The sequence below is a fragment of the Companilactobacillus ginsenosidimutans genome, from assembly GCF_001050475.1.
Classification (GTDB): domain Bacteria; phylum Bacillota; class Bacilli; order Lactobacillales; family Lactobacillaceae; genus Companilactobacillus; species Companilactobacillus ginsenosidimutans.
This window is the reverse complement of the sequence record NZ_CP012034.1, coordinates 1,842,017-1,957,359: the sequence shown is the minus strand read 5'-3', so window position 1 is coordinate 1,957,359 and position 115,343 is coordinate 1,842,017. Positions and strand designations below refer to the sequence as shown.

Annotated in this window: 109 protein-coding genes and 1 pseudogene (1 of these 110 cut by a window edge); 49 read left to right on the top strand and 61 right to left on the bottom strand. The window is 37.0% G+C overall.

The annotated features are described in order from the left end of the window. Positions 1-259: 259 nt before the first annotated feature. A complete protein-coding gene (locus tag ABM34_RS09865; protein ID WP_048705411.1) occupies positions 260-2,605 on the top strand; it encodes a SpaA isopeptide-forming pilin-related protein in 2,346 nt (781 codons plus the stop codon). A gap of 883 nt (positions 2,606-3,488) precedes the next feature. Here the strand turns inward: ABM34_RS09865 and ABM34_RS09860 are convergent. Beyond that, entirely contained in the window at positions 3,489-4,766 is a 1,278-nt protein-coding gene (locus ABM34_RS09860) for an O-acetylhomoserine aminocarboxypropyltransferase/cysteine synthase family protein (RefSeq protein WP_048705409.1), read from the bottom strand. Next, on the bottom strand, positions 4,741-5,595 hold the full coding sequence (locus ABM34_RS09855) for a homoserine O-acetyltransferase/O-succinyltransferase family protein (protein WP_048705407.1): 855 nt from the start codon (positions 5,593-5,595) through the stop codon (positions 4,741-4,743). Before ABM34_RS09855 ends, ABM34_RS09860 begins: the two co-directional genes overlap by 26 nt. A gap of 473 nt (positions 5,596-6,068) precedes the next feature. On the opposite strand from ABM34_RS09855, the gene ABM34_RS09850 reads away from it, so the two are divergent. Beyond that, the gene (locus ABM34_RS09850; RefSeq protein WP_048705405.1) at positions 6,069-6,314 is read left to right on the top strand and encodes an AbrB/MazE/SpoVT family DNA-binding domain-containing protein; all 246 of its coding nucleotides are present in this window, start codon (positions 6,069-6,071) and stop codon (positions 6,312-6,314) included. Further along, positions 6,298-6,696, top strand: a complete 399-nt coding sequence (locus ABM34_RS09845) for a type II toxin-antitoxin system death-on-curing family toxin (protein ID WP_048705404.1) — start codon at positions 6,298-6,300, stop codon at positions 6,694-6,696. The genes ABM34_RS09850 and ABM34_RS09845 overlap by 17 nt, the downstream gene beginning before the upstream one ends. A gap of 57 nt (positions 6,697-6,753) precedes the next feature. Here the strand turns inward: ABM34_RS09845 and ABM34_RS09840 are convergent, their stop codons facing one another. Together ABM34_RS09840 and ABM34_RS09835 are read right to left on the bottom strand one after the other, a co-directional pair. After that, positions 6,754-7,908 (bottom strand): MalY/PatB family protein, encoded by a 1,155-nt coding sequence (locus ABM34_RS09840; protein ID WP_048705402.1) that lies wholly within the window; start codon positions 7,906-7,908, stop codon positions 6,754-6,756. 154 nt (positions 7,909-8,062) lie between these two features. After that, the gene (locus ABM34_RS09835) at positions 8,063-8,602 is read right to left on the bottom strand and encodes a hypothetical protein (protein ID WP_048705401.1); all 540 of its coding nucleotides are present in this window, start codon (positions 8,600-8,602) and stop codon (positions 8,063-8,065) included. Between the two features lie 101 nt (positions 8,603-8,703). On the opposite strand from ABM34_RS09835, the gene ABM34_RS09830 reads away from it, so the two are divergent. Next, the gene (locus ABM34_RS09830) at positions 8,704-9,237 is read left to right on the top strand and encodes a TetR/AcrR family transcriptional regulator (RefSeq protein ID WP_048705400.1); all 534 of its coding nucleotides are present in this window, start codon (positions 8,704-8,706) and stop codon (positions 9,235-9,237) included. Between the two features lie 94 nt (positions 9,238-9,331). On the opposite strand, the gene ABM34_RS09825 is transcribed toward ABM34_RS09830, so the two are convergent. Further along, the gene (locus ABM34_RS09825; RefSeq protein ID WP_048705398.1) at positions 9,332-10,606 is read right to left on the bottom strand and encodes an esterase/lipase family protein; all 1,275 of its coding nucleotides are present in this window, start codon (positions 10,604-10,606) and stop codon (positions 9,332-9,334) included. 510 nt (positions 10,607-11,116) lie between these two features. On the opposite strand from ABM34_RS09825, the gene ABM34_RS09820 reads away from it, so the two are divergent. From ABM34_RS09820 to ABM34_RS09805, 4 genes are all read left to right on the top strand, one after another. Then, positions 11,117-12,457, top strand: a complete 1,341-nt coding sequence (locus ABM34_RS09820) for an amino acid permease (RefSeq protein ID WP_417924674.1) — start codon at positions 11,117-11,119, stop codon at positions 12,455-12,457. A gap of 463 nt (positions 12,458-12,920) precedes the next feature. Beyond that, positions 12,921-13,283, top strand: a complete 363-nt coding sequence (locus ABM34_RS09815; protein WP_048705396.1) for a hypothetical protein — start codon at positions 12,921-12,923, stop codon at positions 13,281-13,283. A 167-nt stretch (positions 13,284-13,450) separates the two neighbouring features. Next, complete coding sequence (locus ABM34_RS09810; protein ID WP_048703598.1) at positions 13,451-14,500, top strand: IS30 family transposase; 1,050 nt, start codon at positions 13,451-13,453, stop codon at positions 14,498-14,500. 453 nt (positions 14,501-14,953) lie between these two features. Further along, positions 14,954-15,892 carry an AEC family transporter gene (locus ABM34_RS09805; protein WP_048705394.1) on the top strand — a complete coding sequence of 313 codons (939 nt, stop codon included), beginning with the start codon at positions 14,954-14,956 and terminating at the stop codon, positions 15,890-15,892. Positions 15,893-16,032: 140 nt separating this feature from the next. Here the strand turns inward: ABM34_RS09805 and ABM34_RS09800 are convergent, their stop codons facing one another. After that, positions 16,033-16,800: a hypothetical protein gene (locus tag ABM34_RS09800; RefSeq protein ID WP_157023309.1), complete on the bottom strand. Its 768-nt coding sequence runs from the start codon at positions 16,798-16,800 to the stop codon at positions 16,033-16,035. A gap of 200 nt (positions 16,801-17,000) precedes the next feature. After that, positions 17,001-18,686 (bottom strand): glycosyltransferase family protein, encoded by a 1,686-nt coding sequence (locus tag ABM34_RS09795; protein WP_048705392.1) that lies wholly within the window; start codon positions 18,684-18,686, stop codon positions 17,001-17,003. A 322-nt stretch (positions 18,687-19,008) separates the two neighbouring features. On the opposite strand from ABM34_RS09795, the gene ABM34_RS09790 reads away from it, so the two are divergent. Together ABM34_RS09790 and ABM34_RS09785 are read left to right on the top strand one after the other, a co-directional pair. Further along, positions 19,009-20,403: an APC family permease gene (locus tag ABM34_RS09790; protein ID WP_048705391.1), complete on the top strand. Its 1,395-nt coding sequence runs from the start codon at positions 19,009-19,011 to the stop codon at positions 20,401-20,403. Positions 20,404-20,764: 361 nt separating this feature from the next. After that, positions 20,765-22,162 (top strand): amino acid permease, encoded by a 1,398-nt coding sequence (locus ABM34_RS09785; protein WP_048705390.1) that lies wholly within the window; start codon positions 20,765-20,767, stop codon positions 22,160-22,162. A 14-nt stretch (positions 22,163-22,176) separates the two neighbouring features. Here the strand turns inward: ABM34_RS09785 and ABM34_RS09780 are convergent, their stop codons facing one another. The 5 genes from ABM34_RS09780 to guaB form a co-directional block, all read right to left on the bottom strand. Then, positions 22,177-22,836, bottom strand: a complete 660-nt coding sequence (locus tag ABM34_RS09780; protein ID WP_157023307.1) for a TetR/AcrR family transcriptional regulator — start codon at positions 22,834-22,836, stop codon at positions 22,177-22,179. Between the two features lie 15 nt (positions 22,837-22,851). Further along, the gene (locus ABM34_RS09775) at positions 22,852-23,961 is read right to left on the bottom strand and encodes an ABC transporter permease (RefSeq protein WP_048705386.1); all 1,110 of its coding nucleotides are present in this window, start codon (positions 23,959-23,961) and stop codon (positions 22,852-22,854) included. Continuing rightward, positions 23,936-24,679, bottom strand: coding sequence for an ABC transporter ATP-binding protein (locus ABM34_RS09770; RefSeq protein ID WP_048705384.1), 744 nt, complete (start codon positions 24,677-24,679; stop codon positions 23,936-23,938). Before ABM34_RS09770 ends, ABM34_RS09775 begins: the two co-directional genes overlap by 26 nt. 184 nt (positions 24,680-24,863) lie before the next feature. Further along, a complete protein-coding gene (locus tag ABM34_RS13370) occupies positions 24,864-25,691 on the bottom strand; it encodes a hypothetical protein (protein WP_048705383.1) in 828 nt (275 codons plus the stop codon). Between the two features lie 768 nt (positions 25,692-26,459). Next, positions 26,460-27,938: an IMP dehydrogenase gene (gene guaB / locus ABM34_RS09760; RefSeq protein WP_048705381.1), complete on the bottom strand. Its 1,479-nt coding sequence runs from the start codon at positions 27,936-27,938 to the stop codon at positions 26,460-26,462. 260 nt (positions 27,939-28,198) lie between these two features. Between guaB and ABM34_RS09755 the strand changes: the two genes are divergently transcribed. The 6 genes from ABM34_RS09755 to ABM34_RS09730 all read left to right on the top strand — a co-directional run bounded on the left by ABM34_RS09755 (position 28,199) and on the right by ABM34_RS09730 (position 33,071). Next, positions 28,199-28,417, top strand: coding sequence for a DMT family transporter (locus ABM34_RS09755; protein WP_048705379.1), 219 nt, complete (start codon positions 28,199-28,201; stop codon positions 28,415-28,417). 116 nt (positions 28,418-28,533) lie between these two features. Next, positions 28,534-28,848 carry a DMT family transporter gene (locus ABM34_RS09750; protein ID WP_048705378.1) on the top strand — a complete coding sequence of 105 codons (315 nt, stop codon included), beginning with the start codon at positions 28,534-28,536 and terminating at the stop codon, positions 28,846-28,848. A gap of 315 nt (positions 28,849-29,163) precedes the next feature. Beyond that, positions 29,164-30,660 carry an SLAP domain-containing protein gene (locus ABM34_RS13410; protein ID WP_048705376.1) on the top strand — a complete coding sequence of 499 codons (1,497 nt, stop codon included), beginning with the start codon at positions 29,164-29,166 and terminating at the stop codon, positions 30,658-30,660. A 90-nt stretch (positions 30,661-30,750) separates the two neighbouring features. Next, positions 30,751-31,053 (top strand): nucleoside triphosphate pyrophosphohydrolase, encoded by a 303-nt coding sequence (locus ABM34_RS09740; protein WP_048705374.1) that lies wholly within the window; start codon positions 30,751-30,753, stop codon positions 31,051-31,053. Positions 31,054-31,070: 17 nt separating this feature from the next. Further along, positions 31,071-31,439: a DUF1304 domain-containing protein gene (locus tag ABM34_RS09735; protein WP_048705373.1), complete on the top strand. Its 369-nt coding sequence runs from the start codon at positions 31,071-31,073 to the stop codon at positions 31,437-31,439. 30 nt (positions 31,440-31,469) lie between these two features. Next, complete coding sequence (locus ABM34_RS09730; protein WP_048705371.1) at positions 31,470-33,071, top strand: putative polysaccharide biosynthesis protein; 1,602 nt, start codon at positions 31,470-31,472, stop codon at positions 33,069-33,071. A gap of 73 nt (positions 33,072-33,144) precedes the next feature. Here the strand turns inward: ABM34_RS09730 and ABM34_RS13605 are convergent, their stop codons facing one another. Continuing rightward, positions 33,145-34,104 (bottom strand): ABC-F family ATP-binding cassette domain-containing protein, encoded by a 960-nt coding sequence (locus tag ABM34_RS13605; RefSeq protein ID WP_470290499.1) that lies wholly within the window; start codon positions 34,102-34,104, stop codon positions 33,145-33,147. A gap of 123 nt (positions 34,105-34,227) precedes the next feature. Next, a pseudogene (locus tag ABM34_RS13600) lies at positions 34,228-34,743 on the bottom strand (ATP-binding cassette domain-containing protein); the annotation flags it as partial. A gap of 1,066 nt (positions 34,744-35,809) precedes the next feature. Between ABM34_RS13600 and scrK the strand changes: the two are divergent. Beyond that, positions 35,810-36,682: a fructokinase ScrK gene (gene scrK, locus ABM34_RS09720; protein ID WP_048705368.1), complete on the top strand. Its 873-nt coding sequence runs from the start codon at positions 35,810-35,812 to the stop codon at positions 36,680-36,682. Between the two features lie 331 nt (positions 36,683-37,013). On the opposite strand, the gene ABM34_RS09710 is transcribed toward scrK, so the two are convergent. The 3 genes from ABM34_RS09710 to ABM34_RS09700 all read right to left on the bottom strand — a co-directional run bounded on the left by ABM34_RS09710 (position 37,014) and on the right by ABM34_RS09700 (position 38,236). After that, positions 37,014-37,247 (bottom strand): hypothetical protein, encoded by a 234-nt coding sequence (locus ABM34_RS09710; protein WP_048705365.1) that lies wholly within the window; start codon positions 37,245-37,247, stop codon positions 37,014-37,016. A gap of 42 nt (positions 37,248-37,289) precedes the next feature. Then, positions 37,290-37,610: a hypothetical protein gene (locus ABM34_RS09705; protein WP_048705363.1), complete on the bottom strand. Its 321-nt coding sequence runs from the start codon at positions 37,608-37,610 to the stop codon at positions 37,290-37,292. A 170-nt stretch (positions 37,611-37,780) separates the two neighbouring features. Then, a complete protein-coding gene (locus ABM34_RS09700; RefSeq protein ID WP_048705362.1) occupies positions 37,781-38,236 on the bottom strand; it encodes a GtrA family protein in 456 nt (151 codons plus the stop codon). A gap of 203 nt (positions 38,237-38,439) precedes the next feature. Here ABM34_RS09700 and ABM34_RS09695 point away from each other — a divergent pair, with 203 nt between their 5' ends. Next, on the top strand, positions 38,440-39,669 hold the full coding sequence (locus tag ABM34_RS09695; protein ID WP_048705360.1) for an RNA-guided endonuclease InsQ/TnpB family protein: 1,230 nt from the start codon (positions 38,440-38,442) through the stop codon (positions 39,667-39,669). Positions 39,670-39,863: 194 nt separating this feature from the next. On the opposite strand, the gene ABM34_RS09690 is transcribed toward ABM34_RS09695, so the two are convergent. From ABM34_RS09690 to ABM34_RS09650, 9 genes are all read right to left on the bottom strand, one after another. After that, positions 39,864-40,661, bottom strand: coding sequence for a metal ABC transporter permease (locus ABM34_RS09690; protein WP_048705358.1), 798 nt, complete (start codon positions 40,659-40,661; stop codon positions 39,864-39,866). Positions 40,662-40,670: 9 nt separating this feature from the next. After that, positions 40,671-41,330 carry an ATP-binding cassette domain-containing protein gene (locus tag ABM34_RS09685; protein WP_048705356.1) on the bottom strand — a complete coding sequence of 220 codons (660 nt, stop codon included), beginning with the start codon at positions 41,328-41,330 and terminating at the stop codon, positions 40,671-40,673. A 4-nt stretch (positions 41,331-41,334) separates the two neighbouring features. Beyond that, positions 41,335-42,207 carry a metal ABC transporter solute-binding protein, Zn/Mn family gene (locus ABM34_RS09680; protein ID WP_048705355.1) on the bottom strand — a complete coding sequence of 291 codons (873 nt, stop codon included), beginning with the start codon at positions 42,205-42,207 and terminating at the stop codon, positions 41,335-41,337. A 107-nt stretch (positions 42,208-42,314) separates the two neighbouring features. Further along, the gene (locus tag ABM34_RS09675) at positions 42,315-42,878 is read right to left on the bottom strand and encodes a hypothetical protein (RefSeq protein ID WP_048705353.1); all 564 of its coding nucleotides are present in this window, start codon (positions 42,876-42,878) and stop codon (positions 42,315-42,317) included. A 70-nt stretch (positions 42,879-42,948) separates the two neighbouring features. Continuing rightward, positions 42,949-43,686, bottom strand: coding sequence for an aspartate/glutamate racemase family protein (locus tag ABM34_RS09670; RefSeq protein ID WP_048705351.1), 738 nt, complete (start codon positions 43,684-43,686; stop codon positions 42,949-42,951). A 2-nt stretch (positions 43,687-43,688) separates the two neighbouring features. Further along, entirely contained in the window at positions 43,689-45,218 is a 1,530-nt protein-coding gene (locus tag ABM34_RS09665; protein ID WP_048705350.1) for a UDP-N-acetylmuramoyl-L-alanyl-D-glutamate--2,6-diaminopimelate ligase, read from the bottom strand. Positions 45,219-45,227: 9 nt separating this feature from the next. Then, positions 45,228-46,460: a D-alanyl-D-alanine carboxypeptidase family protein gene (locus ABM34_RS09660; RefSeq protein ID WP_048705348.1), complete on the bottom strand. Its 1,233-nt coding sequence runs from the start codon at positions 46,458-46,460 to the stop codon at positions 45,228-45,230. A 1-nt stretch (position 46,461) separates the two neighbouring features. Continuing rightward, positions 46,462-47,595 (bottom strand): sensor histidine kinase, encoded by a 1,134-nt coding sequence (locus ABM34_RS09655; RefSeq protein ID WP_048705347.1) that lies wholly within the window; start codon positions 47,593-47,595, stop codon positions 46,462-46,464. A gap of 3 nt (positions 47,596-47,598) precedes the next feature. Beyond that, the gene (locus ABM34_RS09650; RefSeq protein ID WP_048705345.1) at positions 47,599-48,285 is read right to left on the bottom strand and encodes a response regulator transcription factor; all 687 of its coding nucleotides are present in this window, start codon (positions 48,283-48,285) and stop codon (positions 47,599-47,601) included. Between the two features lie 98 nt (positions 48,286-48,383). Here ABM34_RS09650 and ABM34_RS09645 point away from each other — a divergent pair, with 98 nt between their 5' ends. Then, positions 48,384-48,581: a hypothetical protein gene (locus ABM34_RS09645; protein ID WP_048705343.1), complete on the top strand. Its 198-nt coding sequence runs from the start codon at positions 48,384-48,386 to the stop codon at positions 48,579-48,581. A gap of 592 nt (positions 48,582-49,173) precedes the next feature. Then, entirely contained in the window at positions 49,174-49,578 is a 405-nt protein-coding gene (locus tag ABM34_RS09640) for a hypothetical protein (RefSeq protein ID WP_048705341.1), read from the top strand. 478 nt (positions 49,579-50,056) lie between these two features. Here ABM34_RS09640 and ABM34_RS09630 read toward each other — a convergent pair whose 3' ends face one another. The 8 genes from ABM34_RS09630 to rsmG all read right to left on the bottom strand — a co-directional run bounded on the left by ABM34_RS09630 (position 50,057) and on the right by rsmG (position 56,097). Beyond that, positions 50,057-50,560 (bottom strand): hypothetical protein, encoded by a 504-nt coding sequence (locus ABM34_RS09630; RefSeq protein WP_048705338.1) that lies wholly within the window; start codon positions 50,558-50,560, stop codon positions 50,057-50,059. Positions 50,561-50,680: 120 nt separating this feature from the next. After that, positions 50,681-51,427: a DUF1129 family protein gene (locus tag ABM34_RS09625; protein ID WP_048705336.1), complete on the bottom strand. Its 747-nt coding sequence runs from the start codon at positions 51,425-51,427 to the stop codon at positions 50,681-50,683. Positions 51,428-51,442: 15 nt separating this feature from the next. Continuing rightward, positions 51,443-52,546: a redox-regulated ATPase YchF gene (ychF, locus tag ABM34_RS09620; protein WP_048705335.1), complete on the bottom strand. Its 1,104-nt coding sequence runs from the start codon at positions 52,544-52,546 to the stop codon at positions 51,443-51,445. Continuing rightward, positions 52,546-52,812 (bottom strand): DUF951 domain-containing protein, encoded by a 267-nt coding sequence (locus tag ABM34_RS09615; protein ID WP_048705333.1) that lies wholly within the window; start codon positions 52,810-52,812, stop codon positions 52,546-52,548. Before ABM34_RS09615 ends, ychF begins: the two co-directional genes overlap by 1 nt. A gap of 9 nt (positions 52,813-52,821) precedes the next feature. Continuing rightward, complete coding sequence (locus ABM34_RS09610) at positions 52,822-53,694, bottom strand: ParB/RepB/Spo0J family partition protein (protein ID WP_048705332.1); 873 nt, start codon at positions 53,692-53,694, stop codon at positions 52,822-52,824. After that, on the bottom strand, positions 53,675-54,451 hold the full coding sequence (locus tag ABM34_RS09605) for a ParA family protein (RefSeq protein ID WP_048705330.1): 777 nt from the start codon (positions 54,449-54,451) through the stop codon (positions 53,675-53,677). Before ABM34_RS09605 ends, ABM34_RS09610 begins: the two co-directional genes overlap by 20 nt. Before the next feature lie 11 nt (positions 54,452-54,462). Then, the gene (locus tag ABM34_RS09600) at positions 54,463-55,356 is read right to left on the bottom strand and encodes a ParB/RepB/Spo0J family partition protein (RefSeq protein WP_048705329.1); all 894 of its coding nucleotides are present in this window, start codon (positions 55,354-55,356) and stop codon (positions 54,463-54,465) included. A 12-nt stretch (positions 55,357-55,368) separates the two neighbouring features. Then, a complete protein-coding gene (gene rsmG / locus ABM34_RS09595; RefSeq protein WP_048705327.1) occupies positions 55,369-56,097 on the bottom strand; it encodes a 16S rRNA (guanine(527)-N(7))-methyltransferase RsmG in 729 nt (242 codons plus the stop codon). 177 nt (positions 56,098-56,274) lie between these two features. Here rsmG and ABM34_RS09590 point away from each other — a divergent pair, with 177 nt between their 5' ends. From ABM34_RS09590 to ABM34_RS09565, 6 genes are all read left to right on the top strand, one after another. Further along, positions 56,275-56,721, top strand: a complete 447-nt coding sequence (locus ABM34_RS09590) for a DUF6978 family protein (RefSeq protein WP_048705325.1) — start codon at positions 56,275-56,277, stop codon at positions 56,719-56,721. 39 nt (positions 56,722-56,760) lie between these two features. Continuing rightward, positions 56,761-57,519, top strand: a complete 759-nt coding sequence (locus tag ABM34_RS09585; RefSeq protein WP_232298639.1) for a DUF1828 domain-containing protein — start codon at positions 56,761-56,763, stop codon at positions 57,517-57,519. A gap of 179 nt (positions 57,520-57,698) precedes the next feature. After that, positions 57,699-58,580, top strand: a complete 882-nt coding sequence (locus ABM34_RS09580) for an ABC transporter ATP-binding protein (protein WP_064505415.1) — start codon at positions 57,699-57,701, stop codon at positions 58,578-58,580. Next, complete coding sequence (locus ABM34_RS09575) at positions 58,577-59,338, top strand: ABC transporter permease (protein ID WP_048705321.1); 762 nt, start codon at positions 58,577-58,579, stop codon at positions 59,336-59,338. Before ABM34_RS09580 ends, ABM34_RS09575 begins: the two co-directional genes overlap by 4 nt. Continuing rightward, entirely contained in the window at positions 59,335-60,438 is a 1,104-nt protein-coding gene (locus tag ABM34_RS09570; RefSeq protein ID WP_048705319.1) for a sensor histidine kinase, read from the top strand. Before ABM34_RS09575 ends, ABM34_RS09570 begins: the two co-directional genes overlap by 4 nt. A 1-nt stretch (position 60,439) precedes the next feature. Continuing rightward, positions 60,440-61,045 (top strand): response regulator transcription factor, encoded by a 606-nt coding sequence (locus ABM34_RS09565; protein WP_048705318.1) that lies wholly within the window; start codon positions 60,440-60,442, stop codon positions 61,043-61,045. A 151-nt stretch (positions 61,046-61,196) separates the two neighbouring features. On the opposite strand, the gene ABM34_RS09560 is transcribed toward ABM34_RS09565, so the two are convergent. Together ABM34_RS09560 and ABM34_RS09555 are read right to left on the bottom strand one after the other, a co-directional pair. Next, positions 61,197-62,159 carry a S66 family peptidase gene (locus ABM34_RS09560; RefSeq protein WP_048705316.1) on the bottom strand — a complete coding sequence of 321 codons (963 nt, stop codon included), beginning with the start codon at positions 62,157-62,159 and terminating at the stop codon, positions 61,197-61,199. Positions 62,160-62,248: 89 nt separating this feature from the next. Further along, positions 62,249-63,055 carry a hypothetical protein gene (locus ABM34_RS09555; RefSeq protein ID WP_048705315.1) on the bottom strand — a complete coding sequence of 269 codons (807 nt, stop codon included), beginning with the start codon at positions 63,053-63,055 and terminating at the stop codon, positions 62,249-62,251. Positions 63,056-63,178: 123 nt separating this feature from the next. Here ABM34_RS09555 and ABM34_RS09550 point away from each other — a divergent pair, with 123 nt between their 5' ends. Together ABM34_RS09550 and ABM34_RS09545 are read left to right on the top strand one after the other, a co-directional pair. After that, a complete protein-coding gene (locus ABM34_RS09550) occupies positions 63,179-63,904 on the top strand; it encodes a hypothetical protein (RefSeq protein WP_048705313.1) in 726 nt (241 codons plus the stop codon). A 136-nt stretch (positions 63,905-64,040) separates the two neighbouring features. Continuing rightward, complete coding sequence (locus ABM34_RS09545; protein ID WP_048705311.1) at positions 64,041-64,529, top strand: hypothetical protein; 489 nt, start codon at positions 64,041-64,043, stop codon at positions 64,527-64,529. 56 nt (positions 64,530-64,585) lie between these two features. Here the strand turns inward: ABM34_RS09545 and ABM34_RS09540 are convergent, their stop codons facing one another. The 4 genes from ABM34_RS09540 to ABM34_RS09525 all read right to left on the bottom strand — a co-directional run bounded on the left by ABM34_RS09540 (position 64,586) and on the right by ABM34_RS09525 (position 67,802). Then, on the bottom strand, positions 64,586-64,828 hold the full coding sequence (locus ABM34_RS09540) for a DUF3781 domain-containing protein (protein WP_048705309.1): 243 nt from the start codon (positions 64,826-64,828) through the stop codon (positions 64,586-64,588). Positions 64,829-64,831: 3 nt separating this feature from the next. Further along, positions 64,832-65,047 (bottom strand): DUF3923 family protein, encoded by a 216-nt coding sequence (locus tag ABM34_RS09535; RefSeq protein WP_048705307.1) that lies wholly within the window; start codon positions 65,045-65,047, stop codon positions 64,832-64,834. A gap of 16 nt (positions 65,048-65,063) precedes the next feature. Continuing rightward, positions 65,064-66,317 (bottom strand): Fic family protein, encoded by a 1,254-nt coding sequence (locus tag ABM34_RS09530; protein WP_048705306.1) that lies wholly within the window; start codon positions 66,315-66,317, stop codon positions 65,064-65,066. Positions 66,318-66,545: 228 nt separating this feature from the next. Next, positions 66,546-67,802: an MFS transporter gene (locus ABM34_RS09525; RefSeq protein ID WP_048705304.1), complete on the bottom strand. Its 1,257-nt coding sequence runs from the start codon at positions 67,800-67,802 to the stop codon at positions 66,546-66,548. Between the two features lie 242 nt (positions 67,803-68,044). Between ABM34_RS09525 and ABM34_RS09520 the strand changes: the two genes are divergently transcribed. Further along, a complete protein-coding gene (locus tag ABM34_RS09520; protein ID WP_048705303.1) occupies positions 68,045-68,557 on the top strand; it encodes a hypothetical protein in 513 nt (170 codons plus the stop codon). A gap of 92 nt (positions 68,558-68,649) precedes the next feature. Here the strand turns inward: ABM34_RS09520 and ABM34_RS09515 are convergent, their stop codons facing one another. Together ABM34_RS09515 and ABM34_RS09510 are read right to left on the bottom strand one after the other, a co-directional pair. Next, entirely contained in the window at positions 68,650-69,687 is a 1,038-nt protein-coding gene (locus tag ABM34_RS09515; protein ID WP_048705301.1) for an acyltransferase, read from the bottom strand. Between the two features lie 96 nt (positions 69,688-69,783). Beyond that, positions 69,784-70,590, bottom strand: a complete 807-nt coding sequence (locus tag ABM34_RS09510) for a hypothetical protein (RefSeq protein WP_157023305.1) — start codon at positions 70,588-70,590, stop codon at positions 69,784-69,786. 301 nt (positions 70,591-70,891) lie between these two features. Here ABM34_RS09510 and ABM34_RS09505 point away from each other — a divergent pair, with 301 nt between their 5' ends. The 4 genes from ABM34_RS09505 (at position 70,892) to ABM34_RS09490 (ending at position 74,863) form a co-directional block, all read left to right on the top strand. Then, entirely contained in the window at positions 70,892-72,913 is a 2,022-nt protein-coding gene (locus ABM34_RS09505) for a hypothetical protein (protein ID WP_048705297.1), read from the top strand. Positions 72,914-73,027: 114 nt separating this feature from the next. After that, positions 73,028-73,951, top strand: a complete 924-nt coding sequence (locus ABM34_RS09500) for a DUF2207 domain-containing protein (RefSeq protein WP_048705296.1) — start codon at positions 73,028-73,030, stop codon at positions 73,949-73,951. Positions 73,952-73,975: 24 nt separating this feature from the next. Then, positions 73,976-74,347: a hypothetical protein gene (locus ABM34_RS09495; protein ID WP_157023303.1), complete on the top strand. Its 372-nt coding sequence runs from the start codon at positions 73,976-73,978 to the stop codon at positions 74,345-74,347. Then, complete coding sequence (locus ABM34_RS09490) at positions 74,348-74,863, top strand: DUF2207 family protein (RefSeq protein WP_048705293.1); 516 nt, start codon at positions 74,348-74,350, stop codon at positions 74,861-74,863. 113 nt (positions 74,864-74,976) lie between these two features. On the opposite strand, the gene ABM34_RS09485 is transcribed toward ABM34_RS09490, so the two are convergent. Next, entirely contained in the window at positions 74,977-75,468 is a 492-nt protein-coding gene (locus ABM34_RS09485; protein ID WP_048705292.1) for a hypothetical protein, read from the bottom strand. Positions 75,469-75,612: 144 nt separating this feature from the next. Further along, positions 75,613-76,935 (bottom strand): C1 family peptidase, encoded by a 1,323-nt coding sequence (locus ABM34_RS09480; protein WP_232298592.1) that lies wholly within the window; start codon positions 76,933-76,935, stop codon positions 75,613-75,615. A gap of 46 nt (positions 76,936-76,981) precedes the next feature. On the opposite strand from ABM34_RS09480, the gene ABM34_RS09475 reads away from it, so the two are divergent. After that, positions 76,982-77,653 (top strand): type 1 glutamine amidotransferase, encoded by a 672-nt coding sequence (locus tag ABM34_RS09475; protein WP_048705289.1) that lies wholly within the window; start codon positions 76,982-76,984, stop codon positions 77,651-77,653. 36 nt (positions 77,654-77,689) lie between these two features. Here ABM34_RS09475 and ABM34_RS09470 read toward each other — a convergent pair whose 3' ends face one another. From ABM34_RS09470 to proC, 7 genes are all read right to left on the bottom strand, one after another. Beyond that, a complete protein-coding gene (locus ABM34_RS09470) occupies positions 77,690-78,502 on the bottom strand; it encodes a hypothetical protein (protein ID WP_048705287.1) in 813 nt (270 codons plus the stop codon). 284 nt (positions 78,503-78,786) lie between these two features. Continuing rightward, positions 78,787-79,695, bottom strand: a complete 909-nt coding sequence (locus ABM34_RS09465) for a hypothetical protein (RefSeq protein ID WP_048705286.1) — start codon at positions 79,693-79,695, stop codon at positions 78,787-78,789. Between the two features lie 234 nt (positions 79,696-79,929). Further along, positions 79,930-80,460, bottom strand: coding sequence for a GNAT family N-acetyltransferase (locus tag ABM34_RS09460; protein WP_198141148.1), 531 nt, complete (start codon positions 80,458-80,460; stop codon positions 79,930-79,932). A gap of 54 nt (positions 80,461-80,514) precedes the next feature. Continuing rightward, complete coding sequence (locus ABM34_RS13270; protein ID WP_157023301.1) at positions 80,515-80,682, bottom strand: hypothetical protein; 168 nt, start codon at positions 80,680-80,682, stop codon at positions 80,515-80,517. 145 nt (positions 80,683-80,827) lie between these two features. Then, the gene (locus ABM34_RS09455) at positions 80,828-81,424 is read right to left on the bottom strand and encodes an ECF transporter S component (RefSeq protein WP_157023299.1); all 597 of its coding nucleotides are present in this window, start codon (positions 81,422-81,424) and stop codon (positions 80,828-80,830) included. A gap of 73 nt (positions 81,425-81,497) precedes the next feature. Continuing rightward, positions 81,498-82,019 carry a hypothetical protein gene (locus ABM34_RS09450; protein WP_048705281.1) on the bottom strand — a complete coding sequence of 174 codons (522 nt, stop codon included), beginning with the start codon at positions 82,017-82,019 and terminating at the stop codon, positions 81,498-81,500. A gap of 127 nt (positions 82,020-82,146) precedes the next feature. Continuing rightward, positions 82,147-82,920 carry a pyrroline-5-carboxylate reductase gene (proC, locus tag ABM34_RS09445; protein ID WP_048705280.1) on the bottom strand — a complete coding sequence of 258 codons (774 nt, stop codon included), beginning with the start codon at positions 82,918-82,920 and terminating at the stop codon, positions 82,147-82,149. Positions 82,921-83,067: 147 nt separating this feature from the next. On the opposite strand from proC, the gene ABM34_RS09440 reads away from it, so the two are divergent. Further along, on the top strand, positions 83,068-83,772 hold the full coding sequence (locus tag ABM34_RS09440) for a DUF975 family protein (protein ID WP_232298591.1): 705 nt from the start codon (positions 83,068-83,070) through the stop codon (positions 83,770-83,772). 78 nt (positions 83,773-83,850) lie between these two features. Here ABM34_RS09440 and ABM34_RS09435 read toward each other — a convergent pair whose 3' ends face one another. From ABM34_RS09435 to ABM34_RS09425, 3 genes are all read right to left on the bottom strand, one after another. Then, on the bottom strand, positions 83,851-87,423 hold the full coding sequence (locus ABM34_RS09435; RefSeq protein WP_048705278.1) for an MFS transporter: 3,573 nt from the start codon (positions 87,421-87,423) through the stop codon (positions 83,851-83,853). 244 nt (positions 87,424-87,667) lie between these two features. Continuing rightward, a complete protein-coding gene (locus tag ABM34_RS09430; protein ID WP_048705276.1) occupies positions 87,668-88,198 on the bottom strand; it encodes a GNAT family N-acetyltransferase in 531 nt (176 codons plus the stop codon). A 12-nt stretch (positions 88,199-88,210) separates the two neighbouring features. Next, positions 88,211-88,975, bottom strand: a complete 765-nt coding sequence (locus ABM34_RS09425; protein ID WP_048705275.1) for a MerR family transcriptional regulator — start codon at positions 88,973-88,975, stop codon at positions 88,211-88,213. A gap of 127 nt (positions 88,976-89,102) precedes the next feature. On the opposite strand from ABM34_RS09425, the gene thiD reads away from it, so the two are divergent. The 7 genes from thiD to ABM34_RS09390 all read left to right on the top strand — a co-directional run bounded on the left by thiD (position 89,103) and on the right by ABM34_RS09390 (position 98,148). Further along, on the top strand, positions 89,103-89,978 hold the full coding sequence (gene thiD, locus ABM34_RS09420) for a bifunctional hydroxymethylpyrimidine kinase/phosphomethylpyrimidine kinase (protein WP_232298638.1): 876 nt from the start codon (positions 89,103-89,105) through the stop codon (positions 89,976-89,978). Beyond that, complete coding sequence (locus ABM34_RS09415) at positions 89,962-90,855, top strand: hypothetical protein (RefSeq protein ID WP_048705273.1); 894 nt, start codon at positions 89,962-89,964, stop codon at positions 90,853-90,855. The genes thiD and ABM34_RS09415 overlap by 17 nt, the downstream gene beginning before the upstream one ends. 145 nt (positions 90,856-91,000) lie before the next feature. Further along, entirely contained in the window at positions 91,001-92,464 is a 1,464-nt protein-coding gene (locus ABM34_RS09410; protein WP_048705272.1) for a cytochrome ubiquinol oxidase subunit I, read from the top strand. Beyond that, positions 92,461-93,477 (top strand): cytochrome d ubiquinol oxidase subunit II, encoded by a 1,017-nt coding sequence (gene cydB, locus ABM34_RS09405; RefSeq protein ID WP_157023297.1) that lies wholly within the window; start codon positions 92,461-92,463, stop codon positions 93,475-93,477. Before ABM34_RS09410 ends, cydB begins: the two co-directional genes overlap by 4 nt. A gap of 2 nt (positions 93,478-93,479) precedes the next feature. After that, positions 93,480-95,219 (top strand): thiol reductant ABC exporter subunit CydD, encoded by a 1,740-nt coding sequence (cydD, locus tag ABM34_RS09400; protein ID WP_048705269.1) that lies wholly within the window; start codon positions 93,480-93,482, stop codon positions 95,217-95,219. Continuing rightward, positions 95,216-96,955, top strand: coding sequence for a thiol reductant ABC exporter subunit CydC (gene cydC, locus ABM34_RS09395; protein WP_048705267.1), 1,740 nt, complete (start codon positions 95,216-95,218; stop codon positions 96,953-96,955). Before cydD ends, cydC begins: the two co-directional genes overlap by 4 nt. Before the next feature lie 461 nt (positions 96,956-97,416). Continuing rightward, complete coding sequence (locus ABM34_RS09390) at positions 97,417-98,148, top strand: MerR family transcriptional regulator (RefSeq protein ID WP_048705266.1); 732 nt, start codon at positions 97,417-97,419, stop codon at positions 98,146-98,148. 30 nt (positions 98,149-98,178) lie between these two features. Here ABM34_RS09390 and ABM34_RS09385 read toward each other — a convergent pair whose 3' ends face one another. The 4 genes from ABM34_RS09385 to ABM34_RS09370 form a co-directional block, all read right to left on the bottom strand. Next, on the bottom strand, positions 98,179-98,574 hold the full coding sequence (locus ABM34_RS09385) for a VOC family protein (RefSeq protein WP_048705264.1): 396 nt from the start codon (positions 98,572-98,574) through the stop codon (positions 98,179-98,181). Positions 98,575-98,637: 63 nt separating this feature from the next. Continuing rightward, the gene (locus ABM34_RS09380; protein WP_048705262.1) at positions 98,638-99,522 is read right to left on the bottom strand and encodes a metallophosphoesterase family protein; all 885 of its coding nucleotides are present in this window, start codon (positions 99,520-99,522) and stop codon (positions 98,638-98,640) included. After that, positions 99,522-100,406, bottom strand: a complete 885-nt coding sequence (gene hisJ, locus ABM34_RS09375) for a histidinol-phosphatase HisJ (protein ID WP_048705261.1) — start codon at positions 100,404-100,406, stop codon at positions 99,522-99,524. The genes ABM34_RS09380 and hisJ overlap by 1 nt, the downstream gene beginning before the upstream one ends. A gap of 658 nt (positions 100,407-101,064) precedes the next feature. Next, a complete protein-coding gene (locus tag ABM34_RS09370; protein ID WP_048705259.1) occupies positions 101,065-102,036 on the bottom strand; it encodes a polyprenyl synthetase family protein in 972 nt (323 codons plus the stop codon). A gap of 85 nt (positions 102,037-102,121) precedes the next feature. On the opposite strand from ABM34_RS09370, the gene ABM34_RS09365 reads away from it, so the two are divergent. Further along, positions 102,122-103,036: a 1,4-dihydroxy-2-naphthoate polyprenyltransferase gene (locus ABM34_RS09365; protein WP_048705258.1), complete on the top strand. Its 915-nt coding sequence runs from the start codon at positions 102,122-102,124 to the stop codon at positions 103,034-103,036. Here the strand turns inward: ABM34_RS09365 and ABM34_RS09360 are convergent. After that, complete coding sequence (locus tag ABM34_RS09360) at positions 103,033-104,232, bottom strand: acetate/propionate family kinase (RefSeq protein ID WP_048705256.1); 1,200 nt, start codon at positions 104,230-104,232, stop codon at positions 103,033-103,035. The two genes, ABM34_RS09365 and ABM34_RS09360, sit on opposite strands and share 4 nt — an antisense overlap. A gap of 125 nt (positions 104,233-104,357) precedes the next feature. Between ABM34_RS09360 and ABM34_RS09355 the strand changes: the two genes are divergently transcribed. The 3 genes from ABM34_RS09355 to ABM34_RS09345 are packed head-to-tail and all read left to right on the top strand — an operon-like array spanning position 104,358 to position 108,570. Next, positions 104,358-106,349 (top strand): coiled-coil domain-containing protein, encoded by a 1,992-nt coding sequence (locus ABM34_RS09355; protein ID WP_048705254.1) that lies wholly within the window; start codon positions 104,358-104,360, stop codon positions 106,347-106,349. A 23-nt stretch (positions 106,350-106,372) separates the two neighbouring features. Beyond that, positions 106,373-107,623 (top strand): glycosyltransferase family 2 protein, encoded by a 1,251-nt coding sequence (locus ABM34_RS09350; RefSeq protein ID WP_048705253.1) that lies wholly within the window; start codon positions 106,373-106,375, stop codon positions 107,621-107,623. Between the two features lie 2 nt (positions 107,624-107,625). Next, positions 107,626-108,570, top strand: coding sequence for a glycosyltransferase family 2 protein (locus ABM34_RS09345; RefSeq protein ID WP_048705251.1), 945 nt, complete (start codon positions 107,626-107,628; stop codon positions 108,568-108,570). 212 nt (positions 108,571-108,782) lie between these two features. Here the strand turns inward: ABM34_RS09345 and ABM34_RS09335 are convergent, their stop codons facing one another. Both ABM34_RS09335 and ABM34_RS09330 read right to left on the bottom strand, forming a co-directional pair. Then, entirely contained in the window at positions 108,783-110,378 is a 1,596-nt protein-coding gene (locus tag ABM34_RS09335) for a glucosaminidase domain-containing protein (RefSeq protein ID WP_048705248.1), read from the bottom strand. Positions 110,379-110,535: 157 nt separating this feature from the next. Next, positions 110,536-112,122, bottom strand: a complete 1,587-nt coding sequence (locus tag ABM34_RS09330) for an L-lactate permease (RefSeq protein ID WP_048705246.1) — start codon at positions 112,120-112,122, stop codon at positions 110,536-110,538. A gap of 331 nt (positions 112,123-112,453) precedes the next feature. Between ABM34_RS09330 and ABM34_RS09325 the strand changes: the two genes are divergently transcribed. The 3 genes from ABM34_RS09325 to ABM34_RS09315 all read left to right on the top strand — a co-directional run. Then, positions 112,454-113,041, top strand: coding sequence for a TetR/AcrR family transcriptional regulator (locus tag ABM34_RS09325; protein WP_048705245.1), 588 nt, complete (start codon positions 112,454-112,456; stop codon positions 113,039-113,041). Positions 113,042-113,050: 9 nt separating this feature from the next. Then, a complete protein-coding gene (locus tag ABM34_RS09320) occupies positions 113,051-114,199 on the top strand; it encodes a cation:proton antiporter (RefSeq protein WP_048705243.1) in 1,149 nt (382 codons plus the stop codon). Positions 114,200-114,288: 89 nt separating this feature from the next. Beyond that, positions 114,289-115,343, top strand: the 5' portion of a protein-coding gene (locus ABM34_RS09315; RefSeq protein ID WP_048705241.1) for an NAD(P)/FAD-dependent oxidoreductase. 130 nt of this gene lie beyond the right edge of the window; only the first 1,055 of its 1,185 coding nucleotides appear in the window; it begins with the start codon at positions 114,289-114,291; the stop codon falls past the right edge of the window.

The window sequence follows — 115,343 nt, the reverse complement described above, 5'->3', positions numbered from 1 at the left end:
TTTTTTTTAAGATTCATAAATCCCCTATTTATAACTATTTTAATATATCAATAAAAGCTATCCCTGTCATATATACTGGGATAGCTTTTAATTTCTAACAATTTTTTTAACATCTTCATAATGATTTTTTATCAATTAAATTCATGTGAAATAATAAAAATTCATTAACTAAAATGTTATCTATCTAACTACCCCTCGACCTATAATTCTTAATGAGCCACGAATTTATACATACAATCATTGAGGAGGTGATTGTGAAATGAAAAGAAGAATTACTTTTTCAATACTATTTTTAACATCGATTCTGGTGTTTATTGGTATTTTCAACTTATTCGGCTCTTCTGGTAGTGCTTATGCTGCTACGACAACGGATACTACTCCTACAAGTAGTATTTCGCCGACAGTAACTAGTCCTACAACGACTACATCACCACCAGTAACGAGTCCGACTGCTACAACTAGTAATTCTACGGTTTCGACAACAAGTACTTCACCTACTGATACTCAAACAAAGGATATTACTGTAGCCCCGACTACAAGTGATCAAGTGGCTTCCACAACAAGTACTGTTGCCGCACCGGTAACTAGTACATCAACTCAAACAGCGAGTGCTACTGATACTCCTGTTCCTGTTAAAGAAATTCCTATGAAGGGTAATACCGCAGCTGATGCCTCCATTAATTCTGGAGCTATTAGCCCTGGCGACACAACCTACGTTTGGTCCGATTATAATGTCGGATACAACTGGTCGATTCCAGATTATGTTGAGATTAACGCCGGAGATACTGCAACCTTCACTATTCCCGACAATATTAATGTTACACAAAAAACAACTTTTGACGTAAAAGATCCGAAAGGTAATGTAATTGGATCTTTTACAATTTTACCTGGTCAAAAGACTGGTACATTAACATTTAATGATGCACTAGAAAACACTACAACTGGTCGTGTCGGCACCATTAGTTTCACTGCCAAAGGTACTTCCGACTCTGATGAAAACAAAGATTTCATCCTTAACAAATACGGTTGGATTAATACAACAACAGCTGCTTCCACTGATACACAAGCAAGTGAAGGTATCCCTACAAGTTTAACTTGGAACGTTGCCTTCAACTCAGCCAGCCAAGATTTAACACACGTTGTTTTGACTGACACAATTGAACCTGGTCAAACATTTGTTAGAAACTCTGTTCGTGCAAATTATGGTTATATGCTGAATGGTAAATTTATTTCTCAGGGTGAAATTGTACCTGACAGTGTTGAACTAGTTGGCAATCAACTTATTATCAAGTTCAGCAATGTTTCAAGTTACGTTGACCTTTATTATGATACAACCGTTCAAAATGTTAGCACCGATCAAATTAACAAATGGCACGACAAAACTACTATTACAGCTGATCAAATTTCATCAGAAGCAGAACACACTATTGAATGGGGTGGCGCTGGTACTGGTGAAGGTGCCAAAGGTTCAATTATCTTCACGAAACTCAATTCAGTAACAAATAGTCCAATTTCTGGTGCCGTTTTTGAAATTAGAAACAGCGCTGGTAAGGTTATTCAAGAAGGATTGACCACAAATGAAAAAGGTATTATTGAAGCTGACGATTTGGCCCCCGGCGACTACGTAATTGTCGAAACTCAAGTACCGGATGGGTACGAACCTAGTGCCAACTACGAATGGCCATTTACTATCGTTGAAGGTGAAAACGATCCTGTCCTTCTTACTGGATTCGACAAGCCATTCCCAGAAGAACCTGGAACTGGCGAAGAAATTGTTTACAAAGTTGATTCAGCTGACAACCAAGCTTTAGTTGGAGCAGAGTTTAAACTACTCGACGCTGAAGGGAATGTCGTTGCTTCACCACTCAAGACAGATGCCCAAGGTATTCTAGATATGAGCGATTTAGCACCAGGCCAATACAGCTTGGTTGAAATCACTGCTCCAGAAGGCTACGAATTGAATTCAACACCTATTGCGTTTGAAGTTATAGCTGGAAAAACTGCTTCGGTTTATGTTAAAGATGTCAAGCTTCCAACGGACGGCTCATTAACTGTTCTAAAAGTAGATTCCGAAACTAAAAAACCATTAGCAGGCGCAACATTCAATATTCTCGATTCAACTGGCAAAGTAGTAAAGACCGGTCTAACAACCGATGAAAAAGGACAAATTGTTGTCGATGCACTTCCAGACGGAAGCTATACATTAGTCGAAACAACTGCTCCAGAAGGTTACGATGATCTTAAAGACCCAATCGCATTTACTATTACCGCTGGTAAAGCAACAAGTGTAACTGTTCCAGATGAAGAATCTGAAGTAGTTCCACCAGAACCACCTGTTCAACCAGAGGAACCTGACGAAGATGATGATAATGTGGTAGAACCATCTGAACCAGAGCCAGAACCTCAACCAGTTCCAGAACCTGAAAAACCATCAGTAACAACACCTGGTAAGACACCAAGTGGAACAATCGATAAAGATACATCCGGTTACGGCAAGTTGCCACAAACCGGAAACGATAAGGATACAGTCCTAGAAATAGTCGGATTGATTTTATCATTTGTACTTATGATGTCTGTAATTAGTTACCGCAAATTACAACATTGAATCATGATTCACTCAAGATATTTGTAGTAAAAAACTAGTCCCTCGGGACTAGTTTTTTATTGGTATGAAAGATTGTAAATTTGATAAGAACACTTCATTACAAATAGTTATACTATCAATTGAGCTTATCTGACTGTTTGAGGCAATACTCGTTGAATATGAATATTATTTAAGCTATGATAAAAAAGAATAAGCCACTGGGTTGAGTCCAGTGACTTCGAGCGTAAGCTTTTAGAATGACAAAGATGGAAAAGACTAGTCCTTATGAACTAGTTTTTTTTTATCCAGCGAGCTTTGGCAAAATTAAGGTACGCCTCAGACAGGATCCAGATACAAAAGACAAAATCTAGCGTCTATCCATCCTCCTCATAGTAAAATTTAATCATGATCCTTTCCCCCGTTTTCTTTTAATAGATTGAGAGGGAGATATCATTCTTGTTCTTACTAAACTTTCTCGCGTGTCGCCTTTACAAAAGCCTAATTAAAATTATAACTCTAAGCTTATCAAACGTATTAGCTATTACGAAAAGAACGCACATATGATGTTTTTATTTTAAAGGACTAATTAGTATTCTATAGAGATTGCTCTAGAAACCCTTGACTAATTACATGTTCAGATTCAAGTGAGTTTATATGACGCATTTAAATAAGATTGATTATATCTTACAAGTAACAAGACTATGGTTGTCCTTGAAACCACTGGGTGTGACCAGTGACTTCAAGCGTAAGCTTTTAGAATGATTTGGAGAGAAAAATCTAGTCTTTACGGACTAGATTTTTTTGTATCCACCAGAGTCTGGCATAATTTACATACGACTCCGACAAATTCCTGACACAAAAAAAGCGAGCATCCAAGCTCGCTTATTTTTTTTGTATAATTTTTTTAAACCTGATCCAAAGCCTGTGACAAATCAGCAATCAAATCATCAACATTTTCAATACCAATAGAAATACGAATTAAGTCAGGTGTGATACCAGTTGCACGCAACTCTTCTTCATTCAATTGAGCGTGAGTTGTTGAAGCAGGATGGATAATCAATGATTTCGCATCCCCGACATTTGCCAACAATGAGAAAATATTCAATTTCGTAATCAAAGCTTTCCCAGCAGCTTCGCCACCAGTTAATCCGATAGTGAAAATCGAGCCGACACCATTAGGAAAATCACGTTTTGCCAAGTCACTGTACTTGCTGTCTGCCAGTTCAGGATACTTGATCCATGCAACCTTAGGATGATTATTCAAGAATTCGATAATCTTACGGGTGTTCGAAACATGGCGTTCAACACGTAGAGAAAGCGTCTCCAACCCTTGTAACAAGAGGAATGAGTTGAATGGTCCAATAGCACCACCAGTGTCACGGAGAACTTCCGCACGCACCTTAGTCGTGAAGGCACCACCAGCTATATCAGCGAAAACCAAACCGTTATATTGAGGATCAGGAGTCGTAAATTCAGGATATCTGCCCGAAGCCTTGTAGTCGAACTTACCGTTTTCAACAATCGTGCCACCCATCGTCGTACCGTGGCCACCAATGAATTTCGTCGCTGATTCAACCACAACGTCTGCCCCCAAATCCAATGGTCTGTATAAGTAAGGTGTGGCAAAAGTATTATCAACGATAACTAGAATCCCGTGGTTATGGGCAATCTTAGCAATAGCAGGAAGGTCGGCTAAGTTGATATCTGGGTTTCCGATACTTTCCAAGTAGATAGCTTTAGTCTTGTCATCGATGGCCTTTTCAAAATTCTCAGGGTCATCAGAGTTAACAAAAGTAGTCTTGATACCCAATTTTGGAAATGTGACATTGAACAAGTTATAAGTACCACCATAAAGCGTGCTAGCGGAAACGATGTTGTCCCCTTCGCCAGCAATGTTCTCAATGGCAGCGTGGATAGCTGCAGCACCTGTAGCAAGTGCTACACCACCAGTTCCATTTTCAAGTTCAGCAACCCTTTGTTCCAAAACAGCGGTAGTTGGATTTGTTAATCGGGTATAAATATTACCGGGATCCTTCAAAGCAAATCTATCGGCAGCTTCTTGTGGAGTCTTAAAAATATAAGATGAAGTTTGATAGATGGGAACTGCACTTGCTCCAGTTTCGTCAATAGTTTGACCTGCATGTATTTGATTAGTTTCAAATTTGTAATTGTTTTCGCTCATTATTATTCTTCTCCTTTAAAATATTATTTAACCAGTTTTGATATAGATACAAACTGCTGTCATGCCAAGCATTGTAAGCAACAGTAGGGTCGTCCAACGAGATATTTTCCGGTTTCTGAACCGGTTGACCCTTCTTCTCATCTCGGAAATATTCGTTGACCAAAGTCTCGGCTTGATATTCCGGATGACCCATCACATAAATGCTGTTTTGCAACTTAGCCCGCAGATAAAATGGACCAGTTTGTTCGTTGTCTCCAAGAATCTCCAAGCCTTTCGTCTCGCCAGCAATTCTTGGATCAACCTTGCTAAAACGAGACTGCGGCATCCGAAAACCGTCCGGCAATTCAGATTTCAATTCATTCTCAAAAACCCCAAAAATCTTTTTCTCAACATTCACTTTTGGTAGATTGAAGTCGGTGTATAGCGCCGCTTGAGCTCCCCAGCAAGTAAATAATTGACATCGAGTATGTGTTCGCGTCCACTCACGAATTTCCAAAAATTCATTCCAAAAATCTACATCTTCAAAAGCAAGCTTTTCTAGTGGAGCCCCAGTAACTATGAAGCCGTCAAAATACTGATTTCTAATAGAATCAAGTGTGACGTAGTGATACGCAAGTTGTTCTTGACTACCATGTTTCCATTGATGCGACTTGGGATACATGAAAGTCACAGCAACTGGCGTTTTAACTTCAGAAAACAGCTGACTGATCTGGTCTTCCGTCTGAGTCTTATTTGGCATCAAGTTCAGCACCAAAATAGATAATTCAGGATTGGTTTGATAATTCAATATATTGTTACTAGATAATCCATTTAATTTAAATACCGTCATGTTGCTGCTCCTTTCAAATTTTTGGGACAAAAAAAGTCCCCATGTCAGCATTAGCCAACATGGGGACGATGTGGTCGTGGTACCACCCCAATTCATAGACTTACGTCTACCTCAACGATTCTCTAGCTATCTAGAAAATCCGGGATGATATCGCATCCTTGCGTAATTTCAGCTTTCACCGAATTTAAGACTCAGAGCTCATGTTCGAATGATTTTCACTGCCACCTTCTCACCATCAGTGGTCACTTTATCAGCTACTCAACAATCTACTCTTCTCTTCAACGTCTAAATTAAAATTTATTTAATTAAGTTATTGAATAGTCTACTTCGATTTTAGAAAATGTCAAGGGTGTTTGTTAAAATATTCTAATTTAATTACAAGTAGTAATTAAGAGGATTTGAGCATTTTTATATATTAAATGGCATTAGTATATTATAATATACTAATGAATCTGATCCGAAGGAGGCACACCGTGGAACGAAAATTAATCAAAGTTGGAGATTCTATTGCTGTCACAATTCCAAAACCATTTCTGAATCAGCTTAGTTTACAAGCAGGAGACATAGTTAGCCTAGATGAAAAAAACGAGCAAATACATATCGAAAAGAAAGAACCATCTCGAACAGAAGATGAACAGTTTTTACTAGATATTAGAAAACTAATGGATGAGAACAAAGTGGCATTAGATGCATTGGAGAAATATGACCAAGAAAATTAAGTATTTAACTCCTATTGAAATATCCAAAATCAATCTTGAAATTACGCAAGATAATTTTCGTATAAAATACTCTGATAAGTTAAATACCGTTGCAATGCAACCACGCCAGGATTTATTTGGCCATGAAATGTATGACAGCATTGCAAAAAAAGCAGGTATTTTATTTATCAAAATTATCAATTTGCACTGCTTTGACGATGGAAACAAACGTACTGCTCTTTTGTCGCTACATCGTTTTCTACAAATAAATGGATATAAATTTACCGCAAGTCAACAGCAACAAATCAACTTGACCATCAATGTCGCTAAAACTGACGATCCAAGCTTAGACTATAACGAAGTTTACTTATTCATTGAAGATCATATTATGAAAGTAAACTAAAAATAACCATGGTACAGAAATGTAATTTCGTACCTGTGGTTATTTTTTTAGTTGTACTTAAAAGTCTTTAATAGATTTGGCTAATCGATCCAATCCATCCTTTACTGATGATGTTGGACAGGCAATATTCATTCTCAAGAAATCATTCCCATCTCCGCCATAAACATTACCGGCAGACAAATATAGTCCAGTATCATTTCTAATAAACTCTTGTAATTTAGCAGAGTCGTCAGAAATTTCTTGTACATCCAACCATAATAAGTAAGTTGCATCTGAATGGATCAACTTAATTTCTGGGATGTTTTCCTTCAAATAATCCGCAACTAATTCACGATTACTTGTCAGTTTCTCCTTCAATTCACCTAACCATTTGTGTCCTTTGGTATAGGCAGCAATTGTAGCTGGAATTGCAAATGAATTTGGCTCGGAAATTTCGTCAGTATTGATTCCACGATTTACAGTGTCGCGCAAATGTTCATTGGGAACAATAATAGTTGCCGCATGAATGGCTGCAACGTTGAATGTCTTACTTGTTGACACACATACTGCTACATTCTGGATCAAATTTTCTGGCAAAGAGAACATTGGTACATATCCATCTTCAGTGAATGTGATATCACCATGGATTTCGTCACTAATGATTTTTACACCATGCTCGTTGGCTAATTCAGCGAGTCTAATCAGGTCATCACGTGACCAAATTTTTCCAACTGGATTGTGTGGATTACACAGAATCATCAGGGTTGTGGTCGGCTCTGACATCTTCTTTTCTAAGTCGTCAAAATCGATTGAATAACCTTCTCCATCGAAAACTAGGTCATTGGATAAAACATGACGACCGTTATTTACGATTGAATTATAAAAAATATTGTATACGGGTGCTTGAACGAGGACGTTGTCACCGACATTCGAAAGTCGTCTGACCATTGATGAAATTGCGGGCACAACTCCGGTCACAAACAACATCCAATCAGTATTTGGACGTGCATGATGCTCTGTTTCATACCAACCAGCAACGGCATTAAAGTAGTCTTCACGTGGCCACTCATAACCAAACACCGCTTGGTCGGCTTTATTTTTGATGGCTGAAACTATTTCAGGGGCAACTTGGAAATCCATGTCAGCTACCCACATTGGTAACTCATTTTTCTTAATATCCCACTTAACAGAATCAGTCTTACGACGATCAATAGTTTCTTCAAAATCGTACATTCGTGAAACCTCCCAGTTATTGATGTATTCATCTTTAAATATAACATTCTTGATGTTTTTCCCCGTGGATTTTAACTTGAATGAGCATAAAAAAGCCACTTCATTTAAGAAATGACTATGGTGAAAATAACTTTAAATAAATTATAAATTGTGTTTATCGGTCTAGTTTACGCTCACTGCGACGACGGCGAGATTGTGATCTATCATATTGTGCCTCAACATTGGCATGAATTTCATTTGGAAATTGTCGTTGAGCCCGATACCAGACCCAGCCACGCTGAACACCAAGAGTAAGTCCAAAATAAAGTAACAGTGTTACATTACTTCCTGTCCACAATTGGTCGATCCCTAAATGAACAATGATACTTGTCAACCATAAAACTAATGTTAGCCAATTACCCTCACGCATAACAAGGCCATCATTATTGACCCAAAATCGATAAGTCAAGGCACGTAAGAGCCCAAACAATACTGCACTAATCAAGCTGAGTGTACCGAAAACAAAAGCTGTCTGTGTAGAAATCTTTATAGTTTGCTTAGAATAAGCATCTCCAATTGAGGCAATTCCAAGTAAAATTACTAAGACAAAAAAATTGCCTTTAAAACGGATCACTCGAGCTTCCAATTGACGTCGAACAACAATCCACAATAACCAACCGACTAAAACTAAATTAGTAAGAGATAAACCAGCCATCAAAATGACCTCCAAGAAATTATTTAATTGATATCGGTAGTATAAGTTCTAGGATCAATATATACTAGCTTTAGTTTACAAAAAGGGGAAAGTTGTCACCTATGAATCCACAGGAGAGAAAAGTAACAAATCAAAAATACATATATCAAGCATTGCTAGAAATCATGGCGGGAAAACCAGAAGAACAAATTTCAGTTACAGAACTTTGTAAAAGAGCAAATGTATCACGAACATATTTCTACAAAAATTACAGTGATTACGACCAAATTATTTTGGCTGCACAAAAGATGAAAATGTTGAACTATCTCAGAAAATTGCCAAATACTCAGAAAATAGATGTGTCAGACCTAATGACAAATTATTTTACAATGATAAAAGAGGATCTACCAACTTATAAACTACTGGTAAAGAACGAAAAAATAGAAATACTACTTACAACTTTTCAATCGGTATTCCAATCGCTGTTACAATCGGATAAAATCGACAATCCAAATAGAGCATTAGAACAGCGATACTACCTACAATTTTTCACAGGAGCGGTAGTGAATATGACATTAACCTGGGTTAAAAATGGTACTAAAGAGACTCCAAAGTACATGGGAAAACAAGTACAAAATTTTGTTACACCAAAATAAAAAAGTGCCCCATAATACTTAGACATTTCGTCTAAAATTATGGGGCACTTTATTAATAAACTATTAGTTATCAAGTATAGTTAAACACATGAAACTATGCGTTTAATGACTTCAATTTAAGATACAAATCTTGATAGAATGATTGTACTTTTTGTGCGTTGGCTTGGTCACGGTCTTTTGTTACATCGAGGCCGACGAAGTCATTGTGATCCCATCCTTGGACAGGATCATTGTATTGCCATACACCTTTAGCAGCTGTAGAAGTATTTGATTGTTCAAATGGTCCATTTACAGTTGTGCTATCTGGTTGAGCAGCTTGGCCGATTGGAGCCTTGGCTGAGATAACTGGAACACAGCCGTCACTTGCCCACCATTGAGGGTCGTTTCCTTGAGCACCAATGTATGCAGCACCGATACTGAAGTATGGAGCAATCCCACTAACTGGTACAGCATGTCCGGTTAAGCCTTGTTTTGTAGCGTTTCCGGCATATGTAAAGTAGTACTCGTTAGGTGATAAGTTGGTTCTAGCTGTGATAGCGTTAGAACCGTTGATTGATAGGTCATAAAGTGAGTTATCGTGTGAAGTCCAAGCTTTACTCTCAACAACACGTTTGTTGAAGGCAGGTAAACTTTCACCTTGTTTTCTAACCAATCCCCATTGGTCTAGTTTGTAATCTGTTGCTTGTGGTTTCAAAGTAGTTGAGTCACGTGGTAGTGAAACACCCATAAAATTACCAGTGAAGATGACTTTTGCAGCAACTTCATTAATAGGTGAATTTGTTAAAGGAGTACCATTGTGAACTCCGGCGATAGATGTAACTGATTCAATCCAGTTATTTCCACCGGCAAAAAGTGGACTAGCTTGCTCGCCAGCATTTGTGCTCGCTTCCATTTCCGTTTGACTACCATTTCTTAACATGGAATCGAAGTCACGGATAGTTTGACCACCCATTGAGTGTCCAACTAAGTGAACTTTATTAGTGTCACTGAGTTGTGGGTAAATACCAGGGAAAGTTCTACCGTATCGTGCATGTCCATATTGTTGTGAATGGGCAAGTCCATAATCGACAGTTCCACCTTTCAAATATGCATAAAGTTCACACATACGATCCCAGTCACTACCATAAGGACTTACAACTGATTCATAAGCGACCGTACCACCATTGTTGGCGTTAAGCTCGTTAACGACGTTGTTGGAACGTCCTCCCCAATATGGAAAACTAGGTATTTCACTTTCGCCATAACCATTAAGTCCATGGACGAAAACAATAGGATAGTCATTGTCAGCTTTTGATTGATCAGTAAAGTTGAACAACGTTGCTATACCTGCGAATAAAAACAAAATAAAGGCAATTCGTAATTTTTTCATAGGTTCCCTCCTAAATAACAAAATGTTGAATGATTTTATTTTAGCAAACGAACCTATTCTTTGTAAACGCTTTCACAATTATTATTGTTTGTATCGTCGTTATATCGCATGTAGAGATATTGGTATACCTACAATGCAACCGTTTCTTAAAGATTTTCTAAAGCCAGGATCTAGATCGGCTGAGTTCAAAATCTTATAAATTAGTTTTTATATTTAGAATACAATATCACATAATAATTAGTTTTTAGTCTATTTATCGAAAGTTTACTCAAGTTAAATACGAAAGAAATCTCTAATAACATTTTAAAGTTCATGATATTATATATTTTGTAAACATTTTAATTTAATTCTAATAATCCAGCAAAATTAGAGATTTTGAGACCCGTTTATAGTATTATTATTTCGAGTATCAAAAACAATTGTTCATTAAATATGAACATTTAGGGGTTAATGAAAGGCGGTACATTTTTGGAAGATAAATCTTTAAATAGAAGTTTATCAGCTAGACAAATGCAGATGATTGCCCTCGGGGGAACCATTGGTGTCGGGCTGTTTATGGGTTCTGCTTCAACCATAAAATGGACAGGGCCTTCAGTTTTGATCGCATATGCCATCGCCGGTTTGATTCTATATATGGTCATGCGTGCTTTGGGTGAAATGATTTACACAGATCCTTCAACTGGATCATTCGCAAAGTTTGGATCTGAATATATTCATCCTGTTATCGGATATTTAACTGCCTGGAGTAATGTTTTCCAGTGGTTAGTCGTTGGTATCAGTGAAGTTATCGCCGTCGGAACTTATCTAGAATTCTGGTGGCCAAATTTACCATCATGGATAGTCGGAATCGTTGTTGTTGCAACACTTTGTCTAGCCAACTTAACATCAGTTAAAGCATATGGTGAAATGGAATTTTGGTTCTCACTAATTAAAGTTGTTACTATTATATTTATGATTATCATGGGATTATTAGTAATTCTCTTCGGTGTCGGAAATGGTGGACATCCAGTCGGCATCAGTAACCTTTGGAAAAACGGTGGTTTCTTCACCGGTGGTCTAAAAGGATTCATCTTCGCACTATCAATCGTAGTCGCATCCTATCAAGGAATCGAAGTCATCGGAATCACAGCCGGTGAAGCTGAGAATCCACAAAGTAGTATCGTTCACGCGATCCGTACCATTGTGGGAAGAATCCTAATTTTCTACATTGGCGCAATCTTCGTAATCGTTTCAATTTATCCATGGAATAAATTAGGTACAATGGGCTCCCCATTTACTGAAACATTTGCCAAAGTTGGAATCACGTTTGCTGCTGAAATTATCAACTTCGTTGTCCTAACAGCTGCTCTATCAGGCTGTAATTCAGGAATGTTTTCAGCCAGCAGAATGCTGTACACATTGGGATTACAAGACAAGCTGCCTAAGTCTTTCAAGAAGGTTTCCAAGAGTGGTGTGCCATACATTGCCGTTGTAACCATTTCACTAGGAATTTTAATAGGACTGATCATCAACTTCTTATTACCAATCCTATTCCATACACCGAGCGACATTTTCGTCGTCGTATACAGTTCCAGTGTGCTACCAGGTATGGTTCCTTGGTTCGTCATCCTATTCAGTGAACTGCATTTCAGAAAACTAAATAAAGACAAAATGGTCAACCATCCATTCAAGATGCCATTTTATCCAATGAGTAATTACCTTGCTATTGGAGCTTTGTTTATTATTTTGATTTTTATGTTCTTGAATCCTGAGACAACAATTTCATTAATGATCGGTGTTGTGTTCTTGGCATTTATGACCGTTTTCTATTTTGTTCGCGAGCATCATATCGCCAAGAAAGCTTCTAAGTAAACATTGAGGTTAGAGTTGGAATGCCGCCTGGAGGTTCCGTACGACGGGCGGCGGAACGCCATGGGCGAATTCATAAGCCATAGAGCGGTCTTATGAATTGCCTTGTTGTAAGGCCGGCTTTATGGCCGACCCAACAACAATAGGAACGTACGCGCTGAAGCTCGTGCGCAACAGTTTTGGTGTTGGCTACGCCAACGAACAATCAAGGATGTCACGGCTGGCTCGCCCGTCGTACTCCACCTCCAGTCTGAATAGTATTACTGTTTATTTTTCCACTCAGTAAAATAATTCAAATTTAGACACTAAACCAGGCTTGTTCTTAATTGAACTTGTCTGGTTTTTATTTGCACTATATAAAATATTCTTTTCTCTATGTAACATATAATCGTTTGACTTATGATATTCTTAAATCACAATATAACTTTGTGTTATTTGATTAAAGTGTTAAAGGGGATCAAAAACTATGACAACCAAGGCAAGACATCAGTTATTAATTACTTCGGTCATTTTAATTATTCTAGCAGTAATATTAATTGCAAGCCTAAATTTATTGCACGGGGTCAATTGGATTGTAGTATCAACCTCATTTGTAGCTGTAATTATAGGATTGTCCAGTCCAGCTATTGTCAAACCAGCGATTAAACCAAAAATGTTTAAAGTTGTCTTTTCTTCATCAATTATCCTTGTAGCAATTATTATTATTTTAAATCTATTTGTAAAAGCAAAATTAATGATTGGGGTAGGACTAGTCTATTTCATCGCATGCCAAATCAGTGCCATAGTTCTGCTTCAAGAGAATAGGCAAAATAAAAATAAACACATTTAGAATTATAAATGTATAAAATGTCAGAGAGATTAACATCAAACTCACCCAAAATATGGAGTGAGTTTTTTTGGCAAATTTTATAATCAAGTTAGCCACTTAAAAAAAAACTGAATAAAAAAAACACCAAGACGAAAAAATCAGGTATCATTGGAGTTCCGACACTAACAATGAAAGAGGTTTTCGCCTTGGCGCAAGAACAGATTACCATAAAAAGAAATAAGGGTCACCACTTAACTGAAGTTGAGCGTGGAAAAATAGCTGCTCTACATAAATTGGGACAATCCAATCGTAAGATCGCGATTGCTATCGGTGTTTGCCCACAGACTATTAATAACGAGTTGAAACGTGGTGAAGCTACTCAAGTTAAGAAAATTAACGGTAAAGAGTACTATCATCAAGAATATATACCTGAACTTGCCCATAGTCGTTATGTCGATAAACGCAAAGCGTGTCATCGACCTTATAAACTGTCACAGGTTTTTAACTTCTTATCATTCTTTGTGGAGCACTTTAAAAAAGACGGTTGGTCACCTGACGCGACTGTTGGTCGTGCCAAGGCGTTGAACCTTTTTCTACCAGAAGAAATGGTATGTACTAAAACCCTTTATAGTTATATCGATGCCCAATTATTAGAAGTTAGAAATATTGATCTTATCAATAAGATGTCTCGTCGATTACCAAAATACGTGGCTCGTAAGAACCATCGTATCTTGGGGTTAAGTATAGAAGAACGCCCAACCGAAGTGGATAATCGGGAAGAATTTGGCCATTTTGAAATAGATACTATTGTTGGCCTTAGAAACGGTCAGGAGAGCGTGATTCTTACTATGATTGAACGCAAGACACGTTTCCAAATTATCCGTTTAATTGACAGTAAGGACGCTGATTCAGTGGCTTATACAATGAGAAGTATTAATAAAGAGTATGGATCAATAATCAAGTCCATTACTGCCGACAATAGTCTTGAATTCAGTACCCTGACAGAAGTAATGGATAAAATAGCACCTGTCTACTTCACTCATCCATATACATCCAGTGAACGAGGAACCAATGAGGTTCACAACCGTATGGTACGAAGAGATTTTCCAAAGGGAATCTCTCTTGATTTGGCAACCCCTTTGGAGGTTGCACAAACAGAAAATAAACTAAACAATATGCCTCGTAAACATACTGGTTATCAAACACCGACTGAGCTATTCAATGAGGAATGTGCTTAATTACTTAGCTCCATTACCTGAAACCCTCTTGGTATCAGTCTTTTAAAAATGGCTAACTTGTTCTTGCAATTTGCGAGTGAGTTTTTTTGTCTGAATCATCATCAAAAAAACATATAAATAGATAGCAGTGAACATCCCATCCAAACCCAAAAATGATGTTTGTGATTCACTAGTCCGCAGGTCAGGTTCTTGGGGGCCCAAGCCGTGGAGTTATTCTTAGCTTGGCACAGGCCAAGGTTAGAATAAAACCGAGTTCCAAGACTTCCCCGGTTTTGGGAAGGCTTGGAATCGTGTTCACAGCGACCACGGCCCCCAAGAACCTGACCGGAGGACGACAGTGAACCACCAACATCTGCACCAAAGAAAAATTAGAAAATAATTAAAAAACCTCACAAATCAAAAACAAAAAAGCGTACCATAGAAAATATATATAAAATTTAGGGAGATTTCTTTATGGGAGTATTTGTACAAAGCGTTTCAGGAATACTAATCATCATCGGACTAATCGCCGTCGGCTATTTCCTAGCCAAACGCGGTTGGTTCTCTGATGAAACAACCAGTTTAATCGCCAAATTAGTAACGCAAGTCGCATTGCCAACTTACATGATTTACACAATCACGCACGATTTCACTGCATCTAAATTGATCAAACTACTTCCCGACTTAGGAATCCCTGTCCTATCAATGACCATCTTAATTGGAGTTTCATTTTTGATGATCAAACTTTTACACATTGATAAAAGCAAACAAGGTTTGTTCTCATCAATGTTCTTCAACTCAAATACCGTTTTCGTTGGATTACCTGTCAACATGGCGTTATTTGGAACTAAAAGTTTGCCATACGTTTTGGTTTACTACATGGCAAATACCACTTTCTTCTGGACACTTGGTACTTATTTAATCCAAGTCGACGGACAAAAGAAAGGTTCATTCAGTCTTAAGAAAACACTAGGAAAACTTTTCTCACCACCATTACTTGGATTCATCATTGGTCTAATCATCGTCATGTTGAATATCAACCTGCCTGGATTCTTAATGACCGATTTCGAATACTTAGGAAATTTGACCATCCCTCTATCAATGATTTTCATTGGTATATCAATTGCTCACGCTGGATTGACCAACATCAGCTTTCATAAAGAAAACTTGGGAATCCTCTTCGGACGATTCATTGCTGCTCCAGTTTTGATGTCAGTTCTCTTCCTGTTCATTCCTGGCCCACCTTTGATGAAACAAGTCTTCATCATCCAATCAGCCATGCCAGTTATGACTAACGCACCAGTTGTTGCCAGACTTTACGGCGCCGACTCAGATTACGCAGCTATTATGGTTACCGAAACAACAATTTTGAGTTTAGTTGTTGTTCCAATCTTGATGATGTTAATTAAATAATGAAAAAAATGACGTGAACCTTCTTAATTGAAAACAATTAGGAAAGCCCACGTCTATTTTTATGAACGATACCATTTATACACCAAGCTGAATCCAGGAAGTAACGAACACTATATTCTTTAAAGTGAAATTAAATCCATTTAGTATAGTGAATGATTATAGACTACGTCAAAATTGTACAGTTGCTCCAACGATTGAGGATCTCTTTTACCATCGGAATGATAAATATAATACTTTATATCCCCAGTATTTATTCCTACCTGGCTAATACCGGCTATTGCCATTCCCTTGTAAATTGAAAGTTTAATTTTTACATTATAATCCTGCGCAATTCCTCCAGTACTAACTTGAGGGTATTTTTGAGCAAAGTAAGATTGATCCTGTGACCTTGTAAAATCAACGTTAAATTTTGATGCGACTATTCTTTTTCTGGTTGGATTATTCAAGTAGTTGTCATTATCATATGAGAATATGGCTGTTGAATCGGACACTAATGAAATAATATCGGAATTAATAACCGTGTAGTTACCTTCAAATATGGTGTCACTGAATGTTGGAGGAATATCTCCATCAGGCAAATCATAGTTGTGGTATGTTTTTGGATTACCAAACGTTGTTGATTCTCTTAGTTGAAAAGTTCCGTTAGGGTCTAAGAATAGATAATAAGCACTATATGCATCCTCGGGCATGGCAAGCTTTTTACCAATAAGCCCCTGTACCGACGTCACGTTAATTTTTTTCGAGTGTTCCAATGGTATATAGTAATTTTTATTACTATCTTTTTTTATCGAACTAGAGTGATGACTTTTCACTGACTCATTGTCTTTATTGTGTGAACAAGAAGTGACTGAAAATAATAACAGTATTGCACAAACTAGCGATAATGTTGCAGTGTGTATTTTTTTCATAGGCCGCTCCAATGACAATTCATTTTTATAACTATAATGATATGTTAAAAATGTTTGGAGTCTATGTCATTAATTCCTCAGAAAAAATTGTATATAAACAAATAACGTCTAATCACAATATGCAATTAGACGAATAACATTTAGAACAAACATCAATTAATACAAGCATTTCATTTTGCAGAACAGCCTTTTGTACCAATCTATTCCATATGAATCTCTGATAATTCTTTCTTAAATTTCCAAATCAATAACACTGCCATAAAGACGACAGTGAGTATTGTAATCCACCAACCAGCAATGCTTTCGGGAGTATTCTGATAAGTTACAATAACCTTTCCCGACTTAAAATCAGCTGGAAGTTTTGTTGCAACTAATCCATTCATTCTTGCAGCTGGCTTAGTAATGGATTTTCCATCGTACACCGTTTTAACTTGATAACCCTTGTAGTACAGTCGCGGAAGCATAACTTTTCTTGAACTCTTATTGTGGTCGATTTTTACAACAGCTTCATTGTGCGTATTCTCGGTGATATCAACATCCTGATTCTTTTCCAAAAATTTTTGATCAACCGTAAAACCATGTTGAGTCATGTATTTCATGAAGGCTGCTGGTTCATACTCTCCCATACTAATGCTGCCAACTGGGATAGGCTGTTTACGTGCGCCAACTTGTTCTAGGTTTGATTTGATAGGATTATTAATCGTCACGATAGCAATAAATGCAAAAAATATTGCGACCAGTGGAAGTCTGAATTTACCCCAATTTTTTATCATGTCACCTAATGCGAACGCAATTAGAAGAGCGAATAGTGGAATAATCATGACACTTACTCTTGTCATTACTTGTAACAAGACTAATGGTTTAAACTCCTTAATGGCGAACTGCAACAAGTTTGGCGAAACTATTAATGAAGCATAAATTGCAATGATGATGAATGACTGAGGAATGATTTTATTTTTGATGTGGAAACTCTTACTCCTGATTTGCTTGAACAAATAATATAGTAGAGCAAATATAATTAGAATTACCAACCACAGTCCCATTGTCTGAACAAACTGAGTTGGATCGAATACGTGATTCTTCATCCAAACTGAATAAACGATAATTAAATAGTTTCCATATTGATCAACTGCCGTGCTGTTATATGGTTGAACTGTATATTGTTGTACAAATGGAATTAAGAATACTGCTGATAATCCCAAGAACAATAATGTCCCTTTTATAAAAGAAAACAGAATTTTTCTATTTTTAAATACCGGGATGATATTCATAATTACAATTAAACCTGCTGTTACGACTGAAATGAGAAATGACAATACATGAGAAACTAGCAGCAAGCTGAACGCCACGGCAAACACTGGCCAATACTTTGTCTCACCTTGGACCATCTTGAATGTACTTAATAGGATCCATGGTATTAGCGCAAATGCCATTAGTTCCCCTGCAGCCGCTCGGATATAAATAATACTTACAAAATAATATGAGGTTAAATAAATTGGTGCTGATAAAATTGTTGCCCAGCTATTGTGGAATAATTTTTGTGTGGCGAAGTTGATTGAGAAAATTGCCAATGCTACGAAGGTAAAAATGAAGACAATATACGCTTTATATGTCGACAAGCCTAAAACTTTCAACATGGCAAAGGGATACATCAAGAAATTCCCATAAAAGAATCCGATTCCATAACCAAATTTGTCTAAATACTCATAGCCGATTGGATTAGGAAAGTGGCCAGCAGAGATATTTGACGCCAGCATTTGAATTCTACCCATATGAAATCCGGGATCATATCCACCGACTAGCCCACCTAGAAAAATTGGATAAGTAAGTAGTGCTAACAACAAGATATCAGTAATTACCACAAGGTACTTTTCTCTGGTGTTCACAGTCCACTCCTCCAATTAATGTATTTATATTCACTTTAATATTAGAGCAAATAACTGGAATAATTTCTTCATAAACACAAATTTTAACTTTCTGATTTTAAGCAAAATGTAAACCGGCAAAATGGCGAGTGCTAAAATAAATAAGTTTTTTAAGCGCTTTCTTTAATATTCAGAATTGTCTAGACCGTTGCTATTATCACATTTAAAGTTGTAATCATCTTAACTTTTTAATAATTCACTCATTAACATGTGCTATAATTTACCCTTAAACAATTCACTGGAGAATTATCTATGTTTCTAGTTACAGAATGGAGGGGGATTTATGTTCAAATCCCTGTTTAGAAGAAAAGACGTTAAAGCCGCTTTGTTAGAGAAGCCGACTTTAGAAAGAACCATCGGTCCAATGGGACTCATCATCATGGGGATTGGGGTTATTGTTGGTGCTGGTATCTTTATCACACCAGGAATTATTGCCGCAAATTATGCGGGACCCGGAGTAATCTTTACCTATTTATTAGCTGCTCTAGTTTGTGCCGGAGCTGCCTTTTGTTATTCTGAATTTTCATCATCAATTCCATTAGCCGGTAGTGCATATACTTATGCCTACTCCACTTTTGGAGAATTAATCGCTTGGTTCGTTGGTTGGGCGCTGTTATCCGAATACATGTTTACCGGAGCAACCGTTGCTGTCAGTTGGTCAGCTTATTTCCGTAGCCTTCTTGAAGGATTCGGACTCAAGTTACCAGTAGCATTACAATCAGCACCTGGAACACCCGGAAATCCCGGTGGACGTTTTGATTTAATCGCATTTATCGTAGTCTTATTAATTACTTTCCTATTGTTACAAGGATTAAACGAATCAGTTCGATTAAACACAATTATGGTTATCGTAAAATTAATTGTAATTTTCCTATTCGTAGCAATTGCACTATTTTATGTTAAGCCATCACATTTCAAACCATTCCTTCCATTTGGAATCGGTGGGATTGGTAAAGGTGCATCAGTCGCCTTCTTCGCATTCGTCGGGTTCGACATAATATCGACCGCGAGTGAGGAAGTAAAAAATCCCAAAAGGACAATGCCAATTGGGATAATATCATCACTATTAATCTGTTCATTTTTATACGCCCTAGTAAGTTTTGCCTTAGTAGGAGCCGTTAAGTATACTAAATTAAACGTCGCCGATCCCGTAGCCTATGCCCTAAAATATTTGAATCAAAATTGGGCCGCCGGAATCATCTCATTAGGTGCCATCATGGGAATGACAACCGTAATGATCGTAGTAATCTACGGTGGAACAAGACTAATTTATTCCATCAGTAGAGACGGATTATTACCAAAGAACCTACACCAAATCAACAAAAAACACGTCCCAACAACAAGTACAATTTTGTTTGGCCTAGTATCAGCCTTTGCGTCAGCCATCTTACCAATCGACAAAATTGCTGAATTAGTAAACGTCGGGACACTAAATGCCTTCGCAATAACCTCAATCGGAGTAATTGCCCTAAGAAAGAGCAAAAACACCAGAGACCTAGATCACGCCTTCCAAGTACCATTCTTCCCAATATTCCCAATAGTAAGTTTCCTAGCCTGCGTCTACCTACTAGCCAACCTACAACTATTCACCTGGGAAATCTTCGGAGTATGGTCAACAATCGGCTTAATTCTCTACTTCGCATACGGAAGAAGAAAGAGTAATCTAGCATTAGAATAAAAAGATATTACTTTTACCATGCTCATACAATTCGAAATTAAAAAGACCTACTCAATTCAATCAAAACAGTGAACTACCAATGAAAACAGTTAAGTATCAAAAAGAGGATAGCATTGACTACACTATTCAGTCGGAAGAGATGTTAAATATTTGAAGGCCGTGAAAGTGGCGTTAGGGCGGCGAACTAAGCCACCCTTACCCCACCGGGCGAGTTTGGAGACTTACCGATTTTGGGTAAGTCTTCAAACCGAGGGAAGAGACCGCACTTCGGCTCTGACCGTCCCGCACAGCCAAAGAATATTTAACATCTCTGGAGACGGCATACTTAGCACATCTAGCAATAAAAGGGGGGTAAAAACAAATGCACCTATTTCAGAAAAAAGATGTCATATCAGCACTAGCATCAAACAAAAAACTAACCAGATCACTAAATGCAAAAGACCTAATAATAATGGGTGTAGGAGTCATAGTAGGTGCCGGAATCTTCATCACACCAGGAATAATTGCAGCCAACTACTCAGGTCCAGGTGTAATCTTCACCTACCTACTAGCAGCTTTAGTCTGCGTTGGTGCCGCCTTTTGTTACTCAGAATTTTCATCCACAATACCACTAGCCGGAAGTGCCTATACATATGCCTATACAATTTATGGTGAGGTAGTCGCCTGGATAATCGGCTGGTCACTAGTCGCAGAATACCTCTTCGGTACTAGTTCAGTTGCTGTAAGTTGGTCAGCTTATTTTCGAAATCTACTTTCAGGATTTGGAGTAAACCTACCACCAGAGTTACAATCAGCAGCCGGAACAGCTGGCAATCCAGCAGGCAAATTCGACCTTGTAGCTTTCGTCGTCGTATTCCTAGTCGTCGTCTTAACACTGCAAGGATTAAAACAATCCGTTCGTGTCAGCACTATTATGGTTTATGTCAAAATTTTTGTAATCCTATTATTCGTTGTAGTCGCACTATTCTTTTTCCAACCTAAGAACTTTAATCCATTACTACCTTACGGTTGGTCAGGTGTCGGAAAAGGTGCATCAATCGCCTTCTTTGCTTTCTTAGGATTCGATGTTGTATCAACTGCCAGTGAGGAAGTTAAAAATCCCAAGCGCAACATGCCAATTGGAATCATTTCTTCACTGTTAATTGTTTCAGTCCTTTACGGACTAGTTTCTTTTGCCTTAGTTGGTGCCGTTAAATACACAAAACTCAACGTGTCAGATCCAGTTGCCTATGCCCTACGTGTTATTCACCAAAACTGGGCGGCCGGAATCATCTCATTAGGTGCTGTCATGGGAATGACAACCGTGCTTATCGTTATCGTTTATGGTGGAACTCGTTTAATTTATTCAATCAGTCGCGATGGCCTATTACCTAAAAACCTCAACCATTTGAATAAAGCTGACATCCCCGTAGGTTCAACAATATTATTCGGTCTAGTCGCTGCAACGGTTGCGGCAGCCTTACCATTAGTTAAAATAACAGAGCTAGTTAACGTCGGTACTCTATTAGCTTTCTCATCAACGTCACTAGGGGTTTTATTCCTGAAGTCGAACAAGAATACCAAAGACCTTGAACCAGCCTTCAGAGTGCCACTATATCCGTTCTTCCCAATCCTTTCGTTCCTTGCATGTGTCTACTTGCTAGTCCAGTTACAACCATTCACTTGGGAAATGTTTGGTGTTTGGACGGTAATCGGTTTGATAATCTATTTTGCATACGGTTACCGCCACAGTAACTTAAATAAAAAAAATATCGGATAAAAAAAGCTCGCAAATTATTTTGCGGGCTTTTCGATTGCTCTGACAATTAAATCCTCAATTTGAGTCAGGTCATGGTCGACCTCTTCATCAGTTCTTGGAGATAGCAATTTATAATTTTGTAAGAAATAAACTATTATTTGCGATGCGATAAGTCTAATGATCGTGGATAGATCTATATCATCTCGAACTTGATCTTCATTAGCGATGGTCTTTTTGAATGTGCTAAGTATTGAAGGCCCTCGCTGTGCGGCCATTTTAATGAATTTCTCTTTGATTTCATCTTTGGTCAGTATTTGTGTAAATAAAATCAACACAACTTCCTTATTTGAAACGAGAAAATTATAACGATTCCTGATGGCAAAATGAAAGACATCCTTTAAAGAAGTACTTTTTTCACTGAGTTGGTTTTTGAACTCAACGATATAGACTGGAATAATATTATTCATAATTGGATCAATAATCCACTCCAACAAATCTTCTTTGGTCTTAAAATATTTAAAAATCGTTGCTTGACTCATGCCGGATTCCTGAGCAATTTCTTGTGTAGAAGTCGCATCAAATCCCTTTTCAGAGAACAGTTTCAACGCTGCCATAATAACTTTTCGCTTTCCATTGGGCATATCGCTCTGATCAACCCAAGCTTTGAAATCATTGGCCATTAATTCTTCAGTCAAATAATCATGTCCTTTCTAGACTTTACGGTAACGTCTTAATCCGTATATGTTCAACATTGTTAATATTACCAAGAAAATTAATAATGCACCAATTGGCGCTAAAATATGTCCCAATCCATATCCGTTCAAAACAACCGCTGAGGTTGCCTCGCCGGCGTATTTCAAAGGTAAAATGTAGGCCAGGTCTTGTACCCAATGTGCCATTTGGTCAAGTGGAATAATTCCGGAGAAAAATACTTGTGGAATAACAATTATAGGAATAAATTGCATCATCTGGAATTCTGATTTTGCGAAGGTCGACATTAAAATACCTAACGCTAACGCAACCACAGCCAGTACGACGTTGACCAGAACCATGTTCCAAATATTTCCTAGTACTTCAACATTCAAAACATAAACTGTGAACAGTACAATGATCAACGTTTGCACAATAGCTAATAATCCATAACTTATCATGTATCCAAAGACAATTTCAGAGCGTCTAACTGGAGTTGCCAGTAATCTATCCAAAGTTCCCGTCGTACGTTCCTTCAACAGCGCCATTCCTGAAATTAGGAAGACGAAGAAGAACACGAAAAAGCCCATTAAGATTGGCAAAATTTTATCGAAGAAAGATGTATCTTTATTTCCATAAACGTATGAATTATGTATCTTTGGCGCAGTCTGTTTATTGCCTTGCATTGCTGCTGCAACTTGAGGATTGGCGGCCGCAATCTTAGTTAATTTTTCTTTTAATTGCTTTACATTTGTTGCCACCATCGAAGACTGAAGAGCTGCCTTAGTTGCGGCAGTCTTACTGGCATCAGTGTTAGCGTTCTTCACATAGAAGTTGCCGCCTTTTTTGTGCACGACACCATCAACTTTTTGGTCTTTTAAGGCTTTATTAGCATTTGCTTCAGTCGAATACTTCGTCACATTGATATTATTCATCTTATTCATTTGCTTTACGAGACTACTCTGGATGTTAACGGTTGCTATATTAACATCCACAGTTGAATTCGTAGTGAATACAACTTTCATCAAGGAAAGAATTAGAATTGGCGCCAAAAACATCAGTGCTAGTGTCCTCTTGTCTCTAAATAGCTCCTTCAATACACGTTTAGCGATTGCCCATGTTCTTTTCATCGTTATCCTCCGCTTTCAAGAAGACATTCTCAACAGTATCTTCATTATATTCAGCTTTCAAATTAGCTGGAGTATCATAGGCAATTAACTTGCCGCCTAAAATCAAGGCAACATCATCAACTAATTCTGCTTCATCCATAACATGAGTCGTAACCAAGATGGTTTTCCCGGCATCACGCAAGCTGTGTAGTTCATCCCAGATTTTACGACGTAAAGCAGGGTCAATTCCGACCGTCGGTTCATCAAGAATCAGAACTTCTCCATCTCCTAATAGTGCAATGGCAAGTGATAGACGACGTTTCATACCACCAGAATATCCAGAAACACGTTTGTCCAAATCATCCGTTAAATCGACAACTTTAGTAATATGTTCAATTTGTGCCTTGGCATTCTCTGCCGAGACACCTTTCATATCAGCGTAAAATTTAAGATTTTCTCTAGCTGATAAAGCATCATACAAGGCATCTGTTTGCGCCATGTAACCAATTCGACTAAGCAATTGACGATTAGGCATCACCTGCCCAAAAACAGTAGCAGTACCATCTTGAGTCTTTTCCATACCTAAAATAATTTTAATAATAGTGGATTTACCAGCACCAGATGGCCCAATAAGTCCAATAATTTTCCCTTCAGCAATATCGAAGTTAACATGATTTAAAACAGTCTGATCCCCAAACTTCTTAACAATATTCTTCATAGAAATAATCGGTTTTGCCATGATATTTTCTTCCTTGTTAATATTTTAAATGTTGGGTGAGTATTTAGTTACTCACTTTATGAACAAAGAATAATCCCATATAAGCTTATCGTCAATAGCTTTTTATAATAATGTATAAAAAAATACTCTCAAAGTGATTAAGCTTTGAGAGTATTGGCAATTCAGTAATTTTCAAAAATTTGTTTTAGTTAAACGTTACGTTTGAACTAGCTTCGACCCATTCATCAGTTGATACACGATAATACAAGTTTCCGTTAGCGTCAGTAGCAGTTTTATCAGTAAACCAAGCAGTTTCTCCAGCTAATCCACGATTAGATTTTGTTCCTGACATGCTGAATAACGTATAAACAAATCCAGAAGGACCTGCCAAACTAACAGAGTGGTTACCGGTTAACTCTGTAACATTTGATAATCCACCCGGCGTAGTGGTTGTAGTACCAGATCCAGCATTTGAGCTAGAGCTTGAATCATCGTCAGTAACAGCTATCTTAGTGTTATTAGTATATTTAAGGGTCTTTGTGGCAATAGCATTGTCACCATTCTTAACAGTAATTGTGAATGAGAATGAGTTACCATTACCCTTTGTATAAGCCTTAGTAATAGCTTTCTTCAAAGCAGCCGATCCAGAAGGTGAAGTTACGTAGACTTTAAGCTTTTGTACCTTAGTGTTAGCTAAAGCGCTAGTAGCAGCATCATCCATACCACTATTTACAGCCACGATAAATGATGAAAATTGAACAGGAGTAACACCACGACCAGTGTCACTGTCCCCAGCAATAGCATTGAATTCAGTAGCAATAGGCATTGGGTTACTTTCGTTATAAGTTTGATCAGGCAAACCATTAATCGTTGATGTTAAGTTAGAAATTTGAGTATTGACATCAGATGTGTTTGTGAAAACATCACTGAGCAAACTAGCTTGACTGGTAGTATTTGTAATAGCTGCCGATGCTGCAGGAGCAAGAGATAGAAGCGCTACAGCTGCAATTCCAGCAATTTGTGTTTTTTTCATTGAAAAATTCCCTCCAAGGATAAATCCTATTTACATTCACAATAAAGGATAAGTTATTTTATATTTGATTACAATCTTTATCTAGAGAAATTGTGGAGGGTATATAGAGCAGAACTTGAGCTTAGGTGTGTTGTTTGCCGATTCCGGGAGTAAATCGATTTTAGGCCTGGAACGTACTGGGCACGATTTGAAACCATCTCAAAGTACGAGATGTTTCCAAACTCGGCCTTTGAGGTAAGTTGGGACAATTCCCCAACTAACTCAAATCTCAGTACTGAGGCCAAATCGATTTTCTCCCTCCATCTACATCCGTGTTTCAATTTTTGATCTATATAAATTTTTTCTATGTTAGTCCACCAATTTTTTGAGGTATATACTTATTGTTTTACCAATAATATTTTCTGTAGATTATTGATGTAGTAACTCCAAAGTAAAAGATTAAAAAAAAAGGTCGAGAACGTAATGTGTTCTCAACCTTCGTCATTTATTTACTTTGATATATCCATACTAACTTTTAATATTACACACAACACGGCAGTGAACCTTATCCCCAAGAAAAAGAGTAATGATGCACTACCCTAGTCCGCAGGCCCGGTTCTTTGGGGCCAAAGCCGTGAGATTTTCCTTTGCCTGCCAAAGGGCAGGCTTAGGAAAAGGACGCATTTGGAGACCGCACTTCGGCTCCGAATCGTCCCACAGCGTCCACGGCCCCAAAGAACCGAGCCGGAGGACGGCAGCCAACCACCAACATATCAACAAAATCAAAACCTATCTAGTTGAATAATTAGGTGCTTCCTTAGTAATAGTAACGTCATGAGGATGTGACTCCCTCAAACCAGCATTAGAAATCTGAATAAACTGAGCATCTTGCAACTCCTTCAAATTACCAGCGCCAACGTAACCCATACCAGAACGTAAGCCACCAAGGAGTTGATAAATTACATCGCCGACTGCGCCTTTGGCAGCAACACGACCTTCAATACCTTCAGGAACTAACTTATTAGCTTCGTTAACACCGCTTTGGAAGTAACGATCTGATGAACCGTGTGACATGGCAGCTAAACTACCCATTCCACGGTAAGTCTTAAATCTACGTCCTTGATATATTTCGAATTCACCAGGTGCCTCGTCGGTACCGGCTAACATTGATCCAAGCATAACGGCATTTCCTCCGCCTGCAAGAGCTTTTACAATATCACCTGAGTATTTGATACCACCATCGGCAATAATTGTTTTGCCGTACTCGTGTGCCACGCTAGCAGCATCATAGACAGCTGTTAGTTGAGGAACACCGACTCCGGCAACAATTCTAGTTGTACAAATTGATCCAGGTCCAATACCAACTTTAACAACATCGACACCAGCATCATAAAGTGCACGTGTGCCTTCTGCTGTAGCGACGTTTCCGGCAATCAATGTTGCGTCTGGGAATTCGTCACGAATTTGAGAAATTTTACGTAGTACTCCGGCTGAATGACCGTGGGCAGTATCGATAATAATTGCATCTGCTCCGGCATCTAGTAAGGCAGTAGCACGTTCAAAAGTATCTGTAGTAACACCAACTGCGGCAGCTACCAACAATCGTCCGTATTGATCTTTGGCAGCATCAGGGAATTGTTCAACTTTCTCAATATCTTTAATTGTTACTAATCCACCAAGACGACCTTGGCCATCAACGAGTGGAAGTTTTTCAATTTTATGTGTTTGAAGAATTTTCTCGGCTTCTTCCAGTGAAGTACCAACTGGAGCGGTAATTAAGTTTTCGCGTGTCATAACTGTATCAATTTTTACAGAATAATCATTGATAAAACGTAAGTCACGATTAGTAATGATACCAACAAGTTTCAATTCGTCAGTATTTGAAACGATGGGAACACCACTGATTCGATAAGAATGCATCAAATCTTCAGCTGCACTGACCGGTGCATCAACTGTTAAATAAATTGGATCAATAATAACGCCATTTTCTGAACGTTTAACTTTTAGCACTTCATCAGCTTGTTGTTCGATAGACATGTTCTTGTGGATAACACCTAAACCACCTTGGCGAGCCATTGCGATAGCCATTGGTGCTTCAGTAACTGTATCCATACTTGCACTAAGAATAGGTGTGTTTAACTTGATGTTCTTTGCCAATTGGACCGATAGATCAACTTCGTTTGGCAAAACGTGACTCTCTGCTGGAACCAATAAAACATCATCAAACGTGAAACCTTTTTTATCAAATTTTGTATCCCATGCCGACATGAAAATTCCTCCTATAATATTATTGCCCTTTAGTGGGTAAAATTTATAGTTATGTTAGCTGATTTTACGAAGGTAGTCAATGGATATGCAGAATGAAACCGTTTAGATAACGAATTAATTTTTTAATACGAAAATATGATATTTTATTAATGTAATTTGAATTGATTGCCGAGTTACATAAAATAAAGTAGAATAATCTTAAGACTAGAGCAGGCAAACCGACTAGAGCGGTTTGCCTTTTTATATTCAGAGGTAAAGCTATGAGAAGAAGTTGGCTAGAAATTTTATTGGGTGCAATTTTGGAAGTGGTTTGGGTTTCAGCGATGAAACATATACATTCAATCATGGGCACAATAATAATTGTGGTAATAATCGCCTTGAGTTTTTATTTAATGATAGACGCAAGTAAGAACATCCCCGCAGGAACCACCTATGCCGTGTACGTTGGCTTAGGCTCCCTTTTCGTGGTAATCGCCTGAGTACTAGTGTTCCACGAAGCATTTAGTTGGACCAAATTAATTTTCGTCGTCCTTTTGACCATCGGCGTCATCGGACTGAAAATGGTCACCGACTTTGAAGAAAGGCGGGCTCACTAATGGATTGGATATTTTTAATATTAGCCGGAATCGGCGAAATGTCAGGTGTAACCTTCTTAGGTTTTTACACTGATAGGAAAAATAAGTTAGCAGTAGTAGCAATGGTAGCGTCATTCGTCTTTAGTCTCGGATTTCTTTATCTAGCGCTACAAACAATTCCCATGTCAATCGGATACTCCATTTGGACCGGAATTGGAGCCGCCGGCGGAGCAATTATGAACATGTGGTTATTTGACGAACCACGTAGCTGGATCCGTGGATTTTTCATTTTCTTAATAATATTTGCAGTAATTGGCTTAAAATTCGCAAGATAATATCAATATTTTGTCCTATTTATTACGGACATGTAACAAAGATTTCTAATAAAATTAAATTTTTATCTAAGCCACACTTAGGGTATTAGTGTGCATTAATCAGTGATATAACACCCTTTTCGATTATCAAATTTAAAATAATTTATGGAAAAATAACAACCAATCAATCATAATCATAACGATTATGATTTTTTTGTATTCTAAATTTAATAAGGGTGACATGGTTAGGTAACCAATAAAATACTATTATAAGATACGAAATATCCATATAACATTTGAGGGTTATATTCGGATTTAGAGGAGGATTTTTATATTATGAAAAAGACAAAACGCTTTGTTTTAACAACAGCAATCATGGCCAGTCTTGCAATGGGTGGAGCAACTACTGCAGTTTCAGTGCAAAACTCACAAGCTGCAGGAATTGGCGATACTATCACAAGCATTTTTAGTGGTAGTGGTTTAGGTTCAACTGCAACTTCTGGCGTTAATGTAAATGCTAATGGATTCAAGGTAGTCTTACCCGGTGGAACAGAACCCACTGAAGAAAATATTGAAGCGGCAATTGGTGGCACACCTTCTATTGCAGGTCTTATCCCTGCAAAGACATCAGTTTCTGCCGACGGAAAAACAGCAATTTTCACAGCAGATTTGTCTGGAATTAGTTCAAACCAAATTTTGACTCAAATTGGCAACCTTATTGGAAAAGTTGTTCAAGTTAAAGTTCCAATTACTTACTCAGACTCACTAACATTTAAAAACGGTACAACGACTGCAAACATCAAAAAGGGCGACAAAACATTCAAATTAGATGGTACTGTAGATGGTGTTTACAAAACTTCACCAGAAAATGCTACCGTTGAAGTAACAAATGATGGTGGCTTCAACTATGCATACGCTGGAACATACAGTCCAACCGTTAAAGTGTCATCAGATGGCACTGCAACAAGTGATGACATTCAATTAACTGTTAATGTTTTGGATGCTTCATTCCAAAACCTTGATCAAACTGTAATTAAGGGTGCTAACTTCGACCCTAACTCAGTTACAGGTACAGATTCAATCGGTCAAACTCTTGATATGTCAACTGAGAGTTCAGTTAATACTTCAAAGGTTGGTAAGAAAACTGTTAAATATACAGCAACTGACCCTTCATTGGACTACAAAGGTGATCCGATTCAATGGGAAGTTACTGGTTCAGTAAATGTTGTTGACGCTGACAGTACACAAACAATCAACTTCGTTGACGCTAACACTGGTGACACTGTTGATACAACAACTTTAACTGGTGCTTCTGGTCAAACTAAATCTGTTGACGCTCCTTCAGGTTACGATTTGGTAAATGATTCAGATGCTAACATTACTCTTCAAAAAGGTGATCACACTTCAACTGTAAAAGTTGTTAAGTCTGGTTCATCTGTTCAAACACCATTCTCTGGTACAGTTTCAACTTACTCAAATGGTGGCGTAGTTCCTCTATACAATGGTGACGGTACACAAACTCAACGTTCATTGTCAGCTAACTCTGATTGGGCAACTGATCAAACAAAGACTATGAATGGTGACAAATACTACCGTGTTTCAACAAACGAATGGGTTAAAGCCTCACAAGTTTACGAATACACACCAACAAGTTCAACAATCACAACAAATGGTGACTCAATTAAAGGTTTGTACTCAATCAACGGTAACAGATCAAACCGTTCATTATCACCTAACAGTGCTTGGTATACAGACAGAACTGCTTCAATCAATGGAACAACAATGTATCGTGTATCAACTGACGAATGGGTTTCATCAGCAGACGTACACTAATCTTTCAACAACTAGCCAAAGACTTCGGTCTTTGGCTTTTTTTGTACAGCAATGGTAATATTGGTATCAACCATTTGGGGAGGTGATTAAATGTTTAAATTAGTTCGTAATAAAATCCCAGATATTGTTGGGGACGAGGTCGAATTTACGACCTTAACAAATGAAGATTATCGTATTGCTTTGCGTACCAAATTAGTTGAAGAAGCTAACAAAGTAAAAAAAGCTGAAACTCGTGCCAACTTGGTTGAAGAATTAGGGGATCTAGAAGAAATTATTCATGCAATTTTAGAAGATGCTTCAATCACATATGAGGAAATGGACAGTATTCGCCATTCCAAAGATATTCAACGAGGCAATTTTTCTGATAAAATTGCTATGACTACTACTGATTAATTATTGGAGGGACTATCATGGACATATTTATTTTAGTTATTATCGCAATTATTGGTATTGAACACATTGGTATCGGACTCTTTGAGATGTTTGGCTCAACCGCTAAACAAGCAGATGCCTTCGATATGCCAGGTACATTTGTACAACAGAAGAATGCCAAGACCGCACTCAAAAATCAAGGAATTTATAACTTAATGCTGGGAATATTAATCCTTGCTGTTATCTTAATTTTCACCGGAGCAACATTAAAAACTTTGATGTTATTGCTGACAGGTTACGTTATGGTCGTCGCAATTTTCGGTGCATTTACGGTTACTAAAAAAATTATTTTCTTACAAGGATTACCAGCACTAATCGGTTTCCTACTAGTTCTATTTTTCTATTAAAATTTATCGCAATTAGAAGGACACCTTTTTATGAAGAAAGATTCACTCTTAAAAAGTTCACTATGGATTTCCGTTAGTGGCATAATCTCAAGAATTTTAGCTGTTGTTTACATCATCCCTTGGAACATCTGGATTGGAGCCGCCTCAGTTGGTGTCGCCAATGCCTTATATGGTCGTGTTTACAACATTTACAACTTATTTCTGATCATTGCCACAGCGGGAATTCCATCCGCTATTTCAAAAGAAGTTGCCGCATCAAACTCACTCGGACACTATGACCAAAGTGAGAAGATTCTCAAAAAATACAGTGTCTATATGACATTGATTGGTGTCGTCCTCGCTGCCATTATGTTTTTCGGCTCAAAATACGTCGCAATCATTTTCGCCGCCGGAGACATGCGAGTTGTCACGCCAATTAAATATTTGAGTATCGCAATGTTAGTAATCCCGGCCCTCGGAATTTTGCGAGGATACATCCAAGGATACGCATTCATCTCACTATCCGCGTTCTCACAAGTAATCGAGCAAATCGCCCGTGTCGCCTACATGCTTTACGCAACATACACAATCATGATTTTGCAAAACGGGAACTACATGCAAGCCGTTAACCAATCAACTCTTGCTTCATTTATCGGGGCAACACTGGCTTACCTATTCCTATTTTGGATGCGTCGCCGTGTCCGAAGAACTATCAAACCAGAGGATGTCGTACCAGTTCCAGACAACGAACCTTTGGAAAAAGTTAACTTCGGTGGCATGCTGAAATCGGCTATACCATTCTTGTTAGTTGATACTATTATGGTAGTGTTACAACTATTCGATCAGACTACGTTCTCATGGATTTATCAATCAATTATCCACGCAAGTACCAAAACTATCGATGATCTTTATGCTATGTTTGGATTCCAAGCTAACAAACTAATTATGGTGCTAGTTTCACTAGCAATCTCGGTTTCAGCTTCCGTAATCCCGGCATTATCAGCCTTAATTTCTCGTAAGTCAGAAACTAAACACATTCAAAAATTGATGCGCAATATTGTTGAGTTCACGATTTTTATAATTTTGCCAGCAACACTTGGCATGGTCGCAATCGGCTCACAACTTTGGACATTATTCTACGGTGCTAGTACACAAGGTGCCTACGTTTTGGCGGTATCATGCGCTGAGGCCATTTTCTACTGTGTATTCATGATTTTGGAAAATATTCTTCAGGTAACTCACCATGTTAAGAAATCAATGTGGTTCTTGCTTTTGGCATACATCATCAAAATAGTACTTCAATTACCTTTCACCGTTTATCTGGGTGTTTATGGACCACTATTGTCATCAACTATCGCCTTCGCGGTCATGGGCCATTTCGCCTTCAGACTAATCAACAAGGAATTTGGTATAGTTGACTCAGGCTTGGCCAAACGTCTCTTAAGAGTCGTCTTAGACAGTGTAGTGATGTTTGTCGTCGTTGGTATCTCAGTTTACTTGTTATCACTAGTGATTAACGACCAATATAAGGTTGGAGCAACCATTGTTCTTTCAATCGGAGCCGTAATCGGAATTATCGTTTATGGATTTCTCGGATATAAAGATGGTTCTCTCAAGATACTACGTAAAATTAGAAATACTGAAATCTATTAAGATAAGCCTTCGGGCTTATTTTTTTTTGCAACAAAAAAGCGTCATGAAGTTTCCTTCATAACGCCAATAGTATTTAATTATCTAGTTCAGCAATTTGTTTCTCAACTTGTGGATTCAAACGGAATTCATCATAAGTTGTATCTGCACGGTCAACAACTCCGTCTTCAGTTAAGTAAATCAAACGGTTAGCAATTGTTTGAATAAATTGGTGGTCATGTGATGCAAAGAGAATTGAACCTTTATAATCAATCAAACTATTATTAAGTGCTGTGATCGATTCCAAATCCAAATGGTTGGTTGGATCGTCCAATAGTAAGACATTGGCTTTCAGTAACATCATCTTAGATAGCATGACACGAACTTTTTCCCCACCGGAAAGGACATCAACGTGTTTTGTAACATCGTCTCCAGAGAAGATCATACGTCCCAAGAAACCACGCAAGAAGGTATCGTCATCTTCACCTTTTTCAGCGAATTGACGTAACCAATCAATGATTGGTGTCTCTTCATTGAACATTGAGTTAAAGTCTTTTGGCAAGTATGCGCGACTAGTTGTGACACCCCAGGTAATCGTTCCTGAATCAGGGGTTAAGTCACCAGAAATAACTCTGAATAAGGCAGTTGTCTTCATATCATCTTTAGCCAAGAAAGCTACCTTGTCATCTTTGTTAAGAATAAAGCTGACATTCTTCAAAATCTGCTTACCATCAATAGTTACTGACAAGTTATCAACTTTCAACAAGTCATTACCGATCTCACGATTAGGAACAAACTTGATAAATGGATAACGTCTTGAGCTTGGCTGGATGTCATCCAAAGTAATCTTATCAAGCATCTTCTTACGTGAAGTGGCTTGTTTAGATTTAGAAGCATTAGCAGAGAAACGAGCAATAAAGTCTTGTAACTCCTTGATTTTCTCTTCTTTTTTAGCATTTTGATCTTGCTTCATACTTTGGGCAAGTTCAGAAGATTGTTGCCAGAAGTCATAATTACCGGCATAAAGTTTGATCTTACCGTAATCAAGATCAGCCATGTATGTACATACTTTATTCAAGAAGTATCTATCATGGGAAACGACGATAACAGTATTTTCAAAGTTGATCAAGAATTCTTCAAGCCAGTCAATTGATTCAACGTCCAAACCATTAGTTGGCTCATCGAGCAATAGAACATCAGGTTGACCAAATAAAGCTTGTGCCAACAAGACCTTAATCTTTTGACCAGCAGTCAAAGTGTTCATTTTAACTTGATGCAATTTTTCAGGGATATTCAATCCGTGAAGCATTTGAGAAGCTTCACCTTCAGCTTCCCAGCCGCCCATTTCACCAAACTTAGTTTCTAAGTCGGCTGCACGCAAACCATCTTCCTCATTGAAATCAGGTTTAGCATAAATAGCATCTTTTTCTTGCATAATTTTATAAAGGTCAGCGTGACCCATCATTACAGTTTCCATAACTGTATAATCATCATAGTCAAAGTGGTTTTGTTTCAAAGTAGCCAAACGTTCATTTGGTCCCAATTTGACAGAACCGGTTGAGGGTTCAATTTCGCCAGATAAAACTTTTAGAAAAGTTGATTTACCCGCACCATTGGCACCAATCAAGCCATAACAATTTCCTGGTGCAAAGTTAATATTCACATCATCAAAAAGCTTACGATCAGCAAAGTGCAAACTAACATCATTAACAGTAATCAAATATATTTTCTCTTTTCTTCAAAATAGTCTAGCTTGCATTATACGGGGAATTCCCACGTTAAGCAATGATATTGCACCCTTTTCATCATAATTTATTTATGAAAATTTGATTGAAAATAATAATCTTGTTTTCAGTTATAATGAAATGCATAGACGATCGTAATATGGTCAATTCTGAAGGAAAAACACTTTAGACGTAGTAAAGTTTCTCACGGTGCTATACTTAACTCGAACAAAAAAGGTGAAGCTCTGAATCAACAGTCTTCACCTTATAGCCCTAATGGCGGTGACTAGTTAACAACTAGGAAATAAGTCGAAAACAGTCGAAAGTTTATGCGACTTATTTCTTTCGATCTGAATCATGTATCATAATTAACAGCATTGATAATTGTAAAACAAACATCAACACTTGATACAATGTCATATGAACCTCCTTAGAGGCCACAAGTAAACGTCTCTACTCATTAGACCACCTTCTTTTCAAAAGATAGCCGCCGCTTTAACCTGCTACAAACTAAATTACGAGAAATGTGTTAATAATTTCTTGTAATTTTTTTATTTCATCAAATTTGGTCATCTTTGACTGATTATCATTATTCATACGTATGTATTTTCATTGGTGCTATACTCAGTGTGCAACAAAAAAGCAGGAACTGCGTGAACAGTCCCTGCAAAAAGTAGCCCGCAATGCGGTTACTAAGCTACACTTTATAAAACAGTCGTGAGCCGTTCAAACCTAGGACGGCTTATTTTTTTCGATAAGAATCATGCATCATTACGACAAGTACTAACGCTTGTAAAACAAGCATCAAGGCCTGATACAATGTCAAGGCAACCTCCCTTGGAGGCCAACAGGTAATCTGCTCTACTCATAGACCTCACCTCGCGATAGCTCAGTTTGGTTCCGCCGCTTAGCTTGCTACCTGAATAAATTACGCAGAGTTTTTCAATTCTATTTTTATTATTCAAACTAATTTGACGGCAAATTATTACAATGCTAATCTTTTATCATTAAACATACAATAATCAGGAGGATGACAATTTGTTAGTAGGTAGCATAGAAGCTGGTGGGACAAAGTTTGTTTGTGCCGTTGGAAATGAAGATTACAGTATTCAGGACAGTACACATTTTCCAACAACCACTCCGGAAGAAACTCTCCGTAAAACAATCGACTATTTCAAACAATTTGATGTCGAAGCTATCGGAATTGCATCTTTTGGACCAATTGAATTACGTAAAAATTCTCCAAAATATGGTTATATCACAAAAACTCCCAAGCCAAACTGGGAAAATACAGATTTCGTCGGCACCTTAAAGAAAGAACTAGACGTACCAATGTTCTGGACAACAGACGTTAACGGTTCAGCCTATGGTGAATACATCATGTCAACTCTTTCTAATGAAAAAATCGACTCATTAGTTTACTACACAATCGGTACTGGTGTCGGTGGTGGTGCTGTTCAAAATGGTGAATTTGTCGGCAACGTCGGCCATCCAGAAATGGGCCACACTTTCTTGAAACGTCACCCTGACGATTTGGATTTCAAAGGAATTTGTCCCTTCCACGGCGATTGTCTTGAAGGTCTAGTTGCTGGTCCAACTTTCGATGCTCGACTAGGCAAACCTGGTAAAGATGTTCCACTAACAGATCACACATGGGATATTATGGCCTATTACGTTGCTCAAGCCGCAATTCAAGTTACTCTAATTCTTCGTCCCGACAAAATTGTTTTCGGTGGTGGAGTTGTCAGTGAACCTTTCCTAGATAAAGTCCGTGCACAATTCAGCGACATGTTAAACGACTACGTTGAAGTTGGCGATCTAAATAAATATATTACAATGCCACTCGTTAAAAATAACGGTTCGGCAACCGTTGGAGATTTTGCTTTAGCAATTAAGGAACTCCAAGAATAGCAAAATAACACTTAGCCTCAAAGGTTAAGTGTTATTTTTTTCATTCAAATTCAGCTTTCTAGTGTTTATGAGACAAATATTCATCTGCAGCAAGTGCAATTAGCACTAACGTTGTCGTCAAAGGTAATTCAACTGGGACTAATTTATACGCTCCAAATAAGAGCAATATACAAAAAGGAATTATTACTGTATATCTCCTCACCCCATATTGGTGACGCAGCTTATTGGTAAAAGCAATTCCAGGTTTTGAAATTAAAATCAATACTAATAACACCTCTAAAATCAACATTAACAGATCCAGATTCATCATTATCCTCCACAGAATTAATGTTTAGAGTTTATATTTCAAATAATTTGTCGTCAGTAACATTAGTAGAATAACTATCGTCATTGGCAACAACATTGGTGTTTCTGTATAAATTAAATATATTGATAATGCAGCAAGTGGCAATGAAATTACGAATCTCCACATCCCCACCGCAATTCTAAGATTAGAACCAAATCTTCCATTCAATGAAATTATTAACAGACAGCTTAATACAATAATAAAGTGAAATATACTCATCTTTTCTCCCCTCAAATATTTAAAATAATTCGAATAATGCCATCACAATCCGGAGAGAGAGTATATGAAGTAACCTAAAAATCCGATTAGTGCAATCATCAGCACCAATCCCCATGCTAAATAATTATTGTTTTTCAATTCTTGGGCGCGGACTATCAAAGCCAAACTGAGTGCCAGTAATACCGTTGACTCAACTAATATTGAATTAGAAATAAACGAGATAATTATTAATCCAATAAATAAAGCCCCGATAATAAATCTATCACGATACAACTTTTTGGAAATTAAATGAAACGAAAAAAGTTGGACCGCCAAAATGAAAAGATGTGGCAAAAAAACCATCGACTGAACAGTTTCTGACAAGTAAACGCACCCCCAACTAACAACATAACAAGTCAATGTAAATTTCTTGTAAATATTAGCAAAAAAATTATATGAATACGTTTCCTTAAATAATGTGTTTGTTTTTACAAAAATTATTGTTAATACTAAAAAAGACAGAACACTGAAAATTCAGTGTTCTGCCTTTTAATTTAAGCTTCATTTTTTTCGTTTTCTAATCGTTTATCAGCTTTATCAAGCTTTTCACGTTTTCTAAAGATAATAAACTTACTAAATACGTAATTTAATACGACGACCACAACGTTAGCAATGATCTTCACGATAAATTTGCTTTGGCCTAACAAAGTAACACCGATTGTCATTGTACCTTGGTCAATTACCCAAGATGCCGCACGGAATAGGAAGAATGAACCCATCTCTAACCAAAATGCTTTCCATGTACTTGTATGTGAGTCAAAGACCCATAGTTTATTAGTTACGTATGCGAATACTACTGATAAGAAATAAGCCACTACATTAGCAATTTGATAGTTCCAGTGAAGTGGATATGCAAACCATGTGAATAATCCAATGTTTACTATTGTTGTTAATACGCCGAAAAATAGATAAGGAATTGTATCCTTATACTTGTCCCATAATTCTTTCATAAGAGTCTCAAGATAAGGAAACCCAGTATTTAAATGCTGGGAGGAATTATCGTTTTATGAGACCGCCTTTCTTAATTATAGTTTGTGTTACTCCTTTTAACATTTTTCTTGAACATATGTTCGTACATTGATATGATAACCATATCGAATGATACATATTCGAAATTACTTATCTAAGGACGGGCAACAAGGTGCGCAAATCAATGAATGAGTACCAGTACTTTTATGGTGTGAAAGTTAGATGTTACCCCTCAGATAAACAGAAACGAATCATTGAGCACAATCTTAATGGTTCTAGATTTGCTTATAATGAAATGGTCGCTATTGATAGAGAATTGTATAAACTTCGTAAATGTAAGTTATACATCAAACAAGTCCAAGATCGAATCGACTATTTAACTGAACGTAAAGAAAGTACTAAGTATCTTTTCGGACTTCGTTCTTGGCTGAATAAATTCAATGTTGGTACTGATGTTACAAGTATGGCGATTCGAAACTATAAAGCAGCTTGGAATCTGTTTACGAAAGTCCATACTACAGGTATTCCTAAATTCCATAAGAAACAGCATTCAGGAAGTTTCCAATTACCAAACCGATATCCCTCAAAAGTTACAACTCCGTCACTATTAAATGGTAATATCAGATTTCTTGATAACAAGCATATTAATATTTCCTTGATTGGACGTATCAGGGTATCCGGAAGTCATAAAAGACTAATGGTTAACCATTCTGATATCCGTATTGGAACTGTGACAGTATTTAAGGATGCTATTGGAAACTACTACATCTCACTTCAATTGGCATCTGATTCTCCTTTTGTTCAGACAAGGAAGAGTACGGGAGATTCAATTGGAATTGATCTTAATACGGAAAATTTCCTAACAACTTCTAATGGAGATGTTGTAGAGAATCCAAGATATTACAGAAAGAACAAGAAACGACTTGCTAAGCAACAACGAATTCTTTCAAGAAGACAACTACGAGCTAAAAAAGAACATCGACGATTACTGAACTCAAAGAACTATCAAAAGCAAAGAGTAATTGTTGCCAAATTACATGATGAAGTCTGTAATCGTCGTACTAACTTCTTACATGAAACATCTACTACACTCATCAAGAACCACGATCTGGTAGTAGCTGAAGAGTTAAGGAGTAAAAACTTGTTAAAAAATCATGCATTAGCTATGAGCATCAGTGATGTTGGTTGGAGAACATTTCTACAAATGCTGGAATACAAGGCGGTGATGTACGATAAGGTCTTTATTGCTGTTGATCCAAAGTACACAACTCAAACATGCTCAAATTGTGGTGACGTAATGAAGGGTGAAGAAAGACTAACCCTTTCTGATAGAACATGGACTTGTCCCAACTGTAATCAATATCACATCCGTGATCACAACGCGGCTAAAAACATATTAGCTAAAGCAATGTAAAACTGTTCAGTCCGTTTGGCAACTTGCGGACTTTAAAGACCTTAGTAATTACTATGTAAGACCCAGGAATACTGCGGTATATCTAGGCAACGGTGTATCTAGGTAAATTGTGATGCTAATGTGACTTGTTTCATTAGTTCTTACAAGCTCCCTACTTCAGTGGGGAGTAGTTGACGTTAAAAGTTTGATTCTCCCTAGTGGCTTAATTTCCAGTTTTTGTAGGATAGGCCTAAGAAGTATGCAATTACTTCAAAGGCTGAAATGAAGAATGTTACTGGCCAGTTGGTGATGAAAGCTAAGTATAGCCCTAACCACACACCTGCCAGCGACAAACCAACTGAGATCATTAGCAACTTCGGAACTGAGTGTACCAGATATCTGGCAGTTGCGCCAGGTAGTGTTAGCAGAACGAACACTAACAAGGAACCAACAATTTGAGCTCCGATACTGACACTCAAGGCCAAAGTAATTAAGAAAATAACTGATAAAAATCTCGTATTGAGACCAGATGCTCTTGCACCAATATGGTCAAATGAATCGAACGCTAATGGTTTGTAACTCAGAATGAATACGACAATCACAAACCCTGCCAAAATCATCAATTGGTTAACTTCTTTTGAACTGATACCTACGATACTACCAAAAAGAATATTTGTCGCGTACGAACTTGATTCTGATGACAGCGACAAGAATAGGATACCTAAACCAATGAATAACGATGATATGGCACTGATTGAAGCCTCTCGCCTAGAGGATTCGTTACTCAATCCACCCACGGCAATCGAACTCACTAATGTAAAAATTATCATCCCTGCAAGTGGCGAAATTCCAATTAATATCCCAAAGGCAGCTCCAGCAAATCCAATTTCAGAAAGTGTATGCGACAAGAAGGACATATTTCTGGATACTACAAAGACGCCGACGATACCAGCAGTTATCGCGATGAATGTACTGGCAATAAAGGCTTCTCGCATAAATTCATATTCAAACATATTATCCTCCTATTCAAACATATCTTCTGCGATTTCATCTACGCCAATAGACTCAACTGTTTGATGGTCAAACAGCAATGCTCGCTTAGTGTATTTCTTAGTTAATTCAGAATCATGGGTAATAAAAAGAACTGTCAGACCTTCTTTTTTGTTCAACTCTTGAACCAAATCCATTAATTGGATTTTGACATCAACATCCAGACTGGCAGTTGATTCATCCAGAATTAAGATTTTTGGCTTATTAACTAAAGCTTGGGCTAAATATGCCTTCTGCTTTTCACCACCGGAAGCCAGTCCTAATGGTCGTTTGCGTAAATTTAACAAGTTAGTTTCTTGTAAGATATTCTCAATTAATTCAGTATCTTTTCGTCTTTGAGCCGGATTTAAAGTAAATTTTAAGTTAAGTCGCATAAAATGTTCAATATCAAGTGGATAATCTAAATCGACATTTCTAAACTGTGGTACATAGCCAATTTTGTGCTTGTGATCCATTACAATATCGCCACTAGTCTTTTTCTCAAGTCCCATTAATATTTTGACCAAGGTCGTTTTACCTGCCCCATTACGGCCAACGATACTGACAAACTCACCATCATCAATTTTGAAATTCACATTTTGAAAAACAACTTGCTTGCCGAACTTTTTAGTAAGATTTTTGGCTTCGATCACAGCTTTACTCCTTTACTACCTTCTCAATTTGATTCAAGTTACCATTCATCCAATCGTAATAACCTAAGTCACTTGGTAGAGTTTCTGTGAAATAGACGACCGGAATATTATTTTCATTGGCGGTATTAATCATTTTAGTAATAATACTGCTAGTAACCTGTTTATTAACTACGAGAAAATCGACTTTGTGCTCGCGCATACCATTTTCCAAATTTCTGACGTCCTTCATTGAAGGATCAGTGTCATCTTCAATAGCTTTGGCAAAATGGTAGTCTCCAACTTTGACACCTATGTCATGCAACAAATAATCTGGCAATGGCTCAGTAACGTATGCCACCTTGCCTTGAGAGTATTTCTTGATGGATTTTTCACGGTCAGAAAGTTTGTCGAGTTTCCGCAAATATTTTGTATAGTTATCATAATAGTAATTTTTACTATTTACGTCAACCCTAGCCATATGTTGATAAACTGCTTTAGCTAATTTCTTCATATGGTCAACTCCGTACCAGATGTGCTCGTTAGCGCCATCATTTTTACCAAGAACATTTGCAAAATCAATCAAATTTTTTTGTTGGCTATTCGCTTCGACCATCTTATTAACCCAGTCGTCATATCCTAATCCATTCGCAACAATTAATTTTGAATCGGCAATTTGTTTAGAATTATTTGTCGACGGAGAAAAACTGTGCGGATCAACATTGACCGATTTGATAATCGATTCAACTTTATATCTGTTACCGACAATTGCTTTAACCGGTTCATTGTACGTATTGACTGTAGTTGTGATGATATTTTTCTGAGAATTATTTTTGGCACAGCCGGTCAAAATTAACATGAATAAAACTATAAACGTTAAAAAATATTTTTTCCGACTCATAATAATCCCCTTATAAATTATTTTTTTCAAAATTTAAGAGGTCAAAGACTTGGCGTCCCGACCTCTTAAAATATTAAGTTCTTATTCAATTATTGGCAAGTAATGTACTACCAAATTTGGAAATATTGACCATTAGCAGCTACTAAATAACTACCTGCTGGTGAGTCAGATCCCTTAGTATAAACATTTACTTGATAACCTGTAGTATTATTCCAAGTGATTTTACCGTTTGAAACATACTGGGTTGTTGCACGATCATAGGTTGAAGCCAACTTGTCACCTAACAAAGTTGTAGCGTCACTGGATGAGTTAACGACGTTAGCACTTGATGAAGATGAGCTTGATTGTGTTGATGATTGTCCGTTTGAGGCAGCTGATTTATTACTTGATGTATTGCTGCTTCCGTTTGAATTACTTGAAGAATTGGTGCCATTTGATGAATTACTGTTTGAATTTGTTTCGTCATCATTGTCATTGTTGTCATTTGAAGCAGTCTTTGAGTCATTGTCATCACTCTTAGAAGCTTTTTTGGATGGGTTGGTTGATTTGGTACTCTTTGTTTGTTCCGTACTGTCGTTTGATGTAGTTGAACTAGATGATTGAGTATTTGAGCAACCAGCTAGTAATAGACCGGCTAATACGGCGGTTGTTAATGATAATTTTTTTAACATAGTATAAGTACCTCCTGTAACTTAAATTATAAGGGGGTTACGATTTTAATCAATATAATGTTAGTGAACATTAATAAATCTTAGAAAAATCGATATCCTCGCCTCTTCTAACTTTTGTTGCTAATTCAATCGACTTGTCGGCAATAATGCTCTGAGCATCAATTACGTCATAGTCGTGATCAGGTGCCATTTCCTGTGCCAATGATAATTCTGTACAACCGAGAACAATCACATCACACCCAAATTTGTCATGCATTGTTTGTAGAATGTGATAGTATTTTTCTTCATTTACAGACCCTTTAATCTTAATGTCATCATAAATCAAGCTTTCAACTTCATCCTGAATCTCAGCATCCCCTAATGATAATTCAAAACCAGCGTCAGTAATATAGTCCTCATAAATATGATCATGAAGAGTACCTTTTGTACAAATTAAACCAACTTTTTTAGCATTAGGATATTGTTTCTTCATTGTTGAAATAGCCAAATATGGCATATTAACGATTGGAATATCAGTGGCAGCTTGAATCTCATCGAAGAAATAATGAGCTGTGTTACAAATCATAACCATAAAAGCTGGTTTTAGCAAACTTTGTTGTTGTACATCCTCAACAATCGCAGGCAAAAAGTTAGGTTTGCTGTGATCGATTATGTAGTCGGTACGGTCAGGAACAGTGGCGTGGTTGACCACAATATAATCTAGATAGTCCTGATCTTTTTCAGTTTTTGTGCGTTGGTCCAAAATTCGAACATAACTTTCAGTGGCTAGAGTGCCCATTCCACCGAGAACTGTAAAAAATTTCTTCATAATTATTCACCCTCGATATCTTTTAGTACTGTCTTAGCAACTACTGGGTCAGTTGGATATGGTACGTCGACTCCTTTAGTCTTTTGATATGCGTCATTACCCTTTGCGGCCAAAACAATAATATCACCATTTTGACTGCTAGTAATCATTTCTCGAATAGCTTCCTTACGATCGAGCACAATCTTGGTTGAAACCTTACTGTGATCAATTTTTCCATAAATCTCTGCACAAATATCTGCAGGATTCTCGAAACCAGGATCATCAGTGGTTAAAATGGCGACATCAGCTAATTCAGTTAAGACTTTAGAGAATCCAGCACGACGGGAAATACCTTTGTCACCGGGACTACCGACGACCACCTTGAGCTTAGATTTAGGATATTCCGTGTGTAAGAACCCAAGTAGAGCTTTCATACTAGCATAGTTGTGTGCGTAGTCAACAAAGATGATTCCGTGTGACTTACTAGTAATGTGTTCCATTCTTCCAGGAACATGCGCTCCTTGAAGGCCATCATAAATATCAGCAGTTGGGATATCGAGCAATCCAGTCGCTAAAATGGCGGCTGTACCATTGATTTCGTTGAAATCACCAACTAGTCCAAGTTTGTAATCACCAGTAATATTTAAGCTTACAGCTTTATCATTCAAAGCTTCAACATGGAAAATACTGTCTTTTAATGTAGCTTCTTTACTAGTTAACAAGAAATCTAAGTTATCTTTAGTTTGGTCTCTTCCAAACAAATAAATATTATCAGCTGAACTAGTTTCTAAGGCAGCAGAATAAACAGTGTCAAAGTCATTTGTATCACGGTTTATAATGTTGATCTTGGAATTAATCAACAACTGTTTTTTGCAGAACAAGTAATCCTCATAAGTTGGATGTTCGTTAGCTCCAATATGGTCAGGTGTAATATTCAAGAAGCCACCAATATCAAATGTTAGACCATAAACTCTATTTTTCTTATAAGCTTGTGACGAAACTTCCATTACTAAATGTGTCATGCCATTATCAACGGCGCGTCGCATGTCACGGAATAGTTCGAGCGATTCTGGTGTGGTCAAATCTGATTTAAATTTATCCTCTGGATTTGGTCCCACGATGCGATCGATTGTTGAGAACAAAGCAACTTTCTTAGGAAATACTTCTTTCAGGATGTCATAAATGAAGTATGAAGTGGTAGTTTTCCCCTTTGTTCCTGTGAAAGCGATGATGAATAAATCTTTTTCAGGATTACCAAAATAGGCCGCACTCAACAATGCCAAGGCTTTTTGAATGTCATTGACAATAATGTGGTCTGTATCCGAATCAAATTCTTTTTCGGCAACATAAATTTCAGCACCTTGGGAAATTGCTTGTTGTAAATACTCTGCTTTGAAATTATTACCTTTACAGAAGAAAATCCCATTATCCTGTTTCTCACGGGAATTGTAGCTGATATTAGTTACAGATTTATCAAGGTCAGTAACCTGACTCGAAACTAATAAATGATCCTGTTTGAGAATATCAATTGCTTGACTGATTTTTAAACTCATTTTTATCTCCTAAAACAAATGTTTGAAGAAATTTCCAATGTTGTCCCAAAATGAATTGTGAACTTTCTTTGGAACAATCTTCTTAATTTTGTGTTTAGTATTTGGGTATTGAATGTATCCACCGGGAATATTTTCAATAATTAATTTAGCTTGTCTTTTACCAGATGCAACGTTGAATCCCAGCGCATTATCGGCCTTCTTGTACACAAGTGAATCTTTATTAAAGTCGGCTGGCATCCAAATTTTAACTTCACGATAACTCTTATACTTCTGTTTCTTTGAAACATTTACCGTCTGATCCTTTTTCAAGACCGTTTTGTATTCAAAATTATCTTTCACATAATGGGCCAAGTTTTGTGTGCTTCTGAAACGCTTGTCTTTATCGTTTGATTCTCCTTGAACATTCATCACGATAGTCACGATCCGAGTGTTGTCAGTTGGGAAGGTCCCGACAAATGAATCTCCAGCTTCTTTAGTTGTACCAGTCTTCAAACCATCGAATTCATATCCTTCCTGGTAATCACGATTACCTTTTAGAAGTAAGTTTAATGATTTGTAGATTTTGGTACCTTCTCCAGCTGGGAAGGTTAACTCAGATTTCGAAGTAGTTTTTAGGATCTCTGGATATTCATCCAAAATATGTTTAGCAATGATAGCAATATCATTTGCAGAAAGCTTATTTTCAGAATCTTTTTTACCAAGATACATCCCTTTATATAGGTAAGAGTTATTCAACCCAGAGACATTATAGATTTCAGCATCCTTGATGCCCCAACTCTTCAAAGTCTTTCTCATTAACTTGATAAAGTTGATTTCCGTACCACCAACTTTTTGGCCAAGCATCATGGCAGCAGAATTTGAGGAAACAATCCAAGCAGCGTCGTACAATTGTTGGACCGTATACTCTTTGTTAGCATCCAAACTAACGTTTGTTAGCTCATCATGTTGTGTCATCTGAGCTTGTGCAGCAGTCGGTTTGAGCTTGTCCGTAAATTTCAAATTCTTCTCATGAATTGCTTTGGTAACCAAGTATAAGGTTAATACTTTGGTAATTGAACCAATTGCTACCTTTTTATCAGCATGTTCAGAGTATAAGATCTGACCTGATTTTTCATCAAACGCTAAAGCAGCTGAAGCCTTAACATCAGGTGCTTCAGCTGCTTGGACATTTTGAATATTTAAAATAGGTAAACTCAATAGAACTGCAAATACTATCGCAATTTTTTTAAAAAATTTTTTCATTCTATTCCTCACTGGTATTTTGTGTATTCATAGGAAAATGAATGATAAATGCTGTACGGTCGGGATCCGATTGAACATCAATCCATCCACCGTGCATTTTAACCATACTTTGTGCGATTGCTAATCCAAGACCAGTTCCACCGGTCTCTTTCGATCGTGAATCTTCGACTCGATAGAAACGGTCAAATAAGTGATCGAGAGAATCTTTTGGAATTGGCTTTCCATTATTAGCAACACTGATGACAACTTCCTCAGATGTCTGCTTTGCATTCAACCATAAGTGAGTTGCATCATTCCCATATTTAAAGGCATTCATAATCAGATTATTGAAAACTCTGCCTAATTTGTCGGTATCACCGGTCATTAAGATTCGTTCAGGATCGGCATTAACAACAATTTCCATCCCTCGCTTGTTAGCTTCCAATTCAAAGTCAGCTGACAGTTGATCTAGCATCTGAGCCATATCAAATTTTGTCATCGAAAGTGTACTGTTAGCATGCTCCACGTTAGTATACTCAAATAGGTCGTTAACTAACGTCTGCATTTCGAGAGATTTGTTATACGCAATATGAGTATACTTTAAAATTTGGTCCAAGTCTTCATAATTGCGACTCTCAATCAAGCCTAGGTAACCAATAATTGAAGTTAAGGGAGTTCTAATATCATGACTAACATTTGTGATCAGCTCATCCTTACTTTTTTCAGAACGACGTTGCTCGGCAATATGTTCATTGGTATTCTCAATCAATGAATTGATACTAGTTACAAGCCCTTGAAGTTGGGGATTCACCTGAATATCAATCCGCTGATCCAACGCACCTGAAGCTATCTTCGATAACTCTTCCTCGAAGTATTTAACTTGGAATTGGCGATACGATTTCATAACCACATGCAATGAAATGAATATTTCCAGAACAATAACCAATGCTAGTAACAATAATATTTTGGAAAGATTTCCGTGCGAAATATCCATATGCAATAAAGCGAAGAAACTTTTTTTATCATTACTGCCGAAAAACAAATTTGATGCCATAACTAAAATTACATTAATTATCTGAAATAAAAGAAAGGTGCCTATTCCCTCAATTAGGAGGACACCTTTTTCTTTATCATTCAGTTTAATTCGATTATTCAAAAACTAAACCTCCACTTTATAACCTACACCCCATACGGTTTCAATGACTTTTTCGCCATCTGTTGCTTCTTCAAGCTTGTCACGTAAATGTGATACGTGAACCATAACTGTTTTTGCTGAAACAACACTTTCTTGCTTCCATACTCGTTCAAAAATTTCGTCAGCTGAGAAAACTCGATTTGGATGGCTGGCTAATAAATATAGCACGCCAAATTCCAATGCTGTTAATTGAACTTTATTACCAGAGTCAGTCACGACTTCATGTGAATCTTTATAAATCGTAATTGGTCCGACTTCTAATTTATCGGGAACATTCTTGGAAGTTTGTTGAGCACTACGGCGCAAAAGCGAACGTATACGAGCCATGATTTCCAATGGATTGAATGGTTTTGTGACATAGTCGTCAGCACCTGTGATCAATCCTTGAATCTTATCCATGTCAGTTGTTTTTGCTGAGACAATAATGATTGGAATTTGTGAGTCCTTACGAACTCGTTTTGTAACTTCAATTCCGTCCATATTTGGCATCATGATATCCAAGACCATCAATGCAATATCACTATGTTGTGCTAATGCATCAAGTGCCTCTTGCCCAGAGTTTGCTGTAATTGGTTCGTAGCCCTCATTTTTAATGTAAATACTGAGTAACTCTACAATTTCTTTGTCGTCATCCACTACTAAAATCTTCATATAGACCCTCACCTAAACACACATTTTTAGTACTTATGCTACTATTATACAATAACAAGTACGTTAATTCCTAACCCCCTAAAAGAAAGTGGTATAGCATGGATTATCTTAGAAAAAGACTTCGTTTTATTTTGATTTTTATTTTCTCTTTGATTATTTTTGGAGTGGTTCAGTGGTTTTTCATGTCTGACGCTCATCTTACTGGTGCTCGGGTGCAGCTTTATGGGCAAATTTTGAAAATTGCTTGTGGCGGGTTTGCGCTTTATGCTGTTATTTCGTTTTTTCGAGTTAAGTAGGTTTGTATGATTGTTTGTATGCGGTTCACTGCCACCTTCCGGTTGGGATTATACAAGATGAACGTACGAGCCTTGCTCGTGCGCAACAGTCTTTGTGTTGGCTACGCCAACGAACATCCAAGGAAGGGAACGCACTGGACCCATTCCAAGCCTTTCGAAGTTCACGAAAGTCTTGAAACTGAGTCTTTGAGTAAGTCGGGATAATTCCCCGACTAACGCAAATTTCAGTGCTGAGCATTGTATAATCCCGCCCTGCAGGTTAGATGGTGTTCATATTTATTTTGAGGTGGAAAAGCAAAATAACAGAGCGCAAACATTAGAAGCAAGTTCAAAATCTTTATAAAGCTTCTGATCATCAGTATCTCGCTTTTTTATTTTTTGTCCTGCTTTATTTGCGCACATTATTTGTAATTCAAAAGATTAGATTCAAAACATTAAGTTCAAAATATCTTTGCTCGTTGATTGATTTTATTGATCATCGAGCTATTTTTTATCATTAAATCAATCTATTTGCTTGCATCTAAAGTTAACTTTAACTGAGTCTGATTCTCTGTTAAACTTGTTTAAAAGTGCTGAGGAGAATTTGATTGTTATGAAGTATATTCGTTTGTTTCTGGGTATTTGGATTGTTGGACTGGTTTCGATGATTCTCTTTACACCTTTGTTTGAGTATCATGGTGAAGTTATTTTACCTATCTCCATTTTCTACATTGGGATGATTGTTATCTGGATGGCTAATCCTCACGGGCGAGTTGTTGGTAGTCTTATTCGCCGTGGAATGATTAAGGACGAACCGGAATTGTTTCAAGTTAGTAATCTCACTGCTCTGATAATCAATTTGAATATTCCTATTGGAATAATTTTCATTTTTATTTATTTGATTCCTCGTTACTCATTAACAGTTAATTTTAGATATCTCTTTGCTTATATTGCTGTTTCCATTTCAGCTCGGATGATTTTTGCACCTGATTCTCGGAAATGGGGGAAGAAAGTTTAATGATTACTTTCTTAAAATTTGTTGCTCCAGGTTGGATATTTTCCTTTTTTATTGCACTAAATTATCAATTTCAAAATGAATTTCTGGATTGGAAATACTTTGTTGCTCTTTCATTTGTTTGGTTATTCATTTTTAACTTATTTCCTAGTAATGGGATCATCTTTAAATGGTTAGTTCGCAATGGAATGATTAATCCTTCACCCAGTATTGTCGGTAGATACGATAATTCCCCGATTCTTCAGAGGTTCGATTTTTTCTCACGAGCGTTAATTTATTCCTGGATAACATTTACTATTTGGAACAACGCGACACATACTTTAAGTTCTCAAATCATGTTGATTATTGGGATTGTTTGGATTTTTCTGTTTTGGAATCTTCATCCCACGAGCAGATTCGTTAAATGGTTGGTTCACCATCGACCAATCACATAAATTTTCAAAAAAATAAGGAACTTGGATTTTTATGTCCAAGTTCCTTTTTATAATTGCGTGATTACGTAGTACCAGAGCGATAACGCTGCTATTGATACTACTGCTATTGGAATGTAACGTGCTCGTTTACTTGTTTGTTTTGTGGATCTGTATAGGAAGAAAAATACTACTGCTAATGTAATTGGATAGATAAAGGCAATCCATCTATGTGCAATTGCTAGATTTAAAAATAAACTAATAGTTGTCGCACTTGAGGCGCTTAAAAACAATGAGTTGAATGTTGAGTTCGTTGATTTCTTAATATCATCTACAGCGGATACTCTTAATAAAATATAAATAAGAAAATATAAAGCTACATAGCAGGCTAAAGCTATTGCAGTGATTACTAAAGTTCCATCTATTCTGCCGGTGAAACTTGTTAGATCAGTTTTACCACCTAAATCTTGCGCCACTACGCTTTTTTGAGCTACTTCTTTTAATACTTCCAGTGAAAATAGTAATTGGGCTACTAAGTATGTAATAAAAAATAATGATGATTTTTGTTTTTCCAATACTTGCACCTCCGAAATAAAAAACAGACATCTCCAACCAAGTAATATACCTTACCCTATGTTTAAACATGTTTTACTCAAAAAGGCAAAAAAAAAGTCCCCATTGGGGACTTTTTATATTTAAATGAAACCTCTTGTTGTGATGTGCATATATTTTCTATACAAGAAACGGCCACCATAAGCTACTACGGCTAATACTAAGTATACGATTCCGTTTAAGCCTGGGTTGATGCTTCTTGGTACGAATTGCATAATTCCTAGGAAGACGAACATAATTACTAATCCGGCACCTAAATAACCGATTGTTACTAATAGTCCTGGACGTTCGCCCTTTGGTTTTTTCATTTGTATATTGAACCAAGTTAGTAATACACCCCACATTGCGGCTAGCAATACTAATGTGATGATACCTGTTTGGTTTTGAGTTGTTTGTTTTGTACTTGTTAATCCAACTACACCATACAAAACACTGAATAGTGCGAAGAACAATAATGATGTATCAATACTCAATGCCCAAAATGGTGTTTTCTTTTTAGGCTTAACTGGATGAGCTATGTCACCAGCCTTCTTTGAAACAGGTCCATACAGTTGATTTGCTGGAATACCTTTAATTTGGTTGGCAACGATTTCTGGAAGCAAGTTATCAATGGATTCTTTAGCTTCATCCTCAGTAAAATCATCATCCGTCAAACGTTTATTTAGTTTGAATACATATTCTTCGTTCTTGTTACTTAATTGTTTACGTAATTCAACTGGATCGGCGCTATTAATTTTTTCAGAAATTTCTGCAGACTTTTCTTTCTTCTCAGAATTTCTCTTTTGCTTTTCAGTAGCTTTTTTATTTCTCTCTCTTAAGTCGTCAGCCATCAATATCTCCCTATATTAAACATTAAATCTAAATTCGATAATGTCGCCATCTTGAACTTCGTAGTCTTTACCTTCAAGTCCAAGTTTTCCGGCTTCTTTAACAGCTTGTTCGCTGCCTAATTTGTCCAAATCATCAAATGCCATAACTTCGGCACGAATAAATCCACGTTCAAAATCAGAGTGGATAATACCAGCAACTTGAGGTGCCTTCATTCCTTCATGGAATGTCCAAGCACGAGTTTCTTTGCCACCGGCAGTAAAGAAGGTTCTCAAACCTAATAGTTTATAACTTGCTTTGATTAATTTATCTAGACCTGACTCAGTAACACCCTCAGCTTCCAAAAAGTCACGTCTGTCATTGTCGTCAAGTTCAGCAATTTCTTCTTCAGTCTTAGCTGAAACGCCAATAACTTCAGCATCTTCTTTGGCAGCATAATCTTCGATAACTTTATAATACTTGGATCCTTCTGGATCTGCCATATCGTCTTCAGCAATGTTAGCAACATACAAAACAGGTTTAGATGTTAGTAAGAATAAACCTTTAACAATTTTTTCTTCATCTTCGTTGAATTCGATTGAACGAACAGCGCCACCCTCTTCAAGAACAGGTTTGATCTTCTTGAGAACTTCGAATTCAGCAATAGCATCTTTATCTTTTGCACTAGTTGCTTGCTTTTCAACTTTTGTATAACGCTTGTTAACACTATCAAGATCAGCAATACTCAATTCCAAGTTGATTGTTTCAATGTCATCCAATGGATCAACAGTACCAGTAACACTAGTAATATTGTCGTCATCAAATGCACGAACAACGTGAACAATTGCATCAACCTGGCGAATATTTTCCAAAAATTTATTTCCTAAGCCTTCACCCTTGCTGGCACCTTTAACGATTCCGGCAATATCAGTGAACTCGAAAGTTGTATGAATAACTTTTTTAGCAGGAATTAATTCATCAATTCTTGATAATCTCTTGTCTGGTACTTCAACCATTCCGACGTTAGGGTCAATTGTAGCGAATGGGTAGTTAGCCATCTCCGCACCAGCTTTAGTAATAGCATTAAATAGTGTTGATTTACCAACGTTTGGTAAACCTACGATTCCGGCAGTTAAGGCCATTATAAATCCTCCTCATTATTGATTGTATTAGGTTGCATAATTTGTGTTTGTTTCAAATAAAATTCTTCATTGTTTGTATCAACGTCAGCAGCGACAGTTAATACTTTCTTGAACTTCTTCTTAAATTCAGCACGTGGGATCATTACGATATGACCGCAGCCCATACATTTAATCTTAATGTCTGCGCCAAGTCGAATAACTTCCCAACGATTTTCCCCACAAGCGTGAGGCTTTTTCATCATGATGATGTCTCCTAAATTAAACATAATATTCCTCTAATCTATTTGGATTCCTAATATGTCTAAAATACGATTCAAGTCGTCCGTGTTGGTAAAATCAATTTCCAACTTACCATGTCCATTGCGACTGGTTTTTACAGCAACTTGAGTATCGAATTTTTCAACCAATTTATCTTCAGTTGCTTTGACAAAAGGTGATTTTGCTTTTTTAGCTTTGTTTTCTTTTTTAACATCATGTTTGGTTTCAGTTGCTAATTGTTCCAACTGTCTAACAGTCAGATCCTCATCAACGGCTTTTTGTGCCAACTTTTCAATTTGATCCTGATCCTTCAAACTCAACAATGTTCTAGCTTGACCCATTGATAGAGCACCACTTTGAACTAATTGTTTCGTTGATTCAGGCAAGTTTAATAATCTCAAGTAATTGGCAATATATGGTCTACTCTTGCCCAGACGTTGAGAAACTTGTTCTTGCGTCAAATTCAATTTAGTAATCAACGTTTGATAAGCATCTGCTTCTTCAAGTGGTGTCAAATCTTCACGCTGCAAGTTTTCCAAGACGGCAATTTCCATCATCCCTGATTCACTCAGTGGACGAACAATTGCAGGAATAGTAGTCTTCTTGGCAATCTTACTAGCACGGAATCTTCTCTCACCCGCAATGATTTCGAATCCATTAACACTTTCACGAACAATAATGGGTTGGAAAACACCGTTTTGATCAATTGATTTAGCCAACTCATTCAAAGCATGTTCGTCAAAAGTTTTTCTAGGTTGGTATGGATTAGGTCTGATTTCATCTAAGTTGAGGTCTACAACGCTTTCGCTATTTTCATCGATGGCTTCAAATTCAGAAAAGATCGCGTCAATGCCTTTTCCTAAGCCTTTTTTATTTTTGCTTGATGCCATTACGTTTTAGTACCTCCTTGGCTAGTGCAATATAAGCCTCTGCACCACGAGAACGTTCATCGAAATCAATAATTGGCAAGCCATAACTTGGGGCTTCAGCCAATGTTGTATTTCTAGGTACGATTGATTTGTAAACACTGTCACCAAAGTAAGATTTAACTTCGTCAACAACTTGTTTACCAAGATTTGTTCTTGAATCGAGCATAGTTAATAGAACACCCTCAATTTCCAAATTCGAATTGAAGTGTTTTTGAACTAAACGGATTGTATTTAATAATTGACTCAAACCTTCAAGAGCATAGTACTCACTTTGAACAGGAATGAGAATTGAATCGCTAGCTGTAAATGCGTTGGTCGAAAGTTGACCAAGTGAAGGTGGGCAATCAATCAAAACAAAGTCATAGAGATCGTCAACTGTATCAATACCAGCTTTTAGACGAGTCTCACGGGCCATCATTGAAGTCAATTCCATCTCAGCACCAGCAAGTTGAATAGTGGCAGGAACGATATCAAGATCGTCGTGTTTAGAATGAATAATTGTGTCTTTAAGTGGATATTCGTTTACCAAAACATCATAGACATCTTTGGAAACATTGGCTTTTTTGATACCTAAACCACTTGTAGCATTACCTTGTGGATCAACGTCAATAATAAGAACCTTCTGGCCCATATTAGTTAGACACGCTCCCAAGTTAATGGTAGTAGTGGTTTTACCAACACCACCTTTTTGATTTGCAATGGATATTTTTCGTGCCATCTTATTCCCCTTTATTCCTCAAGGTCGTCATCATGAATTCTGATGTCAATCTCATAAAATCCTTTTTTCTTGTCTTCAACGAAGCTCACTGAGGTACCATTCTTCTTCATCTTGGCAATATTTTGTTTAACTTCTTCAATAGAAGTATTAACGTCAAATTCTCCAGGCTTCTTCTTTGGCTTAGCAGGTTTTGATGCTTTATCTGATTTATCATCAGTAGTTTTTTCAGCAGCCTTTTCCTCTGCCTCTTTACCCTCGTTAAGATGATCATCGATAAGACCTTTAGTTTGCTTAACGTTCAGGTTTTCATCAAGAATCTTAGCTAGGATTTCGTCTTGTTCATCATGTTCAGAAATTCTTAGAAGTTCACGACCATGACGGGTGCTAATTTTTTCATTTGCTAAAGCTTCAAGAACTGTATCGCTTAAAGACAATAAACGCAGTTTGTTAGCAACATACGACTGACTCTTGCTCAATCTGTTAGCTAACTCTAGTTGCGTGATTTTCTCGCTATCTAGTACCTTTCGATAGGCACGAGCTTCTTCAACTGGATTCAAGTTTTCTCTTTGAACGTTTTCGATCAAAGCCATTGAAGCAGTTTCTTCGTCATCCAATTCTTTAACGATAACTGGGACTTTTTTCCAGTTTAATTTTTTCAGAGCGCGGAAACGTCTTTCACCAGCGATGATCTCATACTGACCATCTTGGTAGCTACGAACAACCATAGGTTGTAGCAAACCGTGTTCACTAATTGTTTGAGATAATTCAGTGATACTTTTTTCATCAAATTCGGTACGAGGTTGATAACGATTAGGGATAATTTTATCTAAACTAACTCTAATTACACGACCTCTAGTAGCGTCCCCATTGCTTTGAGTTTTTGTTTCTGATGATTTAAATGCCAAAATCTTTACCCCCTACTTTTTAACTAATGGTTTTCTAGATGGTGTCCCAGGTTTTCTAGGATATTTGTTTGGAGTTTCTTTAGTTTTGCTTACAAAAATTAAATTACGCAAACCAGCGTCATTTGGTAACTCAAATGAATCTTGTTTTTCAACTTTACCACCTAATAATGTGATTGCGTACGTAGCTGCATCCAACTCATCGTCAGCTTTTTCAGCCTTCATAGCAATGAATTGACCACCTTTTTTAACAAATGGTAAGCACAGCTCTGTCAAAACTGTCATCGAAGCAACTGCCCGAGCAGTTACTAAATCAAATTGTTCACGGTATTGTTTATTTTGACCTAATTCTTCAGCTCGACCGTGAACCAAGTTTACATCGTCCAAGCCAAGTTTCTTAACCAATCCACTTAAAAAATTGATACGCTTATTGAGCGAATCAATGATAGTTACCTTCAAATTAGGGTTTACAATTTTGAGAGGAATCGAAGGAAAACCGGCACCCGATCCAACGTCGCAAATTGAAATATTATCTGTAATCAGTGCACCGTCAAAGAAATCAAGAATCAATGAATCATAAAAATGCTTCAAATAAACTTGTTCCTTCTCAGTGATTGTAGTTAGATTCATGACCTTATTAGTTTCAACCAATTCATGAAAATATGTTTCAAATTGTTTCTTTTGAGTATCATTTAAATCAATACCCTTTTCGGAAAGTGCCGCAAAAAATTCTTCAGGTTTCATTCCATTCCTCCAGCCGTGAAACACGATGTTTCACACCTATTAATCGTATATTAAATAGTGGTTTAATTCAATGACTTGTTGATTTTCTTTACCATATATTATAGTAGAAATAATTAGCGATAAAATACGTAATTTACCTTATGAGATACAAAAATATCGGTAAGGTAAGGTAAAACGATGGAATCAAAAGAATATATAAGATTAATGAATATTGAAAAGACATTAAATTCAAACATCTTGGAATTACCCCCATTTGGGTTACAAAAATATTATAAATTACATGGGAAAATAATTAGCAATGAAAAATTTAATTCAATTATTTCTCGAACTGGGCATATTAACAAAGGAAAATTCACAATATTACTATTATCTAAATCTCATGGTTTAATGATTCGGTTCGATGTCTTAGGTTCAAATCATGATGAATTTCCCACGCCCCACCTTCATATTTACAATCAAAATAATGGTCTAGACAATTCAACTTTCATTTCGACAAAAGAATTGCCCTTAATACTAAAAGAAAGCCTACGAGATTTGGATAATAGAATGGAAATCTTCCTAACTTTTTTAAAGTTCATCAATGTCGATACTTCAGATATAAAACTTGTAGGAAATAACGTATAGTATAAACAGGCTCAAAGGAGGGTTAGTGTTTTGAATAATATGAACTGGATTAACGAATATACAGACTGGATCAATAAAAAGTGTATCCTCAATAAATTTGACGGTGGCGACGAAATTGTGACTCCGTTTACAAATATTATTGGTGACCGTATTCCAATTTACGTAACCGTATTATCCATGGAACGTATAAGGATTAGTGATGATGGAGAGACTTTGAGTAATTTAATATTATCTGGAATACGCATCGAGAATAACGCTCGAGAAAAAACATTAAATTCAATTCTAAAATCTTTTAATATTAAAAAATCTAATCAAAATATTCTTGAGCTTGAAGGTTCTTCCAAAGACTTTGCATCAATGAGCCAAAAGATGATTCAAGCTATTCTTAGGATTGATGACTTAGCAATGACAAGGAAAAGCACCATCAATAAGATGTTCAATGATAAAGTTATTAATTACTTTAATGAACAAGAATTTGGAGGACTTCCAAATTATAGAATATCTGGTGGTAGTGGAAACTCATACAAAGTCTCCTATGGTCTTGGGAAAACAAAAAAGCACCCAGTTCGATTGATTCAAATTATTAATAACCCTGACTTTCAACGAATATCAACTGAAATAGTTACTCATAACGATGTCAATAACAGTTCTGATTTTACAAATCAGAATAATACCTACATAATAATTTTTAACGATTCAAACTCCAAAATTTCCGATAAATCAAACAATGTAGCAATTGCAAATGGTTTGAAATTAATTCCTTGGAGCAACAAAGAGGCTATAATCGATTTGAGATAATAATTCCTTAAGTATTATTGAAGGATAAACATTCCCAACATCACTGTAATTCTAAGTGAAGTTGGGATTTTTTTATGACAAATGTCATATCAGCTTCATGACACCCTCCACTATTGCTAGCGCGAACTAAAGGTTAAATTATAGTCATAAACAAAAATAATTAATTGGGGCTGAGCAATATGGATGCAGTAATTGAAGTCAAAGAATTATCAAAAGCTTTTGGTAAACAAAAAATTTTAGATGACATAAGTTTTTCAGTTCCTTGTGGGCAAATTATTGCTTTACTTGGTCAAAATGGGGCTGGCAAGACAACCTTAATCAACTCTATTTTGGGATTAATCCCAAAAGACTCCGGAACGGTTGCTATTCTTAATCACAAACCATCTCAAGAGAAAAGTCAGATGGGTGTCATGATGCAGTCAGACATTACACTCAGTCGAATTAAGGTTTCAGAAATCATCAAGTTGTCACAGAGTTACTACAACAATCATTTGAGCTATGATCAGATTCTGGATTTGGCAAATTTATATGACCAACAAGACCTGCTGCTAAAACAACTATCGGGTGGCCAAAAAAGAAGACTGTCTTTTGCCTTAGCAATGGCTGGAGATCCTAGTATTTTATTCTTAGATGAACCGACAAATGGAATGGATCCTGTCAGTCGTCAAACGTTTTGGAAAGATATTTTACATCTTAAAGAAGCTGGGAAGACTATTTTTGTTACGAGTCATCATTTGGATGAACTCGAAGATGTGATTGACAGATTCTTATTTCTAAAAGACCACAGAATTATTTTCGATGGCACCCTTGCAGACCTTCGCACCAACTCCAGCGATAGCCAAATAGATTTCGATTCTGAACTTCTGCCTGAACTATTTGAATCAATGACCAGTGTTAAGAGTTCTAAAAAAGTCGGAAATCACTATACGTTGCTCACTAACAATGCTAATCAGACACTATCGGAATTAAATCCATTGCTAACAAAAATTGAAAACATCAAAATTTCTCAAAATACACTTGAAAATATTTTCATCAATATGAATCAGGAGTCAAAACAATGAAAAACTTTTTATACCAAACCAATATTAACTTCAAACGAATCATTCTGAGAAATATGAGATTCTTTTTTTTCGACTTGTTGTTACCTATTATTTTTTACTTGTTATATACACGAGTCTTATCCTCAGGTATCCCAAAATCGGCAATGACAACTTGGAACGCTGACTATTTAGTTAGCATGATAGTTTTCAGCTGCTTATTAGGATCCATAATCACAGTCTCCAATAATTTGCTAGAAGATCACACTAGCCACTTTGATCTATTCGTAGAAATTTCTCCTCTATCAAAAATAAAGTATTACGCATCACTAATCGTAGTATTTTTAACATTGAATTTAATTTCCGTTATAACGATAAGTCTCGTCGGAATATTCGTAAATCATGTAAATCTACCTTTGAGAAAATTATTGTTAGTGACGATCAACAACTTGTTAGGTTCATTAACTTTGATCTTAGTTGGAATCCTAATCTCGTTCGCCAAAACTCCTAGCACCGTTAATTTATTGAATAGCTTGGCCGTATTCCCAGTCGCAATGTTAAGTGGTTTGTGGTGGCCTTTAAATATGATGCCAAATTGGTTACAAACAGTTGGTAAATTGTTACCTCCTTATGCTATTTCAAACATTAACAATTCGATCATAAATTCAGCTAAGATAGATATAAGCAACGGAGCGAATATACTAAGTTGGTTTATTGTATTATTAACAGTAATCGCAATAGCACTAAAATTACCAAATCACAAGGAGTTAGCTAGCGAATGAAACAGTTCTTGTACAAGCATTTTTTATTTGATAAAAGCTATGGTCTGATGGGGTATTTCTGGTTAATCGCATTAGCCCTCTTTTCTGTTCCTATCGTGATTGCCATCCATGATTTTCCCAAATGGATAGCTATAGTTTTACTATTGATTTATGCGAAATTTTATCGTGATTCGTACTATGATGATAAATTTCAAATTATTAAAGTACTAACACAACTATGTATCGTTGGCATTATTAGTGATACTGCTGGTAATGGGACACTATATATCTTTATGGCGTGGCAGCTGGGATCAATGACTATTTCAACCAAAAAATTTTATTGGTTTACTGGATTATATTTACTAATCACTGTAAGTTCTCTGACATTCTCATTATCTTTGAACAATGGACTCTCAATATATGATTATTTATTGGCATTATTTTTTGCAATTGGATCTCCATTTGCTGCACGCTCTCTAAAAAATACCTATCGAAGAAGATCTCAACTATCTCAAAATAATGCACGTTTGGAGACAGTAATTAAACAAGCAGAACGTAGCAGAATAGCCAAAGACTTACATGATACTTTAGGGCAGTCTTTCTCAATAATCACTTTAAAAGCAGAACTAGCCGAAAAATTAATGTCAAAGGATCAGGCTAAAGCTAGTCAAGAACTCCAAGATATCGCGATGACGTCCAGAGAAAATTTAAATGTGGTCAGACAAATTGTCGCAGATTTGAATAAACAAACCATTGCTGAAGCAATGGTCATCGAAGAAAAAAATTTAAAAGCTGCTAGTATTTTTATGCAGTCACAAAACGAAAATATTTCGTCCAACTGGCCAGATAACGTTCAAAATACTCTGGCAGGAATTATTAAAGAATCTGTTACCAACATTATTCGCTACAGCAAGGCAAATCTTGCAATTTTCTCATTTAATCAGTCTAAAGATTCGTACCTATTGGAAATTAAGGATAATGGTACTGGAATTCAAACTAACCGTGATAATAGTTTTGGAATTAAAGGCATGCAGCAAAGTGTCCGTGCTATGGGTGGAACTATAAATTTGCAAAACAACAATGGAACTGTGATAAATATTTCGTTACCAAAGGAAGATTAATATGACTGAAGTCTATTTAGCTGAAGATCAAGAAATGCTCAATACTGCACTCTCAACATTATTAAATTTGAAAGATGATATCGATGTAATAGGTTCAGCAACTGATGGCATGACTGCGTTCAAAGAAATTGTAAATTTGAAACCTGAAGTAGTTATTCTCGATATCGAAATGCCACAACTAACAGGCTTGGACGTAGCCAAAGAAATTCGAGCTTTAAAATTACCAATCAAAATCATAATTCTAACAACTTTTGCCCAAGAAGATTATTTCGAAAGAGCAGTAAAGTACGACGTTAATGCATATCAGCTAAAAGACAGTCCAACTGATCAACTAATTGATACAATCCATCAAGTGCTAAATGGAAAAACTATTTTCTCACCAGAATTGGTTAAAACAGTTATTCGGGCAGAAAAAAATCCATTAACCACAAGGGAAATGGATGTATTGAAGGAAATTAGCACTGGTGCCAGTTCAAAAGAAATCGCCAGCAAAATATATTTGTCTGAAGGAACTGTTAGAAATTATATCTCTTCAATTTTAAGTAAAACCGATAGTAAATCTAGAATTGAAGCCTTGAATGTAGCTAAACATAATAAATGGATTTAGTTCTACGTTTCCGGTGTATAATTCAATTGATCAAGTTTGGAGGGCCTTAGGAGTAGGTTCCAAACTAATAATAGTCACAACCAAAGATTCCGTTTGGTTGTGACTATTTTTTTGGTTTACAAAATGATTTCTGTACATTAATTGATGCACGTTAGAAGTCTGAAAATCCTATGGTCATATTCTCAGCATCAATTTTGGCATGCGCTCCTAGTGGTGTTGTCATCATAGGAACTGTATGACAGCTATCATAATCATAAATGATTGGTTTATCTGGATCATTCAGGACTTCATTTAATATATCAATTGGCTTTCTTCCAGTACCATAATTATCAAACAACGCGTGTTTACCCAACACGATCCCTTTTACTCGATTAAGTATCCCGGCATTTTTTAGCATGGCAAAATTTTTCTCAACGGTTGCTGCATCTTTTTCAGCATCTTCGATGAATAAAATGTCGTCTTCAGTAAATTCAGGAAAGTATTTCGAGTCTAGTAATCCGTACATTGTGTCAAGATTTCCACCCATGATTCTTCCTTCAAGTACTGGTTCATTAATAAAGCCCCATTTATTTTTATATTGTTTCTTTTCTCGCTTGAAGTTTTCCCAGTTGAGACTCTCATCAGTCCAAAATTCTGGTGCGTGACACGTGACTGGTTCTCCCTTACTGGATAAAACTTTTTTTAAATAATCCCACGTTTGATCAGCATATGGTGGCCATTCTCCAAATGACGCAACTAATGCGGGCCCATATAGAACGCGACAATTTGGACACTGCGTTTGAATGGCTAGGAGCAAAGCAGTTATGTCTGAATAACCGACAATGGTTTTTGGATGCTCATTTAAATATTCATAATCGATATACGGAAGTATCGAGTTTGTATTCATGCCACCAATCGTAGACATGATGATATCAACATCCGGATTATGAATTAACTGGTTAATTTCATCTGCACGATCAGTAATTGTTCCTGAACGGTAGAAATCTACTTTTCCAGTTAAGTTTCCTGGAATTAGGTGTATATTTTTGCTTTCAAGAAAATCTTTTGCACGCTGAAATCTCTTTGGTGACAGTGCTGTTATTGGCGTTGACGATGAGAAATATCCTATATTCATAATGCCATCCCCCGATAATTAATTACTATCAGTATAATACTTTGAATTGCTTGTACTAAAAAAGCCTCAACTTTACGTCGAGACTTTTATTAATTTTCTGCAGGTTGTCCATTCTTCCACGTTCCATCTGTATAAACCGTGAAATCACTTTTCGCTCCCCACATATCGTCGTTTGCTTTGACTCTGACCCAATATGCTTGTCTACCAGACGCTGTGTCAGTTAAATTACCATCAGGATAACTCATGACTCCCATATGAGCATCCGAAGAAATTCCAGCTTGAGATTTAATAATATTAACAGCTTCATCAGACGTTATTTGTCTTGAACTACTTTGAGCATTATCAGTACTTGATACATTCTGATTTGTATTTTCTGAATTATCAGATGTAGTTTCAGATGGATTTTCACCACCATGTATTGCTGGAGCCTTTAACGAAGATACATTGTCCAATTTGTTTGTGCTATTCAAATACATGATATATCCATCCCCGACAAGTGACTGCTCTGGAACGTCAACAAACATCTGATTAATTGTCTTTGTTTCATTTGGCTTAATCTTTAAAGTGCCTGATTTATTCGACGTTATCTTCATTTGGCTGGTTACATAAATAATAAATTTTGACTGATCAAAAATGATTGTCTTGTTTGATTTATTAGTTATTTTTGTGGAAACGATAAATACGGGATCAGCAATATTATCCTTGGTCTCATCTTGATATTCCTTAAATTTGAATAAAATCTGTTTCTTATCGGATTTATTTAAATCCTCATAATATGCGGACTCGTGGCTAGTAGTATTGTTTCCTTGTTTTGACTGGTTAGTATTATTATTAGCACATCCCACTGTGATAAATAACAGACTCACGCTTAGTAAAATCAAAATTAATTTTTTCATTATTTCCCCCTAATAATAAAATCAGAAAATAATCATATCATATATAAACACATTCATATTTATATATTGTATTAAGCTTATATTTCAAATAAACTTTAATGGTTCTATATTAGGGGGAGAAATATGAAGAAAAAGGATATTTTACTATTTTCAGGACTAGCGATTGCCGGCTTGTCGATGTTTATGAATGCAAACACCGCATCTGCCAGTGGTGTTGCTGTTACTTTCGATACACCAGTTACACAATTGTTCACAGATCAGGGTGCAACTATTGCTAACCGTGGCCTTGGCGCAAAAACTGGCTGGGCTGTTGGAAAAACTATTAGTGTAAACGGCGAAACAATGTACCAAGTTTCAACAAGCGAATATGTTAAAGCTGCTGAAGTTACTTACACTGATGCAGCTCAAGGTAACAACGATGGCTTGACAGTTCACACACCATTCCAAGCTGCTCCAATTTTTAACGATGAAACCAACGATAAAGATGGTTGGATACAATGGAATGTCCCATATAAAGTTAATCGTGCTGTTATTAATCAATATGGATTTACTTACTATCAAGTATCTGCTCACGGCTGGGTGCTTGATGGGTTAGTTTACCCATCAAAAGCTGCTGGAAATGTTGAATACAGCGCTGATTTTAATCCAGTTTCAAATGTTATTTCAGCTGATGATGTGCGTGATGCACTTGAAGAACAAGGAGCAGATTATGATGCATTACAAGAAATCCCAGATGTATTTTTACAATCAGAATATGCCCTTTCTAACTTTGCTGGTCATGATGTAGGCGACTTATATCGCAAGGTATATCAAAAATATCCTGGCATTGGTGAAAGCTACGATATGTAATTTGTAAAGCGTTCAACAAATCCAATTTGGCGATGTTGAACGCTTTTTCATTATCATAAAAAATTAAATCAATCCAATTAACGGGCTTTCTGTATAATTAAGAATAAATCTTTTAAATATTATAGATGGTGTACATATGCATGATAAATATAGTTCCAATAAATTATTCGTTTTTGGCTCTATTATTCTAGCGTTTCTTTTCAGATCTGCTTCTTTAATATTGTACGAAGTAACAAACATTCCAGGAGCGCTTGAAGATTTTGGCTGGCCAAGGCTTTTAACAGCAGCGTCCACATCAACTGCAGAAGCATTCTTTGTGGCATACATACTATTTTCACTTCCAATGATTCGAGAAAATTTTCCCCAAAAGGGAACCGTAATTATCAACTTATCAATTACTTATATATTAGGTGCAATTATAAGAACTGTGATTATATTCTTATCAATAAATCAATTTACTGCAAACACAGTAGGTGCAAATATTTTGCTGATAATAGTCACATTCAGTTTTCTTGCTTGGCAAAACTGGACATATATTCAAACTAAAACCCCGGCTAAACAATGGGTGATGGGAGTAACCTTGGCTGCATTTATTATTAACATCGGGAAATTATTTATTCATTAATAAGTAACACCAAAAAACGTTCAACGGATCCAATTTTTGGATTTGTTGAACGCTTTTTAAATTCTATCAGCAGTGATTAAGCGATAATTAAACGAATTTACAGTAAGACGCACACGTCTGTCTGAATCCGACACGTAAAAATTTTTACCTGTCTTAACTACTTTACTATGCGGGTTATTCAAAATATCAATAACCATCTTTTCGATTTCTTGATTACTCGAGTCCAGCTTCAACTTCTTATTGACCCGTCCGTATACTAAATCTGTGTAACAAATATTTTCTGCAATTCCTGAAATCATATTCTACTTTTTCCTCTGCGATCTCTTGATAAAATATAAAGCCAATAATTGGCAAAGAACGATAAATATAAAGAATATCCCTAAAATACCAAGGGTAAAAAGTCTGACCTGCATTGTTTGCTGTGCTCCAGTTGCGTCAACTTTTCTCAACATGACAAAGATCGCATTCACTACAAACAAAATAATCCAAACAATATTAATTCCCCACCATATTTTCATATCTTCATCCCCAAATTTAATTTTTCTCAAACAATTGATTAATTAATTTATCGCTTACTTTATGAGTCTTGGGATTCTCACTAACTATTTGTACCAAATCAGAGCTTTCCATTTGTTCAAATTCTTTGTTTAACTTATATCTCGAAATATTCATTATTTTCATAAGTTCCTGATCTGTCAGTCCATCCAAAAAATCACCAAAACATCTTTTTTGAAATAAAACATACAAGATTTCACTTTGCATTTTACTTAAATTTAACTCAGCAATTTGTTTTCTTATTTGCCCTATTAGATTGATACTGTCATTTAGTTTTTCAACAATAGATTTTTGCCCACTGACTAATATTCTCATCATAGTTACAATAAACATTGTTGCATCAGCTTTATTATGTGGATCTGACATTTCGGAAAATGCATGATAATACATAGATTTATTCTCCATAATTGCTGTTGAGAAATTGATTGCTGACATATAATCGACTTTTCTCGACAGGTAAGAACAAGCAATAAATCTACCTGTCCGGCCGTTTCCATCATAAAATGGATGGACATATTCATAAAAATAATGAGAAATAAAACATTTTTCTAGTGCGGGTATTTCTTCAGTATTCATGAAAGCTACTAATTTAGATAGATCATTGTTTATTGCACTCTCACTAGGACTTCCAGAATGTATTGGTTTGGAACCGTCAATGATTTCAACACCTTTTGCCCTGAACATTTCTCCATCTGGGGCATCATCTTTACTTACTTCATCCGATACAAGCGTATTGTATATTTTTCTAAATTCAGAAACGTCAGTGATTTTATTATATTCATCAACTCTAAAATTATTATATTGTTCAACAAGTCCTTTGAATCTTAGATCCTTTTTATTTTTAGACAACACTGATTCAATTACTTCACTTAATTCTTTTCGTGTACTCCTAACGCCTTCGATGTCATTAGTACTTTGTATTTCATCTATTAAGTTGTTTAGAAAAATTTGACTCTTCGCCACTTCTGGTAATTTTGACAGCAACGACACAATCAGTCTTGAGTTCGTATTAATAATTTCCTTCAAATTAGATATATTCACAATTGGCAGATAGAATATCTCATATTTGTCTCTAATCCGTTCTCCACGCTTAATCGGTTTTATTTCAAGTCCGGTTTTTACAGTAACTTCATTACTAAATCTGTGATTGTAAAAGTCTTGAACTTGCTTTTCCCCGTCTGGTAATTCAATTGACTCAAAATACTGAGATTTCAAAGTTTTATATTTATTCAATTGCTTCACCTCACTATGGATTATTTGCTAGTTGGTCTGATTATATCATCCAACATTAAAAAAAAGGCATTTTTTTCAATGTTACTCTCAAAATTATTCTTTAACATTCAAAAAAGTGCCGTTTTTTTAATGTTCCTCTCAAAATCTTTCTTCAGCATTAAAAAAAGTGCTATTTTTTCAATGTTACCTTCCAAATATCTTGGTAACTTTAAAAAAAATGCACTTATTTTATTCTTTATTCAACTTTGCTTGTAATTCTATATCGTAATTCCGTGTTACTGGTGTAATCAATACGTACAATCCGCATAATAATGCACCGACTCCTCCGATAACGAATAACATGTTTACTCCAATTTTATCTGCTAATGGTCCGGCGAAAATTAGTCCGACTGGTCCTGAGATACTCATCATGGAATTTAGGATTCCTAGAACCCTTCCTAATATTTCTGGTGGATAACTTTGTTGGATCATTGCCATCAATAATGTATTGAAAAATGGAGCTGATAATCCGGCTACTGTGTTTAGAATTGCGAACCAGACGTATCCTCGGAAGTTGCCTGGTAGAAATCCACTGGCGATGAAGACAACTCCCATGACTGCGATTGACCACAATATTGGTTTCATTCTGTCTTGCCAGCTCCCAAAGAAGCCGATTATTGCTCCTCCACCTAGCATTCCGGCTGAGAATACTGCTTCAATAATTCCAGCTTGAGCAACAGATCCATGGAAATATGACATTGTCATTAGTGGGTACAAACTGGCTGCCGGCATAAATAGGAGTGTGAATACTGTTCCCATCAGCGCAATCCGCCATAGACCCTTATTGGATTTTAGTTTGCCCAGTCCAAATTTGACATCACGCAGGATATTAATTTTTTCATCAAAGATTGGATGTTCAGGTATTTTGACGAACATAATTATTGTCACTCCGACAATTGCACCTAATACATCTAACAATATTAGATAACTTATGGGGACGATTGCATATAAAAAGGCACCTAGGGCTGGTGCAATGATCATGTTTGCTGATTGAACCATTCCAAGTTGGCCATTAATCTTTGTGATTTGATCTTTGGGCACCATCGTTGGCATGATTGACTGAATCGTGGGCATTTGAAAAGTTTGTGCGATTGAGCGGACTAATAATGAAATGAAAATTAGCCATAGTGGGAAATCACGATTGACTATACCGACAACTGCTAATATCACTGCGACTAATGCAGCGACGATATCTGGAGCAATTAACAATATTTTCTTATTTGATCGGTCAACAAATGGCCCAATTAACGGACTTAGTAAAACCATTGGTAGCATCCCTAACAATGTCGCAAAACTCAAAACGGTTGCTGAACCAGTTTCTTTAGTTAAGTACCAGATTATGGCATATTGCACGACCATACTGGTAACTCCTGAGAAAAATTGACCTGATAAAAACAGATAAATATTAGGTCGCCAATTTGGTATGACAAACTCTTCTTTTTGCATAATAATCCCTCCCCCACGCACTATGAGCGAATAGAATTTTCTCATGATATAGCGTCGAGGTCAAGTAATTTTATATTTATTCATAGCAAATATTTATATGAATTATAACTATTTAGTACAGATGTATTACTTTACCCTGTGTGGGGACGGAGTATACTACGGATTTGAAAGAAACAAGTTGAGTGTTTAAAACCTGCCACTTTCAAATATTGCTATTTTAAATAGAATTTGGACATAAAATTATGAAGACAAATGTATTGTATGAGAACAAAGCTTTTTGGGGCAAAATTGCACTAGCGATTATTGCCGCATCATCAATCGGATTGGCATCATTTACCGGTGAAACAGTTCATGCTGCTGAGACAACAACTGCTGCTACCACTTCAGCACCAGCAACCTCTACTAGTGCCACTGGATCAGGTGCAAGTACAACGTCTGCACCTGCAACAACAAGTTCAACATCAACCGCAGCACCTTCAACTAGTTCTGCAACTAGCGGAACTGCAACAAAATCCGCAGCAACAACGCCTGCAAAACCTGCTGCAAAATCTTTAGCTACTAAAGCTGCACCCGCTGCAGCAATGAAGAAAACCTCAACCTTTACTGCTCCAGCTGCAGCAAGTTCAGGAATTAAAGCATTCCCACAAACCAGCAACAAAGCTGGCACCGCAATGACAATTGTAGGTAGTGTGCTTGCAGTATTAACATCAATCTTGGCATTCGTCAAAGTTGATGGTAAAAGACTCTTTGAATAATCAGTAAAAAGAAAAATTCACGGTAATTAATACTAAGAGTAACCATGAAATTGGGAACCCCTTAGAATATTACCGTGAATTTTTTTGCAATTTTAAATTCCAAATAGTGTATACCTGACCTTCGGTATTCGGCTAACTAAATAAGTTAACAACAAACATATTATAGATGTGAGGACAAATACGATAACAAAATTATGAACGTTTAGAACAGTTTCTAGGATACTCATTATCACTCCGTGAGATAGATAAATTCCATACGCCAATGAAGAAAACAGTGGTGTAATATTCTTGAATTTATCTACAAGAGGGTTTCTCACCGACCATTTTTTAATTGTCCAAAAAATTTCAGCTGTAAAAATCACTGCAATCGGCGATTCATATCCGATGACTGGAATATTCGTAATTTTTTTTGCATTCAAATAATTTAATCCAATCGTTAATGCTAACAACGTTATTGTTAGTATAAAATTCCATTTCACCTTCGGTCTCTTAATTGGTGTTTTATGCAGACGATATCCAATTAAGAAATAGCCAAAAGTTTGTCCCAAAAGAATTAAGCTAAATTTAGGTTGATATGATAAATAAATTGCATATCGTGACGGCATGATCTGTACAATAAACGGTAATAAAATATTAGTGATAAACCACAATAGAATTACATAATCTACAACACGCAAACTTGCCTTATCCACAAAGGCTTTGATCATTGGTGACAACAAATAGAAACCAATTAACGGATACATAAACCAAAACGCTGTACTTGGAAACTGATTATAGATAGTCAAAAATTTGTGAAACCAAATATTCGCAGAAAATCCAGGAATAGTTCTGTTAAACACAGCAATTGTAATTCCTGCCCAAATTAGGAATGGAACAACAATTTTAACTAAGCGATGAGTAAACAAATAGTGTAAATCGTTGGTATGCGGACTAGTTAAAATTAACGCCCCACTTACCATAAAAAATATTCCGACACTCGGTGAAACTATTCCCAAAAAGAAGTTAGCCCAGTCCCATTGTGCTGTGAACATTTTCCCAGCCAGAGTGTTCGCCAAAGAATGCGATAACACTACACCAAATATCGCCATAATTTTTAAATAATCTATATAATTGATTCGTTTCTGACTCATTTTTACTCCTAAAAAGTTGGCCAATTTATAGCCAAATAATACTGCCCATCAAATTTTCAAATGAACTGATTTTCGAAAAAATCTTTATTCAATTGTCTAAGCACGTATCTTGGAATTAATTTTGTTTTCCAGCTCCTTAAGATTTGAAACTTTCATTCTTTTATTATTGTCCTGCAAGTTAGAACGGAGATCAGTGTTGATATTCACAAATTGGTTAGTCTGTGTATCCTTTACCCACATCAAATATTCTGGCTCAAGTGACTGAAATGAGTTAGGTCCAATTAGACCATTTCTACGTAACGAGTCTCGCTCATTTTTCGTCTGCTTAGAAGGTATATAAGCGTGTTTTACAGCAACCACAACTTGAGTCCCAATTTCTGGTTGTGGTGTCGTCTCATTTTCAACAAAAATAAGATCATTAGTATCCCTGCCTGGCATTACTTCGCCTTCAACAGAAACATAATAATTTTTCTCTTTGATTAGTCCACCCATCATATCGGTAGTGATCAGTTGATTTTTCAGTTTCTTATCACCTTGTAAAACTTGTTGTACATGTACTTGCATCTTGGTTCTAGGGACTAGCATGGAATTGTCAATTTTTGAATAGTTAACAATAGTTCCCATCACCAAATTATTGGGACCATTACCTAACTCTGAAAAAATTGGAATATCAGCATTATTAATTTCGTTAGTTGTAAGTCCACTCGAATAAACAACCTGTTTTACTGCCTGCTTTTCCTTGTTCCAGTTAAGCTTGTTTCGATCAATTCCTTGATCGATAGTTTTAATTTGCGAATGCTTATGTGTATCAATTTCAGACATTGCAGCTTGTGTTTGTTTCTTGCAGCCAACGATTGTTAGAAAGATTGTCATCACTAATAAAATAAAAAAAGGTTTCCTCACAAGTGCATCCCCCACGGTCTTGAACGTACTTTTAATTCTAACAATCAAGTAGTCAAATTCAATCATCATAAGGCCTCAGATTCTATTGTTAGTTGATATAGAATAATACAATTTTATGTATGAATAAGAGATATATTTTTATCAGTCAGGGTTAACGTATTCATATTTTTCTTGGTAAAAATAATTATTAATTTCATATGCAAATCAATTTTTAAAAACATCTCGATGCGTTACTATTCTCCTTGTATAAACGGTTATTTATTGATTAATAGGAGAATTATTATGAATTGAAGGTTTGAATATGACTCGAATTAATTTAAACAATAAAACTAATCATTCTCTGATCACCTCGAAAATTAAGCACCGAGATTTAGCTATCGCTATTGCATTGAGCAGTGCATCTCTATTTCTTGTCCCAGCCGTTGCAAAGGCTGATACGACAACCACCACATCTACCACAGAACCAGCCACCACGACCGTTGCCCCCAGTTCTTCCACAACAAGTACCTCTACAGCAACTGCGACAACTACACCAACGACTGACACAAGTTCAACCACTACTCCCGTGACAACTGCCACTACAACGCCAACAAGTACTGATTCAGGCAGCACGGACCCTGTAGCAACAAGTCCAACACCAATTCCCGCTGGAACTTCAACTACAACAACTGCAACAGCTCCCGCCACTGGTACAACTACCAGCACAACACCACCTGCTACAACAGTCCCAACTGGGACAACCACTACCACAACTGTTACGACCCCAACAGCTACAGACTATCTTATTTACGCTTGTCCTGTTGACCAAGCTGGCAATCAATTAGGCGATCCCGTTGCCATCGGGTCTGGAGCAGCTAATACTACGTCATCAGTAACTTGGACTCCAGCTATGCTTTCTTCTCTTGAGTCTGAACTTCCTGCTGGTTCTACCTATACTCTCTGGGACCCATCAGCTGTAACTGGTACGCAACAAGTTGCCGTGGGAACAGCTGACGTCACGATTCCGGTCAAATTTGCATTAAAGACTGTCACAACTACCTATACATTTGTGGATGAGACAACCGGAAAAACTATCTACACAACAACTAATACTTGGGACTTATCAAGTCCTGCTGGCCAAGCTTCATTTGAAGCCAACGGATTGAGACCTCCTATGGATCTTTATTCATACACCGGAATGACAACAGACGATCTTTCGACTGACCCACAAACTAGCCCAGATGCACTACCTTATTTCGGCGCCGATGGAAAAATTTTTGACAATGGATATTATGTCCTCGACTTAGCTAAGAGTGGCAATGTAACGCCCTTGGATTACACGGCATGGCCATCAACTGGCACGATTAACAAAACTTTCTACTACACGGAAGCAACTGAACCTAGTGTCACATTCGAAGCTGTCGATTCTTCAGGAAAAGTTCTTAAGGTATTTTCAACAACTCCAGTGAGCGCAGCTCTGCCATCTATGCAAGCAACTGCTGCGGAATACGTTCCAACCGCTTCTGCCGTTGAACTTCCTGGTTACACTTTGACTGGTTTAACAGTTACGGGCGCTGACAGTGAATCGGGCATCCCTGACAAGACCTTGTCTTATACTGGATCAGATACTGACTATGCAACATTCTTGTCTTCAACTGAAGGGACAGGAACTTATGATGTTCGTCAATTATTGAACGACTACGACCAGGCTTGTGTAAAATATATTTATACCCCAAACACTGTCAAACTAATGGTTCAACCTGTCGACAGTACTGGAGCACCTATTGGTGACCCAATCGAGGCTGGTTCAGGAATCGTCGGTGAATCCGCAACCGTGACTGCCCCAACACTGGACGGTTATACACCTTCTGCGGTCACTGAAAGTCTGACTGTTGCACCTGATCAGGGTGTAATCAAATTAACTTATGCTAAAGCTAGTTCATCTACAGGAACAGGTTCTACAACTGGTTCGGGAAGTTCAACCGGAACTACAACACCTCCATCAGGTTCATCAACTGGTTCTAGTTCAACCACAGGATCAAGCTCTCCTTCTGGAACAAGTTCAACTGGATCAACAAGTGCAGCCACAACACCTGCAAAACCAACTAGTTCAGCTCCAGCTCCAACTAGAGAATCATACAAAGCTATGGTTAAATCTGGTGCATTAAAGAGAACAGCAAAACCTAGTCAATTGAGCGCATCTGGAGTCCTTGCTGGCACGCCTACTAGAGCAAGCAGGTTCCCTCAAACAAGCAATAACACAGGAAATATTCTTTCAGCAATTGGTATTGGATTGATTGGTATTCTTGGACTTTGCTACAAGAAAATCAAATCATGGATTTAAAATTTAGAGTATAGAAAAATCACCTCGTATAAGGTGATTTTTTATTGTTTTGATTATTAAATGTCATACCCAATCTTTTCCTATATAATTATATTTATGCTACGGGGGAATATTATGAAAAAATTACTTTTGCTGGCGACGGGGATTTTGCTTGCTCTTTTTACTTTCATGCAAGTCGATATAGTCGCAAAAGCTGATGATCACTATTCTATTGATAAATATATTGTTAACACTAAAGTATCCAAAAGTGGTAACGCTAACGTGACTCAAAAAGTTACGTACAATTTTTCTGGAACATTTAATGGTGTCAACAATATCATTGACCTGCGAGGATCGGGTGGTGGAACTGATCCTGAAGTTTATATCCAGCAAAATGGTGACACCCGCCAAACTTTCGAGTTACCAGATGCGGATGTTTCTAACGTTGAAGACTGGTTGACAATTAAGAATTCAGGCAAAAAAGAAACCGTTAAAGTATACAACCAAGTTACCGATCAGAAAGTTACTTACATATACAAGTATGAAATATTCGATTTAGTAAAGAGCTATCAGGACACAGCTGATATTACCTGGAAAATTATCGGGAGCCATTGGGAAGTGCCACTGAATAACGTCCGTCTGACAGTGCAATTACCACAATCAAAGATTTCTAAATTACAGGCTTGGACTCACGGTCCCTTGGCTGGTTACACGAAGGTTGATCGAAAAAATGGTAGCGTTACGATGTCCGTTGACCAAGTTCCTAAAGGTCAATTTGTGGAAAGCCGTATCCTGTTTCCTAATAGCGTGACTCCGACGAACACTAATACTTCTAGGAAACAAATTAAACCAACCGTGTATAAGCAGGAAAAACAATGGATAGCGGAGGCCAACCAGACACGTCACTTACACCGATTCGCATCTTTTTATGCAATTCCACTTTACTTAGTATTAATCGTTGTAATTGCTGGCTTTATTTATTATAAATGGAAGACGAGTCCAGCAATTAAAATCAGTCGTCTCAAAGAAATTCACCACTGGTTCGAGATTCCTGATTAAAGCCCTAGTGTCGCAAGAATGATTTTGTCAAAATCTACTCGTCCTGATCAGATGGGATTAATTGGTGACTTATTAATGGAAGTCGCTGACAAACATCTGACGATGACTAAAGAGGGTGAATCCTACAGGTTACACAAAACTGACAAAGACCCTGATCCATTCTTCAAATATTTGCTAGATAACAGTACCGATGGCAAATCATTTACGATTGAAGAGCTTCGAAACTTTGATAATCCTGATGTTTATGCTCACTATCATAATTGGTCATCAAGAAAATCTGCTGGTATCGACAAATATATTAATCTTGGAGCAAAACACATGAGTAACGTTATCAAAGGAGCAGCCTATGTTTCATTTGGCCTCACTGCCCTGTACTTGTTAACTGAAGCTATGTAATTGATTGATTTCTTCATGACCGCCTTACCATTTGCAGCTTTTGGAATAGTAGCTGGCATATACTTCTGGAAACTTTCTGGTGATATTTCTATTTATACTGATATTGGACTTCAGACGGCCAACGAACTCCAAGGATTTCGTGGAATGCTTCGAGATGTGCAGAGTATCAAAGTCGCGGATATTGGAGATTTAATTGTCTGGGAAAAAATTCTTCCATATTCTGCAGCCTTCGGAGTTTCTAAACGAGTTATTCATAAGCTTCAATCCACATTTGGTACTGATAAAATTGATACGATCAATCAGCCAATTTTCAATTACTACTACGTCAGCGTTCCTGACTATAATACAAGTCTCATCCAGACGTTTGACCCATCACTCAACTCAAGTAGTCCCTTCTACCATGACTCACTCGATTCCAACACTGGAGGTAGTGGTGGATTTGGTGGATCATCTGGTGGATTCTCAGGGGGAAATGCCGGAGGATTCGGTGGCGGAGGTGGTGGAGGTGCCTTTTAATTTGTCTTTTATCTCCGTTCAAAATTAATATGAGTATTAAAAAAGCCGTCTAACGACGGTTTTTTTATGTCAATTAGTTTCACTGACTTTTCACGTAATGAAATGAAAACGAACTATTGATTTACATTTTGTTTCAAAGCTGACAAGGTACCATCTTTAGACAGTGTTCTATATTGCAAATAAGTCTGGACCCAGTCTCCTTGACTCATTGACGAACGAATACTGTTAAATTTATTATTAGTGAAAATTTCTTGTGCAGCTTTATCTGCCGCAGGTTTTGAAAGATTCGAAGTGCTTTGAATTAATTTTGCGGCTTTTGCCTGATTGTTAGCTGCCGCCATAATTTCTGACATTTTCGTCTCTTGCAGTTTGTCGGCGTATTTATCAACCTTTGCATCCTGATCAGGATCTCCAGTTTTATTGGATTTAACTTTTTTAACTAATTCATGTTTGATCAATCTGTCAGTAGGAGTATCGCTACCAGTTGCTGATCTTGTGGCATTATTCAAAGGAACAAAAAATACCACTCCCAATACTAAAATCAAAACGATTCCTAAAATTGTAAATAAGACTGGTTTCTTCTTACTTTTCTTTGCTTGATGCATGTAAGTCACCTGTTTTCTTAAAGTAGACTTCAAGTATATAAAACAATGTTGCGACTAATCAACAGTTATACTCAACTAATATTTTATTAAAAAAATACCCCTAAAGTATTTAACTTTAGCGATATATTTTTACAAAATTTGAATTTACTCCATTGCATCCCAAGCAGGCAATACAATAGGTTCTTGATTGAAGGCCGCCAATTCAGCATCCGTCAAATACTTCTTATTAATAACAACTTCATAAACGTTTTCATCAAACCATTGATCATCCATTGTAAAGTAACCTTTGTCACCGTTAGCATCACCCCATGAATTTTCAACTTTCCAACGATTAGGCTTGTCATCAATAATGTTGACACCAGTTAGAACCATCGCATGAGAAACAGATGCATTTCCATAATCAAGCGCATCCCCTTTACTCATCTTTGTATCGATTCCAAAGACTTGATCATATTGATACAAATCGCCAAACAACAGACCCAGCTTACGATCAGATTGCTTGCCAACATCATTACCAAACCAAACAGTATCATTTGACTTCAATTGTTGTATCGATAATTCTTTCAAACGTTCGATCGGTAAATTTAGAAATTTCTCCGGAGTTCCACCAACAATATTTCCCTGCGTATCAATCGTATACACTTGATTGAATTTCTTACTTGTTTGCGGCGAGTTCATAACGCCGATATAGTCGTTCAAATTAATTGAGAAATAACTGTTCAAAAATTCCAATGGTGTAATCTTATCTTCTTCAATCATTCTGCCATTGTCGTCGCGAATTGATAATTCGAAATCAACGGGCGGCTGTCCAAATGAATAAACGCAGATTCGATAGACATCCGACAGCATTTCTTGAATCTTTTGATCAGTCGGAACATTTTCTTTAATCATGCGACGAATTTCCATACCATCTTTGCGTAATAACTTATTAAGGGTAGCATTAAACTCAGATGTGCTTTCAGAGACAACGGTTTCAGGCATCACATAGCTTGGAACTACACCATATTTGTTAATCAAGTTAGCACCATATTGCCATTGACCACCATCACCGCTTGGACTAGTGAATAACCAGTTAACTTTTCTGTCAGTCACAGGTAAATCAGCTGTCTCAACAATATTTTGGAAGAAGTAATTTGCTTTTTCCAAACGATCGTAAAATGATAAGTAGTTTTCTGATAATTTGAAATCTTTAACGTTATATTTAGTAGCGAACTCCGTGCGCAAATTTGTCAAAGTTGAGAACAACCAACATCTACCAGATTGCTTCTGATTAGTAACCTTACCTGTTGGTACTTCTATGTTAAAAGCAGGATTGAGTTTACTTTTTGCGTCGATATTCTTAGCTGTTTGAAAGATTCCAACTTCAGCCACAGCGTTTTTCAAAACATTATTCGAAACGTCGTGATTTAAGTTATCGTGAAAATCTGCTAAACTAGCTTTATTAATTTCTTTCGTCAAATTAATCACCTCATTGATTTAATGTTACAATACTTTAGCTTTTTTGGAGAATATTATGTCTGATACTATTAAAATTGCATACTTATATGAAGATTTAATGAACACATACGGTGACAGTGGCGATGTGAAAATCTTGGCTTTCTTACTAAAGGAACAAGGTTATGACACACAAGTCGACAACATCAGTTTGGATGATGAATTCAATGCTTTCGACTACGACTTTCTATTCTGGGGTGGCGGTCAAGATTTCGAGCAAACCGTTGTCGCAAAAGATTTAGTTCGCCATCGCCAAACTATTCAAGACTATATTGAAGCTGGCAAGCCAATGTTATGTATTTGTGGTGGCTACCAATTCCTTGGTAAATACTATGAAACAGTTGGTGGCGACACAATTCAATGTTTAGATATCCTACCTTTTCACACAGTCTTCAAAGCTGATAGCCGCATGATTGGTGATACAGAATATCAAACCGAATGGGGAACCGTTCGTGCCTTTGAAAACCATAGTGGACGTACCTACTTTGACGACAAGAAAAAGTTGAAACCGCTCGGCAAAATGATTCAAGGTTACGGAAATAATCCTGAGGATAAAGCTGAGGGCATGCGTTATAAGAACACAATTGGATCATATTCCCATGGCCCAATTTTGAAAAATGAAAATATTGCCCGTGCAATCGCTAATGAGATTATTCAATCTCATAACGACCGATTGGCTCAAACTAACTAATTAAACACTATTCAGAATTTTATCTGGATAGTGTTTTTATTTATACAATTTCCAATTATCATATAGTTTTTTCATAGTTTTGAAATACAGGTTTTCAGTTCGCCGCTTGGTCTCCCGTTCTTTTTTGCTAGACTTTGAAAAGTTAAATGAATCGGAAAAATAATTGTCAGTTTCAGTTGGCTGTCCGTTTGATTGATTAAGACCGTATATTTCGCCTGAATCTTCTGAATATACATCTAAATTTTTACCTTCAATAACAATCTTGGATGATTCCGCATGCCAATCATAATCATAGTTAATACCACTTTTTTTGAATAATTTTTTATTTGGTATGAACTTGGCACTTTTGAAAAGCGCAGCATTTATTTTTTTGTAATTAGTGGGATTTTTCTTATATTCATAATAAAACGCGTTTTGATTACTTACTAAATTATTATGATGGACGATGATTAATGTTAACAAGGCAACAATTACTATTAATATCCAAATTGAGTATTTCTTTAACAGAACTCCAAAATCAACCAACCACTCCTTCAATGTAATTGAACGTGAATGTATACCCTCTTCGATTTTCTTCAAAATTTGTAAGAGATAATACCAGCCAAGTACCATCGTAAGATCACCAATAAGAATTATTATTAATAAAATAAAAATAGTCCAATTTGAAATTGCACTAATATAAATAACAGTCATCGCAATTAATGCAATAAACTCGCAAATTGTTGCTACTACTGATACTAACGGAAAGATGATCCCATCATAAATAATTCGTGAAGAAGCAAACCTAGTATTTTTTATGTTGTCACCTACTTGGTAGACCGCACGCCTATCCTTCGTGAATAAAAACATAATACAATTCACTACAAGAACTAACTTCAAGATTTCATAAAATTTAAAAAAATTAGTATAGACATCGACTGAACTCAAAAACAACAACGCAATAGAACTTATCCGAAAACTTCCAATTGATATTCCAAATAGCACCCATGTTTTAATTCTTATGTTCAAGTCCTTAATTGTAGATTCCCTCCTAGACAATTATTTATAACTTCGAATCTCTTATTTACGATTAGATTATTATTTAAATAATATTTTCGCACGTTTGCCTAACTTTATTGAATTCAATATTTAACCTAAGTTACGGATAAATAGGCTATTTCTCCATTTTTAATTACAAGTTCAAACTCGGTATTACTTTCGGTTCCGTCGTCGTTTTGGTTTGTATAAACGATTTGATAAGTACCGGTAGCAACTTTTGAATAATCCAGCTTCCTTAACCCAATTTCAATTTCTTTATTAATAAGTTTTTCCTTTTTTCGATATTTATCTGAATTAAAATCATCACTATTTCGGGCGTGGTAAATATAATCAATTCGAACAGAATTATAACCTGTTTTCATATAATATTCTGGATCTAGATGATAATAACCATTAAAGCTAGACACATCGGAACTATTTGATTTACGGTTCAACTTAACTGCGTTCTTAAATTCTTTCTCTACAGAACCACTGGTTGACTCGCTATTTAATATTTTAACTGTATCATCACCATTTTGGCCCATTTGCCCTCTAACAGTAGCAAACGTTAAATTTTTGACCTTTAATTTTGAAAATGTATCTTCTGCTTTGTTAATAATAGTTTTCCCTTTTGAATTTCTCCAACTGGATTGATAGAAGTTGGCCATAGTTTCACTATGAGAAAAATCATTTTTGTTAATAGGATTGAAGTCGTAATTATATTTTTTAGTTCTCCCGTCAAATGGTAACCCACTCTTGATTTTCACCCATTTATTATTCACTTTTTCCTGATATGTAAATTCCGCATTCTTTTCGTAATCACCACCAGTTGAAATAAAGACCCTAGTTACCTTGACTTTTCCAGGTAAATTACTTTTACGTAGTACCTTTTCAACGCGCGGTTGAAAGTCATTCAATTCACGATTACTGGTGTTTTTCTTATTAATAATAGCAAAACTTACAACCAATATTACTATCACTAAAATAATTACTATTACCGATTTGAATACTGCTTTGGCTTTCATATATTTTCCTTTAATTTTATTGTTTTAGTCTAATTATTTCGGATTATTATAAAAAATATAAATTGCTTGTTTTTATCAATTATAATTGAAACTAACCTAAATTTTCCGTTTTCTTCAATTACAATTGAAACTAACCTAATTTTTCTGTTTTCTTCAATTACAATTGAAACTAACTGGTCTTTCATGAAAATAAAAAAGCAGCCTAGGTACAGTGATACCAGGCTGCTTACGTGGTTATTTATTAATTGCTATTTTTATTTCTTTGATAGTTACTCCCATCCACAAACTCTCATTTAATTTGTGAGGAATACCTAAGTCAAAAAAATTGAGTTTTTCATAAAACTTTTTTGTTCTCTTCAGAGAATTCACAGCTAAGAAACTTACTCCAGCTCTTTTTGAAATATCATATGCTGTTTGAAATACATTTTCCATAAGTGCAGTACCAAGTTTTTGACCCTGGTACTTATTATCAATTCCGAACCATATTAATTCAACTGTTGGCAATTCTTTATTATTTTCAACGGTAGGTAAACTTTTTAGTTTCTTGAATTCCTTGAAAACTCTTTTACTTCCAACACAAAGTGAATAAAAACCAACAATCTTTCCTTTCTTAATATCCACAAGTATGAAAGTTTTGAATACATTATTAGTTTCATACTTTAATGCAAGCAATGGATCAATTAAGAATCTATTGATTTTCAAAATTTCTTCAATATCTTGACTACCATGATTTATGTTCAACGGAACACAATTAAAATCATGCAAATTGAGTTGCCCGATATTCATAATACTAATTAATTTGTAATCTTCAGAAATCACTTATTTGTACATTTCACTGGTGTCAATCTTAGGAACACCAGTTTTAAATAGTTTGGAGGTCTTTTCTAACTCAGCTCTTCGTTTCCTACTGATAGGTTCACTCAGTTTTTTAATAAGTTTCTTATATGCTTTCTCATCTAGAAAATCATTGCCAATTAGTCCAGCCATGTAGATTGCCTCCTTATGCTTTTTTAAGGGGAAATATCCCTTTATCGTAAGAATATCAATGTAAAAACAAATTATCAAGCAAAAGACATAACATCGTTATAATAACAATCTCCAAAAAGGCCTGTATGATTTCTCATACAGGTCTTTATTCATCTAAAAATTTATTAGTCTTCAAGATAGCAGTAGCAATTGCAGGTCCAATGATAATAGCAGCAATAAGTTCCGCTACACCATTAGTACCAACAATAGCAAGCAACACTGCATTCAAGGCTGATGTTTGTGTAGCATAAGCCTGTGACAATGTGCTGGCATACATGACTCTCATCAAGAAGAGTACCAATACGGTATTTGTAATTGATCCTACGGCAGAAGCAATTCCCATCCCTAAAACTTTATGAGTATTATGTTTCTTAAACCAAAGATATACCCATCCAGCAAATAATCCTACTAAAACTCTAGGCAAAATCGCTACGATTGGGTTGGTAAATACCGTTGTATCAATGATTGATGTTGGGCTAGTCAATGCTCTGATAATTGTCCCGATACCCCAGACTAATCCAACAATTGCACCATCAGTTGGTCCAAGCACAATTGCGGCGACTATAACGGTGATATGGATAATTGTAATATTGACGAATCCAGTCGGAATAAAGCCTAATAATGGCACCATTGATTGGACAAAAATGATGGCCATTAATATCCCCAAGACCGCTGCCCGATATGATTTTCTCCTACGCATGATATTCCCTCTCTATATCAATAAGTTGTAAAAAGTTATTAACAGTCTATAACATATTCATATGCATGGCAAAATATTAATTTGCTAGACTTTGTTGTAGTTGAGCAATTGTGCCATCACTTGAGAGCTTAGAATATTGCTGATAAGCACCAATCCAATTTCCACTGCTCAAATCACTTCTCAAGGCTGAATATTTCGCATTTGAAAATACTACTTGTGCGGCAGCTTCAGATTTGGCAGCCGTCATTCCAGTTTCTGTTTGAATCAATTGTGCGGCTTGAGCTTCATCCTTTGCAGCAGATTTAACTTTTGAAGTTGAGATACTACCTAATTTTGAAAGTACGCTGGCAGGGCTAGTTGAAGCTGACTCAGTTTTAGCTTGTTGTGGAGCCTTAACTTCTACATCCTTGACCTTACTTGGTTTTTTAACTGGCTTTGAAAGTTTAGCATTCTTTCTAGTCACAACGTCGTTATTACTCATTTGTGATCCAAAACTATCATTCAATGGTGCAGTAAATGCTGTCCCCAATAATGCTAAAGTTAATATTCCCAACACTGCTGAAGTTACCTTTTTTGTCACATTTCCTTCTTTATTCATACAAATCATCCCTCATTATGAAAATAAAAATAAGGTTTGAACAAAACTCTGTTAGCATGGGCGCCAACGGAAATAGAGTCTCGTCACAACCTTAGTTTTAAACATTTATTAATTATATAATACTATACTATTCGCCTTCAGCTGCATCAACAGCTTTAATGACGGCATTTCTGAATCCGTTTTCTTCCAAAGCCGCAACGCCACGAATAGTTGACCCGCCTGGTGATGTAACTTCGTCTTTTAATTCAGGGACACTTAGATCTGATTGTTTAGCTAACTTGCTGGCACCAATGGCCATTCCAATCGCAGCATCATATGCAAGTTGACGGTTCAAACCATGTTTAACACCAGCATCACTCAAAGCTTCAATGAATAGATCCAAGAATGCAGGGCTACATCCAGCTACTGTTCCTAAAATTCCTAATTGCTCGCCAGGAACTTCAACAATTTGACCCGTGTATCCAAGAATTGAAGCGACTTTCTTCTTATCTTCTGGTAAAAAGTTTTCTGAGTAGGTAATTCCAGTAAAACCGGCACCAACTTTTACAGGTGTATTGGGAATTGCAGTAGCAACCTTTGCGTCGCCACCAAGCTTCTTCTTCAATCTAGCAATAGTAGCGCCACCCGTGAAGGCAATAACTAGCTTTCCACTAGCAACAGGCTCTAACTCAGTTAAAACGCTGTCAAGGGCAGTATCTCCTACTGCGATGAAGATAACTTCTGGATCCGTTAATTGTTTGATCTTTTGAACCATTTTGAACCCTAATTGGGATTGAAGATCTTTAGCAGTATTAGATTTTCCACCCTTAACGATAATTTGATCATTATCAAATCCATTTCTTACGAGACCAGTGATAACTGCACCACCGATACTACCAGCACCAATAAAGCCAACTGACATATTTCTCCACTCCCTTTTGATAAATTTATAAATAATTATTAATTAACATTATAGCCTTTAACACATATCATAACGTATTATTTATAAAAAAATTCTTTGCTTTAATTGATTTGTTCGGTAGACTTTGTTTATAAAGGGGGAATTATCGTGAACAATTATCGAACAAGAGCTCAATTGAAACAAGATGCCAAAGATACTCTAAGGGGAAAATGGGGTACAGGTATCTTACTATACTTGATTACTATGTTATACGGCTGGATTACTGGTTCAATCCAGTCAGTGCTCAATTTTGGAAATAATATGAATCCAGATAATATTAACCAAATGGCTTCAACAATGAGAACAACATCATTGATAACTATTATCGTAGGATTAGTAATTACTCTAATTGGTAATTCAGCAGATTTCCAAGCTTTAGATTGGATCAGAAATCCTGAACTACAATTCCAACCAGTTCAAAGTAACTTCTCAAGATTTAAAAATCCTGACTGGTACAAGTTAATTGGTTTGAACATCGTTATGGGAGTATTAGTATTCTTATGGTCATTACTTCTAGTTATACCTGGAATTATCAAGGCAATGTCTTATTCACAGGCATACTTCATTTACAAAGACTTATCTGACAAGGATCAAGCTAACGGGTATTCATTAACAGACTTCATCACAAGAAGTCGTCAATTAATGGATGGACACAAAGCAGACTACTTCGTACTACAACTAAGCTTCATCGGCTGGTGGCTATTAGCTTTCATCACAATGGGAATCGGACTAATCTGGTTAATTCCTTACTACCGTTTAACAATGGCAGACTTCTACCGCGACTTGGCAGAAAACAATCCTAAGTTAGTTTAATATAGGAAGACAAACAAAAAGTGCGGGGCGATTAAATCGCTCCACACTTTTTTTATATCTATTTTTAATGCTGAAACATTAAGCTAAGGCATTTGCCAAAGGATCACTCTTTGTCCAGAAACCGACTGGGTGAATTGGTAAGCGCCAGCTTGCATCAATATTGACATGTGCTCTTTCAGCTTTTTGCTTCTTCTTGATTAATTCAAGAACAAGTGCGGCTGCAGCAGCAATATCAAATCCGATAATACCAACTGTCATCATAAGAACTCCGATAACGATAGGAGCAACAACAGCGATAGTAAGGGCAATAGCTTGAATCAAGATGATTACACCAACGATAGCATCAGCAATCCATCCAAACAATGGAATGAATGAGAATGGTAATGCAATCAATGCTGCAAGTTCAACAATTGGAATTGAGATTGCAAGAACAAGTCCTGCCCAGAATGGCCATGACAATGCAATCAATAGTCCAGGAATGAAGAATAACATCATTAATCCACCAATTAGCAATGCTAAGTAAAGACTTGGAATTGCTAAGTCAGGCAAGATTACTGCCATAAATCCTAATCCGATGAACCATAACATGAAGTTCAATACCAAGAACTGAGGCATTAAGACTAATAGAATCAAGAAGGTTGCAATACCTGCAAGAATTCCACCACCTAAGAATGCCAAGTATCCAAGAATAACAACTGCCATACCTGCAATTAATCCTAATCCGATAACACCGGCGAATCCACCAGCAAGAACAGTTAGGACAGCAAATCCGGCAACGATCAATGCAAGAACACCACCGATAATCAAACCAGCAATTAATGCGAATCCGATTAATCCGAGTAAACTAAATGCTCCGGCGATAATAATACCTAATAATGCTGTAATAGGAAGTAGCATAACGATCAAACCACCCAAGATGAGTGATAGGATTCCGGCAATAACTTGTGCAATTACAAGACCAATGGTCATGATAATTGGAAGTGCGATACCAGCAATTACAATAACTGCGGCAACTAATACTGCAGGAATGAATGATAACACTACAAATCCTGATACAAATGTAAGAGCTAAGATTACTAATGAAATTGGAACAGTAATCAAGTTAACAATTGGAATCAAGTTTAATACTAACAATGGCAATGCGGCTAATGCTGAAACAATTAACATGATTGGGAATAATACCAATGATGGTAATAACAATAGACCGAGTGTCATGTAGAACAATCCAACTGGAAGAGCTGTAATTGCAAATACAACACCCCAAGTAATGATTGCTAATGGAATCCAGATTGGAGCTGTAAGGATTGTAACAACACCCATTGCTAATGCAACAAGTGGGAATGCCAATATAGTTAATAGAATTGCTGGAAGCAAATCACTACTATTATCAACAGTCTTCTTTGTTACTAATGATTCTGGCACATATTTACCATCTTTGTAATCTTGGTAAATTTGTGAATTTTCCATAACTTGCATGTTGATGGCTTTATCAAAGTCACCCTCTTTAAGACTGTCACCAAATGCTTTGAAGACTTGTGGCAAATTAGCTAAATATTTATCTGAACTACCAGTGATTGGCTGTGTATTTAACGTTATTAAGTATTTACTTCCATCCGTAGTAGTTTGTAGATATTTGGCTGTTGTACCAGTCTTGTCTGTCGAAGCTGTGTTTGTTGACAAATCGTTCAAGATTCCTGGAAGTGATCCAAGAACTTGAGCTTTGTTTTCTGAAGAAGCGTCGCCCATCTTACCGTAGATGTCTTTCTCAATTTGTGAGAAAAGTTTTGAACCAGTTGCATTTGAAGTATCTTCTGTTTCTGTAGTTGCTACGTTAGCAGAAGTATCTTTGTTAACAACCAATTTGTCGGCTTTTTCAGCATTCTGTTTTGCAAGAGCTTCAGATGCTAAATTATCTAAAGTAGATTTAGCATTGTAGAATCTTGGTCCAACAGATTTGGCTCCGGTTGTGTCAGTGTTAGAATCAACAGCCGTAATTGAAATATGATCATTCATATTTGCCCAAGCTGTGGAAGCATCTAATGAAGTGTCATCAGATGTAGCTGTATATTTACCAGCTAAATAGTCTTGGTAGACTTGTGATTCTAACAGAACGTCTATGTCCATAGCGTCATCAAACGAATCTTCAGTAAGATTTGAACCAAATGCTTTCAATAAAGTAGGCATTTGTTGCTGAAGAATGTTACTACTGTTAGCATCTGCTACACCATTAATTGTGGTGTATGCAGTTCTACCAGTTGTAAGAAGTGTTGCAAAATTGAACACTTGGTTTTGATCCGCAGAATTTGAAATGTAATTCCAAATATATGGAAGAGTCTTAATCATCTGTGCTTGTTCTTCTGCAGTTGCTGCAGGAGCTTTTGTTGCTACTTGTGTTCGAATCTTTTCAAACTGTGGATTGCTTTGATAGGAACTATCATCGCCATCTACTTTTGCATTTGGATCAGTATCACGATTTTGAAGTACTTTATTTAAAGTAGCTTCTGGATCAGATGCTTTTCCATTTGGTGTTTGAATAACATTTGAAGCATTAGTGCTTGCTTGAACTGAAGTAGTCGTTTGTGGCTCTACAGTTGCAGTAGTAGAAGCACTGTTTTCTGTTGCGGCAGCCTGTGATGCAGCGTTACCAGTTGTATCCGATTGTGTTGCTTGTGCATCTGTTTGAGTACTTGTTGCATCTTTTGCAGGTGTAGCTTGGTTAGCTTCACTAGTTGTAGATGTTGAAGTCGATGTCTTTGCAGCAGTGTTAGATGTTGCTGGAAGTGCGTCGTTAACTGTCTTAGCAGTTGAGCCGTTATTAGTAGTTGCTTGGTTGGCAGATGTTTCTGTGTTTGTTGCTGTGCCAGCAACACTAAATGTTGTACGACCCATTACAGCTTGTTCAGCTTCATCAAAAGTTGGTGTGTATCCGTTAGTTTCGCCTGCTTGCGTTGTAGCGTTACCAGCTTGTTGTGTAGTTGCGTAACTAGTTGTTGTTGAATATGACGAGCTCGTTGAAGCAGCTTGTGTCATAGCATACTGACTAGTACCAGCTGTATAAGATGATTGTTGACTAGTACTTGTACCAGTTGAACTATAAGTCGTTTCTGGACTTTGCCACTTCGATGTTAGGTTGTTATCAGCAATACTGATAGGTGAACCTTGGAAGTTAGCTTTGACATGTGTCGTTGTGTACAAATTCTTCGTAGCTATCCCAATAGCTGAGACGAAATTGCCACTATCGACATCCTTTGTAAAGGTATATGTAACTGTCCCGTTGTCAGCATCCTTTTGGACTGTAAAAGGAACTGCATTATCTTGTGTAATGACGGAACTGTTATCCAAATCGACGTTCTCCTTGTTGAAGTTAACAACAAGTTTCTCCCCTTTTTGAATAACATTGTTTCCAGAAGCGGTAATGTTTGATACAAGAACATAACCGTTCTTTTGTTTATCAAGCTTTAAGTTAAAAATGTTGTCAGCATTTCTAAGTGGAACCTTAAGGCTTGTATTCGGCTTTGCAACTTTTTCAGTCTTTGCGTTTGATGAACCACTAACAGCAGCGGAAACTACACCTGCAGCTCCGTTTGCGATCATTGGACCAGCTAATGCAAGAGCTGAAACAGCAACAATGGCCTTTTTAAACAATGACATACCGTTTTACCCCCCTCTTTAAATTTTTTAAAGAATAACGATATAAAAAAAATCTTATATCTATAAGTGATGATAACGCAGTCACCAGCAACATTTCAATAATATTCACAAATATTATTACAATATATTAATTAATTATTACAGTTATATGTCATGCATGCAGTTTATAAATACCGTCACGACAGCGTTTATAAGCAAAAGGTGTCATACTTGACGTGTCAAATGTAATAAAAGCGATTACATTTTAGTCTAAAATGTGTGAATAAATGTTCATATTGTGATATTTTTCACTATCAAATGCGTATTCCTTTAGCGTAGATTCAAGCGTAAATCCAGCATTCTTAGCGACATTGTTGCTAGAAACGTTGTCAACAACAGCCATGATCTGAATTCGATGTATCCCCAATTCACCGTGACCAATTTCAGTCGCAGTTTTTACCACTTTTGTCATAACACCGTTATGTTGAAATTCTTTTCCTAACCAATAACCAATATCACAATGGCGATCTTCATGATCAATGTTATGAAAATCGAACATCCCTGCAATCTTGCCATCAACAATGATGGTCATAGGCCACAGCTGACTGACTTTATATCTTTTTTGACAGTATTTGAGAAATCTGTCTTCATCAGATATCTTCACTGTTTCTTTCGTCCAAGGCATATACTTTTCCATTTCTTGTCTATTATCATCGATCAAATGAAATAAATCTTCAGCATCCCCAGGTTCAGCAATTCGTAATTCTATATATTTATCAACAGTATATTTATTCACTAATATCATCCCTTAGTTATTTGTATATTCGTAAATCACATCATGAAGTAATTGAACTACTTCTCGTCCTGCTTTTGAATTGTAATAATCACCAAATCGGGAATCAGCCAAATACATGTCTGCCAAATTCCTATGCATTGCTGGTGTATATTGTTTCCATGAGAATTCTAGCCAACGCTTATGATCTTCGTAAATCTGCTTTCCTAGTTCTGAGGATGGTCCTAACTTGCTGTCATCTAGTTCAATTAGCTTACTAACCATGTCACTTTCGACCGCATTCATTATCTGATACTGCTCAGCAGATAAATTATTCCACAACTTATTTGAGTCGTTAACAGTCTCATCTCCATACTCTTCTCTAATTTCAGCACCATATTTCTCTTCATTCTCTTTAATTTTGTTCTGCTTAAATGCAGCAAATTTTTCTGAATCTTCCATATTAATGTCTCCTTGATAACTCTTTATTGTTGTTTCTAATGTATTCAAAAGGCTGGTTATTCTATCCTGTTGTCGTTCGAGCAAGCGATACTGTTCCTGCATCGCTCTCACGAGATTAAACTCAGGCTCGTCAAATATTCGTTGAATGTCATCTAACTTAAAGTCCAACTCACGATAAAACATAATCAGTTGTAACCTATCTAATTGAACTGATCCATAAATACGATATCCAGCTTCAGATTTTCGCAATGGTTTCAACAAATCTATCTGGTCATAATATCGCAATGTACGCGTACTAACTCCTGCGATATTTGCTAGTTCTTTGATTGAATATTCCATAATAATCCTCCTGATAAAATTCATTTTAGACGTTGACGTAACGTTAATGTCAATAAAGTTCTTAAAATATGACACTTTACCCTAAATACTGGTAATATTTAATTAATCTAAAAATCTAGGGGGCTTTATTTTGAATGAATTTACACAAGTTTTAACTATTGCTGGATCCGATTCTGACGGTAGTGCAGGAGCACAAGCTGATTTAAAAACATTTATGGCTCGCGGAGTTTATGGTATGTCAGTTTTGACAGCCGCCGTAGCAGGTAATTCATACGGTATCCATGATGCCACCGTTATGCCTTCTAGTTTCATTATTAGTCAAATCAAAGATATCAAAGATGATTTCAAAGTATCTGCATTCAAGACTGGTATGCTTTCAGATTCAGAAACAATCAACACTGTGGCTGATGCTATCAAGGATAAGCCATTCGGATTTTTCGTTTTAGATCCAGTTATCATCACTAAACATGGTGCCATGTTACTGGAAGAGGATGCCTATCAAACACTAATCGACAAGTTATTCCCACTAGCAGATATCATCACACCAAACTTTTATGAAGCTAAAAAGTTGTCTGGTATGGAACTCGATACTCGAGAAGAAATTGTCGAAGCTGCACATAAGCTTCAAGAACTTGGTCCAAAGAACATCATGATTAAAGGTGAACACGCTAACGACGATCAGGATGAAGTTGAAGATTTTGTCCTACTTGAAGATGGGCAATCATTCTGGATCTCAGAGCCTTACGTTAAAACTGAACATATCAATGGAACAGGCGACAAACTTTCATCTGCCATCGTTGCCGAGGTTGCCAAAGGCAAAGACCTAGAGTCTGCCATCCGAATTGCCAAAACATTTACCTACCACGCAATCAAAAACGTCATTGACGTCGGACACAAGTATGGTCCAATTAATCATTTCGTCGAAGATGATATACAGTCGAAGATGATATACAATAGAAGAAAAGTTCATTGGAGGATTCCTTTGTATGGTACGAATTACTAAAATATCTGCAGGTTCATTATTATTACTCTTATCAATCATATTGATGATTAAGACTGGTTTCGAAGGCTTCATTGCTGCTCTTATTGGTAATGGCGCAATTGGTGGCGCAGCAGGAATATTAATCGCCATCACATACATCGTCACCGGAATTGTCTACATCACAACTAACCGGACTTACAGCCTCGTCCCAGATATCATCGGATTAGTCATCTTAGTCATTGGAGCTGTGACCGGAATTATCAACGCCGACTTGCCTGACACCGCCTACTTAAAAATTTGGGCCTGGATAGGTATTTTTATAGGTGCCGTGGTTGTCATTATCGATATCGTTGATTTGGTCATGAACCCTGTGCCAACTAATTCCAGCAACGAGAACTCGCAACGACAACAATATAGTAGAAGTAATTACAACAATTATTACCAACAGAGTCCCGATAATGGCTACATGAGAAACCAAGACCAGAATCAATATAGTGGAAACAACTATCAAGATAATAGTCAAAATAATGGTTACCCAGATAACAATCAATCTGGATACAATTACAATCAGGATTATCCAAATCAAAATGGCTATCGGCCCGGTAACCAATCTGATCAAAATAACTACCCTAACCAAGCACCAGACAATTATGGGAATTATCAAAATCAAGATTATCCAAGTGGTCAAAATTATAATCAATATAATGGTCAAGATGGTAATGGTCAGTTTCCTAACAATCAATCAAATGATCAAGGTTATCAACCAAATCAAAGTTATGGAAATCAAAATCAGCCTCAAAATTACGATTCGAACCAAAACTTTAATAATTCTTCAAAAAATAATTCTAATCCATATCCTAATTACGATCCGTCAAAAAGCCGTCGTAGTAGGCATTAATGCAAGCCCTTTCAGGCTTGCTTTTTTTTATCGTTCTTTATATCGCGATAAATCATTTATCACTATTGATTATTTAATTAATTAATCATATGATAAACGTAGTTATAGATGTAAATCTATAAAGTTATAGGAGGAGGTTATTTATATGTTCGGTATTGGTTTAACCATTGTCGGATTGGCACGTTTCCAATTTGCTATGACTACCGTATTCCATTTCTTCTTTGTTCCGTTTTCAATCGGAATGGGATTTGTAGTTGCTGTTATGGAAACAATGTATTGTGTCAAGAAAGACAAAGTTTACCGCGACATGGCTAAATTCTGGGGAAAGATTTTCCTACTTAGTTTCGCCGTGGGTATTGTTACAGGACTTATTCAAGAGTTCCAGTTCGGTATGAACTGGTCAGAGTATTCTAGATTTATGGGTGATGTCTTCGGTGCACCATTGGCCATTGAAGCATTGCTAGCATTCTTTATCGAATCTGTATTCATCGGTATTTGGATGTTTACATGGGATAGATTCACACCAGGTTGGCACGCATTTATGATCTGGATGACATCTATTGGTACTATGTTATCAGCTATTTGGATTTTGGCTGCTAACAGTTTTATGCAACACCCAACAGGTTTCACAATCGCAATGATGGGTGGACGTACACGTATCAAGTTGACAAACTTTGGTGACGTTGTTGCTAACCCACAATTGTGGAGAGTATTCCCTCACTTGATTATCGCAGCTATTATGACAGCAGGTGTTGTCATTGCCGGTATGAGTGCTTGGGGTCTACTTCGTAAGAAGGATGGCGAAAACCATTTCTTCAAAGTTTCATTGAAATTCGGTCTATGGGTTGGACTAGTTGGTTCAATTCTTACAATCTTTGCTGGTGATTTCCAAACACAACAAATGATTAAAGACCAACCAATGAAATTCGCTGCAACAGAAGGTATTTATCAAAATACCAAAGACCCAGCTCCATGGACTGTTATTGAAACAATCGATGCAAAGGGTCACAAGACTTCTGGTGAAGTTGAACTACCTAAGGTATTGAGTCTTCTTACATATCACAAGACAACAGGTTCAGTTAAAGGTATGAATACCATTAACAAAGAACTTAATGATCAATATGGTAACAAGAAGTTCGGTACTCAAATGGGTTCAGAACTCGACTTTTACCCACCTGCAAAGACATTGTTCTGGAGTTTCAGAATTATGACACTTGTAGCATTCATAGTCTTAGTATTTGATTTTCTTGGACTATTATTCTCACGTAAGAACAAGGATACTATCGAAAACAAGAAGTGGTTGCTATACTGCCTCGGTATCGGTATCTGGGTTCCATTCATTGGTAACTCAGCCGGCTGGTTCGTAACTGAATTTGGTCGTTACCCTTGGATCGTTTACGGATTATTCACAATTTCTCAAGCCGTATCACCTTCATCAACCATTGGAAGTTTGCTATTTAGTAACATTCTTTACTTCTTACTATTTACATTCCTCGGTGGTGTCATGGTTTGGTACAGCAGACAGACATTGCATCAAGGTCCTTATTTCGAGGACAAGGATTCTAAGCAAAACGTGGATCCTTTTGCAAAGGAGGCCTTCGGTAAATAATGACACTTAGTATATTGTGGTTCCTTATAATTGGTTTACTTTTTGCCATCTTCGTTTTCATGGAAGGTTTCGATTTCGGTGTTGGTATGTCAACACAACTAATTGCTCACGACCAAATGGAACGTGAAGCAATCATGTCTTCAATCGGCCCTCACTGGGATGGAAATGAAACATGGTTAGTTACAGCTGGTGGTGCAATGTTCGCTGCCTTACCTATCTGGTATGCATCATTGTTCTCAACTTACTATTACTTATTAATGTTAGTTCTAGTTTCACTTATTATTCGTGGTGTTTCGTTCGAATTCACAAAACATGCTGAAACAAAATTTGGTAAAAACTTGTGGATGTGGACATTCTTCTGCGGTAGTTTCTTCGCACCATTCCTATTGGTTATGATGCTAACAAGCATGATCCAAGGTGTTCCATTGAACGCTAACGGTGATGCTATTGGACTTGGTTTCTTCGACGTTGTTAACTGGCTATCACTTGTTGGTGGTGTTGCTGGTGTACTTCTATCACTTGTTCATGGATTAAACTTCCTTCGTCTAAGAATGGAAGGTCCTATCCGTGACCGTGCTCGTCAATTAAACAAAGTTCTTTATCCTATTCTATTCGCCGGCGAAGTTGTCTTCGCACTTCTAGTAATTTTCCAAACAGACTTCTTTACTAAGAAACCTGTATCAACAACGATTATCATTCTCTTCATTGTTTTATTCTCATTGTTGGGTTACTATGGAGTCCTAAAGGATAGAGAGGGCTGGAGTTTCGTAGGTAGTGGATTATCACTAAGTACTGTTATTGTATTAATCTTTAATGGTATGTTCCCACGTGTAATGATCGGTACACACGGTAACAGCATTTCAATCGCAAACGCTGCTAACTCACACTATACATTGACAGTTATGACAATTGTTGCATGTATCTTAGTACCAATTATTCTTATCTACTTCATTTGGTCATACACTCTATTCACCAAGAGAATAAATCCTAAGGATAATACGGTGAAATATTAATTATGATTGATAAGCGATTATTTCGCTTACCAGGAACAAAAAAACTTCTACTGATGCTTGCAGGATTAACTTTCTTGCAAGCATTTGTTATTTTATTCCAAGGTAAGTATTTAGCAGAAGCTTTAGTAAATTCGTGGCATATGAAACCACTGCAAACCATCATCATGCCGATGGTGCTTTTTGCAGCGGCTTTTGTTGTCCGGCATTTATTAAATCTAATAAACACAAAAATAGTTCAAGATTACGCCGGTAACACTTCGGAGGAAATCCGTTCAATGTTACTCGACAAAGTCTACAATTCTGGACCTCAGATGATTTCGGAAAGTGGTACAGGTAACTTGGTTACTGCCTCACTTGACGGTATCGACTTAATCGAAAACTACTTCAAATTGATTTTTACCAAAATGATGAATATGTCTATCATTCCTCCTATTCTTTTGATATACATTTACTTCCAGGACATTGGTTCTGGTGTCACTTTGACAATTATCGTTCCATTGGTCATCATTTTTATGATCTTACTTGGCTATGCGGCGCAAGCTAAGGCTGATGCTCAATACGAACAATACACAGTATTGTCTAATCACTTCTTAGACGCTCTCAGAGGCTTGCCAACTTTAAAAATGTTGGGTCTAAGTAAGCGTTATGTCAAAAATATTTATACAGTTAGTGACGAATATCGTCGCAGAACTATGAACACCTTAAGGATTGCTATCTTGTCTACGTTCGCGCTCGACTGGTTAACAACTCTTGGAATTGCTATTCTAGCTGTGTTCTTAGGTTTTGGTTTAATTAATGGAACCTTACCACTATTTCCAGCTATGGTTACTTTGATACTTGCTCCAGAATACTTTTTACCATTACGTGACTTCTCAAGTGATTACCATGCCACACTTGATGGTAAGAATGCTTTGACTAATATCTTTTCATTCTTAGAACGTAAAGATAACAAAGATACTGACAAACTAACTAACCTTAAATGGGACGAAAATTCAGACTTGGAAGTTAACAATCTACAATTCAATTACGATGACGAAGATAAAACTGCTGATGCTAGTTTGGATATCGACCACTTGAAGCTATCTGGCTATCACAACATTGGTGTTATCGGAAAATCTGGATCAGGTAAATCTACTTTTATCCGTGTGATTGGTGGATTCTTAACACCCGATAATGATTCTGATATTTCAATTAACGGACAAAAAATCCCTCATTTCACGCAGAGAGCATGGCAGAAAGAATTAACTTTCTTACCACAATCCCCTTATTTGTTCTCAGGTACGCTGGCAGAAAATATCGCTTTCTATCGTCCTGAAGCATCTCAAGCTGAAGTTGAGGATGCTGCTGATAAAGCTGGTTTGAAAGACTTCATTGACACACTAAAAGACGGCTACGAAACAAAAATCGGTGAAGGTGGCCGTGGTATCTCTGGTGGTCAGCAACAAAGAATCATGATTGCTCGTGCATTCTTGGCTAACGACCGACACATTTTGATTTTCGATGAGCCTACTGCCCATTTGGATATTGAAACTGAGTATGCTTTAAAGAAACCTATGGAACAGCTTTTCAAGGACCATCTGGTTATCTTCGCTACTCACCGTCTTCACTGGATCAAAGAAATGGATTATGTCATCGTTTTGGATGACGGAATGATTGCCGAACAAGGTACACCTGAGGATCTCAGATCTCATCAAGGTGCCTATTCTGACTTAATCGAGAACATGCGAGGTGATAAACTGTGAACTTTTTCAAAACATTCAAACATGATACTTGGGTTAAGCCATACATCAAACAATACAAGGGATTATTGATTTCAGTAATCATCCTAGGATTCCTCACAGTTTTCTTCGCAACTGGACTAATGTTCGTCGCTGGTTACACCATTGATAAAGCTGCGACTCATCCTTATAACATCTTACTAATCTACGTGCCAATCGTTTTGACACGTGGATTTGGTATTGGACGTCCTGTTTTCAAGTACGTTGAAAGGCTTCGTAGTCACAACTGGGTACTTAAAGTGACTTCAGATTTGAGAACTCGTTTGTATAAAACACTTGAGAGCGATGCTTCGTTTTTCAATGAACACCACAAAACTGGTGACATCATGGGATTGCTTTCTGAAGATATCAACCATTTGCAAGACTTATATTTGAGAACAGTTTTCCCAACCGTGATTGCTTATATCGTTGCAATTATCGCTTCAATTGCTATGGGAGTATTCGACCCTGCCTTTGGACTATTCGTACTGTTCCTCTGCGCCGTTGAAATCTTTTTAGTTCCACTGGTATCCGTTACTCTTGAAAGCGCCAGACGTGAACGCCAAAAGGCTTTAAAGGCTAACTTATATACAAAACTAACTGATAATATTTTAGGAGTAGATGACTGGGTCATCTCTGGTCGTCAGGAAGACTTCAAAAACTTATCAGCTTCAACAATAAATGAATTAGATGCTTCAAAGAAGAAATCAAAAGCATTTAGAAGGTACCGTGATTTCGTACTACAATTTATCTTTGCCTTAATCATGATTGTGATGATTATCTTTACTAATCTCCATATGACTAATGGACAGGAGCAAGCTAACTTTGTTGCCGCGGTTGTCTTAGCTGCCTTACAACTTTCCGATACATTTGTACCTGTCAGTCAAGGATTTGAGGAATGGCCACAATACCGTGACTCCATTAATAGATTGAACACCGTTACACCAGTCGACGCCAATCTACCCGAACAGGTAGAATTGAAGCCTGAGGACTTTAACGGTCTTAAACTAGACAATGTAAGTTTCGAATATGCCAGTGACTCACCTATCTTGATTAAGAACTTCAGTCAAACGATTACTAAAGGTGAAAAAATTGCCCTACTGGGACCTAGTGGTATTGGTAAAACAACAATTCTACAATTAATTCTTGGAGATTTGGTACCACAAAAAGGATCAATCACCGTTAACGATTTGAACGTTCAACAAATTCAAGAAAACCGTTCAGACATTTTCTCAGTCTTAAACCAAAATCCATTCTTATTTAATACCAGCGTTATGAATAACGTTCGTTTAGGTAACGAGGACAAAACTGATGCTGAAGTTAAAAAAGCTTTGGAGCGTGTTGGATTGAAAGATTTACTTGATTCACTTCCTGAGAAATACAACACATCTGTTGGCGAAAATGGTTCTAGATTCTCTGGTGGTGAGCAAGAAAGAATCGCCTTAGCTCGTATCCTGCTTCAAGATGCACCAGTCGTGTTACTTGATGAACCGACTGTTGGATTGGACCCTATTACTGAAAACGCCTTACTTGAGACATTCTTCGAGGTATTGAAAGACAAGACTATCATTTGGGTTACTCACCATTTGCAAGGTGTTACTCATGTTGACCATGTTGTTTTTGTTACTGATGAAGGAATTGAGATGCAAGGTGCTCCTAAGGATTTGTATTCTAATAATGCTCATTTTAAGGAGTTGTATGAGTTGGATCAGGGGTTGTAGGTTTTGTGTTGTAAACTGCAGTTGTTGGTGTAAAGTGCCGACGGAGGGAGAAAATCGATTTTTGGTCTGGAACGTAGCTGGGACACTTGGAGCATTTTCCAAGTACGAAAAGTCTTCAAGCTGCCCCTTATACTAACCCGAGAAGTTCACTCGGCTAAGTATAATCTAGCTACTGAGACCAAATCGATTTCCTCCCTCCGTCTAGATAGATTGCAGTTTATATTTTTTTATTATATAAATGTTAATTGGTGGGATAGTATTTCAATCTCAATCCATCCCCCTGTTATAAATATTTATTTACAACAAACAAACATTTAATTTATCTAATTAAAGTTACTATCAATAACCTTAATACGGATATGACTTTATAGTCGTATCCGTATTTTTTTACTTTATAATTGAGGAAGGGCTTGATGACGACGTTGGGTAATGAGTTATAACTTGGTTAGGAGGTGAAGTTGATGTCACAATTTACTACTGGAGAATTGGCTAAGCTTAGTAATATTTCGGTTCGAACGCTTCAATATTATGATAAGAAGGATCTGTTGTATCCTTCTAGTAAGACTGAGAGTGGTCGTAGGATTTATAACGACGATGACTGGAAACGGCTTAAGTTGATTTTGCTTTTGAAGGGTATGGGGCTTAGTCTTGAGGCTATTAAGGAAATTTTGAATAGTCCCAATACTAGTTCGATTCTCAAGCTGATGCTCGATGAGCAGGAAAAACGTTTGAAGCAGCAAGTTGCTGATTCTCAGTCACAGCTTAAATCCATTGAAAATATGAAACGTAATTTGTCTGACTTAGATAATGTGACCATAAAAAATATCGATGACATCGACAGAATTATGACTAACAAGAAATCATTATGGAAAGTTCATCGCAATATGCTTCTATTTGGATTGTTAATAGACGTAGTCGAAATTGGCTCTCTGATTTACGGATTTATGACTGGTAAATGGATTCCATTTACCATTGGTATGATATTAGTTCTAATATGCGCTGGAATCTTATCCAAATATTATTTTGAGGAAACTAACTATATCTGCCCTAATTGTAATTACGAATTTAAACCTCGTTTTTGGAAAGCTTTCTGGGCTAAACATAATCTTCGTGCTAGAAAACTAGTTTGTCCTAACTGTGGACAGCAGAATTATTGTGTTGAAGTTTTTGATGATACTAAAACAAAAAGATGAAGATACATATTATATGTATCCTCATCTTTTTTATAAGATTAATTGCCATGTAAGACCAAATTTGTCTGTAATCCAGGAAATCTTAGACCAGCGACTGTCGGAAATTGGACCTGTATAAACTTTTCCGCCATCAGCTAGTCCTTTGAATGCCTGCTCAAATTCATCAATAGTGCTGCATTCCAGCATCAAATTATTTGACCAACTCATTGGTGGGGCAGGCTTGTCATGTTTCATATCGATAAATTGTACTTTTTCACCGGCTATCGTCATAACGCCAATCATAACTTTCCCATCATCACCGTATTGATCAGTCTGTGTGTACTTGTCTATTCTAGTAATAGTTGCATTTCTAATGCATTGTTCGTAATATTTCATGGCAGCTTCAGCCGTGCCATTGTAAACCAAGAATGGTGTGATAGATTTCATAATTATCATGCTCCCGTAAAGGCTTTTGGACAAATTCTATCACATTTGACGTAAAACATTGTGCTAGACCCTTGTGATTTCTTCCATGGATTCAAACGTTATCACAAATTTTTCAATGCGATCTTCATATAAATTAATTTCAACACAACCTCGTGGAATAGATCCGTAACAGTTATACCCAGTTGTGTTACCGTAGTTTAATTCGATTCCATCTAAACTACTAGAAAAGTTATTATCATGATCATGACCTGCAAAAATTGCCTTCACATTCTTTCTCCTAAGCAACGCGTAAAACAGTCCAGAATTAATCTTCGGCGCACAAATATCTTCTCCAAATTGACCAGAAGTTATATTTTTAACAGCCATACGATATTCAGGAATTGGAATATGCATAAAACCAACATCATGATTTTCAATCGAACGCGCATAAGGCAAATTCAAGAACCATTGAATTTGTTCAGGCTCAATAGCAGCATACTCATCCAATTTTGGCCAATGTGTATAAGAGCCACTATCCCAAACATAGACCACATTTTGTAATTCACCGGTATCTCGATCATTTATCTCTAAAGTGTAACTCTCACGATTGTTATTCAAAAAATTGTTGTGTCGGTCCGCAAAGAATTCAAGCTTTTTCTCCATGGAACGCATATCACTGCGCTTTAATGGACCCTCCACATCATGATTACCATAAGTAATAGCGACCGGAGTTTTCAAAGAGTTCAGAAAATCGTAGAAAACGGAGAGGCTTTCCTTGGCGGTTGAATTGTTGTTTCCCCAAATGATATCCCCTGTAATCATAATTAAATGAAACTTCTTTTGTGTAAATAGCTTGCGTAGGGAGCTAAGTGTTTTCAAATCCGATTCACCAAAGGGGTATGAACCCAGGTGTATATCAGTTAATTGGCAAATTCGAAACGGCCTTCCATCGTGTGCTGTTAATTCCATCAAACTCTCCCACATTTACATAATTTTTGGACCAAATACTCGTTTAGCCCTTGGTCAACATTGCTTGTCTCGTGTGCATCCGATCCATAAATCAACTTGATCCCTCTATCAGCAGCCTTTTCAATAATCGACACATATGGTGACGACTCACATTGACTAAACTTGGCCAAGCCTGACATATTACAGTCGAGCATCTCATTTTTCTTGGCAACGTGTTTTAAAATTTTATCAATCAAATGGTCAGTCGTTGTATCCGACCATGCTGTATCAGATTTAAACTGTTTTCTCCATTTTCGATATAACGTTATATGTCCATATCTAGCAGGTTTATCATCACAGCTCCACTTGACCGCATCAAGAACAGTCGATAAATACTTGTTGGCAACCCCGACCGGAGTCTTGTAATACCGCAAAACCCCATCACAAAAATCTTCATAGTTGTCATCAACTGAACGCAAGCCACCATCCGTTGGTAGAAAATGAACTGACAATATTGCGTCATCTATTTTGTCGCCAAATTCTTCCAACTTACTGCGAGTCCACTCCTGACATCCATCAATATAATCAAATTCAAATCCAACTAAAATTCTGATTTGATCCGCATACTTTGCTTTCAAATATTCCATTTTTTCAAAATATGCTTGCAGCTCCGAATAATCCATTGCTGCAGTGTCAATTGCATGCTTACTGCCATCGGCCATCCTATAAAATTGTGGAGGCATTGGAAAATGCTCGGTAATTGAATAGGTTTTAAACCCAGCATTAATGGCTTGCCTGATGAAGTCCTCAGTATCTTCATGAGAACCGTGCGGACAAAATTCAGTATGAGTGTGACCATTCCAGTAGTTACAACAGATCTCCTGAAATTCTTGATGTGATAACATTTAGCCACAACCCCCGAACCTATTTTTCGGATTCCTAGATAAAGGTTGAATTAAATAGTATTGTGTAACGCCGCTATAAAGGATAAAATAAGAATACTTACACATCACTCTGCCCTCCCAAGCTTAAATGATTGTTCAATTTCATAAATTACTGAAAAACATCCCTAATATTGTAAATTTTCAGTCAACTTCTTTAACTTGAAAGATACCAAAACGTTGTATATTAAATGTATACGTGTAAAAATCCTTTCATTTATCAGTTATTAAACTAGCGTTGAAACACATTAAATTTATTTATTAATGCAAATATTTATATCGGACAAACACTTTAAAAATTTCCCTTTGCCGTTCATATTAATAATTGGACGCAAAAAAATTCGAAAACACAAAGCTTGTTTTCGAATTAAGAATTTTACATTTTACTTTTTTTGCGAATAATATTATTTAATACTTTCTACCTAAGGCTAACAGAGACTATTTTTAGATGGAGAAACAAAATCGATTTGGCCTCAGTGCTGAAGTTTGTGTTAGCTGGGGAACTATCCCAGCTTACTCAAAGGCCAAGTTTGGAGACATTCTGCACTAGGAATGGCTCCAAATTGTGCCCAGTACGTTCCAGGCCAGAATCGATTTTGTTTCGGAATCGGCACGGCAAGCTTCACTCAATTCTGTCCATTAACTCTTCAACAATTTTGTTCAAAGCTGTTTTATTCTTGCCTCTTGGTAACTTGGCAATGCGTTTCAACGCATGCTTGCTGTAAGTTCTTGCGATACCCTTGGCTTGATCAAGATAACCATTATCTACGACAATGCGTGCTGCTTCGTTAATATCATCGTTGTTTAACTCGTTTTTAGACAATACTGAAATCAACTCTGCATTCTTATCTTGTAACCCTAAAATGTAAGGTAATGAGTAAACGCCGTTACGTAAATCTTCAAAATTTGGTTTTCCAGTATCTCTACTGTCACCGAAATCAAGAATATCATCGATAATTTGGAAGGCCATCCCTATTTCATGACCGATGTTCTTCGATCTAGCAATCAACTCGTGATCGCCGCCGGAGATAGTTGCACCCATCATCGTACTCAAGCTAAACAATTCAGCCGTCTTACCAGCTACTTCACGGAAATACATTTTTGCAGTAGCATCGACGTTGAAGTTGATTAGCAGTTGATCTAACTCGCCAATCAAAATTTTCTTCATACTTAAGGCATTCGTCAAAATTTGAGACTGCTGTGGCAAGTATCTCGATATTGTTTCGAAATACAGCGTGAACATGTAATCACCCGCGTAAATTGCATTACGTTTGCCGTATTTTGTGTGAACTGTTGGCTTTGAACGGCGCAATGGTGAGTCATCAATGACGTCATCATGAATCAAAGTCGCTACGTGAAGCAACTCGAGGGAGGCTGCTAGTGGTATTAATTCTTTATCTGTTTTTTTATCAGGTCCAAAGCTGCTAAAGATTAAGAAGAATGCTGGCCTCAACATCTTCCCTCCAGATGTAAGGTCCTTGATCATCTTTGCAATCGCTTCGTTGCGCATGTCCAAGCTTTTGTGAATAAATTCCGTCGTGCGATCTATTCGCTTCCCCATAGCTGGATATTCTTTCCAAATAGAATTTGCCATCTAATTCCCTCTCTACCTATGTTACTTGTCTTGTAAGTTAAATTAATTCTATAATATATGTTATCAAACAAAAAGGACTGATTTTGTGAAACCCTCAGTATTTTTCGAACTAGTCGAAATAAAAGCCAAAACGGCAAGTGTCTTCCCATTTCTAATGGGAACATTATACGCGTACTACCATTGGCATTCCATTAGTTTGCTGAACCTCGTACTATTCTTCATCGCCATGTTCTTGTTCAATATGGCCGTAGATATCAATGATAATTATTGGGATTATAAAAACGCTACCGGTGTAGAAAGTTTTCGTCGTGAAACTAACGTAATTGGCGTCAATCATCTTAACATTCATATGATTGGATGGATCGACTTCACCTTTAGTTTAATCGCCGCAATAATCGGCCTTTACATTGTATACCAAACAGGTCTACCACTGCTATTTATGGGCTTGTTCTCATTTGCAGTTGGATTCCTCTATGCTGGTGGACCAAAACCTATCAACCGTGGACCTCTCGGCGAATTCTTTGCCGGATTCACCATGGGATTTGTAATCTATCTAATTGCCATTTACATCAATGTACACGATGCACCTGGTGTTATTTTCGATTTCAAATTTTATGGTGACATCTTATTATCGTCATTATTGACATGTTTTGCCATATCTAATTTATTGTTAGCTAACAACATTGCTGACGAAGCTGAAGATAAGACACTTGGTAGAAAAACGTTAGTTTACTACCTTCGCAAAGAAAACAGCCTATTCATTTTGAATTCATTGTACGTTTTGGGCTATCTTGCACTAATTTGTTCCATAATTATAGGACTGCTCCCAAAGACGATGTACTTGTTATTATTGATCACACCGATCATCTATAAAAACACTCGTCAATTCAGTCACAATCCTATTAAGAAGGAAACGTTCCCTCTAATTATAAAAAATTTGTTCATTATTACTTTATCTGAAGTTGTTACGTTCTTTATTGGAGCTTTGATTAACTTCTAGTTCAATAATTGAGCAAAGTGATAAGTATCTTGAGCAATCATAAGTTCCTCATTTGTAGGCACAGCATATGCAGCTATTTTTGAGTCGTCGGTAGTAATCTTAACTTCCTTACCTCGGCTATGGTTGCTTTCTGTGTCTACTTTTGTACCCATGTAACTAATTCCATTCAAGATATCCTCACGAACCTCAGGACTGTTCTCACCAACACCAGCGGTAAATGCAATAACATCAACGCCACCCATTTCGGCAATGTATGAACCAACGTATTTAATAATACGATTACGATAAATATCTAGTGACAATTGAGCACGCTTGTCGTTGTCATTTGCGGCTGCATCCTCGATATCTCTCATATCGGCGGAGATTCCGGATAATCCGAGTAATCCTGATTTATTATTCAAGATGTCAACCATGTCTTCAACGTCCGTCAAGCCTAATTTTTTCATAAGGTATGGGATTACGGAAACATCTAGGTCTCCACTTCTACTGCTCATTGTGATTCCGGCCAGTGGTGTGAAGCCCATTGAGATGTCGAAAGCTTTGCCGTTCTTGATTGCGGAAATTGATGCACCACTACCTAAGTGAAGGACGATGACGTTCTTGTCTTCGATTCCACCTGGCACGATTTCGTTCAATCGTTGGGCGATATATCTGTGGCTAGTTCCGTGAGCTCCATAGCGGCGAGCCTTGAAGTTCTTGTAGTAATCCATTGGAATACTGTACAAATAATTAACTTCTGGAATTTGTGAGAAAAATGATGTATCAAATACTGCGACTTGGATTGCTTTTGGAACCAATTTTTTAAAAACGCTGATATAATATGCTTCGACCTTATTATGTAGCGGAGCATATTCGGCCAATTCTTGTATCATGTTTAAATTTTCGTCAGTAACGATTTCTGACTTCTTGAAGTGTTCTCCACCGGCAACGACACGATGCCCAAATGCGGTAATATCTTCGAAATGGTCAATGATACTTGCATCTTTTAGCGCACTTAAAATCGAAAGCACGGCTATTTCATTGGATTCGATAGCTTCTTCACGTTCAGTTTTCTTGCCGTTATATTTTAATTTGAAAACGGCTTTTGGTGAGCCAAGACGGTCAATCATTCCGGAGGCAATTTCGGTTTTCTCAGGCATCTCGAAAAGTTTCCATTTCAAAGTAGAGCTACCTGCATTTATAGACATTATCTTCATCGTAAATCTCCTTACAAACATATACTAGAGTCCGTCAAATCGGCTCGTGGCTTGCTTTGACACTATTTTAAAATAATGATACTCTGTAATAACTATTATAAGTCTTTTTGGGGGGTATTTCATTCGTGAAATTATTTAGTAGATTACGTAAAGATGTTACGGAGCAAAATGCCCGTGATACCAACGCTCACGCCCAATCTAACCCAACCGAAAACAAATCAAATATTACCAACAATCAAAAAGCTGAACCAAAAAAGCCAACCTCAGAACCTAAAAAAGAGACTACTCAAAGCGAAAATAATGAAAAAACTACCCAAACGATTCATGCCCCTGAAGTATCTGAAACATCCAATGGAAATAACGCTGTAGTTTCTGTTCATGATCAACGTGTGAAAATTGAAAAAAGCATGAATAATTTATCGCACGAGTATGCCCAACTCCGCGGAAGACTGAAGTTAAACTTATTCAGCGAGCGTGACGACTATCAAGGTAAGCTCAACAAATTAAACAAACAGCTTAACGATATTTTAGCAAACGAAAAAGCTGTTCAAGACAACATTGAAAAGAATAAAAATGACGATGACGGCAAGGAGAAAGAACGTCTTGCTGGTATTCGTGCTGACCAAAAACATCAAAATGAATTACTTTACAAGTATAAGGAACAACAAAAGAGTTTAGCTACAAGTATTGAAAAGAACGACAAGATTCTCGATAAGAAGCAAGCTGAACTCGACAAGAATCAAAAAGAAGAAACCGACTTATCTGCAGCAATCAAAAATGAGACTGATCTTCAAAAGATGATGGTCTTAATGGAGAAGCAAAAGACTCAAGTCGAAAAAATCTACAAGAATCGTGAAAAGATTACAGCTGAATTGGCCGAAGCTCAATCCGTTCTTGGCAACGACAAGAAAGACTTGAATGACGTTAATATCAACATTAACGAAATTTCCAGTACTATCGCCCTACTCAAAACTAAGATTAATCAAATTGAATCTACTATTAAGAATAATCGTTCGCAAAGAACAAGTATGATTAATCAACTTGAAGCATCTAGTAAGAGCAACAAGAATGATATTGATGGTCTCAAAATCCAAGTTAAAAATGTTACTGACAACATTAATTATGTTGATAAGTACATCAAGGATGTCTTCCACGCTGCTTACTTAGTTCGTGAAGTCTATCTTGAACCCACAAAACAATATCTTGTTCTATCTGATTCAGTTGATAAAGAACAACAAGAAACTGATTACTTTGACATCGTTAACTATCTTGAAAGAAAGATGGATACAACAGTCACATTGGTAACTTCTTTCTATAATAATCACTTCTCAGATATCATTGACGGATACACTAAATCTATGAATATCGAGCGTCCTGATGTTATTAACTTGTTCGAAAACATGCAACAATCAGATAATCCTTCAACAAAACAAGTTACAATTCCCGAATCAAATGATTGGGTAACAAGAACTGATGTTAAGACTCACAATACTTTGATTTACGACCAAAGTGGAAATCTTATGATGACCGTTGAATACTTCAATGACCAAATTGATCGTATCAACTACTTCAAGAATTCCAAGATTGTTAAGACTAACATTTATAACACTGATGGCATCCTTTCATCAGCACAAATTTTCAACAAAGATCAAAAGTTAGACGAAGAAAACTTCTATCGCACTGATGGCTCAATTGTTATTACAATTAACTACGAGTCAGGCGTTGCCAACGACTTCCAAGTCTTCGATGGATCAGGTCTATTGACTCAAGATTTCGACAAGAAAGAAGAATTCGTTACATGGTGGATCAACAGTCTTTATGCTGGTCAATCAGAACTCGTCTTCGTCGGAAGCAGTACTGACCTACTTTACAAAGCAGTCGCCGCTTCACGTGATCAAGAAAAGACCGACCTTATTACCTTCGTTGAGAGTGCTCACAGTAATATTGGCCGTATCAAGGCGCTTCTACATAAGGAACCACTAATTAACAACATCTTCGTTCAATATGAACGCGACTTACACTCAATTGAAAACACAACAGACCGCGATATTAGCGTCAGTGCTATCAAGACAGCTGTAAGTGATGAAATGTATTTACCAGATTCACTCAAAATTTAACGCAATAGTTTGGAGGGGTACTCATGCTTATTTTGAAAATAATTTTGGGTATCTCTTTTTTTGCGACGTTGTTTACGTTTGCATTAAGTATTGCAACGTTCTTCTTCCCCGTAAGAAAGAGTACTCCAGATAAATTCTTATCAGATTACAAAGTTTACATTCTAATGCCAGTCCTGAATGAATATTCAGTCATCAAAGACACCGTCGAAAGATTTTTCAATGACAGTTATTATAGCTACAAAAATAACGTCCATTTAGTCTTGATTGATGACCGAAGCACCGACGGATCAACCGATATTTTGAAAAAATTGAATCAACGTTTCCACAATTTCCATGTCATCAAACGGACTTTCCCGGTTGCTCAACATGGTAAAGGTGAAGCGTTAAACTCCGGTATTGAGTACATCAAGCAACACAATACTTGGCCTGAAGAAAAAACAATCATTGGCGTTATCGATGCTGATGCCACAATGTCGATTGTTGATATCAATAAAATGGTCAACGTCTTTGATGAAGATAATGATCTAGCTATGGCTCAAAGTCGAGTTGCAATGAACCAAACTAACAACTGGCTTGAAACTTTGCAAGACTACGAATTTGTTGTTCCAAATTCTCTACTCCAAAATATGCGTAATTACTTCGGAAATGCTGCCGGAGCCGGAAATGGTCAATTTTTCAGACTCAGCGTCTTAACTGAAGAACATCCCTGGGGTCATGCCCTTCTTGAAGATTTCGAAATTAGTACGAAACTATTGCTTCGTGATAAAAAAACCACCTTTGTCCCTGACATTCTGGTTTATCAAGAACCAGTCTCAAAGGTACGCGGATTTATCCGTCAACGTGCTCGCTGGGCACAAGGTAGTTTAGACTGTTTAAAACTTCTCGGTAAAAAAACAATCTCAAGTAATCTCAGCTTTTGGGAAAAATTTGAGATGGTTCTGTTTATGTGTTCAACAATGATAAGTTTTATTATAATAATTGCGAACCTATTCTCATTAATTTCCATCATACTAGGGCTAGCGGTTGTGAACTATTCCGCTCCTTGGTGGATGATCACAACGTTGATACTAGGACTACTATTAGTGATCTTTTCAATTATTCAATATTATCGCTACATCAACATTCCCTTGTGGAGAGCGGTAAGTTGTATTATTTACTTCTATATTTACATGATTTTAATTATCCCAATCGTCATCATCGCCTTCTGGAACTTTATCACTGGGCACAATAGCTGGGATAAAACCACTCACGGACTCAAGGAAAGCGAAAGATAAAAATGAAAAAAATATCAATAATCGTTCCCTGCTTCAATGAAGAGGAAACTGTTAATATTTATTTTGACGCCATGACGAAAATGAAAAATGAGGCCAACAAGGATCAGCAAAAATTCATCATCGAATACTGGTTTATTGATGATGGTTCGTCTGACAACACATTAAAGGAATTGCAGACACTACAACAAGCTCACAGCGATGAAGTACACTATGTTTCATTTTCAAGAAACTTCGGTAAAGAATCTGCCCTTTACGCTGGATTGACCGAAGCTACCGGCGATTATGTAGCCGTGATGGATGTTGATTTACAAGATCCACCTGACATGTTTCCAACGATGTTCGACATTTTGGAACAAGGCGAATACGACTGTGTAGGTTCAGCAAGACAAGACCGCAAAGGTGAAAACCCAATCGTATCCTTCTTCTCAAATGCTTTTTACGGAGTCATCAACAAAATGTCTCAAACAAAAATCATCCCCGGTGCGCGTGACTTCAGATTAATGACACGCCAAATGGTTGACTCAATCAAGTCAATGACCGAGTACAATCGTTTCTCAAAAGGAATCTTCAGCTGGGTTGGATTCAAGACAAAATATTTACCTTACAAGAATCACCAAAGAGTAGCCGGCACATCATCATGGAATTTCTGGAAATTACTAAAATACGCTTTGACCGGTATCATCGACTTCACCGAAAAGCCGCTCTCAATAGCAACTTGGTTTGGTGGAACATTCTCAGTTCTCTCAATCGTTGCTATCATTGCAATTATTATCAGAAAAATTATTAATCCATTTAGCTCGGTTAACGGCTGGGCATCAATTGTTTCGGTTGTGCTTTTGATTGGCGGGATTCAATTGATTAGTATCGGGATTTTGGGTCAGTATATCGGCAAGATTTTCCTTGAGGTTAAGAAGCGTCCTATTTATATTGTTAAAGAGAAAAAATAAGTTTTTGTGTAGCTTGCCGATTCCGGGGGAAAATCGATTTGGGCTCAGTGGTGGGGTTATTCTTAGTGCGCGAAGCACACTTAGAATAAAATCGAGCTTGGAGATGATTGCGCACTTTGCAATTAGCTTCAAGTCGATTCACCACGTTCCAGCCCGAAAAATCGATTTTCCTTTCGGAATCGGCATCCTTCCTCAAACGAACACCACCAATTCTAGTCTGCATAGTACTCCGTAGACCCCTGGGGGATATACTCGTCCGTTGAAACTCGATACATCAACTGGCCGTTAATAATCTGAGTCCGGTCGACTTTCCATTGTGTTCCGCTCAAGAAAGTCCAGTTACTGTGTGGAACTACTTTTCCGGTTGAATCATATGCATCTGTACCCTCTCCAGGTGTACAGCTGATTGTGATGATTCCACCGTATTGGGTGTCTTCTCTTGGAACGTATTCGTCTGATCCTACGGCGTACATTACCGCGCCATTGATTTCATCGACGCCACCAATTTTCCATGATGTTCCGGTCTTGAAGGTTGATTCGCTACCGTATACTTTGGTTCCGTTGGCACGATATGCGGTTACTCCTTTTCCGGAGAAGGCGTTGATTGTTACGTCGTAATTGTCGTTGGCGTTTGTGTACTCCATTGGCAAAAATTCATCTGGAGCTACGGCGAACATTTCTTGTCCGTTAATTACGGTTGAGCCCCATGTTTTCCAAGATGTTCCGGTCATGAATACGTCACGGCTTTTGTCGACATAATAGCCAGCACGGTTGTACGCATTAACTCCGTATCCTGGTACAAATTCAACAGTTACAGCACCTGTGTTTTGTGGTGCTTGTGGAAAGTCGAATTCGTTGAATGCTTCTTTGTCCCAAGCATCCAATCCGTATTCTTCGATAATTGAAATTAGCGCAGCGCCATATCCAGGTCCACCTGCCCAGCCATCTGCAGAGACATCTTCTGCTGCAGAATACCAATTAGTGTTGCCGATTACGTTGTCGTATCTAGGCCCAGCAGTCATAAACTCACCATAGCCTATGAATCCATTCGGCATGGATGAAAAGTTTGCAAAATCTTGGGTTGTTTCATACAAACTTGATCCATTCCATTCCTCCGTTGGTGAAACAGTTCCCTCTCCTTTAATTCCGAAATAGTTGTACGTACCTGTCAACTCTGTGCCGTAATAAGACTCATCGCAGGCTTGGGCTGCAGCAAGCGAAGGTAAAATCTTGAATTCTTTCCATTCAGCCAATGCATAGGGCTTAATTTCTTGCAAAAAGTTATTCTGGAATGAGCCTGAATATTCAGGTGTCACTGACCGAGATAACGATGCCCTTGAAGTTACTGGCATTGTGGTTGTTGCTTTAATATCGCTATAAAAATTGGCTTTCCCCGCCTGGGCAATTGATGCGTCAATTGCGGCTTGAGAAATTGAGCTGGTATCGGTCACTTGATAGCTACTGGGACTTGCTTGTGTTGGTGACGTTGTGGATCCGGTCGATGTTGGTGTTGTGGATCCGGCAGTTTTCGCTGAGCTAGTTGTTGCAGCTGTCGAAGAATCGGTACTAGTGCCACTGGTGGTTGGGGCTACTGTAGTTGTGGCCACACTACTTGAAGAACTTGTCTTACTTGTAGTCGTCGTACTCTGACTCGACGCAGGGGACGCAGTGTTGGTAACTGCAGGTGTTTGATCTGTACTTGCCGAAGTTGTATCCGCATGCGCCGTTTGAGAAATTTGCATAGTCAATAATACTGATGCGATTGCAAAAGACGTGTAACCTACTTTAATTTTTGTTCTTTTGTTCATATAAATGCACCTCGTATATTAAAATGGCCACATGTATTGGAACTGAGGCAATCCTAAAGCGATATCGTGCATTAAATCAAAGAAAAGACTTATCGAATTTGTCATTTATTGTATAAAAAAAACAACCGTCAAAATATCATTGAAGATTGTTAAATATTTATAAACTTAAGAATACGAATCCTGCGATACCTACTAATAATCCATAGACTAAGGCTGGTAGAGCAGTCTTCCTCAAAATGTTACCTTCTTGTCCAGTTAATCCAACGACTGAACTTACAGAAACAATATTGTGAACACAAATCATGTTACCAGCTGCCGCACCAATTAATTGGGCTGCCAAAACAATTTCTCTACTTGCATTCGCATGTACGGCAATATCGGACTGAATTTGTCCAAATGTAAGTGTTGAAACAGTTGCACTACCAGTAACGAAGGCTCCTAATTCACCTAAGAATGGTGCGATGAAAATCCAAACTGATGATAGGTACTTCGATACTACAGTAGCAATAAATACTGGCATACTTGCCATCTTTGTAGCATTTAATCCAGAATTAGTAAAAATTTGAACCATGATTAAAGTAACACTCAAAGCAATCGCGGTTGATTTCATATTGAACACAACTTTTTTCGCTGTTGGGAAGAAACTCTTGAACGATTTTACTTGGATGAACATTCCGAATAATACGGCAATTGTTAGCAACGTACCTGGGGAGTATAAGAATTCCCAGTCCGAATTAATTGTACTGAACCCGAGAATACCTTTCCATGAGAAATTGATTGCAGTTGTTAAGAATTGTTTGAGCGGCATGAACACTCTGGAAGCTAATAACATCAGGATTACTAAGATATATGGTGACCAAGCAACTAACAATGGCATCGATTTATTCTCAGTGTTAATTTCCTTTGTTGATGTTGTCCATGGTTGTTCAAACGTTGATTTCGGAAGTAAAATTCTAAATTTAACTGTTAATATTGCGATGATGATTGTGATAAATGGTGTCAAGATTGATACGAATTCATAACCAACGAATGTTGACATTGCGATGGCTGTGAAGCTGTAAATCAAACCAATCATGAAGGTCCATGGTGCTGTCTTTAGCCAATCTTGGAACTTGTTACCACCTTTCTTTCCGAAGAAGAAAGTTAACAAGAAAAGTAACATTAATGGCATAAATGTTCCGGCAAAGAGATCGATTTGAGTAATCTTTTGACCGATTAGGTTTAAAAATTCTGTTTTAGTAGAAACATTACTTAGTCCAACAGTTAGTGGCGTTCCAACTGCACCAAAGGCTGCAGGTGTTGAATCCGCAACTAAAGCCAGCGTTACAGCTGCCATTGGTGAAAATCCTAAGGCAATCATTAAAGGAGCTGTAACCATTGCTGGTGTTCCGAACCCTGAAACACCTTCTATTAGTGCACCAAAGAGGTAAGCAACTAGAATAACTTGCACACGCATATCAGCTGACAAGTTATGGAACCCTAAATTAATTCGATCAATGGCACCTGTATGCTGCAAGGTGTTGAGCATCATCAAGGCACCAAATAGAATCCATAAAATTGGTAGTGTCTTATGTACACCTTGGAAAACTGACGCCAAAACAACATTAAGTGGCATCTTCCAAATAAAATATCCTTCTATCAAAACGATCAACGCACTGATAGACATCCCCTTTGTAGCAGGCATGTTGAAAATTCCGAGCAAAACGAACGGTAGTATTACGGCTGATAGCGCAACAAGAATCATAAGCTTATCTCCTCTGTATATTTACTTGGCAGATTTTTCTATTCAATTATATTACTAATTGCTAATATAAAGAAAGCGTTTTCTCAAATTATTTTTAGTAAATTGTGAAACCAAAATCCATGAGTACATTAATAACTGACACGTAAATTTTCTATAATGATTTATTCTGAATTCGTTTAGCACTTATCCGTATTTGATAAATAAATTTTCAATTGGTAAAATGGTTATCTTGGATTATTTAACTGAAACTTTTTTATCATTTGATAAACGATTGAGTTTTAACGCCTATTTTAATGTATAATGAATACGAATACGCAGAAGGTGATATGCAATGAATTCACGAGACAAACAAGCTGAAAAAACTAAAAATGCAATTCTAGAGGTTGCCTCAGATAACTTTCTTTCTCAAGGTTATCAAGCGACTTCAACTAGAAAAATTGCTCAGGCTTTGGACATTACTCAACCAAATATGTACCACTACTATAAAAATAAAAAGGTGCTCTACATTAAATCGATTGAGCACGCTATTGGTGGCTTCAGCCAAGCTCTTTACCAAACATATGACGACAATAAGGGTAAGAGCTTTGAAGAATTATTAACAATTATTTCTACATTTATGATTGAAAATTTTAAAATAAATTATTTCATGATGATGCATGATATCAATACGTTTTTCTCAGATGAGGAAAAAAAGACTATTGGTCAAACTTGGGATATCGGTTACTATAAGGTACTGAATAACGTCTTCGAGGATCACAAAGACGAGCTTCGTACTGATTTACCTTTACCAGCACAAGTAGGAACATTCTTGACGATGTTATTGCCATACATAGAGTACAATGATGCTAAGCGTAAGCGAAATATCGCTAATTTAGGTACCATGGTACAAATCTTTATCCATGGTATAAAGAAGGATTAGGATGACAATATGGAATTTATAACCCTTTTAGCTTTAATGTTATTTGCGACCCTTGTGGTCAGCCACCTATTCAACAAAATGAACCTACCTGCTGTTATTGGACAGTTAATTTTAGGCGTCGTTTTAGGAAAAGGTGTCCTCGACATCGTCAAGCCGACTCATGAAGTCGAGCTTTTCGCCGAGATCGGCGTGATTCTATTAATGTTTCTCGCCGGACTGGAAAGTGATATAAAGCTACTTAAAAAACACTTACGACCAAGTATTAACGTGGCCATTTTTGGTGTGATTTTGCCTGTAGCTTTAACGTTATTAACTGCCCTATTATTCAACATCAACATGAAGGAAAGTATCTTTATTTCCGTTGTCTTCGCGGCAACATCAGTTTCAATCTCTGTTGAAGTCTTGAAGAGTTTAAACTACTTATCAAGTGACTCATCGACAGTTATTTTGGGAGCAGCGGTAGTTGACGATATTCTAGCAATTGCTATTTTAAGTGTTATGTCTGGAACTCTAACCGGAGATTTCAAAATTACACAACTAGCATTGCTACTAGGATTATGGGTAGTCTTCGGAATCGTCACCTTCATTGCGTACAAGTGGTTGATTCCAGGAATTATGAAGTTGGCCAAATATATTGATGCGACTCATGCAACAACTATTATGGCTTTACTAATTTGTTTCATTTTTGCATTCTTCGCCGACGAAGTTCAACTAGATGCAGTTCTAGGTGCATTCGTCGCCGGTATCGCAGTTTCAAATGCACCTGGATTTGAAGAAAAAGTTAATAATGATATTGAAACAATTGGATATAGTATTTTTATTCCAATCTTCTTTATCAGCATCGGGATAAATCTAGAATTCACAAACTTTATGCACGATTTTTGGCTAATAATTATCTTCACAATTACCGGAATTATCGGTAAATTACTAGGCGCAGGATTTGGTGCAAGAATATCCGGATTCAACATGAAAGATTCATATGTAATTGGTTCGGGAATGATTTCACGTGGCGAAATGGCGCTGATTATCGCCCAAATCGGTTTTAATGTGAAACTGCTTTCAGAAGAATACTATTCAAGTGTTATCATCAGTATTATACTAATAACTATACTAGCTCCGTTTTTCCTCAAACACTCCATTGGAAAGAACCCTTTGTGAGTTTATTGGTTCCGAAAAATGGGCAAAAGTTATATAATTATTTTGTGAGTACTAAACTATATTTGATTAAATAGAAGGAGAAGGTACATATGGCACATATTTTAATTTTAGGCGCAGGATACGGTGGTTTAAAGGCAGCTAGAGATCTAGCTAAGACAACACCAGCAGATACTCAAATCGACTTGGTTGACAAAAACGTTTTACACGTTGAAAAAACAGCACTACACATGGTAGCTGCTGGTACAGCAAAACCAGAATCAGTAAGTTTTGATATCCGCGATGTTATTCCTTCAAACGTTAACTTTATCCAAGCCACAGTTTCTAAGTTTGACCTAGACAGCAAAACAGTTTCTTTCTCAGACCATGAGGACATTCAATATGACTATGTTATCGTATCCCTTGGCTTCCGTTCAGAAGATTTCGGACTAGAAGGTGCCGATGAGCATGCTCTTATCCTTCAAGATCTTGATACAGCTTCAGAAATTTACAAGACAATCAACAAAAATGTTGCTAACTACAAGAAGTCACAAGATCCAAAAGACCTCTCAATCGCAGTTTGTGGTGCCGGATTTACTGGTATCGAAGTTCTTGGTGAATTAGTTGATACTGCCAAAATCTTGAAAGCTAAATATGGCGTTCCCGAAATTAAGGTTACATGTCTAGAAATGGCTACACGTATCTTACCTATGTTTGATGAAGAGCTATCAAACTATGCAGTTTCATACCTAGAAAAGAACGGTATCAAACTACTTACAGGTGCTAAGATTTCTAAAATTGAAGATGGCGCTGTTGTTTACAAAGACGGTGAAGACAACGAACACAAAGTTGAAGCAAGTACAATTGTTTGGACTGTTGGTGTTAGTGGTGTCGACGTTATCAAAGAATCTGGTGTCGAAGCAAGAAGAAACCGTGTTATGACAACACCATTCTTGAACACTGAAGATCACCCCGAAGCATTCTTTATCGGTGACGACTCAGCCATTATCCCTGAAGGACAAGAACGTCCATTACCAACAACTGGTCAATTAGCTACTGCTGAAGGTGGCGCTGTTGCATTCAACATCGCTTCTGCTTTGGCCGGTACACAATTGAAACCATTCACTTATAAATCAGCTGGTACAGTTGCATCTCTTGGACAAAACCA

What these genes read in the sequence shown, in the direction of transcription:
- ABM34_RS09865 (WP_048705411.1), top strand. Translation starts at nt 260, where the DNA reads ATGAAAAGAAGAATTACTTTTTCAATACTATTTTTAACATCGATTCTG.
- ABM34_RS09860 (WP_048705409.1), bottom strand. Translation starts at nt 4,766, where the DNA reads ATGAGCGAAAACAATTACAAATTTGAAACTAATCAAATACATGCAGGT.
- ABM34_RS09855 (WP_048705407.1), bottom strand. Translation starts at nt 5,595, where the DNA reads ATGACGGTATTTAAATTAAATGGATTATCTAGTAACAATATATTGAAT.
- ABM34_RS09845 (WP_048705404.1), top strand. Translation starts at nt 6,298, where the DNA reads ATGACCAAGAAAATTAAGTATTTAACTCCTATTGAAATATCCAAAATC.
- ABM34_RS09840 (WP_048705402.1), bottom strand. Translation starts at nt 7,908, where the DNA reads ATGTACGATTTTGAAGAAACTATTGATCGTCGTAAGACTGATTCTGTT.
- ABM34_RS09835 (WP_048705401.1), bottom strand. Translation starts at nt 8,602, where the DNA reads ATGGCTGGTTTATCTCTTACTAATTTAGTTTTAGTCGGTTGGTTATTG.
- ABM34_RS09830 (WP_048705400.1), top strand. Translation starts at nt 8,704, where the DNA reads ATGAATCCACAGGAGAGAAAAGTAACAAATCAAAAATACATATATCAA.
- ABM34_RS09825 (WP_048705398.1), bottom strand. Translation starts at nt 10,606, where the DNA reads ATGAAAAAATTACGAATTGCCTTTATTTTGTTTTTATTCGCAGGTATA.
- ABM34_RS09820 (WP_417924674.1), top strand. Translation starts at nt 11,117, where the DNA reads ATGCAGATGATTGCCCTCGGGGGAACCATTGGTGTCGGGCTGTTTATG.
- ABM34_RS09815 (WP_048705396.1), top strand. Translation starts at nt 12,921, where the DNA reads ATGACAACCAAGGCAAGACATCAGTTATTAATTACTTCGGTCATTTTA.
- ABM34_RS09810 (WP_048703598.1), top strand. Translation starts at nt 13,451, where the DNA reads ATGAAAGAGGTTTTCGCCTTGGCGCAAGAACAGATTACCATAAAAAGA.
- ABM34_RS09805 (WP_048705394.1), top strand. Translation starts at nt 14,954, where the DNA reads ATGGGAGTATTTGTACAAAGCGTTTCAGGAATACTAATCATCATCGGA.
- ABM34_RS09800 (WP_157023309.1), bottom strand. Translation starts at nt 16,800, where the DNA reads ATGAAAAAAATACACACTGCAACATTATCGCTAGTTTGTGCAATACTG.
- ABM34_RS09790 (WP_048705391.1), top strand. Translation starts at nt 19,009, where the DNA reads ATGTTCAAATCCCTGTTTAGAAGAAAAGACGTTAAAGCCGCTTTGTTA.
- ABM34_RS09785 (WP_048705390.1), top strand. Translation starts at nt 20,765, where the DNA reads ATGCACCTATTTCAGAAAAAAGATGTCATATCAGCACTAGCATCAAAC.
- ABM34_RS09775 (WP_048705386.1), bottom strand. Translation starts at nt 23,961, where the DNA reads ATGAAAAGAACATGGGCAATCGCTAAACGTGTATTGAAGGAGCTATTT.
- ABM34_RS09770 (WP_048705384.1), bottom strand. Translation starts at nt 24,679, where the DNA reads ATGGCAAAACCGATTATTTCTATGAAGAATATTGTTAAGAAGTTTGGG.
- ABM34_RS13370 (WP_048705383.1), bottom strand. Translation starts at nt 25,691, where the DNA reads ATGAAAAAAACACAAATTGCTGGAATTGCAGCTGTAGCGCTTCTATCT.
- guaB (WP_048705381.1), bottom strand. Translation starts at nt 27,938, where the DNA reads ATGTCGGCATGGGATACAAAATTTGATAAAAAAGGTTTCACGTTTGAT.
- ABM34_RS09755 (WP_048705379.1), top strand. Translation starts at nt 28,199, where the DNA reads ATGAGAAGAAGTTGGCTAGAAATTTTATTGGGTGCAATTTTGGAAGTG.
- ABM34_RS09750 (WP_048705378.1), top strand. Translation starts at nt 28,534, where the DNA reads ATGGATTGGATATTTTTAATATTAGCCGGAATCGGCGAAATGTCAGGT.
- ABM34_RS13410 (WP_048705376.1), top strand. Translation starts at nt 29,164, where the DNA reads ATGAAAAAGACAAAACGCTTTGTTTTAACAACAGCAATCATGGCCAGT.
- ABM34_RS09740 (WP_048705374.1), top strand. Translation starts at nt 30,751, where the DNA reads ATGTTTAAATTAGTTCGTAATAAAATCCCAGATATTGTTGGGGACGAG.
- ABM34_RS09735 (WP_048705373.1), top strand. Translation starts at nt 31,071, where the DNA reads ATGGACATATTTATTTTAGTTATTATCGCAATTATTGGTATTGAACAC.
- ABM34_RS09730 (WP_048705371.1), top strand. Translation starts at nt 31,470, where the DNA reads ATGAAGAAAGATTCACTCTTAAAAAGTTCACTATGGATTTCCGTTAGT.
- ABM34_RS13605 (WP_470290499.1), bottom strand. Translation starts at nt 34,104, where the DNA reads ATGGCTGATCTTGATTACGGTAAGATCAAACTTTATGCCGGTAATTAT.
- ABM34_RS09710 (WP_048705365.1), bottom strand. Translation starts at nt 37,247, where the DNA reads ATGAGTATATTTCACTTTATTATTGTATTAAGCTGTCTGTTAATAATT.
- ABM34_RS09700 (WP_048705362.1), bottom strand. Translation starts at nt 38,236, where the DNA reads ATGAAAGAATTATGGGACAAGTATAAGGATACAATTCCTTATCTATTT.
- ABM34_RS09695 (WP_048705360.1), top strand. Translation starts at nt 38,440, where the DNA reads ATGAATGAGTACCAGTACTTTTATGGTGTGAAAGTTAGATGTTACCCC.
- ABM34_RS09690 (WP_048705358.1), bottom strand. Translation starts at nt 40,661, where the DNA reads ATGTTTGAATATGAATTTATGCGAGAAGCCTTTATTGCCAGTACATTC.
- ABM34_RS09680 (WP_048705355.1), bottom strand. Translation starts at nt 42,207, where the DNA reads ATGAGTCGGAAAAAATATTTTTTAACGTTTATAGTTTTATTCATGTTA.
- ABM34_RS09675 (WP_048705353.1), bottom strand. Translation starts at nt 42,878, where the DNA reads ATGTTAAAAAAATTATCATTAACAACCGCCGTATTAGCCGGTCTATTA.
- ABM34_RS09670 (WP_048705351.1), bottom strand. Translation starts at nt 43,686, where the DNA reads ATGAAGAAATTTTTTACAGTTCTCGGTGGAATGGGCACTCTAGCCACT.
- ABM34_RS09665 (WP_048705350.1), bottom strand. Translation starts at nt 45,218, where the DNA reads ATGAGTTTAAAAATCAGTCAAGCAATTGATATTCTCAAACAGGATCAT.
- ABM34_RS09660 (WP_048705348.1), bottom strand. Translation starts at nt 46,460, where the DNA reads ATGAAAAAATTTTTTAAAAAAATTGCGATAGTATTTGCAGTTCTATTG.
- ABM34_RS09650 (WP_048705345.1), bottom strand. Translation starts at nt 48,285, where the DNA reads ATGAAGATTTTAGTAGTGGATGACGACAAAGAAATTGTAGAGTTACTC.
- ABM34_RS09645 (WP_048705343.1), top strand. Translation starts at nt 48,384, where the DNA reads ATGGATTATCTTAGAAAAAGACTTCGTTTTATTTTGATTTTTATTTTC.
- ABM34_RS09640 (WP_048705341.1), top strand. Translation starts at nt 49,174, where the DNA reads ATGAAGTATATTCGTTTGTTTCTGGGTATTTGGATTGTTGGACTGGTT.
- ABM34_RS09625 (WP_048705336.1), bottom strand. Translation starts at nt 51,427, where the DNA reads ATGGCTGACGACTTAAGAGAGAGAAATAAAAAAGCTACTGAAAAGCAA.
- ychF (WP_048705335.1), bottom strand. Translation starts at nt 52,546, where the DNA reads ATGGCCTTAACTGCCGGAATCGTAGGTTTACCAAACGTTGGTAAATCA.
- ABM34_RS09615 (WP_048705333.1), bottom strand. Translation starts at nt 52,812, where the DNA reads ATGTTTAATTTAGGAGACATCATCATGATGAAAAAGCCTCACGCTTGT.
- ABM34_RS09610 (WP_048705332.1), bottom strand. Translation starts at nt 53,694, where the DNA reads ATGGCATCAAGCAAAAATAAAAAAGGCTTAGGAAAAGGCATTGACGCG.
- ABM34_RS09605 (WP_048705330.1), bottom strand. Translation starts at nt 54,451, where the DNA reads ATGGCACGAAAAATATCCATTGCAAATCAAAAAGGTGGTGTTGGTAAA.
- rsmG (WP_048705327.1), bottom strand. Translation starts at nt 56,097, where the DNA reads ATGAAACCTGAAGAATTTTTTGCGGCACTTTCCGAAAAGGGTATTGAT.
- ABM34_RS09590 (WP_048705325.1), top strand. Translation starts at nt 56,275, where the DNA reads ATGGAATCAAAAGAATATATAAGATTAATGAATATTGAAAAGACATTA.
- ABM34_RS09585 (WP_232298639.1), top strand. Translation starts at nt 56,761, where the DNA reads ATGAACTGGATTAACGAATATACAGACTGGATCAATAAAAAGTGTATC.
- ABM34_RS09580 (WP_064505415.1), top strand. Translation starts at nt 57,699, where the DNA reads ATGGATGCAGTAATTGAAGTCAAAGAATTATCAAAAGCTTTTGGTAAA.
- ABM34_RS09575 (WP_048705321.1), top strand. Translation starts at nt 58,577, where the DNA reads ATGAAAAACTTTTTATACCAAACCAATATTAACTTCAAACGAATCATT.
- ABM34_RS09570 (WP_048705319.1), top strand. Translation starts at nt 59,335, where the DNA reads ATGAAACAGTTCTTGTACAAGCATTTTTTATTTGATAAAAGCTATGGT.
- ABM34_RS09565 (WP_048705318.1), top strand. Translation starts at nt 60,440, where the DNA reads ATGACTGAAGTCTATTTAGCTGAAGATCAAGAAATGCTCAATACTGCA.
- ABM34_RS09560 (WP_048705316.1), bottom strand. Translation starts at nt 62,159, where the DNA reads ATGAATATAGGATATTTCTCATCGTCAACGCCAATAACAGCACTGTCA.
- ABM34_RS09555 (WP_048705315.1), bottom strand. Translation starts at nt 63,055, where the DNA reads ATGAAAAAATTAATTTTGATTTTACTAAGCGTGAGTCTGTTATTTATC.
- ABM34_RS09550 (WP_048705313.1), top strand. Translation starts at nt 63,179, where the DNA reads ATGAAGAAAAAGGATATTTTACTATTTTCAGGACTAGCGATTGCCGGC.
- ABM34_RS09545 (WP_048705311.1), top strand. Translation starts at nt 64,041, where the DNA reads ATGCATGATAAATATAGTTCCAATAAATTATTCGTTTTTGGCTCTATT.
- ABM34_RS09540 (WP_048705309.1), bottom strand. Translation starts at nt 64,828, where the DNA reads ATGATTTCAGGAATTGCAGAAAATATTTGTTACACAGATTTAGTATAC.
- ABM34_RS09535 (WP_048705307.1), bottom strand. Translation starts at nt 65,047, where the DNA reads ATGAAAATATGGTGGGGAATTAATATTGTTTGGATTATTTTGTTTGTA.
- ABM34_RS09525 (WP_048705304.1), bottom strand. Translation starts at nt 67,802, where the DNA reads ATGCAAAAAGAAGAGTTTGTCATACCAAATTGGCGACCTAATATTTAT.
- ABM34_RS09520 (WP_048705303.1), top strand. Translation starts at nt 68,045, where the DNA reads ATGAAGACAAATGTATTGTATGAGAACAAAGCTTTTTGGGGCAAAATT.
- ABM34_RS09515 (WP_048705301.1), bottom strand. Translation starts at nt 69,687, where the DNA reads ATGAGTCAGAAACGAATCAATTATATAGATTATTTAAAAATTATGGCG.
- ABM34_RS09505 (WP_048705297.1), top strand. Translation starts at nt 70,892, where the DNA reads ATGACTCGAATTAATTTAAACAATAAAACTAATCATTCTCTGATCACC.
- ABM34_RS09500 (WP_048705296.1), top strand. Translation starts at nt 73,028, where the DNA reads ATGAAAAAATTACTTTTGCTGGCGACGGGGATTTTGCTTGCTCTTTTT.
- ABM34_RS09485 (WP_048705292.1), bottom strand. Translation starts at nt 75,468, where the DNA reads ATGCATCAAGCAAAGAAAAGTAAGAAGAAACCAGTCTTATTTACAATT.
- ABM34_RS09475 (WP_048705289.1), top strand. Translation starts at nt 76,982, where the DNA reads ATGTCTGATACTATTAAAATTGCATACTTATATGAAGATTTAATGAAC.
- ABM34_RS09470 (WP_048705287.1), bottom strand. Translation starts at nt 78,502, where the DNA reads ATGTTTTTATTCACGAAGGATAGGCGTGCGGTCTACCAAGTAGGTGAC.
- ABM34_RS09465 (WP_048705286.1), bottom strand. Translation starts at nt 79,695, where the DNA reads ATGAAAGCCAAAGCAGTATTCAAATCGGTAATAGTAATTATTTTAGTG.
- ABM34_RS13270 (WP_157023301.1), bottom strand. Translation starts at nt 80,682, where the DNA reads ATGGCTGGACTAATTGGCAATGATTTTCTAGATGAGAAAGCATATAAG.
- ABM34_RS09450 (WP_048705281.1), bottom strand. Translation starts at nt 82,019, where the DNA reads ATGAATAAAGAAGGAAATGTGACAAAAAAGGTAACTTCAGCAGTGTTG.
- proC (WP_048705280.1), bottom strand. Translation starts at nt 82,920, where the DNA reads ATGTCAGTTGGCTTTATTGGTGCTGGTAGTATCGGTGGTGCAGTTATC.
- ABM34_RS09435 (WP_048705278.1), bottom strand. Translation starts at nt 87,423, where the DNA reads ATGTCATTGTTTAAAAAGGCCATTGTTGCTGTTTCAGCTCTTGCATTA.
- ABM34_RS09425 (WP_048705275.1), bottom strand. Translation starts at nt 88,975, where the DNA reads ATGGAATATTCAATCAAAGAACTAGCAAATATCGCAGGAGTTAGTACG.
- ABM34_RS09415 (WP_048705273.1), top strand. Translation starts at nt 89,962, where the DNA reads ATGGTACGAATTACTAAAATATCTGCAGGTTCATTATTATTACTCTTA.
- ABM34_RS09410 (WP_048705272.1), top strand. Translation starts at nt 91,001, where the DNA reads ATGTTCGGTATTGGTTTAACCATTGTCGGATTGGCACGTTTCCAATTT.
- cydD (WP_048705269.1), top strand. Translation starts at nt 93,480, where the DNA reads ATGATTGATAAGCGATTATTTCGCTTACCAGGAACAAAAAAACTTCTA.
- ABM34_RS09390 (WP_048705266.1), top strand. Translation starts at nt 97,417, where the DNA reads ATGTCACAATTTACTACTGGAGAATTGGCTAAGCTTAGTAATATTTCG.
- ABM34_RS09385 (WP_048705264.1), bottom strand. Translation starts at nt 98,574, where the DNA reads ATGAAATCTATCACACCATTCTTGGTTTACAATGGCACGGCTGAAGCT.
- ABM34_RS09380 (WP_048705262.1), bottom strand. Translation starts at nt 99,522, where the DNA reads ATGGAATTAACAGCACACGATGGAAGGCCGTTTCGAATTTGCCAATTA.
- hisJ (WP_048705261.1), bottom strand. Translation starts at nt 100,406, where the DNA reads ATGTTATCACATCAAGAATTTCAGGAGATCTGTTGTAACTACTGGAAT.
- ABM34_RS09370 (WP_048705259.1), bottom strand. Translation starts at nt 102,036, where the DNA reads ATGGCAAATTCTATTTGGAAAGAATATCCAGCTATGGGGAAGCGAATA.
- ABM34_RS09360 (WP_048705256.1), bottom strand. Translation starts at nt 104,232, where the DNA reads ATGAAGATAATGTCTATAAATGCAGGTAGCTCTACTTTGAAATGGAAA.
- ABM34_RS09350 (WP_048705253.1), top strand. Translation starts at nt 106,373, where the DNA reads ATGCTTATTTTGAAAATAATTTTGGGTATCTCTTTTTTTGCGACGTTG.
- ABM34_RS09345 (WP_048705251.1), top strand. Translation starts at nt 107,626, where the DNA reads ATGAAAAAAATATCAATAATCGTTCCCTGCTTCAATGAAGAGGAAACT.
- ABM34_RS09335 (WP_048705248.1), bottom strand. Translation starts at nt 110,378, where the DNA reads ATGAACAAAAGAACAAAAATTAAAGTAGGTTACACGTCTTTTGCAATC.
- ABM34_RS09330 (WP_048705246.1), bottom strand. Translation starts at nt 112,122, where the DNA reads ATGATTCTTGTTGCGCTATCAGCCGTAATACTACCGTTCGTTTTGCTC.
- ABM34_RS09325 (WP_048705245.1), top strand. Translation starts at nt 112,454, where the DNA reads ATGAATTCACGAGACAAACAAGCTGAAAAAACTAAAAATGCAATTCTA.
- ABM34_RS09320 (WP_048705243.1), top strand. Translation starts at nt 113,051, where the DNA reads ATGGAATTTATAACCCTTTTAGCTTTAATGTTATTTGCGACCCTTGTG.